Source organism: Streptomyces sp. RK62 (genome assembly GCF_018070255.1).
Lineage (GTDB): Bacteria > Actinomycetota > Actinomycetes > Streptomycetales > Streptomycetaceae > Streptomyces > Streptomyces nigra.
Genome location: NZ_JAGPYD010000001.1, coordinates 565846 through 677428, shown reverse-complemented (window position 1 = coordinate 677428; position 111583 = coordinate 565846). Strand labels below are relative to the sequence as shown.

Below are 111583 nucleotides of genomic sequence, written 5' to 3'. Positions count from 1 at the left end.
CTGGCGCAGGCGGAACGGCTGTTGCTCATCCCCGACCTGATGTCCTACTGGCTGACCGGCGAGCAGGGCACCGAGCTGACCAACGCCTCCACCACCCAGCTGATCGACCCGCGCACCCGGGACTGGGCGTACGGCGTCGCCGACCGGCTGGGCGTGGACCTGAGCCTGTTCGCGCCGCTGCGGAGTCCCGGCGACCCGGCGGGGCTGCTGCGCGCCGAGGTGCTGGAGGAGACCGGGCTGACCGGGCCGGTGCCGGTGACCGCGGTCGGCTCGCACGACACCGCCTCCGCGGTGGCCGCCGTACCGGCCGAGGGCGAGCGGTTCGCCTACATCTGCACGGGCACCTGGTCGCTGGCCGGGCTGGAACTGCGGGCGCCGGTCCTGACGGAGGAGAGCCGGGCCGCCAACTTCACCAACGAGCTGGGCCTGGACGGCACGGTCCGCTATCTGCGGAACATCATGGGGCTCTGGCTGCTCCAGGAGTGCCTGCGGGCGTGGGGCGACCCCGAGTTGGACGAGCTGCTGCGGGAGGCGGCCCGGGTGCCCGCGCTGCGGTCGGTCGTGGACGCGGGCGACGCCGCGTTCCTGGCGCCGGGCCGGATGCCGGAGCGGATCGCCGGGGCATGCCGGACGTCGGGGCAGCCGGTGCCCGAGACGCCCGCCGAGATCACCCGCTGCATCCTCGACTCGCTCGCGCTGGCGCACCGGCGGGCCGTCCTGGACGCGCAGCGCCTCGCCGGCCACCCGGTCGACGTCGTGCACGTGGTCGGGGGCGGGGCGCGCAACGCCCTGCTGTGCCGGCTGACGGCCGACGCGTGCGGACTCCCGGTGGTCGCCGGCCCGGCCGAGGCCGCCGCCCTGGGCAACGTCCTCGTCCAGGCGCGGGCCCACGGGCTCGCCGGTGATCTGGACGGCGGGCGGCGGCTGTTGCGCCGTACGCAGCCGCTCGCCCGGTACGAGCCGGGCGGGGACCCGGCGCGCTGGGCGGCGGCGGAGGCCCGGCTCGCCCGGTCGTGAGCGGGTCTCCCCGTGAGCGGTCCGCCGCACTACCCTGCACTCGTCCGATGACCGACCCCGAAGGAGCCGCGATGCGTGTCGCCCTGTTCCTGACCTGTGTCAACGACACGCTCTATCCGGACACCGGCCGTGCCCTGGTGAAACTGCTGACCAGACTGGGCGTCGACGTGGACTTCCCGATGGCGCAGACCTGTTGCGGACAGGCCCACTACAACACCGGCTACCGGCATGAGGCCGAGCCGTTGGCACGGCATTTCTCCGATGTCTTCGGGGAGTACGACGCGATCGTCACCCCGTCGGGCTCGTGCGGGGCGATGGTGCGGGAGCTGTATCCGCGGATGGGCGAGCGGGCCCGGGCCGAGGGGCGCGGCGACTCGCTCGCGGCCACGCTGGCCCCGGTGGTGCCCCGGACGTACGAGCTGACGGAGTTCCTGGTCGACGTGCTGGAGGTGACGGACGTCGGGGCCTACTACCCGCACCGGGTGACGTACCACCCGACCTGTCACGGGCTGCGGTCGCTGGGGCTCGGCGAGCGGCCGCTGCGGCTGCTGCGGGCCGTCGAGGGGCTGGAGCTGGCCGAGCTGCCGGGCGCGGAGGAGTGCTGCGGCTTCGGCGGCACGTTCGCGCTGAAGAACCCGGACGTCTCGGCGGCGATGGGCGCGGACAAGGTGCGCAACGCCGCGTCGACGGGCGCCGAGGTGCTGTGCGCGGCCGACAACTCCTGTCTGATGCACATCGGCGGCACCATGGCCCGGCTGCGGACGGGGATGCGGCCGGTGCACATCGCGGAGATCCTGGCGAGCACGAAGGAGGACCCGGCCGTATGAGTGGCACGTTCGTCGGGATGCCGGCGTTCCCCGAGGCCGCCCGGGAGGCGGTGCACGACACGACGCTGCGGGGCAATCTGCGGCACGCCACGCACACCATCCGCGCCAAGCGCGCCAAGGCGGTCGCCGAGGTGTCGGACTGGGCGGCGCTGCGGGAGGCGGGCAAGCGGATCAAGGACCGTACGCTGCGCCATCTCGACCGGTATCTGGAGCAGTTGGAGGCGTCGGTCACGGCGGCCGGCGGCACCGTGCACTGGGCCGCCGACGCCGACGAGGCCAACCGGATCGTGGCCGATCTGGTGAAGGCGACCGGCGAGTCGGAGGTCGTCAAGGTCAAGTCGATGGCCACCCAGGAGATCGGGCTGAACGAGGCGCTGGAGGCGGAGGGCATCCGCGCCTACGAGACCGACCTCGCCGAGCTGATCGTGCAGTTGGGCAGGGACCGGCCCTCGCACATCCTGGTCCCGGCCATCCATCGCAACCGCGGGGAGATCCGGGACATCTTCCGCCGCGAGATGGGCGCGTGGGGCCGGCCCGCCCCGGACGGGCTGACGGACACGCCCGCCGAGCTGGCCGAGGCCGCCCGGCTGCATCTGCGGGAGAAGTTCCTGCGCGCGAAGGTGGGGATCTCCGGCGCCAACTTCATGGTGGCCGAGACCGGCACCCTGGTCGTCGTGGAGTCCGAGGGCAACGGGCGGATGTGCCTGACGCTGCCCGAGACGCTGATCTCGGTGGTCGGCATCGAGAAGATCGTGCCCACCTGGCGGGACCTGGAGGTGTTCCTGCAGACGCTCCCCCGCTCCTCCACCGCCGAGCGGATGAACCCGTACACGTCGATGTGGACCGGCACCACCGACGGGGACGGGCCGCGCGCCTTCCATCTGGTGCTGCTCGACAACGGGCGGACCGACACCCTCGCCGACGAGGTGGGCCGGCAGGCGCTGCGCTGCATCCGCTGCTCGGCCTGCCTCAATGTGTGCCCGGTGTACGAGCGGGCCGGCGGGCACGCCTACGGCTCGGTCTACCCGGGCCCGATCGGCGCCATCCTCAGCCCCCAACTGCGGGGCACGGGGAGCGAGATCGACGCGTCGCTGCCGTACGCCTCGTCGCTGTGCGGTGCCTGCTACGAGGTGTGCCCGGTCGCCATCGACATCCCCGAGGTGCTGGTGCATCTGCGGGAGCGGGTCGTCGAGGGCGGCCAGGTGACCTCGCGGGGCGACAAGGTGGTCCTCAAGCCGGCGAAGGGGCATGCGGCCGAGCGCGCGGCGATGCGGGCGGCGCGCTGGGCGTTCAGCCGTCCGGCGGCTCTGCGCGCCGGCCAGCGGCTCGCCTCGCGCACCCGGCGGCTGCATCCGCGGACGCTGCCGGGACCCGGCCGGGCGTGGAGCGGGACGCGTGATCTGCCGCAGGTGCCGGCGGAGCCGTTCCGGGACTGGTGGCGGCGGACGAACGGCGGAAAGGACGGGGCGAAGTGAGCGCGAGGGAGCGGATTCTGGGCCGGGTGCGGCGGGCGCTGGCGGATGTGCCGCCGGGTGAGGACGCGCCGGTCGAGCGGGACTATCTGCGCGAGCACGGGAAGCGGACCGTCGAGGAGACGGTGGATCTGCTGGCGGAGAACCTGGCGGACTACCGGGCGATCGTGCACCGGACGGACTCGGAAGAACTTCCGTACCTGATCATGCGGTTGCTGGCCCAGCGCGGATCACAGTACGTGCTCGTGCCGCCGGGGCTGCCACCGGAGTGGATGTCGGCAGCTGATCCCACGCGCGTGCACGACCGCGAGGTCAGCACCGCGCGAGAGCTGGACCAGGTGGAGAGCGTGGTGACGGGGTGCGCCGTGGCGATCGCCGAGACCGGCACGATCGTGCTGGACGGCTCCCCCGACCAGGGCCGGCGCCGGATCACGCTCGTCCCCGACCACCACATCTGTGTCGTCCGGGTCCCGGAGCAGGTCGTGGGGTCCGTCCCCCAGGCGCTCGAACGCCTGGACCCGGCCCGCCCGCTCACCTGGATCTCCGGGCCCTCGGCGACGAGCGACATCGAGCTCGACCGGGTGGAGGGGGTGCACGGTCCGCGCACCCTGGAGGTGGTGCTGCTGGGCTGACGGAACCGCCGTCCGTCAGTTCACTCCGTGGGTGTCCAGGAGCAGGGTCACCGTCTCCCTGGCCAGCCCGTCCAGCGTCTCGACGCCCGCTCCGACCCGGGCGTTGGCACCGTCGAAGACCAGCATGAGCTGCCGGGACAGCAGGTCCGGGTCGCGGGCGCCGCCCTGTTCGGCCACCGTGCGGAGGTAGGCCTTCATCCGGTCCTTGGCGCCCCGGGCGACCACACTCGCCGGATGGTCGGGGTCCTTCAGCTCGACCAGCGCGGCGAGGTAGGGGCAGCCCAGATAGGCGGGCTCGGCCGCGCTCTTCTCCAGCTGCTCGAACACGTGCAGGATCCGCTCGCGCGGAGTCCCGGACTCGTGCTCGGAAAGGATCAGGTCGGCCTCGTACGCGGGGAGCCGGCGCTCCAGACTGGCCGCCAGCACCTCGTCCTTGGAGGCGAACAGCTGGTACATGGACCGCTTCGAGACCCCGGCGGTGCGGCACAGCGCCTCGACGCCGATGGAGACGCCGTCGCGGTAGAAGAGCTCGCCCGCCGCGTCGAGGAGCCGGTCCCGCGTGGACGCCTTGTCTGATGTGGCCATACCCGCGAGGGTACCGCGCGGACGACCGCGAGGAAACCGATCGGTATACCATCTTCCGGCGCCGGGAACGGTCGTGGCATCATCCACTGAACAAGCGCTTGGACAGCTCCCCTCGGAGGCCCCGTTGTTCACTTCCGTCGACGACGTCTCCGCGCGTCTGGCCGGGACCGGCTACCTCGCCTCGCCCGCCGTCGCCACGACCGTCTTCCTCGCCGACCGGCTCGGCAAGCCGCTGCTGGTGGAGGGCCCGGCGGGGGTGGGCAAGACCGAACTCGCCAAGGCCGTCGCCGAGGTGGCGGGCGCCCGGCTGGTACGGCTCCAGTGCTACGAGGGGGTCGACGAGTCCCGGGCGCTGTACGAGTGGAACCACGCCAAGCAGCTGCTGCGCATCAGCGCGGGACGCGACGAGACGTGGGACGAGACCCGCACGGACATCTTCAGCGAGGAGTTCCTGCTCACCCGGCCGCTGCTGACGGCCATCCGGGGCGACGACCCGAAGGTGCTGCTGATCGACGAGACCGACAAGGCCGACGTCGAGGTGGAGGGCCTGCTCCTGGAGGTGCTCAGCGACTTCCAGGTGACGGTCCCGGAGCTCGGCACGATCGCCGCGACCCGCCGGCCCTTCGTGGTCCTCACGTCCAACGCCAGCCGGGAGCTGTCCGAGGCGCTGCGCCGCCGCTGTCTGTTCCTGCACATCGGCTTCCCGGACGAGGAGCTGGAGCGCAGGATCGTCCGGCTGAAGGTGCCCGGTCTCGACGAGGCGCTGGCCCGCTCGGTGGTCCGGGTGGTGGGCGCGCTGCGGGCCATGGACCTGCGCAAGGTGCCGTCGGTCGCCGAGACCATCGACTGGGCGCGCACCCTGCTGGCCCTCGGCGCGGGCACGCTGGACGAGACGGTCGTCCAGGCCACCCTCGGGGTGCTGCTCAAGCACCAGGACGACGTGCTCAAGGCGACCGCCAAGCTCGACCTGGACGCCCTGTGACCACGCCCGCGGGGGTGGCCGAGCGGCTGACGTCCCTCGTGGGCGCGCTGCGGGCGCACGGTGTGCGGATCGGCACCGGCGAGAGCGTGGACGCGGCCCGGGCCGTGGAGGCGCTCGGCCTCGCGGACCGGGAGCTGCTGCGCGAAGGTCTGGCCGCCACGCTGCTGCACGGCACCGGGCAGCGGCAGGTGTTCGACCCGGTCTTCGACCTGTACTTCCCGCGCGGCGTCGGGGGTCCGGAGCAGCCGGCGGCAGGGCGCGAGGACCTGCGGGAGCGGCTGGCGGAGGCGCTCGCCGCCGACGACCGGGCACTGATGCTGCGGCTCGCCGCCGAGGCGGTCGACGGCTTCGGCGGCTACGGCTCGGCACCGGAGTCGGACGGCTGGTCGTCGTACCAGACGCTGGAGCGGCTGCGGCCGCAGACGCTGATGGCGCGGGTCCGCGACGACGTACGGGCGCGGGGCGGCACGTCCGGGTTCACCGACCGGCTGCTGGAGGACGAGATCCGGCGCCGGATCGACGCCTTCCGGGCGATGGTGGCCGCCGAGGCGCGGCGCCGGGTGGCCGAGCGGCGCGGCCGGGACGAGATCGCCCGCCGGGCGGTACGGCCGACCGCCGACCGGGTCGACTTCCTCTTCGCCGGCCGGGATCAGCTGGCGGAGCTGCGGCGGACGGTGCAGCCGCTCGCCCGCAAGCTCGCGACCCGGCTGGCCGCCCGGCGCCGGCGGGCCTCCCGGGGCAGCATCGATCTGCGCCGGACCCTGCGCGGTTCGCTGTCGACGGGCGGGGTGCCGATGCGGCCGGTGCTGCGCCGGCGCCGGCCCGCCCGGCCCGAACTGGTGCTGCTGTGCGATGTGTCGGGCTCGGTGTCGGGCTTCTCCGACTTCACGATGCTGCTCGTGCAGGCGCTGCACGACCAGTTCTCCAAGGTGCGGGTGTTCGCCTTCGTCAACCGGGTCGACGAGGTGACCGGGCTTCTGGAGCGCGGGGCGGCCGACCCGGAGGGGCTGGCCGCGCGCATCCAGAGCGACGCCGGCGTCACCGGCTACCACGGCAGCAGCGACTACGGCATGGCGCTGGGCGAGTTCGCCGAGCGGTACGAGGCCGCGGTCGGACCGCGGACCACGGTGTTCGTCCTCGGTGACGCCCGCACCAACATGAGCGACCCGAATCTGCCGGCCCTGCGCGGGATCGCCCGCCGGGCGCGCCGGGTGTACTGGCTGAACCCCGAGCAGCGGTCCCGCTGGGGCACCGGCGACTCCGCCGCCCCCTCCTACGCCGAACTGGTGGAGATGCACGAGTGCCGCACCGCCCGGCAGCTCAGCGCCCTGGTGGGGCGCCTGCTGCCGGTGTGATCAGGCGGCGAGCTGCCCGTAGAGGACGGCCGGGTCGGCGGCCAGCCCGGCCTTGACCTGCCGGGAGATGTCGTCGGCGAGCACCTCGTAGGCGTCGGCCTCGATGCCGTCGAGCGCCTGTGCGGCGACGCTGTCGGCGGTGACCTTGGGCGCGTCGATGTGGGCGGTCAGATCGGTGTCGACGTAGCCGACGTGCAGACCGGTGACCTCGATGCCGCGCTCGCGCACGTCGAGCCGGAGCGAGTTGGTCATCGACCACAGGGCGGCCTTGGAGGCGCTGTAGGAGCCGGCGATGCCGAGCCACGACAGCACGGAGTGCACGTTGAGGATGTGGCCGCCGCCGTTGCGCTCGATGACGGGGACGAAGGCGCGGGTCACCAGGAGCGGCCCGTAGAAGTTGGTCTCGAACTCGCGCCGGACGTCGTCGACGGGCGTGTCCAGGAAGTTCGCGTTGACCGAGGCGCCCGCGTTGTTGATGAGCAGGGTGACGTCCTGCGCCTGCTCGGCCGCGGCGGCGACGGACGCGGGGTCGGTCACCTCCAGGGCCAGCGGCACGGCGTCCGGGTGCGTGACGGTGCGCGGATCGCGGGCGGTGGCGTACACCTTCTTGGCGCCGCGCTCGTACAGGGCGGCGACCACGGCGCGGCCGATGCCGCGGCTGCCTCCGGTGACCAGGGCGACGGATCCTTCGATGGCGGTCATGGGTCTCTCCTCGGAAAGGGGTGCGCGTCGGGGCGACCCGCACGGAAACCGATCGGTTTCACCTGCCTCACAGTAAACCGATCGGTTTCCGGTGGCAAGCGGTGTGGTCGATGTCCCTGCCACCGGTCGTCGCCGGCCCCGGGGAGAAATCAGGGTGCGCCCCGGATGGCCGGGCCCCGCGCGCTTTCCTACGCTCGGCGTGAGTGGAGGGGGATCCCATGAAGGCAGTGGTCCAGGACCGGTACGGCTCGGCGGACACCCTGGAGTTCACGGACGTCGACCGGCCGGTGCCGGGCGCCGGCGAGGTCCTGGTGCGGGTGCGGGCCGCGTCCGTCAACGCCCTCGACTGGCACTTCATGCGCGGCGACCCGCTGATCGGGCGCGGCATGATGGGCTGGCGCCGGCCACGCACCCGCATCCGGGGCCGGGACCTCGCGGGCGTGGTGGAGACGGTCGGCACCGGCGTCACGGGGCTCCAGCCCGGCGACGAGGTGTACGGCGAGGCCGACGGCACCTTCGCCGAGTTCGTGTGCGCCCGCGCCGACGAGATCGGCCCCAAACCGGCCGGCCTCACCTTCGAGCAGGCCGCGGCCGTACCGCTGGCGGGGAACACCGCGCTGATGGCGCTGCGGGACGTCGCCCGCGTCCAGGAGGGCCAGAGCGTGCTGGTCAACGGCGCCTCGGGCGGCGTCGGCACCTTCGCCGTCCAGCTCACCAAGGCGTACGGCGCCGAGGTCACCGGGGTGTGCAGCGCGCGCAACGCCGACCTGGTCCGCTCACTGGGGGCCGACGACGTCGTCGACCGCGCCCAGGAGGACTTCACCCGCCGCTCCCGGCGCTGGGACGTGGTCCTGGACCTGGTGGGCAACCGCTCGCTCGGCGATCTGCGGCGCGCCCTCGCACCCACCGGGACCCTCGTGCTGTCCGGCGGCGGGATCTACGAGGGCGGCAGTGTCGTCGGGCCGATGGCGCTGTTCCTGAAGCGGCGGGTGGTGGCGCCCTTCGCGGGCGGGCACCGGCTGCGGGAGGTGTCGGCCCGGCAGAGCCGTGCGAACCTGGCGGCCCTGCGGGAGCTGGCCGAGTCGGGAAGGATCGCCCCGGTCGTCGAGCGGACCTACGAACTGGGCGAAGCGGCCGAGGCGATCCGGTATGTGGAGGTCGAGCACGCGCGCGCCAAGGTCGTCATCACCGTCTGACGCACCGGCACACGCCGTCGCCCCCTACTTCTTGGCGAACTCCCGGGCCGTCTGGCCCTGGAAGTCGAAGACGACGACCTGCTCGTCGCCCACGACCCAGGCGTCGTGCCCGGGCGTGCACACATAGACCTCGCCGGGGCCCACCTCGGTCTCGGCGCCCTCGTCCATGTGGATGTGCAGCCTGCCCTGGAGGACATAGCCGTTGTGGTGCATCTGGCAGGTGTCGGTGCCCGCGATGGGCCCGACCGACTCGCTCCAGCGCCAGCCCGGGTCCAGGGTGGCCGCGGCGAAGTCCAGGTCGCTCAGGTGCACGGCCTCGATGTGGCCGCGGGGGAAATCACGCCGCTCATCGGGCTTCTCGAGCGTCTTCACTTCCAGCATGGCGCGCTCCCTTCGGGCCGCGTCCCGCGCACGCGGCCGGTCCGGTCGCCCCGTCGGCCCTGGGCGCCGCCGTCGGCGGCCGGCCCTCTACCACTCCATGGTCCGCTTCTCCCGCGGGGCTCGCCAGCCGGGATTCAGGCGCCCGGCGCGCACAGTTCGGCGAACCGCGCGGTGTCCACGTTGCCGCCCGAGACGATCACACCGACCCGGCGCGGAAGCGGTCCGGTCCACCCGGCGAGCAGGGCGGCGAGCCCGCTGGCGCCGCTCGGCTCGACCACGATCCTCAGGCGCTCGAAGGCGAACCGCATCGCGTCGCGGATCTCGTCGTCGGAGACCAGCGCGATGTCGTCGACCAGCCGCCGGTTCACGGAGAAGGTCAGCTCCCCCGGGATGTGCACGGCCTGTCCGTCGGCGATGGTGCGGGGCACCGGGACGCCGACGCGCCGCCCCTCGGCGAGGGAGCGCCGGGTGTCGTCCCCGGCCTCCGGCTCGACGCCGGTCACCCGGATCCCCGGGTACAGGGCCTTGGCCGCCGTGGCGCTGCCGGCCATCAGCCCGCCGCCGCCGACGGGCACCAGCAGCATGTCCACCTCGCCCACCTCCTCGAGCAGTTCGAGCGCGGCGGTGCCCTGCCCGGCCATGACGTGCGGGTGCTCGTACGGCGGGATCAAGGTCAGGCCCTGCTCGGCGGCCAGCGCCTCCGCGATCGCCGCGCGGTCGCCGGTGTAGCGGTCGTAGGTGACGATCTCGGCGCCGTAACCCTCGGTCGCGGCCCGCTTCGAGGGCGGGGCGTCCTCGGGCATGACGATCACCGCGGTGGTCCCGAGCTCACGGGCGGCGAGCGCGACGGCCTGGGCGTGGTTCCCGGACGAGTAGGCGGCGACGCCCCGGGCGAGCTGCTCCGGGGTCAGCCGGGACACCGCGTTGTAGGCGCCACGGAACTTGAAGGCGCCGACCCGCTGGAAGTTCTCGCACTTCAGGAACACCTCGGCGCCGACGCGTCCGTCGAGCGTGCGTGAGCGCAGCACCGGGGTGCGGTGGGCGACGCCGTCGAGCCGCGCGGCCGCGTCCCGTACGTCGTCCAGGGTGACCGTCGGCATGGTGGTCGTCACGCGTGCCCTCCAGCGGGGGGTGAGGTCGGTCGTGCCCGGTGATCCCGACCCTACGTCCGTTCCTCCACGAGTTGGGGGCCGTTGTTGCGGACGCTGTTGACCGCCGTGGAGACGGGGCGGGCGGCCAGATGGCCCTCGGCCGGCTGGACCAGCAGGGCGCGCAGGTCGTCGGTGGACTCGTGCCGGGAGTCGAGCCAGGCGTCGTAGTGGTCGGGCGGGAGGGCGAGCGGCATCCGGGGGTGGACGCGTCCGGCGGCGTCGGTGGCCTCGGTGGTGATGATGGTGCAGCTCAGCAGCCAGGCGGCCGGGTCGTCGTCGTCCTTGACGGCGGGGTCGCGCCAGAACTCGTACAGCCCCGCGAGGGCGAGGACACCGCCGTCCTCGGGGTGGATGAAGTACGGCTGCTTGCGCACCTTCCCGGACGTCTCGTCCCGGACCTGCTCCCACTCGTAGAAGCCGTCCGCGGGGAGCAGGCACCGGCGCTTGACGAAGGCGCGGCGGAACGCGGGCTTCTCGTGGACGGTCTCCACGCGCGCGTTGATCAGCCGCGCGCCGGTCCGCGGGTCCTTCGCCCAGGACGGCACCAGGCCCCAGCGCAGCGGGCGCAGCATCCGGGCCGGCGGGGCGTCCTCGCCTGCACCGCGCGGCCGGCGTTCCAGGACGGCCCAGACGTCGTCGGTCGGGGCCACGTTCCAGCTGGGTTCCAGGGCCTCCTCCGGCTGCCACTCGGTCACCCGGAACAGCTGCGCCAGGTCCTCGGGGCTGCGGGTGGAGGCGTAACGACCGCACATGGGGCCACTGTGCCACGGGCCCGCCGTACGGTCCTGATGAGCCGGACTGGGCCGAACGGTTCATCTGCCCGCGCCGGGCGTTTCCCCTCGGCGCGTCGAGGAAACCCGGCCGTCGTGCCGGGCGGAGCGCCGGACGGCCCGTATGCCCGCACCGACGGAGGCGGACCGGCCACCGGCGCTCGGGACCACGGTGTCGGGCGGCACGCGGGCCTTGCGCCCTGTGTCAAGATCGGACGCAACCCTGTCCAGAGCGGCCGCGGGGAGGTGAGGGTCATGGCCGAGGACGATCTTCGGGGGGACGGCGACGCCGAGCGGGAGATGGACGTCGAGCGGACGCGCATCACCCATGAACTCATCGGCCGGGTCAACGGTCTGCCCGCCACCGCCGTGCCGGACGCCCTGTGCCGGGCCTGCGCCAACCTCCTCCCCGAAATGTCGGGCCTCTCGGTGTCCGTCCTCGGCAGCGGCACCTTCACCGGCGTGGTGCTGTGCGCGAGCGACGAGGTCGCGTCCCGTCTCGCGGAGATCCAGTACACCCTCGGCGAGGGTCCGGGGGTGGAGGCGATCCGGCTGCGGGCGCCGGTGTTCGCGACCGACCTGGGCGCACCGCCCGACAGCCGTCGCTGGCCGCTGTTCTCGGTGCAGGCCGCCAGAGCCGGAGCGGCGGCGGCCTTCTCGCTGCCCCTCACGGGTGCCGGGGCGGCGCTGGGCACCCTCGATCTGTACCGTGACGCGCCTGGTTCGCTCCCTGTGGACCAGGTGCGCACCGCGCTGCTGGTCGCCGACGCGGTCACGCTCGCCGTCGTCGCCCTCGACCACGCTTCGCCTGACCCCGAAGGAGTCGTAACGTGGCTGTCAGGAGCGGAGACCGACCGCGAGGAGGTGCACCAGGCCACCGGCATGATCATGGTCCAGCTCGGCGTGAGCGCGGAAGAGGCGTTGCTGCGCCTGCGGGCGCGGGCTTTCGCCCGGGGCGGCACGGCCGTCGAGGTCGCGCGCGCCGTCCTGAACCGCTCCGTGGATCTGCGAGATGACTGACCCGAACCGATGATCAGTGCCCGAGAGAACCACGCCGGGGAGGCGCGCATGAACCGCGAGCGACAGCTGGCGCAGACGTTCGTCGCCCTGTCCGACACCTATGCGGCGGAGTTCGATCCGCTGCGGCTCTTCCTCCGGCTGGTGCACGCCTGCACGGATCTGCTGGACGCGGACGCGGCGGCCGTGATGATCGGGGACGCGCGCGGCAGCCTCAAGACCATGGCCACCACGGACGAGGAGGCCGCCTTCATCGAGCTGCTCCAGGTACAGACCGGCCAGGGGCCCTGTATGGAGTGCTACCGCACCGCCAGGCCGGTGGCCGTCGCGGACATCGCGACGGAGTACGCCCGCTGGCCGAAGCTGGTCGGCGTGATGCTGGAGAGCGGCTACGGCTCTCTGCAGGCGATCCCGATGCAGCTGCACGACCGTCCGATCGGCGTCCTGACCCTGCTGCGCGGCAACACCGGGCGGCTCCCCGACAACGACGCGCACCTCGCGCAGGCCCTCGCGGACTCCGCGACGCTGGGCCTGATGCACTGGTCCACCGAGCCGACGCGGGGCGACGACGTCATCACCCGCGTCCAGAGCGTCATCGCCGCCAAGGCGACGCTGGACATCGCCAAGGGGATGCTCGCGCAGCACGCGGACGTCAGCGTCGCCGAGGCCGCGCGGCTTCTCCACGCGTATGTGGCGCGCCGCCGGCTGCGGCTGACCGACACCGCGCACGCCCTCGTGGCGCGCGAGCTGGACCTGTCCGAGGTCGTGGAGGGCCAGCGCCTGCCCGGCGCCCCGTGAGCGCGGTCAGCCGCGCAGGGTGTGCGACGGGCTGGTGCCGTACATGGCCCGGTAGAGGGACGCGAAGCGCCCCGGGTGCGGGAAGCCCCAGCGCGCGGCGATGGCGCCGACCGAGGTGTCGTCGCCGGGTCCGGCCGCCAGCAGATCGCGGTGCGCGTGGCTGAGGCGGACCTGGCGCACATAGCCGAGCGGTGTGGTGTCCAGGTGCCGGCGGAAGGCGTACTGCAGCGTCCGGATGGTGACATGGGCGGCGGCCGCGATGTCGGCGACGGTGATCGGCTCGTGCGCGTGGTCGTCTATGTAGGCGATGGCCCGCCTGAGGGTGGCCGAGTGGGCGTCCACGCGGTCCTGGGCGGTGGGGTCGGTGTGCGCGTTGTTGGGGAAGGCCGCCAGCACGCTCGCGGCGAGGAGCTGGGTGCCGGCCGAGACGACCAGCGGTTCGGTGGCCGCGGCGGGGTCGCCCAGCACATGGTCGCGCATATAGATGATCGTCTGCCGCAGCCGCTCGGCGGCGGCCGGGGTGTGCGGCCGGTGCCCGGTGAGCCGGACGGGCTCCAGCAGTGTCCTCCCGGAGCCGGCGGCGACCTGGTCGAGCAGACCGGGGTCGAGCATGGTGATGTTGTAGCGGGCGTCGCAGATCCGGCCCGCGTACGGCAGGTCGGGCGGCGCGAACATCACCACGTCGCCGGGTCCGAAGTCGTCGCGGACGCCCTGGAAGACATGGTCGCGGATGGTTCCCTCATGGACGACGCACAGGCAGATCCGGCCGAGCGGTGCCACCGAGTACGTCATCTCGAAGTCGAGGTCCAGCTCGTCGACGCTCACCGACGCGCCGGCGTCCCGGCGGATGCGGGCCCGGCTGGACTCGGGGGTGGTGCTGCCGATGCTCATCCGGGCGTAGGCGCGGCAGAGGAACTCCTCGGTCGCCTCGAGGTCATCACTGTCGAAGGTCAGCGATCCCATGACGCCCTTCTGCCCTGCGTACCGGCGGCGAACCGGTCCGCCGGCCGGACGCCCTCGACTTCGAAGGATCCCATTTCGTTTTCCGTACAGCCACCACTGCGAGAATTCGTTCCCCGCACCCTCTTCGGCGCGGATCGGGGGCAGCGTGTCAGTAACGGCACGACTGACCTTCCGGAGAGCCATTTCGCCATGTCAGACCAGGTGGAGAGCGACGAGACGATCGCGGCGCTGCGGGAGGAGGTCGCGCAGCTCCAGCACGCCGTCTTCTCGCACGCGATCGTGGACCAGGCGATCGGCGTGGTGATCGCCTACGGCGGGGTGCGTCCCGACACGGCCTGGGACGTCCTCAAGGAGGTCTCCCAGCACACCAACACCAAGCTGCGGGAGGTGGCCGAGTCCGTCGTCCGCTGGCCGCACGACGGGCAACTGCCCGAGGACCTGCGCTCCGCCCTGACCGCCTCGGTGAGCCGGGTGAACCCGCAGCACCGGGTGGTGCAGCCGACGAGTCCCTGACGGCCCGCCCGCCTCCTCAGGGACGGCGCCAGGAGTCGTCCGGCAGATGGGACCCTGCCTGAGGGCCCATCCGCAGCATGCCGCCGTCGACCGCCCACGAGGCGCCCGTGACGTAGGAGGCGTCCGGACCCGCGAGGAACGCGATCACCGCCGCGACCTCGCGTGCGTCGCCGGGACGGCCGAGGGGCACGCCGGGCCTGCGCTCGCCGGACACGTCGGTGTCGGTCTGGCCCGTCATCGGCGTCGCGATCTCGCCGGGCGCGACGGCGTTCACCGTGATCCCGTGCTCGGCCAGTTCCAGCGCCATCACCTGGGTGAGCAGCCCGAGTCCGGCCTTGGCCGCGCAGTAGGGCGCCGCGCCCACCCGCGGCTGATGCTCGTGGACGCTGGTGACGTTGACGATCCGGCCGCCGCTCCCCTGCCGGATCATGCGGTGCGCGGCCCGCTGCGAGCACAGGAAGGGCCCCATCAGGTCGACGTCGAGGACATCGCGGACCGTGTCGTGGTCCAGTTCCAGGAACGGCGTCATGGTGCCCGTCCCCGCGTTGTTGACCAGCACGTCGACCCGGCCGAGCGCGTCGGCCAGCCGGTCGACCACATCGGCGGCCCCGGGCAGCCGGGTGAGGTCCAACTGCTCGACGGCGGCCCGGCGGCCGGTGGCCCGGACCTCGTCGGCGGTGCGCAGCGCCCCTTCGCGGTCGGTGTGCCAGGTGATGCCGATGTCCATGCCGGCCTCGGCGAGGCGTACGGCGGTGGCACGGCCGATCCCGGAGTCGGAACCGGTGACGACGGCCACCGGGGTGACGCCGTCGGCGAGGCTGTCCTCGTGCTGCGATCCCATCGGGCTCCCCACGTCGTGTCCTGCGCCGGGCCGATGAGCGGCCGGCGTCCGAAGGAGACTCCGCGTACCCCGCCCCCGACGGGCCATACCGGGCACCCGGGTGGTCCCGGTGCGGCGTTTCCGGTGGGGGCCGCCGGGCACCCGGCCCGCATGCATCTCGGTAGCGCCCCGATCGCGGACAGCTCACTGGCCCTGCTGGCCAAGGGATACGCCTGGCTCCCCGACCGCCGGGCCCGCACCGCGCGCTCGCTCGTGCGGGCCCGGGTGATGGGCCGGCACACCGTCGCCCTGCGCGGCCCGGAGGCGGTGCGGTTCTTCTACGACGAACGGCATGTGGCCCGCCGGACGGCGCTGCCCGGCCCGGTGCTGAGCACGCTGTTCGGCCACGGGGCCGTGCACACCCTGGACGGCGCGGAGCACCGGGCCCGCAAGGGCATGTTCCTGGACCTGCTCACCGGGCGGGAGGCCGTGACCGGGGTGGTGGAGAGCGTCGGCGCGGCCTGGGACGAGGCGGTGCCGACCTGGTGCGCCCGGCCGTCCGTGGTCCTGTTCGACGAGGCGAGCCGGGTGCTCACCCGGGGCGTCTGCCGGTGGGCCGGCATCCCGGTGGACGACGTGGCCGGCGTGGCCCGCGACCTCGTCGCCATGGTCGACGGGTTCGCCACGCCCGGCCCGCGGCACTGGCGGGCCCGGCGCGCACGCTCCCGGAGCGAGGCCTGGCTGTGCCGTCTCGTGGAGGACGTCCGGGCCGGCACCGCGGGCGCGCCCGAGGGGTCCGCGCTGGACGTCGTCGTCCGGCACCGCGACGCCGACGGCCGGCCGCTCGACCCGCACACGGCCGCGGTCGAGCTGCTCAACGTGATCCGGCCGACCGCGGCGGTCGCCTGGCTCGTCACCTACGCCGGGCACGCGCTGCACCACCGGCCGGAGGTCCGGGAGCGGCTGGCACGGGACGATCCGGCGTACGCCGTGGCGTTCGCCCACGAGCTGCGGCGCTTCTATCCGTTCGCGCCGTTCGTCGGCGGCCGGGCCACCACCGATCTGGAGTGGGAGGGCGAGCCGATCCCGGCTGGCACGCTGATCCTGCTCGACCTGTTCGGCCAGAACCACGACCCGGACCTGTGGAGCGACCCGTACACCTTCGACCCGGAGCGGTTCGTGGGCCGGGCGCCCCGGCGCGACGAGCTGGTCCCGCAGGGCGGCGGCGATCCGGCGGCGGGCCACCGGTGCCCCGGCGAGGACATCACGGTGGCGCTGCTGTCGGTCCTCGCGCCGCGGCTGGCCCGGCTGGAGTACCGGGTGCCCGGGCAGGATCTGCGGATCCCGCTCAACCGGCTGCCGTCCCGGGTGCGCAGCGGCCTGGTCCTGGAAGCCGTCCGCGCGCCGGTCCCGGCGCCCGACGCGGTGCCCGCCTGAGGCGCCGGGAGGAGCCCTGATGAACACGTCCCTGCTGGGGATCTATCTGAACGACCATCTGGCCGCCGCCACCGGGGGCGCCGAGCGGGCCCGGTACATGGCGCGCTCCGCCTCCGGGACGGGCCTCGGGACGGCCCTGGAGCCGTACGCCGAGGAGCTGGCCGATGACCGGGCGGCACTGATCGGCCTGATGGAGCGCCTCGACGTGCCCGTGCGGTCGTACAAGGTCCGGGCGGGCCGGCTGGCCGAGCGGCTGGGCCGGCTCAAGGGCAACGGCCGGATCGTCCGCCGCTCCCCGCTGAGTTCCCTGGTGGAGCTGGAGGCGCTGCGGCTGGACGCGGAGGGCAGGGCGGCGCTGTGGCAGACGCTGCGGGACCTCGCCGACCGGGACACCCGCCTCGACCCGGATCTGCTGGACCATCTTCTGGAGCGGGCCCGGCATCAGCAGGGCGCCCTGGAGGAACTGCGCCGCCGCCAGATCGGCCCGGCGCTGCTCCCCGTGTGACGACGCGCGGGCTCAGACGGACGAGGGCACCGCGCCCTTCGCCGCCGGCACGAGGAGACGCTGGCCGTGCCGGCAGGGCATCAGCCGGTCGGACAGGCCGAGCGACCGCACCTCGTCGAGGAACGCGGACAGCGGGGAGCGCATCACCGTGTAGTCGTCGTAGTGCACCGGCAGGATCCGGTGCGGGTCCAGACGGCGGGCCAGCTCGGCGCCCTGGGCGCCGTCCATGGTGACCACGAAGCCGCCGGGCAGGGTCGTGCCGCCGAGGTGCAGGACGGCGAGGTCGGCGGCCGGGAAGTGCCGGGTGATCTCGTCCAGGCCGTCGTACAGGAGGGTGTCGCCCGAGAGGTACAGCCGCACCCTGACCGGACCGCCCTCCGGGCCGAACTCCAGCATGCTGCCCATGACCGGGGGCAGCAGTGCCCGCAGGGCCGCGTTGCCCGCGTGGCGGCCGGGCAGCGCGGTGATCCTCACCTGTGCGCGGCCGTTGGTCAGGGCGAGCCCCCGCCAGGTCCGTATCCCCGCCGTGCGCGGGAAGCGGTGCAGGACCCGCAGCCGGCGCGCGGCGTGCGGGGTGGTGACCACCGGCACGGTGTGGTCCAGGTACCGGCTCGCGCGCCGGTCCCAGTGGTCGCCGTGCAGATGCGAGAGCACGATCCCGTCCAGCCGGGGCAGGTCGCGGCCGTCCAGGGCGGGCTCGGTCAGCCGGCGGCTCCACAGGCCGTACCCGAGGTGGGCGTACTGGCCGCGGTGCAGGAGATTGGGATCGGTGAGCAGGGTGAGACCGCCGTAGCGGATCACCAGGGTGGCGTTGCCGACGAAGTGGAGGTCGACCGCGTCGTCGGTGGTGTCGTCGCTGAGCGGCGTCATGACCGTCCCGTCCGGCGGGGCCCGGAGGCCGCCCCGCCTCGGCAGCGTTCCCGACTCCTCCGGACCCACCGCAGTACCCCCGCCGGGCGCTGATCACTACCCGCGTATCGCGCGATGCCCGGGCCCTCGGCGGTTTCCGGTGCGGTTCGCGCGGCACTCGTCATCCGGTGGGCGTGCGCCCGGCTGCGGGGCGGGCCACCGTGGAGACAGAGGCTCCGGCGACGGGGCGGGACAGAAAGCGACCGATGACGACGATCGGTGTGGAAGAGGAGTACCTGCTGCTCGACCCGGTCACGGGCCTGCCCGTGCCCGCGTCCGACAAGGTCCGCGCGGCGGCGGGCCTCGCGCCCTTCGTGGGCGACCAGGAGGTGCAGAGCGAGCTGCTGCAGGCCCAGGTCGAGGTGGCGACCCCGGTCTGCGAGACCCTGGAGGAGGCGGGCGGGCATCTGCTGCGGCTGCGGCACGCCGTCGGCGCGGCGGCCGAACGGTACGGCTGCCGGCTCGCGCCCTGCGGGACGTCGCCGCTGCGGCACGGGCGGCCGGTGGCCGTCACGGACAAGGCCCGCTACCGGGCGATGCGCTCGCAGGCGCCCCAACTGGTGGCGGAGCAGCTGGTCAACGGCATGCACGTCCATGTGGCCGTCCCCGGCCGCGAGGAGGGCGTGCAGGTGATGAACCGGCTGCTGGTCTGGCTTCCGGTGCTGACGGCCATGGCGGCGAACTCCCCGCTGTGGGACGGCCACGACACCGGCTTCGCCAGCTGGCGCACGGTGGTGTTCGACCGCTGGCCGGTCAGCGGGATGCCGCCGTACTTCGCGGACGTGGCCGACTACGACCGGCGGGTGCAGCGGCTGCTGAAGAGCGGTCTGATCGCGGACGTCGGCCAGCTGTACTGGCTGGTGCGCCTGTCGGCGAGCTATCCGACGATCGAGGTGCGCTGCCTGGACGTGCAGCTGCGCCCGGACGACGCGGTCATGTTCGCCGGTCTGGTCCGCGCCCTCGTCCGTACGGAACTGGCGTCGGTCGAGGCCGGGGCACCCGCGCCCGACGTGGCGCCGGAGCTGCTGCGGGCCGCGCTGTGGCACGCCGCCCGGCACGGTCTGAACGGCACGCTCGTCGACCCCCACGGCGAGACGCGGCGCGCCGGTGACGTGCTGTACCAGCTGCTGCGGCATGTGTCCCCGGCCCTGGAGGAGGCCGGCGACACCCGGCTGGTGTCGGGTCTGGTCCACCGGCTGCTGCAGGAGGGCACCGGCGCCGACCGGCAGCGCGCCGCTCTGAACGAGGGGGGCCTGCGGGCCGTGACGGAGCTGATCGTCGGATGAGCGGGACGCCCGCGCGGGGGCGCCGGCTGCGCTTCGACGGCTGGATCGCCGGTCTGGGCACCACGTCCGGGGTGCGCATCGTCGTCGGGCACTGGCCGCGGTCGCCGTTCGGCCCGTTCTCCGACGTCATGCTCGAACGGGCCGACGGGGAACGGCTGCTGCTGGCGCCGACGCCCGGGACGGCCGACTTCATCGGGGCGACGTACGCGTTCGACACCGTGCGGGTCGTCCCGGTCGAGGTGACGGTCGCCGGCCGGGTGTGGACGGTCGCCGCCGAGCCGTTGCGGCTGCGGTTCGCGACCGGCGGGCGCGGCGCGCTCGGGCATCTGCTCCGGGCCGTCCCCGGCGCGCTCGCCGGACGTCCCGCCTGGAGCGCCCTGACGGACCGTCCGGCCCGGCTGCTGATGCCGGGCGTACGGACCCGGGGCAGCGCCGGGGGTGGGCGTCGCGAGTGGTACGGCGCCCGGGACCTGCGGCCGGTCACGTCGCTGTCGGCCACCTTCGAGGGCCGCGACCTCGGCGCCCTGGCACCCGTGGAGCCGCCGGTGCGCTTCGGGTTCGGGTCGGTGCCGCGCCGGCCCGCCGTCACCCGTGTCACGACCACGGTGGAGCTCGGCGCCGGGTGAGGCGTCGGTGACCGTCCCGCGACACGCCCGTGCCCCCCGGACGGATGGTTGATTGGGCTGTTCGACGCAGTGAGGGCGGTCGCCGGGCCGTGCGAACGGGCGGACAGGACTAGGTTCCGCAACGCTGGTGACCTGTCCCAGCGCGAGCCCCGAGGCCGTCCGCCCGTCAACGCCTGTGCCGATTGCGAGATCTGATGGCGATCCAGACCGAACCCGTGTCCCCGGTACCCGCGGCGGAACGCCGCAGCAGAGGAGAGGTGATCATCAGCTGGATCACCACGACCGACCACAAGAAGATCGGTCACCTCTACCTGATCACGTCGTTCGCGTTCTTCCTGGTCGGTGGTCTGCTGGCGATGCTCATCCGGGCGGAACTGGCCCGGCCCGGACTGCAGATCATGTCGAACGAGCAGTACAACCAGTCGTTCACCCTGCACGGCACCATCATGCTGCTGCTCTTCGCGACACCGACGTTCGCCGGGTTCGCCAACGCCGTCATGCCGCTGCAGATCGGCTCTCCCGATGTGGCGTTCCCCCGGCTCAACATGCTGTCCTACTGGCTGTTCGCGCTGGGCGGCCTGATCGTGATGGGCAGCTTCCTCACACCGGACGGCGCGGCCGACTTCGGCTGGACGGCCTACACCCCGCTCAGCGGTGGCGAGCGCACCACGCATGTGGGCGGCGACCTGTGGATCATGGGCCTGGCCCTGTCCGGCTTCGGCACGATCCTCGGCGCGGTCAACTTCATCACCACCATCATCTGCATGCGCGCGCCGGGCATGACGATGTTCCGGATGCCGATCTTCACCTGGAACGTGCTGCTCACCTCGGTCCTGGTGCTGCTCGCCTTCCCCGTCCTCGCCGCCGCGCTGCTGGTGCTGGAGGCGGACCGGAAGTTCGGCGCCCAGGTCTTCGACCCGGAGAACGGCGGCGCCATCCTTTGGCAGCACCTCTTCTGGTTCTTCGGGCATCCCGAGGTCTACATCCTGGCGCTGCCGTTCTTCGGCGTCGTCACCGAGATCTTCCCGGTGTTCGCCCGCAAGCCGGTCTTCGGCTACATGGGTCTGGTGGGCGCGACCATCGCCATCACCGGTCTGTCTGTGACCGTGTGGGCCCACCACATGTTCGCCACTGGTGCCGTCCTGCTGCCGTTCTTCTCGTTCATGAGCTTCCTCATCGCCGTCCCCACCGGGGTGAAGTTCTTCAACTGGATCGGCACCCTGTGGAAGGGCTCGATCTCCTTCGAACCACCCATGCTGTGGGCGGTGGGCTTCCTGGTGACCTTCCTTTTCGGCGGTCTGACCGGCGTCCTGCTCGCCTCGCCCCCGCTGGACTTCCACGTCACCGACTCCTACTTCGTGGTCGCCCACTTCCACTACGTGGTCTTCGGCACGGTCGTCTTCGCGATGTTCGCCGGGTTCAGCTTCTGGTGGCCCAAGATGACCGGCACGATGCTCGACGAACGACTGGAGAAGGTCCACTTCTGGTCGCTGTTCATCGGCTTCCACACGACGTTCCTGGTGCAGCACTGGCTCGGCGCGGAGGGCATGCCCCGCAGGTACGCCGACTACCTCGCCGCCGACGGCTTCACCGCCCTGAACACCGTGTCCACCATCGGCTCGTTCGTCCTGGGCCTGTCCACGCTGCCGTTCCTCTACAACGTCTGGAAGACCGCCCACCAGGGCAAGCGGGTCGAGGTCGACGACCCCTGGGGCTACGGCCGTTCGCTGGAATGGGCCACGTCCTGCCCGCCACCGCGGCACAACTTCTACACCCTGCCGCGGATCCGCTCCGAGTCCCCGGCCTTCGACCTGCACCACCCGGCCATCGCCCAGCTGGACCAGAAGGAGTACGCCGGCAAGCGCGATGTGCTCGACGCCGAGGGCCACGAGGGTTCGCAGCAGTGAGGTACGGCCGGCACGACGCGACCGGAGGCGAGGTGGACAGCGCCGTCGCCGACGAGGCCGCGGGATATCTGCTGGTGCACGACCACCATGTCCAGGCGTGCCGGGAGGCGGCGGAGCTGTGCGAGCGGCTGCCCTGGCTGACGACCGCTCAGGCGGAGGACGTGTCCCGGCAGTACGTCCAGCAGCGTGTCGACCTCACCCGGCGGATGCTGCGCGCCACCGTCGAGCGGGCGGAGCAGCTGCGCGGCGAGTACGAGGCCCGGTACGCGGAACTGCGTCGGGAACTGCTTCGCCGGCACGCGCTCGCCGCGTGCGCCCTGGTGGCCTGCGCGGGCGGGGCGAGCGGGCTGGTGTGCCTGCTCGCCCGGTGAGGCCGTGGCCGGCGGCTCAGCGGGTGTGGGCGTCCTCGCGGGGCAGCGGCCCGGCGTCCGTACGGCGGCCAGGGTGGGCCGCCGCGTGGCGTTGCCCCGGCGCCAGGCCGTCGCGGACGGCGAGCGCGTCGGCGACGAGCTGCTGGTGACGGCCCGGCCACTGACGCTCGCCCTGCGCGCCCTGCCCGCCGGTGGCGTACGGCGGTCCCTGCTCGCCCTGACCCGGGTGCGCGCCGCCGGATGGCTCACCTTCCCGCCGCTCGCGGCGCTGTGGGACGTCGGCGGCCTGTGGCTGCTGTACCGCACCGGCCTGTTCGCGCAGACGGCCCACCGGCCCGCCCTGCATCTGCTGGTGCACGTCCATGTCCTCGCCGCCGGGACGCTGTTCGCGTTCGCCGTGTGCGGGCTCGACCCGGTGCGCCGGCGCTGGAGCGCGGCGCTGCGGGGCGGCACGCTGCTGGTCGCGGGAGCCGCGCACGGGGTGCTCGCCAAGACGCTGTACGCGGCCCCTCCGCCCGGCCTCGACGTCGCCACGGCCGATCTGCGGACCGGGGCTCAGGTCATGTACTACGGCGGCGACCTGGTGGCACTGGCGACGGCGGTCGTGGTGGGAGCCGGCTGGTACGCGGCGCGGGGACGGGCGCTGCGGGCCGCGACACGCCGCCGGGGGGGAGGCGTTCGACCCGCGGAACATCCCGCATTGTGCACAGAATATCGGGTAGTCCGACTATGGACCGATTGCCGTGGAAGGGACTGAGCCGTGATGCTGTCTCACACACTCGAGCGAGGCGTACTCGTCATCACGGTGCACGAGGACCCCGGAATCGGCGGGCGGGCCGCTCTGCTCACCCAGGTCAGCGATCTGGTGCAGGGGATCAGGCCGTCCTCCGTGGTGATCGTCCTCGACGAACCGGCGGCGACCGAGGCGGCGATCAGCGTGGTGCTGCGGGTCCACCGGCTCTGCAGCCACCTGGATCTGGTCACCTTCGTCGCCACGCACAGCGCCCCGGCCCGGCGGCTGCTCGACGCCAACGCCGACACCCACGGCATCCGTCTGGTCATCCACGCCCGCGCGCACACCGCCATCGCGACCGCCACCGCGCTGACCACGGCGGCCTGACCGACCCGGCGGGCCCGTTACCGGTCACAGGTGCAGGTGGCTCTGCAGCCAGTCGGCCGCGGCCCGGCGGAACAGCCGGCGGTTCTCCGCCCGCAGGAAGTCGTGCCCCTCGTCGCGCAGCGTCAGCAGTTCGGCCTCCACGCCCCGTTCCCGCGCCGCCCGGATGAACTGCTGGGACTCCCCCGGCGGCACATTGGTGTCGTGCTCGCCGTGGACGGCGAGGATCGGGGCCCGCAGCGCGTCGATCCGGCTCATCGGCGACAGGCTGCGCAGCAGGTCGCGGTCGCGTTCGGGGTGCCCGTACTTGTGCGCGGCGGACTCCGCGATCCACGGCTCGGTCCCGGCGAAGAAGGTCAGGAAGTCGGACATGCCGCAGACGGCGACCGCGGTGCGGAACAGGTCCGGGTGCCACACGACGGACGCGAACGTCAGATAGCCGCCGTACGAACGGCCCATGACCGCGAGCCGGGTCGGGTCGGCGGGGCCCGCCACGACGGCGTGGGCCGCGCAGTCGGCGACGTCGTTCAGCGCCGCGAAGCGGCCCGCGCCAAGGTCGGCGTCGACGAACGACCTGCCGTGCCCCAGGGAGCCGCGCACATCGGGCGCGAAGACGTCGAGGCCGCGCCCGAGGAGTTCGTGGTAGAGCGGGTTGAAGACCGGCCGTTCCTGTTCCTCCGGGCCGCCGTGCAGATGGATGACGCAGGGCGCTGGGACGTCCGGGCCGCGCCCCGGCGCCCTGTAGTACCAGCCGCTCAGCGGCAGCCCGTCGCGCGCGGTGAGCCGCAGCGGGACGGGACGCACGGGCGGGCGGCCGGGCGGGACGGCGTCCTCGTCGCGGGCCGACCAGGGGGTGCGGACCGAGGCGACGCCCTCGTGGGCCCACCAGACGCCGGGGCGGCGCTGCGAGCCGGACATGGCCAGCAGCAGCCGGCCGGGGCCGGCAGGGGCGACCCGGGTGACGACCTCGTGGGGCAGCGGGACCGGACGGAGCGGGCCCAGGGTGCCGGGCTCCTGTCCCGGCGGGGCGGTCTCGGCGACCTCCAGTTCGTTGGCGCCCTGCACGTTCCAGGCGAGGACCGCGGTGGTGCCGTCGTGCGCGATGGTGAGCAGTTCCAGGTCGCTGCCCTCGCGCTCCGCCAGGAGGGACGCACCGCGCGGGGCGCCGTCCTCGTCCAGGTCGACGGCGACGAGCGCCGCGAACTCCCGGTCGGCGTTGCTGCGCAGCCACAGGGTGCGTGCGTCGGAGGAGAACCGGCCGATCCACGGGTCGCCGTCGGCGACCGGCAGCACGAAGGTCGCCTCCCCGTCGGCGGTGCGCCGCACCACCGCCTCCCGGCGCCCGCGCGGGCCCCGGCGCAGCAGCACAAGACGGCCGTCGCGGCTGAGGTCGCACACCCGGAGGGACGCCGCGTGCGTCTCGGTGGAGAGCAGCACCGGGGACGCCAGGCCGTCGGGGTCGATGAGGTAGACCGACAGGCCGCCGTCGGAGCGTACGGCCCGGTCGACGGGGGTCATGAGGAGGGCGGGGGCGCCGTCCTGCGGTGCCCCGTCCACGGCGACGGGGCCGAGGAGGGTGGCGTGCCCGTCCCGTTCCGGCCACTCGGCCGCCGTGACGGGGACGACGCCGCCCTCGTGGTCGGGTCCCGCGGACGCGGGCGCCATGCCGGCGGCCACGGTGACGGCGACCGTCGAGCCGTCGTGCGCCCAGCGGCCCAGATAGGCGGAGCCCGCCGGGTCGGCTCCGGCCAGCAGACGGCGTCCGGAGCCGTCGGGGCGTACGCACAGGACCCGGGTGTGCTCACCGCCGCCGGGCGCGGTGGTGTACGCGATCCAGCGGCCGTCCGGCGACCAGGACACCTCCTTGACCGGGTCCGGCGAGGTGTCCAGGAGCCGGACGTCCTCGCTGTCGACGGGGCCCGCCCAGAGCTGGGGGACGCCGCCGCGGTCGCAGATGAAGGCGACCTGGGCGCCGGCGGGGTCGGCCGAGGGGTACCAGCAGCCGTGGGCGCGCAACCGGGTGACGGCGTCGCGCGGGCCGCCCGCCCCGGGCAGCTGCATCGACTCCGGCGCGGCGGTCCGGTCGGCGGCGGCCCACTCCCCCGCCCGGCCCTCGGTCTGCCACATGGAGGGCAGGCCGGGGTCTGGACGGGGCGCGAGGAGCCGCTGCGCCGGGCCGCCGCCGGGGCCGGTCACTTGATTCCGTGCGTCTGCAGCCATATCTCCAGCAATGCGATCTGCCACAGGGCGTTGTTGCCCCGCCGGGTCCGGTGCGCGTCGGGCGCCGCCAGGAGTTCGCTCACGTAGGACGGGCGGAACAGACCGCGCCGCCTGGCCTCGGGGGCCTCCAGGGCCTCGCGCACCCGCTGCAGGACGGGGCCCGCCATGTGCCGGATGGCGGGCACGGGGAAGTAGCCCTTGGGCCGGTCCACGACCTCGACGGGCAGGAGCTTGCGGCCCGCCGCCTTGAGGACGCCCTTGCCGCCGTCGGCCAGTTTGAGCTCCGGCGGGCAGGCCGCCGCCAGTTCGACCAGTTCGTGGTCGAGGAAGGGCACCCGGGCCTCCAGGCCCCAGGCCATCGTCATGTTGTCGACGCGCTTGACCGGGTCGTCGACGAGCATGACGTGGGTGTCCAGGCGCAGGGCGGCGTCCAGCGCGGTCTCGGCGCCGGGGACCGCCATGTGGGCGTCGACGAAGCGGCCGGAGACGTCGTGCCCGGAGACCAGGTCCGGGCGCAGGATGCGGGCGACGTCGTCGTGGGAGCGGTCGAAGTAGGTGTCGGCGTAGCGCCGCGGCTCGTCCTCGCGGGTGGTGTCCGCGAGCCGCGGGTACCAGTGGTAGCCGGCGAAGACCTCGTCGGCGCCCTGGCCGCTCTGCACGACCTTGACCTCCTTCGACACCTGCTCGGCGAGCAGATGGAAGGCGACGACGTCATGGCTGATCATCGGCTCGCTCATGGCCGCGACCGCGCCCTCCAGGGCCGTCGAGACCCGGTGGGAGGGGACCATCAGCCGCCGGTGGTCGGTGCCGAACTCGCCGGCCACCAGGTCCGAGTAGGCGAACTCGTCGCCCTCCTCGCCGCCCTCCGACTCGAAGCCGACGCTGAAGGTCTTCAGGCCGCGCTGTCCCTCGTCGGCGAGCAGCGCGACGATCAGGCTGGAGTCGAGGCCGCCGGAGAGCAGGACGCCCACCGGCACGTCGGCGACCATGCGGCGGCGCACGGCCGTGCGCAGCGCCTCCAGGACCGCGTCGCGCCATTCGTCGGCGCTCATGCCGGCGTACTCGTCGCGGCGGGTGTACGACGGCTGCCAGTAGCAGTGGTCGCGGTGCGTGCCGTCCGGCTCGACGACCCGCACGGTGGCGGGCGGGAGCTTGCGCACGCCGTTGAGGACGGTGCGCGGCGCGGCGACCGTGGCGTGCCAGCTGAGGTACTGGTGGAGGGCGGCCGGGTCCAGGGAGGTGTCCACGTCGCCCGCGGCGAGGAGGGCGGGCAGGGTGGAGGCGAACCGCAGCCGGCCCGGGGTGCGGGCCAGGTACAGGGGCTTGATGCCGAGCCGGTCGCGGGCCAGGACGAGCCGGCCGGTGCGGTGCTCGGCGATCGCGAAGGCGAACATGCCCTTGAAGTGGTCGACGCAGTCGGTGCCCCACTGGCGGTACGCCTTGAGGACGACCTCGGTGTCGGACGTCGACTCGAAGCGGTGCCCGAGGGCCCGCAACTCCTCGCGCAGCTCCGGGTAGTTGTAGACGCAGCCGTTGAAGACGCCGGTGAGCTCACCGCGGGCGTCGGTCATCGGCTGGGCCCCGCGGTCCGTCAGATCGATGATCTTCAGTCGGCGGTGGCCGAGGGCGACGGGGCCCCGGTGCCAGGTGCCCTGCCCGTCGGGGCCGCGCCCCTCGAGCTGTTCATTCATGCGCTCGACGGCCGTCGGATCGGCCGGCCGTCCATCGAAACGGATCTCCCCGCTCAGCCCGCACATGCCGTGACGCCTCCCTTCCGGGCGTCCGCCCCGGCACGGGAGGACGCGGCACGGGAGGACGGAGGAACCGGCGCGCGGCCTGCGGCGGCGGCACCGGCGGTGACGGAACGCATGGGGGATCCTCTCTGTTCGGGGACAGGACGGGCGCCGTACTGGGGCGGGGCGCACCGAAGCCGCGGCCGCCGCCCGGCGGCGCCTCAGCGACCGACGACATCCGGGGCCTCGGGGCCCGCGAGCGGACTGGTCGGCGCCACTACGGTCCGGGACAGCCCGGCGCGGGCGGGCCGGCGGCCGCCGCGCTCGCCGCGGGTCTCGGCGATCAGCATGTCGACGCAGCCCAGCAGGTCCTCGCGGCGTGCCGTGCGGCGCATCCGGCGGGCCGCGGAGCCCTCGGCGAGGGTTTCCTCCGCCAGCTCGCGGACGGTCCCCCAGTCGCCGTGCGCCTCCAGCGCGGGACGCAGCCGCAGCAGCAGCTTGCGGACGACCTGGCGCGCGGAGGCCTCGCGGTGCGTCTCGGGGTCGACCAGGGTGCCCTCCAGGCCGGAGCGGGCGGCGCGCCAGGACGCGCCCCGCAGCCACTCGTGCCGGCCGGCGCAGCCGGGGGTGCCGCGCTTGCGGAGCCGGGCGCGGGCCTCGGTGACCAGGGCGCGGAACAGCCCGGCGATCAGGACCACGGTCTCCGCGCGCGGGCAGGCGTCGCAGATGCGCAGCTCCAGGGTGCGCAGATGGTCGGAGGGCCGGACGTCGTAGTAGACCATCCCCGTGTCGCTGATGATCCCGGCCCGTACGAAGTCCTCGATCGCGGCGTCGTACTCGGCGGCGCTCTCGTAGCAGCCGGGCGGGCCGGCGGTGGGCCAGCGCTGCCACAGCAGGGTGCGCCAGCTCGCGTAGCCGGTGTCGGTGCCCTGCCAGAACGGCGAGCTCGCGGACAGCGCCAGCAGCGCGGGCAGCCAGGGCGAGACCTCGCACATCACTCGTACGGCGGTGTCGCGGTCCGGGACGTCGACATGGACCTGGGCGCCGCAGATCAGCTGCTCGTCGGCGACCCTGCGGTACTCCTCGGCCATGTGCTGGTAGCGGTCCTCGGCGGTGGGGTTCGCCGAGGCGGCGGGGGCGAGCGGGGCCGTGCCGGAGGCCACCACGGCGAGTCCCAGCGAGGAGGCCGCCGCGTCCAGCTCCCGGCGCATACCGGTCAGGTCGGCGTACAGATCCTGCAGGGACGTGTGCACGGCGCTGTTGGCCTCGACGGTGCACGGTTGCAGTTCGGTCGTGAAGGTCTGCCCGGGGAGGCGCCGCAGCACCGCGTCGGCACGCGGTACGAGCAGCCCGCTCTCCACCTCCAGGACGTGGAACTCTTCCTCCACACCGATGCGCATGGTCACGGTCTCTCCTAGGGATCCGAGCTCCTGCCCGGCGGAGGAAGGGGGCTTCCCCTTCGGGCGGTCTCGGGTGGTTGTGGTGTGCTCTGGGTTCCCCGCACTTCGGCGCACAATCCCGGCATCGCACGGGTGCGCCGCCTGCGTCGCAGGTGAGCGTGCCGGAGGGCCCGCCGGCACCCCCGCGTCCACGCGGTGTCCCGGCCGGCGGACCGGCCCCCGGAGGGGGCCCGGCACCCGCGAGCGACCATGGCTCCACCTTGCCCGCAGGACGGCCGTCCCGCACGGCGCGGTGCTCGCCGGGCCGGGTGGTTGGGCGGCGTCCGGCGGGGGAACCCGGGGCGCACCATGGGACGTGCGAAGAACTACGCCGTGGCCGCCTCCGGGCAGTGGACCGACGAGGAGGAGGGCAGGCGGCGCCTGCCCTCCGGTGAGGTCCACGCCTGGGAGCCCGGCATGAACCAGACCGTGTGCGGCCTGTCCCTCAGCCGCTCCCAGTTGTCCCGTTTCGCGGGGGTGCGCTGGCCGGACATCCTCCCGGAGTCGGGCGGCGCCGCCGACCGCGTACAGCGGGTGTGCCCCCGCTGTGCCTCGGTGGCGGGGCGCCGCGGAGCCGACGGGCGGCCGCGGTGGCAGCGCGTCGACCCTCGCCCGTGAGGGCCCCGGCCCGTGTCAGGCCAGCTGCGGGACGATCGCGACCGGGCACTGGGCGTGGTGCAGCAGGGTGTGGCCGACCCGGCCCAGCTGGAGGCCGAAGTGGCCGTGCCTGCGGCGTGCGCCCAGGACCACGAGGTCGGCCGCCGCCGAGCGGTCCACCAGGACGGTCCGTGCCGGGCCCTCCACGGTCGTACGGCGCACCCGGACGCCGGGGTGTGCGGCGAGCGGGGCGCGCAGCGCCTCGTCCAGCAGGGCCGTGGCCCGCCGCTCGGCGTCGTCGGGCGCCTCGCCGATCGGCGCCGGGCGCCGCCAGGCGCGTACGGCGTCCAGGGCGCAGCCGCGCGTCTCCGCCTCCCGGACGGCGAAGTCGGCCGCCCGCTCGCCGGTGACGGCGTCTCCGACGCCGAGCAGGATCCGTTCGTGCAGGCCGACCACGCCCGCGTCGTCGCCCCGCACCACGATCACGGGGCACCGGGCCCGGGCGGCGACTCCGAGGCTGACGGAGCCGAGCAGCAGGCCCTTCAGCTCGCCGCGGCCCCGGTCGCCGACCACGAGGGCGTGCGCGTTGGCGCCCTCGTGCAGCAGGCCGTCGACGGCCTCGGCGGGCAGGATGTCCGTGGTGATCCGCAGTCCGGGGGCGCGCCGCGCGGCCCTCTCGGCGGCGGAGGCCACGAGGTGCTCGGCGAGGACGCGTTCGGAGAAGCGTCCCGCGCCCAGCGTCGGCACGGTGCCCGCGTAACGCTCCCAGAGGGAGGCGTGCACCAGCCGCAATGTCAGTCCGTGGCGTACGGCCTCGTCCGCGGCCCAGTCGACTGCGACCAGGCTGGGATCGGAACCGTCGACGCCCACGACCAGGGGGAGTGTCATCACCCTCACCGCCTTCCGTCCGGCTGCCCGGCCGGACAGCCATGGGCTTTCCGATCCCACCGTCACTCCGGAGGGTGCGGGGGCACGAGAGGCGGACGGGCAGTCCCCGCCGGAGACCGGCCCCAGGGCGAGGGCCGGGCGGCCCATGCCCGGCCGCATGCGGCCGGGCGGACGGCGGGGGCGTTCGCGTGCCGACGCGTGCCGCTACGCCGGCGGCAATGGGACCCGCCACAGCAGGCGGGTGCCGCCGCCATCCGGGGTGCTCAGCTCCAGGTCGCCGCCCGACTGCCGGGCCCGCTCCGCCATGTTGCGCAGCCCGCTGCGGCGTCCGCCCGGCGGGATGCCGACGCCGTCGTCCGTCACGGAGAGCCGGACCCGGCCGGGCTCGGCGACGAGGGCGACGTCGGCGCGATGGGCGTGCGCGTGCCGGGCCACGTTCGTCAGGGCCTCCGACAGCACGGCCACCACGTGGTCGGCGATCTCCCGGGGCACATCGGTGTCGACCAGGCCCTCCATCCGGACGCTGGGCGCGAAGCCCAGCACCGGTGCGGCCTCGCCGACGACCCGTACCACGCGGGCCCGCAGTCCCGACCCGGCCCCGCCCTCGCGCGAGCGCAGCCCGAAGATCGTGGACCGGATGATCTTGATGGTCTCGTCAAGGTCGTCCACGGCCCGCACGACGCGTTCGGCGGCCTCGGGATGTTCGATGAAGCGGCCCGCGCTCTGCAGGGTCATCCCCGTCGCGAACAGCCGCTGGATCGCCAGGTCGTGCAGGTCGCGGGCGATCCGGTCGCGGTCCTTGAGGACGGCGACCTCCTCGGCGTCCTGCCGGCGCTGCGCCAGCTCCATCGCCACGGCGGCCTGGGCGGCGAACGCCTGGAGGGTCTCGGTCTCCGACGGCGAGAAAGCGGTCCGGCCCGCCTCCCGCCCGAGCAGCAGGACGCCGCGCACCTCGCCCTCCGCGGTGCCGATGGGCACGGCCACGGCCGGGCCGAGTCCGGCGAAGCGGGGCGGCTCCGGGGAGACCCGCGGGTCCTGGCCGACGTCCGTGCTGGTGACCGGCACGGCCTCGGCGAACGCCATCCCCATCAGCGTCGACTCGACCGGCAGCACGAGCCCCTGGTGGGCCTCGGCGTCCAGTCCGACGGCGATCTCCACGGAGAGCGTGCCGGTGTCCTCCATCGGCATCCCGACCGCGGCCAGGGCCGAGCCGGTGATCTCACCGGCCCGCTCGGCGATGAGCCGCAGCACCTCGGCACGGCCCCCGCCGGACAGCAGCGTGTGGGTGATCTCCGCGGTGGCCCGCAGCCAGCGCTCCCGCAGCCGGGACTCCTCGTACAGCCGGGCGTTGTCGATGGCGACACCGGCCGCGACGGCCAGCGTCGACAGCACCGACTCGTCCTCGCCGTCGAACTGCGCCCCGCCCCGCTTCTCCGTGAGATACAGGTTGCCGAACACCTGGTCGCGGACCCGGATCGGAACGCCCAGGAAGGTGTTCATCGGCGGATGGTTCGGCGGGAAGCCGTACGACGCCGGATGCTCGGAGATCTTCGTCAGGCGCAGCGGCTCGGGGTGGCGGATCAGCTCGCCGAGAATGCCGTGGCCCTCGGGGAAGTGCCCGATCCGGGCGATCTGCTCCTCGCTGACGCCGACCGTGTGGAACGCGGACAGGTGCCTGCCGTCGGGGCCGATCACGCCGAGCGCCGCGTACTCGGCGTCGACGAGGACGGCGGCCGCCTCGACGATGCTGTACAGGGCCTGTTCGAGGTTCAGGTCCCGGCCGACGGAGAGCACCGCCTCCAGCAGGCTGTGCACCCGGTCGCGGGTACCGCGGGCGGCGTCCAGACGTGCCTGGAGCTCCTCGAGCAACTCGTCCAGCCTCAGCTGCGGCAGTCGGATGCGTGCCTGCCGCGGCGTCTCGGCGCTTCCCACCTGCGTCTCCTCCGGCTCCGTGGGCGGCCGGACTCGGCCGCTCCGGACGAGGACCACGCTACCGGCGACCGGCACGCCCCTGCATGGAATCAGCCGTGCGCGGCCACCCCGTGCGCCGGTGCGCCGGTCCGGGGCCGTACGGGCCCCCGGCAGGGGCCCATCGGCCCTGGCGCCGGGCGGCTTCGCGAAGGATGGTTGAGGCAGGAGCGGCACCGATCCCCCGCGGTGTCGCTCCGTGCGTGCAACGACATGACGCGCCACTCACCCCGACGGAAGCCCGCGATGGTTCACGACGACAGCCGGCCGGCCCCCGAGGGGCCGCGCCGCCGCATCGAGCTCGACGGCGCGGAGGCGCTGCGGCTGCTGGGCAGCGTCTCCCTGGGCCGGATCGTGTTCACCCGGCACGCGCTGCCCACCGTCCGCCCGGTCAACCACGTCCTGGACGGCGGGGACATCGTCATCCGCACCCACGAGGGCGCCGCCCTCACCTCCCGCACCGAGCGCGCCGGGGACCCCGGGGTGGTCGTCGCCTACGAGGCGGACGCCATCGACCCGCACACCCATCTCGGCTGGAGCGTGGTGGTGACCGGCTACGCCCGTCTCGTGACCGACCCGGAGGACCTGGCGCGCTGCCGGCGGCTGGTGCGGCCCTGGGTGGACCAGGCGATGGAACAGGTGATGGACCAGGCGGTCCGGATCCGCCCCGACCTGGTCACCGGCATCCTGCTGACGGCGGACGGTCACGACACCCCGGCCGGGGTCTGAGGTCTTTCCCGCCCGGCTACCTCAGGCGGCGTCGACCGGCAGGATCTCGTCGTGGTGCGGGCCGCCGAGGACCACCTTCAGCGCCCCGGTGTCGGCGGCGCCCGCGAACACGTCGTACGCCTCCTGCATCTCGTCGAGCAGGAAGGTGTGGGTGACGAGTTCGGCGGTGGGCAGCCGGCCGGCGGCCGTCATCCGCAGCAGGGTCGGGGTCGAGTAGGTGTCGACCAGGCCCGTGGTGATCGTGATGTTCTTGATCCAGAGGTCCTCGAGGTGCAGGGTCGCGGGGGCCCCGTGGACGCCGACGTTGGCGACGTGCCCGCCGGGGCGGACCATACGGGTGCACAGCTCGAAGGTCTCCGGTGTGCCGACCGCCTCGATGACGACGTCCGCGCCGAGCCCGTCGGTCAGGTCGGCGACCAGCTGTTCCGGCGTCTCCCGGGCGTCGGCCACCGCGTCGGCGCCGAGCGCGCGGGCGGCCTCCAGCCGGGCCGGGGCCAGGTCGACGGCCACGATCCGCTCCGGCGAGAACAGCTTCGCCGTGGCGACGGCGGCCAGCCCGACGGGGCCCGCGCCGACCACGACGACGGTGTCGCCGGGCCGCACCCGCCCGTTGAGCACGCCCACCTCGTACGACGTCGGGAAGATGTCGGCCAGCAGGACGGCGGCCTGGTCGGACAGGCCCCCCGGCAGCGGGTGCACGGACAGGTCCGCGAACGGGACCCGGACGTACTCGGCCTGGGTGCCGTCGATCAGATGGCCGAGGATCCAGCCCCCGCCGCCCCGGCACTGCCCGTACGCCGCCTGCCGGCAGAAGGCGCAGCGCCCGCACGCGGTGATGCAGGACACCAGCACACGGTCCCCCGGGCGCACCGTCCGTACGTCGCCGCCGACCTCGACGATCTCGCCGACCGCCTCGTGCCCGAGGACCGTGCCGGGGCGGACCTCCGGGACGTCGCCCTTGAGGATGTGCAGGTCCGTGCCGCAGATGGTGACGGCGCCGACGCGGACGACCGCGTCGGTCGGTTCCTTGAGGGCCGGATCCGGGATCTCCTCCCAGGCGGCCTTGCCGGTGCCGTGGAACACGTAACCCTTCATGGCACTCCTCACCCCACTCGTCCGATGGCGGGACACGGGCCGGGGGCGCCGGACGTCCCGCATCTCCAGCTTGACCCGGATGGGCGAGGCCCGCACGGGCCGGACGAGTCCGTCGCACGGCACGCCCGCCCGGCCCTCCGCCCCGCCGGGACCGCGGGACTCCGGGACCGGGGGCCCACCCGGTGGGGGCCGTTCGGCCCTGTCGCGCACCCGCCCCGAGGCGGTTGCATCGCCTGTATGTCCCGGAACCGCACAGGACTCGCCGTCACCACCACGGGGCGCTCCCCCGACGGGCCCGACGGGCCCGACGAGCCCGACCAGCCCGACCAGCCGACCGTCGTGGCGCTGCGCGGTGAGATCGACCTCGGTTCCGCGACCCCGCTCACGATGCGGCTGGACGCCCTGACGTCGGACCCGTCCCCGGATCTGGTCCTCGACCTGCGTGGCGTGACCTTCATCGACTGCGCCGGCCTGGGTGTCCTGTGCCGGGTGCGCAACCGGGTCGAGGCCCGCGCGGGCCGGCTCCGGCTGGTCAGCGACAGCGCCCGCTTCCGGGGCATGCTGCGCCTCGTGGACCTGGACGAGGCGTTCGAGATCGCCGCCGGGCTGCCGGACGTGACGTCCCGGCCGGTGGACGGGGACTCTGGCGCCGACGCGCGGGTGGACGGGGACTCTGGCGCCGACGCGCGGGTCGCCGTGCGCTGAGTGCCGGCGCGGGGATGGGGCCGGTGGCCGTCGATGCCACCGGCCCCGCACCGGCTGCTCAGGCGTTCCAGGACCAGTCGGCCACCTCGGGCAGATCGGTGCCGTGCTCGCGGATCCAGACGTGGTGCCGGGTCCGGGCATCCGCCATGGCCTGCCGTACGGCGGCGGCCCGTACCGCGAGGCCGGGGACCCGGTCGACGACGTCCATGACGAGGCGGTAGCGGTCCAGGTCGTTGCGCACCACCATGTCGAACGGCGTGGTCGTGGTGCCGGACTCCTTGTAGCCGCGGACGTGCAGGTGGGGGTGGCCGGTGCGGCGGTAGGTGAGCCGGTGGATCAGCCAGGGGTAGCCGTGGTAGGCGAAGATCACCGGCTTGTCCCGGGTGAACAGTCCGTCGAACTCGAAGTCGGGCATGCCGTGCGGGTGTTCCTCGCGCGGCAGCAGCCGGGTCATGTCGACGACGTTGACGACGCGGACGGCGAGCTGCGGCAGATGGCGGCGCAGCAACTGGGCCGCGGCCAGCACCTCCTGGGTGGGCACGTCGCCGGCGCATGCGAGCACGACGTCCGGTTCGCGGCCGTTCTCGGTGCCGGCCCACTCCCAGATGCCGGCGCCGCGCGCGCAGTGGGTGCGGGCGTCGTCCATGGACAGCCAGTCGTAGCAGGGCTGCTTGCCGGCCACGATGACGTTGACGTAGTCGCGGCTGCGCAGGACGTGGTCCGCGACGGACAGCAGGGTGTTGGCGTCCGGCGGCAGATAGACCCGGACCACCTCGGGGCTCTTGTTGAGGACGTGGTCGACGAAGCCGGGGTCCTGGTGGGAGAAGCCGTTGTGGTCCTGCCGCCACACATGCGAGGTGAGCAGGTAGTTGAGGGAGGCCACGGGGGCCCGCCACTTCAGCCGCCGGGACGTCCGCAGCCACTTGATGTGCTGGTTGACCATCGAGTCGACGATGTGCACGAACGCCTCGTAGCACGAGAACAGCCCGTGCCGGCCGGTCAGCAGATAGCCCTCCAGCCAGCCCTGGCAGAGGTGTTCGGACAGCACCTCCATGACCCGGCCGTGCCGTTCCAGATGCTCGTCGACGGGCAGGGTGGCGGCCTGCCACGCCTTGCCGCTGGCGTCGAAGACGGCGTCGAGGCGGTTGGAGGCGGTCTCGTCGGGGCCGACGACCCGGAAGTTCCGGCGGGCCCAGGTGTCGCGCATGACACGCTCCAGCAGGTCGCCGAGGACGCGGGTCGGCTCGTGCAGGGTCGCGCCGGGCTTGTCGACGGGCACGGCGACGTCGTCCAGGGACGGAAGGGGCAGCTCGTGCAGGAGGAGGCCGCCGTTGGCGTACGGGGTGGCGCCCAGGCGCCGGGAGCCCTCGGGCACACAGGCGAGGACGTCGGGGACGGGCCGTCCGTCGGTGTCGAACAGCTCCTCGGGCCGGTACGACCGCAGCCACGCCTCCAGCTGCCGCAGATGCTCCGGGTTGTCCCGTACACCGGCGAGCGGGACCTGGTGGGAACGCCAGGTGTTCTCCACCGGCAGCCCGTCGACCTCACGGGGACCGGTCCAGCCCTTCGGGGTGCGGAGCACGATCACGGGCCAGCGGACGCGCTCGGCGACGCCGTCCTCGCGGGCGGAGCGCTGCATCAGAGCGATCCGGTCGAGCGCGGTGTCGAGGGCCCTCGCCATGTCCCGGTGGACGGCGGCGGGGTCGTCGCCGCCGACATGGATCGGCTCGTGGCCGTAGCCCCGCAGCAGTTCGTCGAGTTCGGCCTGGGGCAGCCGGGACAGCACGGTCGGGTTGGCGATCTTGTAGCCGTTGAGGTGCAGGATCGGCAGCACGGCACCGTCGTGGACCGGGTCGAGGAACTTGTTGGAGTGCCAGGAGGCGGCGAGCGGCCCGGTCTCCGCCTCGCCGTCGCCGATGACACAGGCGACCAGCAGGTCCGGGTTGTCGAAGGCGGCGCCGTAGGCGTGCGCCAGCGAGTAGCCGAGCTCACCGCCCTCGTGGATGGACCCGGGGACCTCCGGCGCCACATGGCTCGGCACCCCGCCGGGGAACGAGAACTGCCGGAACAGGCGCTCCATGCCGGGCGCGTCCCGGGAGACGTCCGGGTAGTGCTCGGCGTAGCTGCCGTCCAGCCAGGAGCCGGCGAGCACCGACGGCCCGCCGTGCCCCGGCCCCCAGACGCACAGGGTGTCGAGGCCGCGGGCGGAGATCACCCGGTTGAGGTGGGTGTAGACGAGGTTGAGGCCGGGTGACGTGCCCCAGTGGCCGAGGAGGCGCGGCTTGATGTGCTCGGGGCGCAGCGGCTCGGTGAGCAGCGGGTTCGCCATCAGGTAGATCTGCCCGGCGGCCAGATAGTTGGCGGCCCGCCAGTGCGCGTCCAGCGTGCGCAGTTCGTCGTCGGAGAGTGCCGTGGAGCGGTGAGGGTCCACCTGGGACATGAGAGGTCTCCGTGGTCGTCGGTTCGGCTCGCGGTGCGGTGGTCGTGGGCGGTCTGTGGGGCTGCTGTCTCGCGGGTGCGCCTGTCCTGGCACGGGTGCCCCTGTCCTGCCACGGGTGCGCCTGTCCTCGCATTTCACTCCGGCCCGGGGACGACGGCGACCGGGCAGGCCGATCGGTGCAGGACGCCGTGCGCCACCCGGCCCATGTGCGGCCCGTACGGCCGGTGCCGCCGCTCGGCGCCGACGACCAGGAGGTCGGCGGCGTACGAGGCGTCCGCGAGGACGGTCCGGGTGTGCCCCTCGGCCGCGCGGCGCCGGGCGACGACTCCGGCCGGGACGTCGCTCAGCGCCTTGTCCAGTACCTCGGCGGCCCGCAGCTCATGCGCACTCGGGTGGTGGTCCCCCACGGCCGGCGGGGCGTCCGGGGTCTCGCGCCCGGGCTGCCGCCAGGCCCGTACGGCCTCCAGGACCGCGCCCCGCCGGCGGGCCTCCTCGGCGGCGAAGCGCACGGCGGCCGAGGTCGCCGAGCCGTCACCGACACCGACGACCACACGGCCGTACGGGCGGACCCGATCGGCGTGCTCGGGGCGTACGACGATCATCGGGCAGTGCGTGTGGGCGGCGACCGTCAGACTCACCGAGCCCAGCAGCGCCTCGGCGATGCCGCCGCGCCCCCGGCTGCCGGTCACCAGCAGGGCGGCGGTACGGCTCTCCCGGACCAGTACGTACTCGGGTTCCTCGGCGACGGTGACCACGGCCAGCGGCACCTCGGGGCGCCGGGCGCGGGCCCGGCGGGCGGCGCTGTCCACGATCTGGACGGCGTCCACCCGCTCGGGCGGCCCCTCCAGGTCACCGGCGAGGGCGGCCCCCTCGTACCGGCCCCACCGGGAGGCGTACACCAGCCGCAACGGCGCCCCGCGCGACGCGGCCTCCTCGGCCGCCCGGTCGACGGCGCGCAGGGCGGCCTCGGAGCCGTCGACACCGACGACGACGGGCAGCGGTCGGTTCATGGTGGTGCGCTCCTCGGGTACTGGGTGGTCAGACGTGGGGGATCACGGCGACGGGGGCGGCGGCCCGGTGCAGGACGGCGTGGGCGACCGGCCCGAGGCGGGCTCCGAACCCGGCGCGGACCTGACGGCCGATGACGACGAGGGACGCCTCGCGGGAGAGGTCGACGAGATGGGCGCCGGGGGTGCCGCACAGGTTCTCCTCCGCGACCGGGACGTCCGGCAGCTTCTCGCGCCAGGGCCGCAGGATCTCGCCGGGCGCGAGGGCGCGGCGCAGGGTGCGGGGGCCGGCCGAGGGCGGTTCGCCCTCGGGGCGGCGGTCCCCGTCGTGCACGATCCGCAGGGTGGTGCCGCGCCGGGCGGCCGCGGCGAAGGCGAAGCCGATGAGCCGCGCGTCCGGGTGAGCGAGGTCGAGACCCAGGACGACGGGCATACGGCTCTCCGTGTCGCCGTGGTGGCCGGCGCCCTCCCGGACGAGGACGACCGGCCGTTCGGTGCGGGCAAGGACGGCGTGGGCGACCGAGCCGGCGAGAAAGCCCCCGATCCGGCCGGGCGCGCGCGAGCCCAGGACGAGCAGGGCGGCGTCCCGCGCCAGGTCGGCCAGCACGTCGGCGGGCCGCCCGGTGACCTGCTCGGCGCGGACGTCGAGGCCCGGGTGGCGGGCGGCGAGGGCGTCGGCGGTGTCATCTGACCAGGCGGCGCGGGAGGGGTGGTCCGGCTCCCGGACGCGGAGCAGGTGCAGGGGCAGCCCGAGCATGCGGGCCTCGCGGGCCGCCCACTCGGCCGCCGCACGGCTCGCGCGGGAGCCGTCGCAGCCGACGGTGACACAGAGCGTGACGGTGCGTGTCATGTCTCCCCTCCTGAACCGGCGCCGGGCTCCGCGGTCCTCGCGGACGGTCCGGGCCACGGTCGACTCCTGAGCCGGGCGCCGGCTCCCCTGGCCCTCGCGGCCGGTCCGGACCACCGTCGGCAGCCGGCACCGGACCGTGCCGGGCGGTGCGATGGGCCGCGCCGGGCCCACCGCACCTCCTCTCCCCCCGGTCGGCACGGCGAGGAGCCGGGGCGGACGGACGGGGCCTGTGGTGAGCGAGCGCGGGCCCCGGTGCCGTCCGCCGTGCCTCACCCTGACGGGTCCCGGGCGCCGCCGCCGGATGCCGAAGGTCCGCGCTTCAGGGCCCAACGGCCCTTCCGCGGCGCCCAATCGGCGTGTTCCCTCCCTCGGGCGCGACGGGAGCCGGACGGCCCGGCGGGATGGGGCCCAACGGCCCTGGCGCCCCCGGAGGCGGCGGGCGGACGCTGGCAGTGGGGAAAGTCCCTGGTCGTCGTCGGGAGGCACGCCATGATCACCACCCCCGCTCCCAGCATGACGCGCGCCCTGGACGCGGAGCAGCGGCAACGGCTCATGCTCCTCGCCCGCGAGGTCTCCTTCCCGCAGGGTGCGCGGATCTTCGAGGAGGGCGCACGGGCCGACCGGTTCTGGATCATCCGCACCGGCACCGTCGAGCTGGACATGCGGGTGCCGGGCCGCCGCCCGGTCGTCATCGAGGGCCTGCGGCACAACGAACTCCTCGGCTGGTCCTGGCTGTTCTCCCCGCATGTGTGGCACCTGGGCGCGGAGGCGACGACACCGGTGCGGGCGTACGAGTTCGACGCCGGGGCCGTACGGTCGCTGTGCCGGGAGGACCCGGCGCTCGGCCAGGCGGTGTCCCAGTGGGTCGGCGACGTCCTCGCCCACCGCCTGCGCTGCGCGCGGTCGCGGCTGCTGGACCTGTACGCCCCCTACGGGGCCGGGACCGCCGTCTGACCGGCGACCGGGGGCGGCGTCCGATGGGGCCGGTCGGCCCTAGTGCATCCGGCCCCGGCGAGCGATGATCGGTTGGAGAGCGGTCGTGCCGACCGCCGCCGGTGTGCCGTCGGAACAAGGAAGCGTCATGACCGAGTCAGGAACGTTCACGGAGCAGAACCCGATCCGCGTGTTCCTCCTGGACGATCATGAGGTCGTACGACGGGGCCTGACGGATCTGCTCGACGCCGAGCCGGACATCTCGGTGGTCGGCGACGCGGACACCGTCGAACACGCGCTCGTCCGGGGCCCGGCGCTGCGCCCGCATGTCGCGGTGCTGGACGTCCGGCTCCCGGACGGCGACGGCATCACGGTCTGCCGGGAACTGCGCAGCCAGATGCCGGAGCTGGCGTGCCTGATGCTGACGTCGTTCGACGACGAGGAGGCTCTGCTCGACGCCATCATGGCCGGCGCCTCGGGCTATGTCCTCAAGCAGATCAGGGGCTCCGACCTGGTCTCCGCGGTCCGCACGGTCGCCTCCGGCCAGTCCATGCTGGACCCGGCGACGACGGCCCGCCTGATGAGCTCGCTGCGCGCCGACCCGGTGGAGACCCCGTCCGTCCCGCCGGAGCTCGAGGGCCTGTCCCCCCGGGAGCGGGACATCCTGGCCCTGATCGGCGACGGCCTGACCAACCGCGAGATCGGCAAGAAGCTCTACCTCTCGGAGAAGACGGTCAAGAACCACATCTCCCGCCTCCTGGCCAAGCTCGGCGTCCAACGCCGCGTCCAGGCGGCGGTCCTGGCCTCCCACCTGGAACACCCGGAACGGGGCGACCGCTCGGCGCGGTGAACGAGGACGTACGGAGCGGATCGACGGTTGCCCCTTCATCAGCGGGTGTCACCGATCGGCACCGAACCCGGTCGTATCGAGTGGCGCAGCGGAAAGGGACCATCACAGCGCCGCGTAGCGCGACGCGTGGCTGCCCTTTCCGTCTGCAGCCTTCGCCACCGCTGCCGACCCACCCCTGGAAGTCATGAGCCAGTCATCCCACCCGTCCAGCGTCTGGTACCGGCCGATGCTCGCCCGGCACGCCGGTGAGGACCACCGCACGGCCAGCGCACTGGAGTTGTTCTTCGACCTCTGCTTCGTCGCCGCCGTGGCGCAGACGTCCTCGGCGTTCGAGCACGAGATCGGCACAGGCCGTGCCCTCCACGGACTGCTCGGCTACGCACTCGTCTTCTTCGCCATCTGGTGGGCGTGGATGAACTTCACCTGGTTCGCCTCCGCGTACGACACGGACGACGTTCCCTATCGTGTCCTGACTCTGGTCCAGATCACAGGGGCCCTGGTCATGGCCGCCGGAGCCGCGCAGGCGCTGGAGCACGGCGACTTCACGGTCATCACCTGGGGCTACGTCATCATGCGCTTGGCCATGGTCACCCAGTGGTTGCGCGCCGCGTACACGGACCGGCAGCGCCGAGGGTCCGCCCTGCGGTACGCCCTGGGCATCCTAGTTCTGCAGATCGGCTGGCTGGTCCGGCTCCTCCTGCCGCACGACACCGGCCTCGTCTCGTTCGCCGTCCTCGCCGTGGGCGAACTCGCGGTACCGGTCTGGGCCGAACGGGCGGTGGGCACCACCTGGCATCCCCAGCACATAGCCGAGCGCTATGGGCTCTTCACCCTGATCGTGCTCGGCGAGTCCGTCATGGCCGCCGGTCTGGCCGTCCGCACGGCCCTGGACACCCACCAGGAGACCGGCTCCGTCATGGCCATCGCGCTGGGGGGCGTCCTGACCGTCTTCGCACTCTGGTGGCTGTACTTCGCGCAGGACGCCCCGCGCCGTCTCAGAGCCCAGTCCACAGCCATGCTGTGGGGCTACGGACACTACGCGGTCTTCGCGTCCGCGGCCGCGGTGGGGGCGGCGCTCGCGGTCAACGTCGCTCACGCCACCGGCCATACGGCTCTCACCGGCGTCCAGGCCGCCGCCATGTACACGGTGCCTGTCGCCCTCTTCATCACCTGCGTGTGGTTTCTGCACCGGCGGGCCGCGCAGGGCTCCGGCAAAGCCGGCGTTGTCTCCCCTGTCGCGGCTCTCGCCGTGCTCGCCACCACCTTCGTGCCCTGCACCGTGCTGTGCACCGGTGCCATCGCGTCGCTGATGATGGGTGCGCACTTGTTCACGGCCCGGCGCGGCAGGCAGGAACACTGACCCGGCCGCGCCGCCGGGACCCGCTACCCGCGCTCCTCGGGTGCGACGTAGTCGAAGGTCGGACCCGCGACGAGTCCCTCGTGGTCCTGCATGGCCATCAGGCTCTGCGCCTGCCCCTTGATCGCGTACATCGTGCCCACCGATATGCCCAGCATCGCCGGATTGCCGTTGAACGCCTGCTCCAACTGCCCCAGCATCGTGCAGTAGGTCGCGTTGAAGGCTTCCTGTGCGACACGGATCGCACTGCCTTCGGGGTGATCGTCCAGTCGCGGGTTGGGGCGGAGCGGGCGGATTCCGGCGGGATCGACGGTCACCGCGTCTCCACTGGGGCCGGACTCGGGAGTATCGCCGGCCTGGTAACGCCGGCCCAGCGCGAGCTCCTTGAACCGGTAGTAGTGGGAGACGGCCTTGGTCTCGGGGTGGAACAGGTCGATGTCGCCGTCCCAGACGTCGGTGCGGGCCGCGCCCTCGCCCTGCTCGACGATCTCCTTGAGCGCGGCGAGCGCCGACTCGAGGTCGGTGACCGGGCTGAGGTGCCCCGCGGTGTGGGCGAACGGGCCGCCGGCGACCTGGCGGGCGGGGTCCCCGGTGAAGACGCGGTCCTCTCCCATTTCCGCGCACAGGCGCCGCACCCCCTTCTCGATGGCGTCGTAGAACTGCCCGATGGTCTCGTAGTGGTCGCCCTCGGCCGGGTCCCCCGGGTGCGCCGGCTGCTCGAGACGAAGGAACATCGTGAGGGCCTCCTGCCCGAACGGCAGCAGGGACAGTTCGATTGACGGGTCCGCGTGCGGCATGGTGCGCGGGTGCGGAGGCATCAGGTGCGGTGCGTCCAGGCGCGGCTCTCCGCCCACCGCGTTGAGCAGGTTCGCGGCCAGGGCGAGGTGGACCATCTCCTCGACGAAGACGCCCCCGACGAGCTGTGCCGCGTCCGCGTTCCGCTCAGGATCGAGGGAGTAGAGCGCCGTCAAGTAGGGCGGAAGGGTTGAGTGTTCCACCTCGATGGCCCACTGCAGATGCCTCCGCAGATCATCCAGGTTCTGGATACCCGTCCCGGAGGAGCTGTCAGAAGTGTCGATACGGTGGTCAGGCATGGGGGGCTCTCTTTCGATGTCGCGATCGGCTCTCGCAGCCACACCTTTGACCGTGCGGACAAAATATGTGTGACACTCACGTTCCGTGACTCAGCACCCCATCTGAGGCCGCCGCTGAAGCCGAGCGGGCGTGAGCCGCGGAGCGACAGGGTGTAGGGGCGGGCGGTCAGCCCATCTCCTCCAGGGCCTTGCCCTTGGTCTCCTTCACGAACCTCAGGACGAAGGGGATGGAGAGCGCGGCGAAGATCGTGTAGATCGCGTAGGTGCCGGCCAGATTCCACTCGGCCAGCGAAGGGAAGCTCGCCGTGATGGCCCAGTTGGCGATCCACTGCGCGGAGGCGGCCACGCCCAGGGCGGCGGCGCGGATCCGGTTGGGGAACATCTCGCCGAGGAAGACCCAGACGACCACGCCCCAGGACAGGGCGAAGAAGAACACGAACAAGTGGGCCGCGATCAGGGCGACCCAGCCCTGCGTGGCCGGAAGCCTGCCGTCGACCAGGCCGAAGGAGAACGCCCACGCCTCCAGCGCCAGGCCGATCGCCATGCCGGCCGAGCCGATGAGGGCCAGCGGCTTGCGACCGACGCGGTCCACGAAGATCATCGCGATGACGGTGCCGACGATGTTGATGATCGACGTCGTGAACGAGTAGAGGAAGGAGTCCGTCGGGTCGACACCGACCGACTGCCACAGCGTCGAGGAGTAGTAGAAGGCGACGTTGATGCCGACGAACTGCTGGAAGACCGACAGACCGATGCCGATCCAGACGATCGGCTTGAAGAAGAAGCTGCCGCCGAGCAGGTCCTTGAAGGAGGACTTCTCCTCGCGGTACATCGCCGTCTCGATCTCGGTGATGCGGGCGTCGAAGTCGACGTCCTTGCCCTCGACCTCCTCGAGGATCGCCCGGGCGTCCTCGTGCCGGCCGACCGAGATCAGGAAGCGCGGGGACTCGGGGATGGCGAAGGACAGCAGCCCGTACAGGATCGCCGGGGCGACCATGACGCCGAGCATGACCTGCCAGGCCTCCAGGCCCATCAGCTCACCACGCTGGTCGCCGCCGGCGGCGTTCAGCAGACCCCAGTTGACGAGTTGCGACACGGCGATGCCGACGACGATGGCGGCCTGCTGGAAGGAGGCGAGCCGGCCCCGGTAGGCGGGTGGGGAGACCTCGGCGATATAGGCCGGGCCGATCACCGAGGCCATGCCGATGGCGAACCCGCCGATGACACGCCACATGGCCAGGTCCCACAGCGCGACGGGCAGCGCGGAGCCGACGGCGCTCACGGTGAACAGGACGGCCGCGATCCGCATGCAGCGGATCCGGCCGATGCGGTCGGCGATGCGCCCGGCGGTCGCGGCACCGATGGCACAGCCGATCAGCGCGATGGCGATGACCTGTGCCAGCGCCGCGGAACCGACGTCGTAGCGGTCCCGGATCGCTTCCACGGCACCGTTGATCACGGCACTGTCGTAGCCGAACAGAAAACCGCCCATCGCGGCCGCCGCCGCGACGAAGACGACGTGCCCGAGGTGTTCGGGACGGGCGGTCCCGAGTCCGGACCCGCGCGCGTCGGAGGTGCTGGTCATGTGTACTCCTTGAGAGGACGGCGTCGTGGTCCGTCAGGAATTGATGCCGGGAGAGGGCCGGCCGGCGAACCATTCCCGGTAACTCGTCTCCGCGATGAAGGCGTTCACGTCGGGAAGAAGGTCCGAGGGCCCGAGGCGCGTGCCGAAGAAAGGGCTGTGGACGTCCGTGAACACACGGCGGTACTCCGCGTTCGCCGCGAGGCCTGCACGCACGAACGCGTCCAAACGGATCTTCTCCGGACCGGCGATCTCGAGAACACCGGTTCGAGGCCGTGAAACAGCGGTGTGCGCGAGCAGCATGGCCACGTCTCTGAGAGCCACCGGACGTACGTCCACCGGTGGCACCCATACGATCCAGTCCTCGGTGCCGGCGGTCGCTATCTCCTCGGCCGACTCGAACATCTGGGTGGACCGGACGATGAGATGTGGCGTCGCGGACCGCTGCATCATCGATTCCCGGGCTTCGAGGGCGCGGAAGACCCCTCTGCTCGCGGCCCGGCCCACCCCTGCCATGGACAGACCGACGTGATAGGTGACACCGGCCGCTGACTCCGCCTGGAGCAGCTTCCGGGTCCACCGCGCCCACGACCTGACCAGGGCCTCCTCGTCGATGACGAACCCGTGCTCCTCGGTGAGGGTCCCGATGGCCAGCGACGGCCGGCACAGAAGGTCGATCACCACTGAGCAGCCCCGGAGGACGTCCGTGATCTCCTCTCGTGTGTACGAGTCGAGACCGCGTGGAGCGGAGAACAGTTCGACCTCGTGCCCATGGTCCCTGACCCAGAGCGCAGTCTCCACGCCGATGAGCCCACCGTCGTCCCACACGGCGACCTTCATGCGGACCCTCCTCCATCGGTCGCGCCGCGCGGGCCTTCCGCCTGGATGCCCAGCAACAGACCGGTGGACTGGCCCACCTCGATGAGATAGCCGTCGGGGTCGCGCAGGTAGCAGCGCAGCTCGGCACCGCGATCCACGGGCTCGGTGAGGAAGTCGGCGCCTTGTGCGACCGCGTGCGCGTAGAAGGCGGCGAGGTCGGCCACCCGCACGTTGAGGAAGCTGGACACGCGGTCACCGCTTCGCGGTGCTTCCAGTGTGACCCCCGGCTTGTCGGACGTCGGTCCGCCACCAGGGTTCATGATGATCCAGCTGTTGGCGACCTTGACCATCGCGGGGTTCTCCGCCATCACCACCTCGCCGCCGAACACGTCGGTGTAGAAACGTCGGGAAACGGCGACGTCGCGCACTGTGAGAAAGTGCGTGAGCAGAAGGCCGTGTTGCGGCGCCGGCAGGTTTCCTGAGGGTGTCATCGTCCCGTCGTCCCTTCGTCAGCCCGAGCTGTCATGGGCCGGCTCCAGAAGTCCGGCCCGTCGGCGCCCACGCGCGTGCCGTGATCGCACCACCCGCGCCTGCGACATGTGACCGGGCCGAAGGCCGATCCGTGACATCGCGCTGCCCGCGCTGGAGGTTGGCGACGGCAGCGCCGGGGGCCGCCCGTCGCGCGGCCCACAACGAACAGTGCTGCTGCCGAGCGGATCACAACACACCGTGTCAAACGCTGCGGCCTCTCGTGACAGCTACAACCAACTTCGCCCTATAGTCATCCTCGCGTCGAGTCGCCTCGCGCCGACGGCCTTCCACGGCCGTATGTCGGCGCGCCTCGACGCCCGTCACTTCTCGAGAAGGAGCATCACCTTGCACAAGCCACGAAGGGCGGTCACGTTGCCCGTCGGTGTCACGGTGGGCGCACTGGTCGCAGGTGGCCTGTTGGCCATATCGGGCGCGGCAGAGGCCGGCACAACGACGAGCAGCGACTCTGCGGAGCGCCAGGAGGCCCTGCTCGCCGCGGCGGACGAGTACCACGTCCCGCCCGCCGTCCTGCTCGCCCTGTCCCACCAGGAATCGGCGTGGGACGGACACGGCGGCCTGCCGAGCACCGACGGCGGTTACGGACCGATGAATCTCACGGACGTCACCCCCGCCTTGCTGGCCGGCGGAGGTGCCGGCGCTGCCGGCCGCGCCGACCTGGAGGCACTTGCCGCCGCCCCCGCCCTCCACACGCTCCGCCAGGCCGCGGAGTTGACCGGCCTGTCGGCGCGGGACCTGCGCGAGGACGACACCGCGAACATCCGGGGCGGCGCCGCGCTGCTGGCCTCGTACGAGCGGCAACTGGTCGGCGGCACGCCCGCGGACCCCGCCGAGTGGTACGGAGCCGTCGCCCGCTACAGCCAGGCCGAGCAGGAGAAAGCGGCGGCGAGTTTCGCCGACCGTGTCTTCCGCACGGTGCGCGGCGGTGCCTCCGCCACGACCCAGGACGGCCAGCGGCTGCGTCTTGCCGCCAGCCCTTCGGTCACCCCGGACAGGCGGCAGATCCACGCCCTGCGGCTGAAGAAGACGTCGGCGGCGACCGCGACCGAATGCCCGACGACGGTGGACTGCACCTTCGTCGCCGGCTCTCCGGTCGGCCGTCAGGTGGCCGACCGTCCGGCCAACGGCATCCGTGTCGACACCATCGTCATTCACGACCTGGAGTCCACTTACGACGCCGGTGTCGCCGGACTGGCCAACCCCACGAACCCCGCATCGACCCACTACGTCATGTCGTCGTCCGGTGCCGTGACCCAGATGGTGCCGACCAAGGACATCGCCTTCCACGCCGGCAACTACTCGACCAACCTGCACTCCATCGGGATCGAGCACGAGGGTTACGCCGCTCACGGCGCCGCCTGGTACACGGAGTCGCAGTACCAGGCCACGGCCGATCTGGTGAAGTACCTGGCCGCGCGCTTCGGCGTACCGCTGGACCGGCAGCATGTCGTCGGCCATGACAACGTTGCCGGGCCGAACTCCTCCCTGGTGGCCGGCATGCACTGGGACCCCGGCTACGCGTGGGACTGGAACCACTTCATGGGCCTGCTCGGGGCCCCGGTCAGCGGTCTGCCCGAGGTGCCCCAGCCAGGCGAGGTCGTGGCGATCACGCCTTCGTTCGCGGACAACGTGCAGACCTTCCAGGTGTGCCCCTCCGACGACCCGACCGGGCAGACGACCACCTGCACCGAGCGGCAGCACCAGGCCAACTTCGTCTACCTGCGTACCGCCCCCGGCGAGACCGCCCCGCTCTTCGGCGATCAGGCGATCCACGGCACCGGTTCCGGTACCGACCGGGTGAACGACTGGGGCAGCACGGCACAGGCCGGTCAGCAGTTCGTGGTGGCGGAGGTGCGCGAGGAGTGGACCGCCGTCTGGTTCAGCGGCGCGAAGGTGTGGTTCCACAACCCGGGCGGCGCCCACACCCGCATCCGCTACGGAGTGAAGATCATCAAGCCCTCGGGGAGCGCGGCGGTGGCCGTCTACGGCTCGAGCTACCCCGACAAGGCGGAGTATCCGGCCGGTCTCGGCGCCTCCACCCAGGCTCCGCTGAGCATGTACTCCATCCCGGCCGGACAGGCGTACGTGGCCACCCAGGACGCCTCGGCCACGGACGACTACTTCCCGTCCAGCGGAGCGGTCGTCATCGGCGGCAAGAAGATGTACACCGTGCAGTACAACCACCGTGTCGCATCGACGAACAGCCGAAAGCCTCATCAATGGAGTGACGACAAGTGGATCTCAGACTGGAAGTCCTGGTGCTGCCCGTCTCCGACGTCGACCGTGCCAAGGCCTTCTACAAGGCGGTCGGGTTCCGCCTGGACGCCGACCACGTCACGGACGACACCTACCGGGTCGTCCATATGACACCGCCCGGTTCCCCCTGCTCGGTTCTCTTCGGCACCGGCGTCACTCTGGCCGAACCCGGGTCGGCCAAGGGCCTCCACCTCGTCGTATCGGACATCGAGGAGGCCCGGGACGAGCTGATCAGCCGGGGTGTGGACGTCGGTGACATCTATCACGACACCAGCGACGTCTTCCACCGCTGCACGGGCGAGAAGTGGATCAGCGGACCCGACCCTGAGCGCCGGAACTACCGCACGTACGCCGACTTCACCGACCCGGACGGCAACGGCTGGGTCCTCCAGGAGGTACCGAACCCGTAGGACGGGGAGGACGGAGGAACTGGAGGCGGTGTTCGGCAGCAAAGCCGCTCCCTGGTACGGCATCGACGCATGCGAAGGAGGCCACCTTCATGGTGGACGCAGGAGGAGCGGCCCGTGCGCCCCTGGATGAACCGACGTCATCTCGAGAACCCGTTCCGGACCCGGGTTCTATGGCGGCGGTGTTCGCCAATTTCCGTCAGTACCTCATGGGCTGGGGCACCACGCAGAGCCCACCGCCCGACGAACTGGACCTGTTCCGCAGCGGACTCCTCACCCCGCAGTTCAACGGCGTGGTGAGGCTGCGGTCGGTGGCCGCTGCCGGGCAGGCCGTCGCCGTCGCCCGCGAGGCTCTGACGGGCGTTCCCTGGTGGTGGTGGGTCGGGCCCGACAGCCCGGCGGCCACCGCAGGCGAACTGCGGCGCCACGGCGGTGTCCAACTCGCCCTGCTTCCGGTGATGGTGAGGTCTCAGGAGGGTCCGGCCGCCCCGGTCGACGTCGAGCACGTACCCGGTCTGGCGGTGGAGGAGGTGGGAGACGGAGACCGGCTCGTGGAACTGGTCCGCACATACCGGACCTCGATGGGGATCGGCCGGTCTCTGGAGGCCGGATTGGTGCGCCTGGAGTCACGACGTGAGGACCACTCCGACATCGTCCGTCTGGCCGCGGTGCTCGACGGCCGGGTGGTCGGCACGACCGTCGTGATCGCCGCCTACGGGGTGGCCGGAGTCTTCCTGGTGCACGTGGCTGAGGAGCATCGCCGGCGAGGCATCGGTGCCGCGTTGACGGCCGCCGCCCTCCGGTGCGGGCGTCTGAGAGGCATGCGCACCGCGGCGCTCGTGGCGAGCCCGGCGGGAGAACCGCTGTACCGGCGCTTCGGCTTCACGACGTCGGGCGAGTACCGCCTGTTCGGCTTCCCGGCCTGAGTCACGCCCGTCCGCGGGCGCGGGCCCCCGTATCCGTGTCACAGACGCGCCCGGCAATCGGTCTGCACGAGTGACAGCTTGTCATACACGACAACTCCGCCGTGTCCCAGTCAAGGACGGTCATGAGAGTCGCACGCCGCCACCGGACGTCGTCCGCGTTGAGGACGATCTGTGCCGCGCTGACACTGACAGCCCTGGGCACGTCACTCCCCCACGGCACCGGTGGGGCCGACGCCGACCGCGTCGGCCGGGGGCGCGTCTGCCGGTCGGCACTCCCCGCCGACCAGGAACTGTCCTGCGGCACCTACGGCTTCGGTGACCTGCGATACGCATGTCCGAAGCCCGACACACCGTGGCGCTGCACGACGACCACTCAGGTGCGCGTACGCAACACCGGGCCGGCCGTCGTGTACGTCTCGGTCATCCACGGCGCCCACCAGGGGGAGCGTCTGCAGAGCCCGGAACGGGCAATCGCCTCTCGTCGTACGGCGACCTTGCGCCCCGGGCGGGGGCACCTGTTGTTCGACCTCACGCTGCGCGGTGCCGGTCCCGGCACATCGTTGACGGTTGTGTCGGTGCGCTGAGACCCAGTGGCACCGAGGTGCGTGTCAAAGGGCCGCGCCGTCAGATGAGTTCGAGCCCGCCGTCGACGGTGACCACCTGACCGGTCGCATGGCGTCCCGCCGGGTCCGCCATCCGGAGAATCCAGTGGGCCACCTCGTCCGCGTGCGCGATGTGGTGGGTCGGAATACGGTCGCGCTCATAGGCGTACATCCCCTCGGCCGCCTCCGGCGTCAGACCGGCGTGCAGCATGACGTCGGTGCGCGTCGGGCCCGGAGCGACCGAGTTGACACGGACGCCCTCGCCGGCCAGCTCCAGTGCCCAACTCCGCGTCATCTGCTCGATCGCGGCCTTGGTGGCCGCGTAGTGTGCGCCCCCCGCCATCGGGCGGTGCCCGTAGGTGCTCGAGAGGTTGATGATCGACCCCGAGGTCCGGCGCAGGTGCGGCAGGGCCTCTCGGGCCAGAAGACTGGGCGCGACGACGTTGAGCGCGAGCAGATCGACGATCGTGCGCCGGTCGGCCTCCGCCAGCGGCATGACGGCTGTCGCACCGGCGTTGTTGATCAGGTGGTCGAGGCGCCCCCACCGCTCCACGGCTGCACCCACCACCTTGCCGGGCGCATCGTCGCCGCGGATGTCGATCGCCAGAACCTCGATGCCGGTGTGGGCGGCGGCGGTCTCCTTCAGGAGTTGCTCGCGGCGGCCCACAGCGAGCACGCGCGCTCCCGCCTCGGCGAAGGCGACGGCCGTGGCTCGGCCGATGCCGGTCCCCGCGCCGGTGACGATCACGACGTGACCGGAGAACGTCTGATGGGAGTGCTCCACGGACATCCGGGCTCCTTGTTCGATGTTCGATGTACATAGAACACTATGGACAGCGGCGTCGAAGTCGTCAAATGAGGGCGGCCACCTCGCTGCAGCCGCGACGCGACGGGCACGATTGCCGTGCACACGTCAACCCATACGCCGGATGCAGCCCTGCACGCGGCGGCGGGGTGCCTAAGCGGTCACGCGTGCTCGTCCCGCTCTGTGACGTGATCTCCGATGTGGTCGGCGCGGGCGGCGGCCAGCAGCGCGGGCAGGAAGCCGGGAAAGCGGGCCTCCAGGGCATCGACTCGCAGCTTGACGAAGCACCGCGTGCCCTCCTGGCGCGTCTGCGTCACGCCCGCCTCACGCAGCATCTTGAGGTGATGGCTGAGCGTGGACTTGGCGACGGGAGCCCTGAACTGCCCCCACCCTCTCTCGGCACCGTCGGACAGGATCCTGACGATCCCCAACCGCGTCGGATCGCTGAGCACTCCGAGCAGGCGCGGCAGGGAGAGGGCACTCTCGACGGGTGACGCATGGGGGGCGGGCATACCGGCCATCCTACCGACCGTTCGGCGCTGGTCGAACAAAGGAGAGCGGGCTCATGAGCGAGCCGCCTTCCGCCGCCCTGAAGCGGACCACCGCCCGTCACAGGGCTGCGGAGCCGGCTTGGCGGACATGAGCGCTCACCCCGTCACCCGTACCTCCACACAGGTAGCGGAGAAGATCCCTGTCCGTCTCCTCGACGTGCAGCTGTCGCACGACCTCCTCGACCGCCTGGCGCAGCAGGGGCGAGCCCAGCCGCAGCACATCGTGTGCGACGGCGGTGAGTTCGATCTCGACACTGCGGCGGTCGTCGGACGCGCTGTGGGTGGTGATCAGGCCCCTTTCCCGCAAGCGCGTGACCAGGCGGCTGGTGGCGGACTGGCTCAGCCCCGTCCCGTCGGCCAGGTCGCCCAGGTAGAGCAGCCCCGTGCCCGCCCGCACCCCCTCGCTCAAGGTGCGAAGGGCGTAGAACTCACTCACTCCCAGGCCCAGTTGCCGGTGGAGGTGTCGTTCCATACGGGCTTCGATCCGGCGATGGACCCGGGTCAGACGGTTCCACTGTGTGATCAACGTGGCATCGTCGCTCATGGGCGGTGCTCCCTGCTGTCCCCGGCGTGCGCCTGCTTGCGGCCGGGCGGTCTCCCGGCACGAGGGCGCGGCAGGTGTGAGCCCCACCCGCGTGCCCGCACCAGAGAGACAAGACGGAGGCCGTGCATGTGACAGCAGGGCGCGGCCCGTCTCACCCCGTGCCGCCACGGGTCACGCGGCGTGGCGGCACGGGAAGTGCACCGGACCGGCCGGTCCGCGGGACGGCGGCGTCGAGCGGTGCACCCGCTCCTCGGGGACGAGCAGGCGCAGGAGACCTTCGAGTTCGCCGGTGTCGGCGGCGGTCCTGAACGCGGTGACGAGGCGGCGGTGCGACTCGGTGCGGATCGGCCGCTCGCGATCGCTGTCGAGACGGGCCTGGGCGCGGTGGACCACCACGCGTGCGTTCGGGGCGCTGATCCGCAGCACCTTCGCCAGCTCCGCGTAGCTGTAGTCGAAACCCTTGCGCAGCACGTAGGCGGCCAGCCGGTCCGGCGTCAGCCTGGCCATGAGCAGGGCCAGGGCCGACTCGATCGCCGCGGTCAGCTCGGCGCGAAGCAGGGGATCGTCGGAGGTGGCGTGGTCACCGAGGTCGGCGAACCGCGGTTCGGACGGCGTCTCGTGCCGGCGCCGCCCCGACTGGACGACGTTGATCGCCAGTCGGGTCGTCGTCGTGGTCAGGAACCCGGCCGGGTTCTCGACGTTCGCGCGGTCGGCGAGCTGCCAGCGCACCCACGCCTCCTGGACCACGTCCTCGGCTGCCGAGCCATCGCCGACGATCCGGTAGGCGAGGCGGAACAGTCGTTTCCGCTGGGTCAGGAACACGTCGAGGGCGGTGTCCAGGTCACCCTCGGCAGGCCGGGCGGCCGAGGTGCCGGCCGGCGTGGTGGTCTCCGGAGTGGGCGCGGACATCGGGACTCCTTCAGGTGAACGGACGCCCCTTCAGGGCGATGGCTCCACCCTCCGTCCGTGGCACCCCCCACCGCGCCCTTGGTGTCCGTGGTCGAGTCCGTGGGGTCCCCGGGACCAGGGGCCTACGGACCCTCAGCCGGCACGCACCATGCCCTCGTCGCTCCGGTCCGCGAGCGAGGTGCTCGCCAGGGCGCCCGGCAGCGCGCGGCGCGAGTTGATCCCGAGCTTCGTGTACACCTTCCGCAGGTGCCACTCCACGGTGTGCGGGCTGATGAACAGCTCCGCGCCGATCTTCGCGTTCGTCATCCCGTCGGCTGCGAGTGCGGCGACCTGTGATTCCTGCGGGGTGAGAGCGCTGGTCGTCCTCGTCTCCCGCGCCCTGACGTGTTCTCCGGTGGCGAGCAGCTCGCGGCGGGCTCGTTCGGCGAAGGCCTGCGCCCGCATCCCGTCGAACATCTCGTAGGCCGTGCGCAGGTGCTCGCGGGCCAGCGACCGACGCTGGGTGCGGCGCAGCCACTCGCCGTACAGCAGGTGGCTACGGGCCACCTCGACGGTGACGCCGCCGCGCCCGAACTCCGCGATCGCGGCCCGGTACAGTCGGTCGGCCTCGTCGCCCTCGGCGAGAAGGGCCTGGCTGCGGGCCCAGGCGCCACGGGCCCAGCCGGAGTCGGCCGCGCGGGTGAGATCGGCCAGTCGGTCGAGTGATGCCCTGGCCTGGTCCAGCTCGCCGCACCGTGTGGCCGCCTCGACGTGCTCGACCAGCGACAGGCCGGCGAAGTTGAACCCGTCGTGCTCGATGCCCGAGCGCGCGGCCTCCAGGGCCTCCTCGTACCGCGCCAGGCCATTGTACAGCACTCCCTGGATGTAGCCCATGGCGCCCAGCAGGGACACCTCGCCCCGCTGGTCGGCTCTCTGCCGGGCCTCCTCGATGATCCCGGAGGCGACGTCGGCCTCGCCGCGCCACGCCGCCAGAACCAGCGTCGCGTACTTGTGCGGCGCGTGGCCGGTCGCGGCGGCGAGGGCGTCGGCCTCGTCGATCATCCTGTCCGCCTCGGCGAAGTCGCCGTAGTGGATGTGCACCCCACCGGCGTAGATGAGGGCCGGTGGCAGCGCGCCGAGCGCACCGATGTCGCGGGCGAGGCGCACCGCGCGGTTGGACAGCGTGTCCCACGCGTGCAGGTCCCAGGCGTAGTGGATGAACGCCTCCAGTGCGACCGGTACCAGCAGGAGCCAGCGCACGGTCGACTCCCGGGTGCGCAGTTCCTCGGTGGCCAACAGCTCCAGCGCGGCACGCAGCGCAGGCACACCGGTCTCGTAACCATCCGTGAGGAGCGCCGCCACACCGTCCAGGAGGGCGTCGGCTGCCTTGGAGGCGGAGGGGGGTGCGCCCGACGCGCGGGCGGCTATCGCGGCGGCGCGGGCCCCGGTGGGGCCGTGCACACGGCCCGCGAAGATGGTGGCGCTGATCGCCTCCAGATACGTCTCCCGGGCCAGCGGCGACCCGGCGGCGGTGAACTGCGCGGCCGCGTCGAGGAGCAGGGGCGCCGCCTCGTCGCTTCGGCTGCGGGCGAACAGGATCCTGGCCCGCAGCCGCGCCAGGCGAGCGCGGTCCAGGGTGCTCAGGGGGCACAGTTCGGCCACCGTCGCAAGCTCCGTGGCCCTGTCGGGGGCCGCGGCCGAGAAGTGGGCCTCCGCCGCCGCCAGGGCGCGGCGCCCCCGTGACCGGCGGTCCGGTGTCACCTCTGCCGCGCGTTCCAGCAGGACCGCCTCCGCCGCGATGCCCCCGCGCTGCCGGGCGCGGTCGGCCGCGTCCTCCAGCCCGGCGGCGACCTCCTCGTCCGGTCCGTCCGCGGCCTGGGCGGCGTGCCAGGCCCGTCGGTCGGGGTCCGAGGCCGGGTCCGTGGCGGCGGCCAGGGCCCGGTGCACCGCCCGGCGTGCTTCGGGTGCGGCTTGGTGGTAGACCGCTGAGCGGACCAGCGGATGCCGGAACCGGATGGACTCGCCGAGCTCGATCAGGCCGGCCATCTTGGCCGGAGCGGCAAAGGGTGTGATCTTGAGCAGGGCGGCCGCGCGCGCCAACAGGCGGGCGTCACCGACCGGTTCGGCCGCAGCGATCATCAGGAGCGTCCGCGTCGCCTCCGGCAACGAACCGAGCCGCTGGGCGAAGTCCCGTTCGATGCGGCTCGCGACGGGCCCCTGCACGATCGGGTGCCCGGACGAGTCCAGGCCGTAGGCCAGTTCGGCGGCGCTGCGGCCTCGGGAGAACTCCAGCAGGGCGAGGGGATTGCCGTGCATCTCGGCCACGAACCGGTCCCGGATCCGCTTCTCCAGACGCCCGCCGACGGCGTTCTCCAGGAGTTCCCCCGCCGCAGCGCTGTCGAGGCCGCCGATGCGGAGCGCCGGCAGGCCGGTCAGTGCGCCATGGCCTTCGGGATCGCGCACCGCGAAAACCATCGCGACCGCTTCGGCGAGCAGCCTTCTGGCCACGAACTCCAGCGTCTGCAGGGAGACTTGATCCAGCCACTGCGCGTCGTCGATCAGGACGACCACGGGTCGCGTCTCCGAGGCCCCGGTGAGCAGCGTGAGCACGGCGAGTCCGACCAGGAAGCGGTCCGGCGGATCCCCGGCCGCCATGCCGAACGCCACGCGCATCGCTTCACGTTGGGGTTCCGGCAGGTCGTCCAGCCCGTCGAGGAACGGCGCGCACAGCTGGTGCAGGCTCGCGTAGGGCAGCTCCATGTCGGCCTCGACGCCCTGCGCCCGCGTCACCTTCCCCCGTGACGCCTGCGCGGCCAGATACTCCAGGAGCACCGTCTTGCCGATGCCCGCCTCGCCGCGGATCACCAGTACCTGGGACCCGCCCTCACGCAGGCCGGCCAGCAGGTCGTCGAGCGCAGCGCACTCACGGTGCCGGCCGACCAGGTCGGGAAGCGGGCTGGCGATCATGCGCGTGGCTCCTTCGGTGCTCCAGGGCGGCGAGCTCTCACAACGAATGTTCGGAACGGTCCTTTTCACGATACCCGGAGCAGAGAGCACACCTTGTGTCCAGACCTTGTGACACACTCCACGTGAGAGATGGTGCGGAGACTGTCACACGGCTGCCCGCTACCCGGTCGTCCCCTGCGCCCCACCGCGGCGGGCGACGCTACCACCGCGGCCGCCGCGCCGCGCGGACGGCGTGTCCGGGAGATGCCGGGACGCCCACCCGGCCAGCTCGCTGAGGATGGGCATCAAGGCCGTCCCGTCCGGAGTGAGCCGGTAGCGCACCGTAACGGGCGGCCCGGGCTCCACCTCCCGGTAGGTGAGACCCGCGGCGGACAGCTCGGAGAGCCGCTCCGAGAGAACCGAGTCACTGATGCCCTCCACCGCGCGCCGCAACTCGGCGAAGCCCAGGGGTCCGTGCTGCAGGGTGGCCAGGATGACGCCGTTCCACCGCTTGCCGAGAAAGCCGAACGCCTTGCTCAGCGCCCCGTCACAGGCCGCCGGATGGTGCTGCTCGGCCTCCGAGGCGTCCACGTCGGCCGATCGGGGGCCCTTCGCCTTCTCCATGGCCTCAGGGTAACCGGGTGCTACTCTGCCGGAGGTCGCTCGTTTTTTCCTAGTGACCTGGCTTTTGATAGTTACTCTCATTGAACGAGCACAACGAGCCAGGAGAATCGGCATGTCCGTTCCCGGACCCCTCCCCCGCATCCCCGCCCAGGCCGGCGCCGCGCTCTTCACCGAGGCCCGCACCGCGTACTCCTTCGCCGACACGCCCGTCGACGATGCGACGCTCACCGGCATCTGGGAGCTCGCCCGTTGGGCACCGACCGCCGCGAACACCCAGCCGCTGCGCGTCCTCTACGTCCGTACGGCTGAAGGCAAGGAGCGTCTGCTGCCGCACCTCGACGAGGGGAACCGGCCGAAGTCGGCCTCCGCGCCCGTCGTCGCGGTCCTCGCCGTGGACACCCGCTTTCACGAGCACATCCCGCACGTCCTCCCCATCCGCCCGGAGATGAAGGAGCACTTCGAGAGCGAACCGGCCCAGCGTGAGGCCATCACCTCGTTCAACGGCCCGCTGCAGGCCGGCTACTTCATCCTCGCCGTCCGCGCCCTCGGCCTGGCCGCGGGTCCGATGGCCGGTTTCGACCCGGCCGGGATCGACAAGGAGTTCTTCGCCGACAACGACTGGCGCTCCATCCTCGTCGTCAACATCGGCCACCCGGCCGGACCCCCGGCGTTCGACCGCATGCCGAGGCTGGCCCACGAGCACGCCCTCGACTGGGCCTGACCCCCGGCAGCGGTGAGGGCCACACCTTCAGAGGACCGGCAGGAGGGACAGCAGTCGGAGATCGGTGTGGCTCTCCGTCCCCGGTGTCGCGGTGTAGACCACGAGCCGCTGGGACTGATCGGGATCGATCATCGTCTGGCAGTGCAGTTCGAGTGTTCCGATCTGCGGGTGCACGAAGCGCTTGGAGGCGCAGTACGGTCCCAGCACGGGGCGTTGCCGCCAGAGGCCGGCGAACTCGGGGCTCTGCTCGTTCAGCGCCTCCACCAGGGAGGCGACACGCGAGTCGCCCCCCTCGCGGGAGAAGGCGCTATGGAGGTCGGCCACCATGAGACGGCTCTGCTCGGCGTGATCGCTCTCGGGGTGGATCAGGCGGGCGGCGGGGTCCGTGAACCACCGGTAGTGGGAACTGCGGGCCAGCCCCGTGTAGGCCGTCTGGTCACCCAGCAGGGCCACCGCGGGGCGTGTCTGGCTCAGTGTCTCGCCCAGGTGGTTCATGACCTGGGCGGGAGTGTCCTGGAGCCGGTCCAGGATGCGCATCGTCCCGGGCGCGACGTGATCACCGCGTCGCGCCCGGGACGGCAGGGCGTGACCGGCGAGCTGGAAGAGGAGATCGCGTTCCTCCAGTGACAGGCGCAGACCCCGGGCCATCGCGGTGAGCATCTGCTCCGAGGGGTGCGGGCCGCGCGGCTGCTCCAGCCGGCTGTAGTAGTCCACCGACATGTCGCACAGGGCCGCGACCTCCTCGCGGCGCAGCCCTCCGGTACGCCTGCGGCGGCCGCGCGGCAGTCCGACGTCCTCGGGTTGCAGGGCCTCGCGGCGCGCCCGCAGGAACGCGGCCAGCGCCGCGCGGTCCGCCATGATCGTCCTTTCGCACGGGCCTGTGCCGCCCGGGTTCGGGAGCACTGCCGTGATGCAGTGGTGCAACGAGGTGTCGGCCACCCGTCGACGAGGACAACGTCGTGCCCTGGTCGCCTCATTCCCGGCGAACAGTGCGTTCGCCGGGCGGAAACGGTGGCACGGTGGGTCAGCGTGTGATCGCCTTGGTCTCCAGGAACTCCTCGAGACCCGCGCGGCCCATCTCCCGGCCGTTGCCGGACTGCTTGTACCCGCCGAAGGGTGCCTGGAAGTTGTGCCGGCCGCCATTGACGTCGACCTGCCCGACCCGCAGGCGCATGGCGATCGCCATGGCGTGGTCCTCGTCGCCGGTCACCGCCGCGTTGAGGCCGTAGACCGTCGCGTTGGCGATCTCGACGGCGTGATCGTCGTCGGTGTAGGGGATGACGACGAGGACGGGACCGAAGATCTCCTCCTGGGCGATGACCGACTCGGGCGCGACGTCGGAGAAGATCGTGGGCCTGACGTAGGCGCCGGTCTCGAATCCCTCCGGACGGCCGGGGCCGCCCGTCACCAGGGTGGCGCCGTCGGTGATGCCGCGACGGATGTAGTCGTCGACGCGTCGGCGCTGGGTCTCCGAGGCGAGGGGCCCGATCCGCGTGGCCTCGGCGGCGGGATCACCGACCACGTACTCCTGGGCGGCGCTCCGGAGCTTGTCGACCACAGCGGCCTGAAGGCGCTCGGGCACGAGCATGCGCACGTAGGCGCCGCAGGCCTGGCCGGCGTTGGCCCAGGCGAAGGCGAGTCCGCGGGTGACGGCGGAGTCGAGGTCGGCCTCGGGGAGGATGATGTGGGCCGCCTTGCCTCCCAGTTCGAGTGCGACCCGCTTGACCGTGGCGGAGGCGGCGCTGGAGACGCTCTTGCCGGCGCGGGTGGACCCGGTGAAGGAGATCATGTCGATCTTCGGGTGGCGGGACAGGGCTTCACCGACGACCGGGCCGGTCCCCTGCACCACATTGAACACACCGTTCGGAAGACCTGCCTCCGTGGCGATCTCCGCGAACATGCGGGCGCTGAGGGGAGACATCTCGGAGGGCTTGACGACAACGGTGTTGCCCGCCAGCATCGCCGGGACGACCTTCGTCACCAACTGCTGCAGCGGGAAGTTCCACGGGGTGATGGCACCCACCACCCCGATGGGCTCGCGGACGACGAGTGAGTTCTCGACCGTCTCCGTCCACTCGAACCGCTCGGCCGCGGCGATCGCGGCGAGGGTGGACGCGACCGGGAACCCGACCTGTGCCTGCCGCGAGAAGGCTATGGGGGCGCCCATCTCCAGGGTGATGGTGGCCGCCAGTTCCTCGCTGCGCTTCTGCAGACCCTCGGCCAGGCGCCGCATGACGTCCGCCCGCTGCTGCGGGGGCGTCGAAGCCCATCCGGGGAAGGCGGTGACCGCGGCGGCGACGGCCAGGTCCACCTCGTCGGCCGTGGCCTCGTGCACGTGGGCGACGACCGATTCATCGGCGGGATACACCACGTCGATCAACGGGCCGGTACCGACCACGGCACGGCCGTCGATCCAGTGGGAAGGAGTCGGGAAGGGAGTGCTGGAGCTTTGGTTCATGACGACCACGAAACATCGCGCGGCCTGGGACATCCATGCCATCCCAGGCCCATGATCCGGGTCACACGAACAGTGTGAGGGCGGCACCGGCGAAGATGTGTCCTTACGAGGCACCGACCTCCACTCCTGTCTCCCACGGCAGGAGCACGTCCGACGGGTCACCGGAGCCGTCCGGGCGATCACCCGGGTCCAGACACGTGTGCCCGAGGGCGTCCCGCGTCAGCCTGCGGATCTCCAGGTCGTCGGCCGTCAGCGGGCCGCCGTCCCGTGTGTCCCTCTCCTCGGCGCTGTTGGCGCGTTCCAGGGCGGCGTGCACCGCCTGGGAGACGTCACCGGCCTCGTTCACCACGTAGTACATCCACACCACGCGCGAAGCAGTGGGCCGGAACGGCACGCCGATCAGCCACTTCTCCGGCTCTGCGAACGTGTGGTCGACGCCGGGCCTGGGAGGGCGCACCACCTTCCGGTACGGTGCACGGCACGCGGATGCGTCATCCGAGGCGTCCTGCCTCGCCGGGATTCCTGTCCCTGTGGCGCCGTGGGTGCTGGAACGGTCCATTGCGATCAGCATGAGATGTCGTCTCCTCTCCGCCTCCGGTGCCGCGCCGGGCACGTCGGGCGCCGGGACACCGGTGCGAGTATGTGAAAGGCGTTACACCCTTTTGATGAGACGGCCCTCCCTTCTGTGACACCCGCCATGGAGACGGCCGGAGAAGCCGCCCCGGCTCCCGCCGCAGGCCGTCTTGTTATGCTCGCCGCGTGTGGGGGGCTGCGTGAACGGGGACGGACCTGAGCCGCTGCGTGGTCGGCGCCGCGAGTGCGTAGCACTGAACGGTCTGGTGGCGGAGGTGGAGGCCGGTCGCAGCGCGGTCCTGGTTCTGCGCGGCGACGCCGGCATCGGAAAGTCCGCCCTGCTGGACCACCTGGCTGTGCGCGTGGCCGGGCACCAACTCGCGCGTGGAGCGGGTGCCGAGTCGGAGATGGAACTCCCCTTCGCGGGACTGCACCAGCTGTGCGCGCCCTTCCTCGGGCGCACCGGTTCCCTCCCTCCGCCGCAGGCGGGGGCGCTGTCCACGGCGTTCGGGATGAGTGCGGGGCCGCCTCCGGACCGGTTCCTGGTCGGACTGGCGGTGCTCGGGCTGCTGACCGACGTCGCGGCCCGGCGACCGCTGTTCTGCCTCGTGGACGACGCACAGTGGCTCGACCGGGTCTCCGCGCAGACGCTGGCGTTCGTGGCGCGAAGGATGCTGGCCGAGCCGCTGGCGCTGATCTTCGCCACCCGCGAGCAGCGGGGACGCGACGACCTGGCCGGCCTGCCCGAGCTGACGCTGCGCGGTCTGGACGACGCCGACGCCCGTGCGCTGCTGGAGGCGGGCGCCGAAGGCCCGATGGACGAGCGGATCCGCGACCGCGTCCTGGCCGAGGCACGTGGCAATCCACTCGCGCTGCTGGAGCTCCCCCATGACCGCGTCGGGGCGGAAGCGGCCGAGGGGTCGGCTCCGCACGGCCCCCGGAGGGTGACCGGCCGCATCGAGCGGAGCTACCTCGCGCGGGTGCGCTCACTGCCGGTCCCGACGCAACGCCTGCTCCTGACGGCCGCCGCCGAGCCGATCGGTGACGTGTCACTGCTCAGGAGCGCGATGGAGCGACTGGGTATCGACGCGGACGCGGTGGAGCCTGCGGTGAAGGCGGGGCTGCTCGATGTCGGCACGCTGGTGCGGTTCCGTCATCCGTTGCTGCGCTCCGCGATCTACCGGTCGGCAGAGCTGGCGGAACTGCGGGAGGTGCATCGGGTCCTGGCCGCAGCGACCGACCCCGGCCTCGACCCCGACCGCCGTGCCTGGCACCTCGCGCGAGCCACGGTCCGGCCGGACGAGGCCATCGCCGAGGAGCTGGAGTCGTCCGCCGGACGGGCGCGGGCGCGAGGCGGCACCGCCGCGGCGGCCGCGTTCCTCGCGCACGCGGCCGTGCTGACGCCACACCCGCGGCGCAAGGCGACGCGTGCTCTCGCCGCGGCTCAGGCGAAGCTGCGTGCCGGTGCGCCCACGGCGGCGCGCGACCTGCTGGAGCTGGCCCGGACCGGCGGCCTCGACGAACTCGGCCGCGCTCGCGCGGATCTCGTCGAGGCCCGCATCTCCTTCGCTTCCCGCCGCGTCGACGAAGCGCTCCCTCACCTGTTGGCCACCGCGCGGCGCATGGTCCCGCTCGATGTGGATCTGGCCCGCGAGACGTTCCTGGACACCCTGTCGGCCGCCATGGTGGCCGGGAGCCTCGCGTCCGATGCGGACGTACGCGAGGTGGCGGCGGCCGCGCGCGGGGCGTGCCCGCCCCCCGCAGGGGCGCCGCGCAATGCCGATCTTCTGCTAAACGCCCTCACCACCCGTTTCCTCGACGGGTATCAGGACGCGGTCGCGGTGTCGCGCGAGGCGGTACGCGCCTTCCGCGGGGAGACGGAGCCCGACGAGGTGCTGCGCTGGTCGTGGGCGGCTTCGGCACTGGCGGCCGACCTGTGGGACCACGAGGGCTGGACGGAACTGGTCACCCGCCACGCGCGTACCGCCCGTGCCGTCGGCGCGCTCACCGAGTTGCCGCTCGCGCTCAATTCCCGGGTGGTCGTCCACACGACCGCTGGGGAACTGGACGCCGCGGCGCTGCTCATCGCGGAGATCGGGCGGGTCCAGGAGGCGGTCGGCAGCGGCTTCTCGCCGTACGGCACGATGACACTCGCCGCCTGGCAGGGGCGTGCGAGCGACGCCACCTCGTTGATCGAGGCGGGCGCGGAGGAAGCCCTCGGCCGCGGTGAGGGCGTCGGTGTGGCCGTCGCGTGCCGGGCCCGGGCGGTGCTTTTCAACGGCCTGGGCAGGTACGAGGAGGCGCTGGACGCCGCCCGTTGGGCGAGCGCGCATCCGCAGGACCTGGTGGCGGCCGGATGGGGGCTGGTCGAGCTGGTGGAGGCCGGGGTGCGCAGCGGTCACCTCGACGAGGCCGAGGCGGCACTGGTCCGACTCACCCGGGACACGGACGCCGCCGCCACGGACTGGGCGCAGGGGGTCCAGATGCGGTGCCGCGCGCTGCTCAGTGACGGAACGGCAGCCGAGGAGCTGTACCGGGAGGCCGTCGAGCGGCTCGGCTGCACCCGGGTCACCATCGAGACGGCCCGGACACGTCTGCTGTACGGAGAGTGGCTGCGCCGCGAGAGCCGCCGCGCCGACGCGCGTACGCAGTTGCGGATGGCCCACACCCTCTTCTCACGGTTCGGCGCGCAGGCGTACGCCGAACGCGCCGTCCGTGAACTGCGGGCCACCGGCGAGACGGTGGCCCGGCGCGGCGCCGCCGCCGTGACGGCGCTCACCCCTCAGGAGAGCCAGATCGCCCGCCTGGCCCGGGACGGACTCACCAACTCCGAGATCGGCGCCCAGTTGTTCCTGAGCCCGCACACCGTGGAATGGCATCTGCGCAAGGTGTACGCCAAGTTGGGCATCACCTCTCGACGCATGCTGCGCGACGTCCCGTGAACGGCGCCGTCGGGCCGGCCGACGTGTCACACGTGTCGGGGCCGCTCGGTCACTGCGTAGGAGGGACCGGCCAGACCCGGTCGCCCACCTCGGCCGAGAGGAAGTCCCATGACCACGCGCATCGTTACCGTCGCCGAAGGCGGCCGGCTCACCCGTTCCGTCTCGATCGGCACGCACCATCTGATCGCCGACGAGCCCGAGCCCATCGGCGCCGACGAAGGCCCCACTCCGGGTGAGCTGCTCCTGGCCGCGCTCGGGTCCTGCACCTCCATGGCCGTGCGTGCTCTGGCGGATCGGCACGACTGGCCCCTGGAGAGGATCGACGTGGCCGTACGGTTCGGCCAGCAGGGTCACATCGTCAAGAACGTCGGGCTGATCGGCGATCTGGAGCCGGCGCAGCGGGAGCAGTTGCTGGCAGCGGCGGGGCGCTGTCCCGTCCACCGCCTCCTCGCCAGGGAGGCGAAGATCCTCACCGTACCCGCGCTGCTGGCAGAACCGGACGTGTCGCACGTCTGAGCCGGTGCGCGCCGGACGGGTCAGGGCGTCGTCGCCACGGTCTCCAACCGCACGGAGCCGATCTCCCTACGGGAGGAGACGCCGAGCTTCGCGAAGACCTTGCGCAGATGCCATTCGACCGTGTGCGGGCTGAGGAAGAGGCGTGCGCCGATCTCCGGGTTGGTGAAGCCTCCCTGCACGAGCCGGGCGATCTCCGCCTCCTTCGCGGTGAGGAGCGCGGCCTCCGACGCGGCACGGCCGGACACCTTGACGCCCACGGCCTTCAACTCCTGTCGGGCGCGCTCCGCGAACGCCTCGGCCCCGGCCGCGTCGAGCATCTCGTGTGCTTCGTCCAGCCGGGTACGTGCCTGCGCCCGTCGCCGTTCCAGGCGCAGCCACTCACCGTGCCGCAGCCGTGCCCGGGCGCTGTCCATCCGGACCCCGGCCGTGTCGAGCCGCTCGATCGCCTCCCGGTGCAGGGCGTCGGCGGCGTCTCCCTCGCTCACCAGGGCACGCGTGGCGGCGGAGACACCGAGCGCCCAGGGAGTGCCGCTCACCTGCGCCATCTCCTCGATCGTCCGTACGGCCCCGGCCGCTCGCTCGGTATGGCCCAGGCGCACGGCCGCCTCGACGAGTTCGACCCTTGACTGAAGGGACAGGCCGAGCTCCTGGGGGTTCTCACAGCCCCGCTCGGCCGCGGCGTACGCCTCCTCGTACCTGCCCAGACCGTTGTAGAGGACTGCGGCAGCCCACTGGGTGGCAGTTGTCACCTTGCCCTCACCGCGCAGGAGGCGGTCCTGGGCAAGGGTCTCGATCGCTTGGCGGGTCGTCGTCTCGCGCCCCCGGAAGGGCTCGACGACGAGTGCGCCGTAGTGCGCGAAGAAGCTGCTGCCCGTCGCTTCGCCGATGGCGCTCGCCTCGACGGTCAGGGAGGCGGCGCCGCGCAGATCGCCGGCGAACGCCCGGTTCGACAGGCGCAGCAGGAGGGCCGAGGGCAGCACGGCGAGCGCTCCGCTGCCGCGGGCGAGGTCGACCAACCGCGCCGACAGCTCAGACCAGGCTGCGAAGTCCCAGGTGCTGTGCGCCATGCGGCACGCCAACGGCAGCCAGCCCAGGCCGTCCTCCCGGGAGAGTTCCTCCGTCCGGAACGCCGCCACGGCGTCCAGGAGGATCGGCGCGCCGGCCTCGTAGCCCTCGGTCACCACCCGGGCGAGCCCGGTCAGGAGACGGGTCTCGCGGCTCACGGCACCGGTGTGGCCCGGCGTGCCCAGCACCGCCTCGGCGACGTCACGGACCCCGCCCGTGGACAGCCGGCCCGCGGTGAGGGCGGCGTAGATCGCGTCCCGGTACGTCTGGTCGGCGAGGGCGGAGTCGAAGGGCTGGAGGCGCTGCGCCGCTTCGAGCAGCAGGGGCAGTCCGGCGCTGGCGCTCTTGGCCGCCGACATGATCTGTCCGCGCAGCAAGGTCGCGCGTCCGGCTCCGACCTCGTCGAGGTGACCGAGCTCCGCCGCGTCGACCAGTTCCCGCGCGCTGTCGAAGGCGCCCGACTGGTACTTCGCCCGTGCCGCGGCGAGTGCCCTGGCTCCGCGGCGCACCGGATCGGGTGTCAGCTCGGTGGCTCGGTCCAGGAAGGCCGCCGCCGCGGCGACGCCGCCGCGCGCCTGTGCCCGCCCGGCGGAGCCCTCCAGTTCGGCGGCGACCTTCTCGTCCGGGCCCGTCGTGGCACTGGCGAGGTGCCAGACACGTCGTTCGGGATAGAGCGTCGCGTCGATCGACTCGGCCAGGGCAGCGTGCACACGCCGGCGCTCCTCGAACCCGACGGCGCGGTGGGCCGCGGAGCGCACCAGCGGGTGGCGGAAGCGGACCCACGTGCCGAGGGTCAGCAGACCCGACGCCTCGGCTTCGGTTGCGGCGCGGTCCACGTCGATGCCGAGACGCTCGGCGGCGCTCCGCAGCAGGGACACGTCGCCGACCGGTTCGGTGGCGGCGATGAGCAGCAACTGCTGCGTCTGCGCAGGGAGGGACCGGACGCGGCGGAGGAAACCCGCCTCGATCTGGCTGGACAGGGGGCGGGTCTCCGGTGCGCCGAACCCTCCGGCCAGCTCCAGGAGGGTCAGGCCGCGCGGCAGCTCCACCAGGGCCAGCGGGTTGCCGCGCGTTTCGGCGACGATGCGGTCGCGTACACGCTGGTCGAGCGGACCGGTGACGACCGAGTCGAGGAGCCGGCGGGAGTCACGCTCGCCGAGTCCGCGCACGGCGAGCTCGGGGAGGTCGGCGAGCACCTCGCGGGAACCGGACTCGCGGACGGCGAGGACCAGCAGGACGGGTTCGGCCAGCAGCCGTCGGGCGACGAACTGCAGCGTCTGGGCCGAGACGCGGTCCAGCCACTGGGCGTCGTCGACCAGGCACAGCAACGGCTCGTCGCCGGAGGCGGCGGCGAGCAGGCTCAGTGTGGCCAGGCCGACGAGGAACCGGTCGGGAGCGTCACCGACCCGCAGACCGAAGGCCGTTCGCAGGGCGTCGCGCTGCGGTTCGGGGAGCCCTTCGAGGTGGGAGAGCAGAGGAGCGCAGAGCTGGTGCAGCCCGGCGTAGGAGAGTTCCATCTCGGACTGCACGCCGACCGCCCTGACGACGCGGCACCCGGTGGCCCGGTCGAGCAGGTGGTTCAGCAGTTCGGTCTTGCCGATGCCCGCCTCGCCGCGCACCACCAGAACTCCGCTGTGGCCGGCTCCGGCCCGGGTGAGAAGGCTGTCGAGGACCTCGCACTCGTCCCGCCGCCCGATGAGTTCGGTCCGTGTGCCGTCCCTCACCATGGCAGCCTCCCGGCTGCCACGATACCCCGGCGTTCCGCACCCGGTGGAGCTGTCTCGAACTGATCGCCGAGGCTCCCGCGAAGCTGCTCCGGCCACCGTCGGTCCGACGCCCCGCCCGCTTCCGGCTGGCCGGAAGTCGCTGCTGCGGAATCCGCGGTGATCCGGCGACGCGCCGGCGGATCAGGTCATCGAGCCCACGACGGCCGCCGTGCACACGAAGATCGTCAGGCCGATGACGGTCATGGCGATCAGCGTGCCTCGCAGCCAGCGGCCGAACCGGCGGCGGTGCGCCGCCTCGGCCGCGCCGATGCTGTCGGCGATGTGCTCGGTCACCATGCGGGCCACGTACTTCTGTTCCTCCAGATACCACTCCTCCAGGTCCCTCTTCTGCCCGAGGGTCAGCCCGTCGGTCCTCTCGGTGAAGGCGGACACCCGCCGGCGAGCGGCGCTGAGGTGCGCCTCGCGGTACAGGTACGCCTGTATGTCGGCCAGCCCGCGAGCGGCCTGCTTGCTCGTGTTCATCAGGTACTCCCGTGTCACTCCGGTCGGGGCGCGCCGCTGCGGACGCGGTGCCGGTGGGTCGCCGCCGGCCTCCGGGGCGACCCACCGTCCGCTCAGCCGGTCGCCCGCGCCGCCTCGTCGATCAGCCGGGCGACGTCACCCGGACGCGACACGCTGACCGCGTGGGAAGCGGTGACGTGTGCCACCGTGGCCTTCGCGCGCTCGGCCATGTACGTCTGCGCCCGGGCCGGTATGTTGCGGTCCTCCGACGCCACGAGGACCCAGGACGGAATGTCCTTCCACGCCGGGGCCGAGGCGCCCTCCGCCAGCGCGGCGTCGGCGACGGGCCGCTGGGTGGCCGCCATGACCGCCGTGGTCTCCTCCGGGACGTCGGCGGCGAACTGCTGGTGGAATCTGCTCTTCTCGATGTAGAGGTCCGCGGCCCGGCCCCCGTCGGGGAGCGTGACCGGGACCGGGCGGAGTGTCTCCCCGAGGGTGCTGCCCGGGAACCTGCCGGACAGGTCGACCGCGCTCTCGCCTTCCTCCGGCAGGAACGCCGCGACGAACACGAGCGCCTTGACGTGGTCGAGTCCGGTCGCCGCGTTGCTGATGACGGAGCCGCCGTAGGAGTGTCCGGCGAGGACCACGGGCCCGTCGATGGACTCCAGGAGCTGTCGGACATACGCGCTGTCCGCGGTCAGCCCGCGCAGCGGATTGCTCGCGGCCACCACGGGATAGCCGTGTGACTGGAGCCTCTCGACGACGCCGTTCCAACTGGACGAGTCCGCGAACGCGCCGTGCACGAGGACGATGGTCGGTATCTGTGCACTCATGAGAGTGGCCTTTCGTTGACCCGGCACCGCATGCGCGTCGTCGCACGCACCACGGTGCCGGTAGGGCTGCGCGGAAGGGGTCAGTCGGTGCCGAGGGCCTTGCGCAGGACGCGGATCGCCTGCTCGATCGCCGCGGTGGAGGCCTGGGTTCCGCGCACCGGGTTCAGCATCATGAAGTCGTGCAGGGTGGCGTTGTAGCGGACGCTCGTGGTCGGCACCCCGGCCTGGATCAGCTTGCGGGCGTAGGCCTCGCCCTCGTCGCGCAGCACGTCGTTCTCGTCGACCGCGACGAACGCCGGCGGCAGCCCCTGGAGGTCCTCCAGCGTGGCACGCAGCGGCGAGGCCGTGATCTCCTCGCGCTCCGCCGGATCGGTGGTGTAGGCGTTCCAGAACCATTCCATGGCCTTCGCGGTCAGGTGCGGTCCGTGTGCGAAGACGCGGTAGCTCTCCGTGTCCTGACCCGCGTCGGTGACGGGGTAGTAGAGGGACTGGTGCAGGAAGGTCACGTCACCGCGCCGCTTGGCCATGTGGGTGAGGGCGGCGCTCATGTTGCCGCCGACGGAATCACCGGCGACGACCATGCGGGCGCCGTCGAGGTCCTCCTCGGCGCCCTTGGTCGTGACCCACTGGGCGGTGGCGTAGGCCTGCTCGATGGCGACGGGGTACTTCGCCTCCGGGGAGCGGTCGTACTCGACGAAGACCACTGCCGCCTCCGCGCCCACGGCCAGCTCGCGCACCAGGCGGTCGTGGGTGCCGGCGTTCCCGAGGATCCAACCGCCGCCGTGCACGTAGAGGATGACGGGCAGCGTGCCGGTGCTGCCGGCGGGCCTGACGATGCGCACCCTCACCTCACCGACCCGGGCGGGGACCGTGATCCACTTCTCGTCCACGTCGGGCTTGCCGATGGGCCCGGACTGGACGTCGTCGAGCAGCTTGCGGGCCCCCTCGACACCGAGTTCGTACAGCAACGGCGGCTTGGCGGTCGCGTCGGCGAACTCCTGGGCGGCGGGCTCGAGGACGATGTCACTCATGATCGCTCCTGGACTTGATGGCTTTTGGGAGGACATTCCACCCCATGAGACCGTCCTGCGAGCCGATGTGTGACGCGCCGGGAGAAGAGATGTGCCGGTCGCACGCCGACCATGTGCTGTCCCCCGTGCCGTTCGCGTGTCCGGCCGCCCGTACTGCGGGTCAGCTAGTCGGACGCCATCTGGGTGGGATCCACCGGCCTGGGCAACAGGGAGCCGTCGACGTACAGATCGACGTGCTCGTTGTAGAACGCGGTCAGTCCGGCGATGCGGTTCGCGTGGATGGTCGGGAAGTCGTACGTCCAGGCGATGTCCTCGTGGGAGGCGGTGTCGCTGTCGAACGACCAGTAGTCGCTCGTCGTGCCCTTGTAGGGGCACCGGGTCACCGTGTCCGAGTGCCGCAGCCGGGTCCAGTCGATGCTCGCCGGGTCGAGGTAGTAGCGGGTCGGCAGGCCGGTCTCGAACAGCTTCACGCAGCCGGCGGCCTCCGCCAGCACGACACCGTCCAGCTCGACCCGGACGGTGCTGCGCGAACGCAGCGCGTCCACGCGTGAGTACGGGCTCCGCGGGTGGACGAAGACCGGCTCGTCCTCCTCGAACCAGGCATCGAGCGCCTCCCATTCGAAGCGCACCGTCTCCCGCAGGGATTCGGGGGAACCCTCCCCCCACACCCACGCCGCTCCGGCGCGGACCTCCGGACCGACCCGCAGCGTGTGGCGGTGCGCCACCCCGGCACCGAGCTGCTCGGTGTGCCTGTCGTCGTGGAGCACTCCCTCCACCAAGTCGTCGACAGGGATGCTGAATTGCGGATACGCCTGCCACTCCCACACGTACAGCGCGCGGCGTGTGTCGAACACGACACGGCCCGCGATCATCCCCCGGATGCGCCGGGGGACGGGTTCGACGTGCCCGATCGGGACGATGAGACTCGGGTGCAGGATGCTCTCGGTAGCCATGGTGATCACCTTGGGTTCGCAGATTGGTGTGCTCGCCGGCCCGGGTCCCGGGAGGGCGGCGCCGACTCAGGCCGGCGGGCCTGGTCCATTCGTTCGATGGTATCTCCCGCGTCCGACGATCACACTGAACGTTGGTCGCGCACGCACTCTCGCTCACACAGTGTGCCAAATGGTGTGTCGTGTCTGCTGGTCCGCGACGGGTCCGCAGGTGTCGTGCGTGGGGGCGGCTTCCGTTGTCACAGAACGCGAGGGCCCTCGGTCAATGGGGCGTAACCCCGTTCCTCTTGAGGAGATACGACATGGACGCACGCATCAACTACTTCGGCAACGCGCTCGCCGGCAAGGTGATGAAGCACCTGAACTCGGCCGGGGCGGCGGTCCAGGCCGCTCTCCCGGTCACCACCCAGGAACTGGTGAAGATCCGTGCCAGCCAGATCAACGGCTGCGGCTTCTGCACGGACATGCACACCAAGGACGCCGCCGCGGCGGGCGAGGACCAGCAGCGACTGAACCTGGTGGCCGTGTGGCGCGAGGCCACGGTCTTCTCGGACGCCGAGCGGGCCGCTCTGGAGCTGACCGAACAGGGGACGCGCATCGCCGACGCCGCCGGCGGCGTCTCGGACGAGGCGTGGGCGCAGGCCGCGAAGCACTACGACGAGGACCAACTCGCCGCACTGATCTCGCTGATCGCCGTCATCAACGCCTACAACCGCATCAACGTCATCAACCAGCAGCCCGCGGGCGGATACAAGCCCGGCATGTTCGGCTGAGGCAGCCGCTCCGGCCCCACCGGCCGCCGTACCGTACACCGTCCGCTCGTCCGGCCTCCGAGCGGGCGGCGGGCCCCTCGGGCAACGCCACCACCCAAGGACCCCTGATGCCAGACCACCACGCGCTCGCCCCGCTGCGACGGGTCAGCACCGACACCCTGGAGATCGGCTACTACGAGGCGGGTCCCACAGAGGGCGACACCGTGCTGCTCCTGCACGGCTTCCCCTACGACATCCACAGTTACGCTGAGGTGGCCCCGAGCCTCGCGGAAAGCGGGTTCCGGGTCGTCGTCCCCCATCTGCGGGGCCACGGGCCCACCAGGTTCCTCTCCGCGACGAAACCCCGCTCCGGTCAGCAGGCCGCTCTGGGCGCCGACGTGATCGCCCTCATGGACGCCTTGGGCGTGCGACGTGCCTACCTCGCGGGGTACGACTGGGGCGGGCGCGCCGCCAACGTGGCCGCGGCCCTGTGGCCCGAGCGCGTGCTCGGCCTGGTCTCGGTCAACGGCTACCTGATCCAGGACATCGCCGCGGCGACGGAACCCGTCGACCCCGAACGCGAGGCGGGGTTCTGGTACTTCTACTACTTCCTCACCGAGCGGGGCCGGGCCGGACTGGCCCGCGATCCGCAGGGGGTCGCGCGAGTGATCTGGAAGCGGAACTCCCCGAAGTGGCCGTTTCGCGAACAGGACCTGGAGCTGGCCGCGCGGTCCTTCGCCAACCCCGACTACACCGACGTCGTCCTCCATTCGTACCGGCACCGGCTCGGATTCGCCCCGGGGGCCGAACGGTACGCACGGCTGGAGGCGCGTCTGGCCGGGCTGCCCCCGATCACCGTGCCCGCCGTCACCCTCGACGGCCTGGCCGACGGCAACTTCCCGGCCACGGACGGGTCCTCGACCGCCCGTCACTTCACCGGCCCCCGTCTGCACCGCACGGTGGCGGACGCCGGCCACAACCTCCCCCAGGAGCGCCCGGAAGCGTTCGCGGCAGCCGTACGGGATGTACGCGACCTGCGCCAGGAGCACCCCGCCCGCGATCGCCTCACCGGACGACGCCAGGACACGCCATGAACCACTCCCCCACCCCCGAGAGCACCGCCCCCCTCCGCGTCGCCGGCGCCCGTGGACGGTGGACCCTGCTGGCCACCGTCCTGGGCTCCGGCGTCGTGCTGCTCGGCTCGACCGTGACCAACGTCGCGCTTCCGCGCATCGGCCAGGACTTCGACGCCGATCTCGACGCCCTCCAGTGGACGGTGAACGCCTACATGCTGACCCTCGCGGGACTCATCCTGCTGGGCGGTTCCCTGGGCGACCGGTTCGGGCGGCGTCGTGTCTTCGTCCTGGGCCTGGTGTGGTTCGCGGTCGCCTCCCTGTTGTGCGGCCTCGCTCCGGACACCACCACGCTCATCGTCGCCCGGGCCCTCCAGGGCGTGGGCGGCGCGCTGCTCACGCCCGGCTCGCTGGCGATCATCGAGGCGTCCTTCCATCCGGACGACCGGCCGCGGGCGATCGGTCTGTGGTCCGGCTTCGGCGGCATCGGGGCCGCCCTCGGGCCCTTCCTCGGCGGCTGGCTGGTGGACGGGCCCGGCTGGCGCTGGACCTTCGTGCTGAGCGCCGTCCCGGCGCTGCTGTGCGTTCCCGTCGCCCTGCGCCATGTTCCCGAATCCGTGGGCGCACCCCGCGGGGCGTCGGCCGGCCGACGCCGGGTCGGCTTCGACGTCAACGGCGCCGTCCTGGGAGCCCTGGCCCTGGGACTGGTCACGTACGCGCTGACGGAGGCACGCGACGGCGGACCCGTGGCCGTCGCCGCGGCCGTCGGCGGTGTCGTCGTGGGAGCCGCGTTCCTCCGCGTCGAACGACGCGGCACCGACCCCATGATGCCGCCGGCGATCTTCTCCTCGCGACAGTTCAGCGCCGTCAACGTGATCACCTTGTGCGTCTACGCGGGCACGGGGGGGTTCTTCTTCCTGACCGCGTTGCACCTGCAGATCGTCGTCGGCTATCCGGCGATGGCGGCAGGGGCGGCGATGCTGCCCAACACCGTGCTGATGCTGCTGTTCTCGTCGCACGCCGGGACGCTGGCCCAGCGGCTGGGACCGCGGACGCCGCTCACCGTCGGTCCGCTGGTGTGCGGGGCGGGCATGCTGCTCATGCTGCGGGTCGGTCCGGACGCTTCCTATCTCTCCGACATCCTCCCGGCCCTCCTGGTGATGGGCACCGGCATGGTCGTCATGGTCGCTCCCCTGACCGTGACCCTGCTGCACTCGGTGGACACCTCCAACGCCGGGCTGGCCAGCGGCATCAACAACGCCGCGGCCCGGGCGGCAGGTCTGGTGTCCGTCGCGGCGCTCCCGCTGCTGGTCGGTATGGGTCCGGAGGCCTACCGGTCCGACACGGCCTTCGACGCCTCGTTCGGCCGGGCCATGCCCCTGTGCGCGGGCCTGCTCGCCGTCGGCGCGTCCGTCGCCTTCCTCACGCTGCCGCGGTCCGCCGCGGCCCCTCGTCCCTCCCACGGGACCACCCACGGCTGGCTGACGGAGCCGCCGCTGGTGTCCCGCTTCACCCGTCACCAAGTCGCCGACTGACGAGCGGCCGGCGCTCACGTCGTGACAGCGACGCGAGCGCCGGCCGCACGAAAGGAACCACCATGTCGTACCCGTACCCGGAACAGAAGTACTGGGGTGAGGACGGTGAGGTCAGCGCCGTCTTCCGCCCGGCCACCACACCGCCGGCCCTCGGCGAGAGCGGGACCGGAAAGGACGCCACCCACTATCTGGCCACCACCGCCACCACCAGGGGCGAGTTCGGGCTGTACCGGGTCGAGATGCGCCCCAGGGCGGGCGGCCCGAAGACCCACTTCCACAAGCGGATCTCGGAGTCCTTCTTCATCCTGGACGGCACCGTGCGCGTCTTCGACGGTGTGCAGTGGGTCGACGCGCGCAAGGGAGACTTCCTGCACGTCCCCCAGGGCGGACTGCACGCCTTCCGCAACGACTCGGACGCGCCGGCCGACATGCTGCTGCTGTTCACCCCGGGCGCCCCGCGCGAGGAGTACTTCGAGCAGGTCTCACGCCTGGGTCACGCGTCCGAGGAGGAGCGTGCCGCGTTCTTCGACCGGCACGACTCGTACTTCGTGGAGTAGGAGGAGCAGGACCCGGAGCCACGGACACGGACGGGGCCCCGCTGCCGTGCCAGTCCCGGCGCGGGGGGTGGGCCGGGTGCGGGGCCCCGGGAGGATGTCCGACCCCGAGGGTCAGGCGGTGGGCCGGGGGGCGCGCAGGTGGGCGCGCTCCTTCAGCTCCGCCTCGTCCACCAGCTCGAGCATGGGCTTGCCGGGCGCGCACATCATCGTGACGACGAACTCGGTCTTCTCGTCGCTGAGCGCGTTGCCGTCCTGGTAGTGGATGGCGTCACCGCCCGGCTCCCAGAAGGTGCCGCCGGCCTCGATCACGCGCTCGGGCTCCCCCTCCAGTTCGAAGCGGACGGCGCCCTTGATGACGTATCCGAACGCCGGGCCGGAGTGGCGGTGCGGCGGGGTGCCGGGGTCACCGGGCTCCCACTCGACGTGAATGGTCATCGCCGAGGCGCCCTCGGGAACGACGACCGGCGAGGCGTCCTGGAGCATCTTCGCCGCGCGGGTCCAGCTCGGGCCGTCCGCGTCGCCCGTTCCGTGCCCGTGGTGGGCGTGCTGTGCATTCTCCGACATCGAGTCGCACCTTCCGTGGTTCCGCCGTGTCCGGGCGGCACGCAGTCCGCCGTCACGGGGTCGTCTCCGGTCGTGATGACCGCTCGCCGTCCTGACCGGACAGCGGACGGGGTTGTGACAACGACCCGCTCCCAGTGGGCGCGACGGCCGGCCGCACGGTGTCACACGAAAGACCTGCGCACTGTCTAGGTGAGATGGGCGCAGTGGCACACCGGCATACGCCACCTTCCGCCCGCGAGACCCAGCGGGGTCATCGGCCCCCCGACACAGGAGACGCGGATGAGAGTCGTCGTTGCAGGTGCCACCGGACTGATCGGTTCCAGGACCGTCGCGCGGCTCCGGGACCACGGGGTGGAGGTCGTGCCGGTGTCGCGCGGGGAAGGAGTCGACGTGAGCACCGGACACGGCCTGGACCGGGCGCTGCGCGGCGCCGACGTGATCGTGGACGTCACCGACGCGCCCTCCCGGCGGCAGGACGCCGGCACCGCCTTCTTCACCACCGCGACGGGCAACCTCCTCCAGGCCGCCGCCGCAGCGGACGTCGAGCACTACGTGGCGCTGTCGGTGGTCGGCGCCGACCGGATCGGGGCGGGCTACTTCCGGGCCAAGGCTACGCAGGAGGACCTGGCCCGGCACACCACCGTGCCGTACTCCGTGGTACGCGCCACGCCGTTCCACGAGTCCGTGGAGGCAGCCGCCGCGGTCGGCACCCGGCCCGACGGCGTGCACGTGCCGCCGCTCCTGCTCCGACCCGTCGCGGCGGACGACGTCGCCACGGTCCTCGCCCATGTCGCGGTGGGGTTGCCGCAGTTCGGCGTGGTCGAGACGGCCGGACCCGAGGTGCTGCGGCTGGATGACCTCACAGCCGAGGTTCTCGACTTCCTCGGCCGGCCCGGCCCGGTGATCGCCGACGAGCGGGCCCCGTTCTTCGGCGCGGTGCTCGAGGAGCGGGCCCTGCTTCCCGGACCGGACGCCCGTCTGGGCCACCACACGTTCACCCAGTGGCTCAAGAGCCGCTGACCCCCGACCTGGTGGCGACTCCCGCCGCCCTCATCCCCCGTCAGACCTGTCGCCCCGCGACACCCACCGTATGCGCGGCCGACGACACCCACGCCGTGCAGAGAAGGCTGCCATGAGTGAACCCTCCCGGCCGACCGAGACCCCCCTGATCAGTGAGCTGGACCAGCTTCCCGACCGAGACCGCGAGGAGACCGCCGAGTGGCAGGCCTCCCTCGACGCCGTCGTGCGCAACGCGGGGCCGGAACGGGCGGTCTACCTGCTGCGGCGGGTACACGAGTTCGCGGCGAGCACGGGCACGTCCCTGCCGGGGCTGCTGAACTCGGACTACATCAACACCGTTCCGGCCGCCGCGCAGCCGGAGTTCGACGGCGACCTCGAGCTGGAGACCCGGATCACCGCGCTCAACCGGTGGAACGCGGCCGCGATGGTCACCCGCGGCTCACGCCTGGGGCTGGGGGGTCACATCTCCACCTACGCCTCGGCCGCCTGGCTCTACGAGGTCGGCTTCCACCACTTCTTCCGGGGCAAGGACGGCGACGGCTCCGGCGACCAGCTCTTCGTCCAGGGACACGCCTCCCCCGGGATCTACGCCCGGGTCTTCCTGGAGGGGCGGCTGAGCGAGAGCCAGCTTGCCGCCTTCCGCCGGGAGACCGGCGGCCGGGGCCTGCCGTCCTATCCGCACCCCCGGCGGCTGCCGTGGCTGTGGGAGTTCCCGACGGTCTCCATGGGCCTGGGCCCCCTCGGCGCCGTCTACCAGGCCCGCTTCAACCGCTATCTGCACGCCCGCGGGATCAAGGACACCTCCGGCTCACGGGTGTGGGCGTTCCTGGGCGACGGGGAGATGGACGAGCCGGAGTCGACGGCCGCCCTGACCCTGGCCTCCCGCGAGGGCCTGGACAACCTGACGTTCGTCGTCAACTGCAACCTGCAGCGCCTGGACGGCCCGGTACGGTCCAACTCGAAGATCGTCCAGGAACTGGAGGCACGCTTCCGTGGCGCGGGCTGGAACGTCGTCAAGACGCTCTGGGGAGAGGCATGGGACCCGCTGCTGGCGCGGGACACCACCGGCGACCTGGTGCGGCGCCTGGCCGAGGTGCCCGACGCCCAGATGCAGACGCTCGCCGCGCGGGACGCCGCCTACATACGCGAGCACTTCTTCACGGGTGACGCCCTGTCGGCACTCTCCGCCTCCCTGAACGACGCGCGGGTGATCGAGCTGTTCGAGAACTCGCGGGGCGGACACGAGCCCTTGAAGGTGTACTCCGCCTACCGGGCCGCCGTCGAGCACCGGGGCGCGCCGACGGTGGTTCTCGCCCAGACGGTGAAGGGCCACACGCTGGGTCCGGCGTTCGAGTCGCGCAACGCCAACCACCAGATGAAGAAGCTCACGATGGAGCAGTTCCGCGCGATGCGCGACCTGCTGGAGCTGCCCATACCCGACAGCGCCCTCGCCGGTGACGAGGTCCCGTTCTGGCATCCGGGGGAGGACTCGCCCGAGGTGCGGTATCTGCGTGAGCGGCGGGCCGCGCTGGGCGGGCCCGCCCCGGTGCGGCGCGTGGTCGCCAAGCCGCTGCCGGAACCGCCCGCCAAGCCCTTCGAGGACTTGGAGAAGGGGTCCGGCCGCCAGGAGATGGCCACCACGATGGCGCTCGTCCGGCTGGTCAAGGACCTGATGCGCGACCGGGGGAGCGGGGCGCGCTGGGTGCCGATCGTCCCCGACGAGGCTCGCACCTTCGGCATGGAGTCGATGTTCCCCACCGCCGGCATCTACTCGCCGCAGGGCCAGACCTACGATCCGGTCGACGCGGACCAACTGCTCCACTACAAAGAGAGCACGACCGGGCAGTTGCTCATCGAGGGCATCACCGAGGCCGGTTCCGTCGCCGAGTTCGCCGCCGCCGCCACGTCGTACGCCACACATGGCGAACCCATGATCCCCTTCTACATCTTCTACGCCATGTTCGGCTTCCAGCGGACCGGCGACCAGTTCTGGGCGCTCGGCGACCAGATGGGCCGCGGCTTCGTGGTCGGCGGCACCGCCGGGCGCACGACGATGACCGGCGAGGGCCTGCAGCACGGGGACGGCCACTCGCACCTGCTCGCCGCCACCAATCCGGCGGCCGTCAGCTACGACCCCGCGTTCGCCTACGAGATCGCGGTCATCGTCCGGGACGGTCTGCGCCGGATGTACGGCGAGCGGCCCGAGGACGTCTTCTACTACCTGACCGTGTACAACGAGCCCAAGCACCAGCCCGCCATGCCGTCGGTGCCCGGCATCGAGGAGGGCATCGTCCGGGGCATCTACCGGTTCCGGCCCGCCGAGGCACCTGCGGCCGGGCCCCGGCTCCAACTGCTCGCATCCGGTACGGCGATCCACTGGGCCCTGCACGCACAGGAGTTGCTCGCCTCCGACTGGGACGTGCACGCCGACGTGTGGTCGGTGACGTCCTGGACGGAGCTGCGCCGGGACGCCATGCGTGCCGACGACGCCCGGATGCGGGGCGAGGAACGCACCCCGTTCGTCACTCGGGCCCTGGCCGGGGCACCGGGGCCGGTGCTGGCCGTCAGCGACTGGATGCGGCAGGTGCCCGACCAGATCGGCCAGTGGGTCGAGCAGGACTACTACTCCCTGGGCACCGACGGTTTCGGGCTGTCCGACACCCGTGAGGACGTGCGCCGCTACTTCCGGGTGGACGCGGAGTCGATCGTGGTCACCGCACTCGACCGCCTGGCGCGGGCGGGGCGGATCCCGCCGGACACCGTCGCGCAGGCCCGCGCGCACTACGGCCTCGACCGGTGAGCCGCCGGGCGAGGCGCCCTCTACCGCCCGCGTCGTCCGACGTGGGCCGTGCACGACAGGTCCGGCGGGGCCACACGCCCCGCCGGGCCGTGAGGAGTTGAACGTCATCATGACCGTTTCCGTGACCCTGCCGGCCCTCGGCGAGTCCGTCACCGAGGGGACCGTCACCCGCTGGCTGAAGCAGGTCGGTGACCGCGTCGAGGCCGACGAGCCCTTGCTGGAGGTGTCGACCGACAAGGTGGACACCGAGATCCCCTCCCCCGCGGGCGGCGTCCTGCTGGAGATCGTCGTCGCCGAGGACGAGACCGTCGAGGTGGGTGTCGTCCTCGGCGTCATCGGTGCGCCCGACACGGCCTCGGCAGCCCAGCCCGCGGCTCCGGCTCCGGCTCCGGCTCCGGCCGAGGCTCCGCAGGCCGCTCCGGGCCAGCCCCCCGCCGCATCCGTGCCCCGCGCACCCGCACCCGCACCCGCACCCGCCGTGCCCGTCGCACCGCCTGCCGCGTCCGCCCCTCCGGTTTCCCCCGCACCCTCGCCCACCTCTCCGGCCGACGTGTCCACGCTCCGCGGCCGCACGGTGCCGATGACCCGTATACGCCGAGCCATCGGCAACAACCTCAAGCGGGCGCTGCTGGAGCAGGCGCAGCTCACCTCCACGGTCGAGGCCGACGTCACCCGGCTGATGCGCCTGCGGAACCGGGCGAAGGACGGCTTCCTGGCCCGCGAGGGCCTCAAGCTCTCCCCGATGCCCTTCTTCGTCAAGGCGGCCGCTCAGGCGCTGAAGGCGCATCCGGTCGTCAACGCCAGGATCAACGAGGACGAGGGGACCGTCACCTACTTCGACACCGAGAACATCGGAATCGCCGTCGACACGGAGAACGGTCTGATGACCCCGGTCGTCAAGGCGGCCGGTGACCTCACCGTCCCCGGGCTCGCCCGGGCCGTCCACGACCTGGCGGACCGGGCCCGCAGCGGCCACCTCACCCCCGACGACGTGTCGGGCGCGACCTTCACCCTCTCCAACACCGGTTCGCGCGGTGCGCTGTTCGACACCGTCATCGTGCCGCCGAACCAGGCGGCGATCCTCGGCGTGGGCGCCACGGTCAGGCGGCCCGGGGTCGTGCGCAGCGGCGATGAGGAGGTCATCGGCATCCGGGACCTGGTGCATCTGTCGCTGTCGTACGACCACCGGCTGGTGGACGGGGCGGACGCGGCCCGCTACCTGACGTCGGTCAAGGCACTGCTGGAGTCGGCGGCGTTCGAGGACGACCTGTATCCCGAGGCCGGGTGAGCAGAAGCCGGTGCGGGTCGCGCGACTCGCACCGGCCCCCTTCTGTCGCCGAGAGACGGCGGCGAACCCGGTGTCCGAGGCGCCCGTGCGGTCGTCACCCCCGGGGGACGGGCCGGCCGGGCGCCAGGTCGTGCACGGGGACCCAGGCGATGACGGCGCCGTCCTCCTCCGTGCGCCGTACCGGAGCGGGCGCGTGGCGCAGCATGGCGTCGATCCGCTCGTCGCCGGACCGGAAGAGGCCGTAGAGCGTCGTCCAGCCACCGGCGCGCGCGTGTTCGCCCAGGTGGTGGAGCAGGCGGGTACCGAGTCCGCGGCCCTGCCAGGAGTCCTCGACGAGCAGCGCCGCCTCCACGGCCGTGTGATCCGGCATCAGGTGACCCACGGCGAGGATGCGGCCGGTGGCGCCGAGGGCCGCCAGGTGTACCGATCCGGGACGGGACAGCAGAGTGGGCACATAGGTACGGGGGTCGGCCATCGCCCGGTGGTAGCGGCTCCACAGGGTCTGCGGCGAGCAGCGGCGGTGCATCGCCACGGTGCGGGCGAGATGGCCGGGGCCCACCCGGATGATCCGCGGTTCGCGGCGCATGAGTCCGTCCTGGGGTTCGGGGAAGGGCCGGCGGTGAACCGCCGGCCCTTCGAGTACCGGGTGCGCGGTCAGCGCACCGAGCGGGCGGCGTTCTCGATGACGCCGGTGACCTTTCCGGGCTGCGAGACGCTCACCGCGTGGGACGCACGCACCTGTGTGGTCGTGGCGCCGGCCCTCCGGGCCATGAACTCCTGTGCCGCGGCGGGGATGTTGCGGTCCTGGGTGGCGACCAGGACCCAGGAGGGGATGGTCTTCCAGGCCGGTTCGGCCGCTCCCTCAGCGAGGGCCGCCTCGGTGACCGGTCGCTGGGTGACGGTCATCAGGTCGGTCGTGTTGCGCGGCACGTCGGCGGCGAACTGCTGGCGGAACTTGTCGTTCTGGATGTAGAGGTCGGTGCCCCGGGAACCGTCGGCGTTCGTCACCGGCACGGGGCGCAGCGCCTCGCCGAGGGTGCTGCCCGGGAAGCGTGCGGCCAGATCACCCGCGCTCTCGCCCTTCTCGGGGAGGAAGGCGGCGAGGTAGACCAGCGCCTTGACGTTCTTGTTGCCGGTGGCGGCGTTGCTGATCACCGAACCGCCGTAGGAGTGACCGGCCAGGACGACGGGGCCGTCGATGCCGGCCAGGACGTCCTTGAGGTAGGCGGAGTCGCCGCTCAGAGAGCGCAGCGGGTTGGCGACGGCGACGACCGGGTAGCCGTCGTGCCGGAGCTTGTCGATGACGGCGTTCCAGCTCGTGGAGTCGGCGAAGGCACCGTGGACCAGGACGACGGTGGGCTTGGGACCCCGGTCGGTGGTGCCCTTGTCGGCGGAGGCCGGGGCGACGGTGGTGACGAGCAGGCCGGCGGCGACGCCGGCTCCGGCCAGGACGGTCATCGCCGTGCGAGTACGGCCGGCGCGGGGGATGAGGTTCATGTCGAATGCCTTTCGGGGCGGGATCGGTGCTCTCGCGGCGCCCAAGGGCTGCTCGCGGGGAAGGGCGGCCGCTCGGGCCGACGGGCGCGGGGCGCGGGGTGCGGACCGCCGGGTGGGCGGCCCGGACACGTCGGCCATACGTTGTGTCGCCTTTACACCCATGAGACCGGAGAGCCGTTGAAGGTGTGACATGTCGTGAAGATGGCCTCCGGCGGGGTGTGTTCGGGTTCAGGACCCGTGTCGACCGGTGATCTCCTCGTGTTCGGTCGCCGTGGGCTTGGGGACCTGCGTGCCGGGGCCGTAGAGGAAGACGCTGAGCCCGGTGCGCAGACGCCGGGTGCGACGGGGCACGGCACCGTCCCCGCCGCGCGCGGATGCCGCGTCCAGGGGCCGGTACTGCTCGTGCGCGGTCAACGTGTGCAGGCGCGCCCGGTCGAGGGGCTGGTGGACCTCGACGTACTCGCCGTGCGGCAGGCGCTTGATGACGCCGCTCTCGCGGCCGTGCAGCACCAGATCGCGGTCCCGGCGCTGCAGTCCCAGGGCCACGCGCTTGGTGACGACGAAGGCCAGGACCGGGACGGCGAAGAGACCGATGCGCACGGCCCAGGTCACGGCGTCGACCGAGACGTGCAGGCGGGTGGCGATGATGTCGTTGGCGGCGCCGATCAGGGCGACCGCGTAGACGCTGATCCACGCCACGCCCAGGGCGGTGCGTACCGGGCGGTTGCGGGGCCGGTCCAGCAGGTGCTGTTCACGGTCGTCGTCCGTGACCCAGGCCTCCAGGAACGGATAGGCGCCCATGGCCAGGAAGATCAGCACCCCGGCCAGCAGCGGCAGGAAGTTGTCCAGGGCCAGGGTGTGGCCCCAGAGGTCGATCTCCCAGCCGGGCATGACGCGCAGCAGTCCGTCGGCGACGCCCATGTACCAGTCGGGCTGGCTTCCGGCGGAGACCTGGTCGGGACGGAAGGGCCCGTAGTCCCAGACAGGGTTGATCTCGGCGACGGCGGCCATGAAGAAGATCACGCCGGCCACGAGGAAGAAGAAGCCGGCGGCCTTCACGGCGTACACCTTGGGTGAGAGACCGACGACATTGTCGCGGGTACGGCCGGGTCCGGGGTACTGCGTGTGGCGGTGCCGCACGGCCAGCGCCACGTGGGCGACGATCAGGGCGACCATGAGGGCGGGGATGACCAAAACGTGCAGGGTGTTGAAGCGGGCGATCAGGTCGTCGCCGGGGAACTCGCCGCCGAAGAGGAAGAACGACAGATACGTCCCGACGACGGGGATCGACAGGATCGTGCCGTTCACCACCTGGAGGCCGGTGCCGGACAGCAGGTCGCCCGGCAGGTCGTAGCCGGTCAGCCCCCCGAACATCGCGAGGACGAGCAGCCCGAACCCCAACACCCAGTTCAGTTCGCGCGGTTTGCGGAACGCGCCCGTGAAGAAGACCCGCAGCAGGTGGACGAGGAGGGCCGCGACGAAGACCAGAGCCGCCCAGTGGTGGGCCTGGCGGACGAGCAGGCCGCCGCGGACGTCGAAGGAGATGTGCAGGGTCGAGTCGAAGGCCTCCGACACCAACTGCCCGCGCAGGGGCGCATAGCCGCCCTGGTGGACCACGAGGTCGGAGGAGGGGTGGAAGTAGAAGCTCAGATAAACGCCGGTGATCAGGAGGATCACGAAGCTGTAGAGCGCGATCTCTCCGAGCAGGAACGACCAGTGGTCGGGGAAGACCAGGCGCCGGGCGGAGCGCGCGACACGGCGGTGGCCCAGCCGGCTGTCGGCCCATCGGGCGAGCCTGTCCCCCGTGCGCTTCTGCTCCGGCTCCACCGGCCGGCTGTCGTGGCCCATCTCTTCACCCTTCGTTTCTGCGTCACCCGCGGCTCACCGGCGCGGCGGCGGTGTGCTCCGTGCTGGGACACGGCACTGGCGCGGCGCGAGGGGTGCCGGCCGTGCGGCCGTGGCGGGTGTGGTGGCGCCCCTGCGGACCGCCCGACCGGGCGAGCGTCCGGCTGACGTATGGCCCGACGAATCCGACTCGTCCGGCCCGGCGCTGTTCGGCGTGATTCGTGTACGGCTGTCATCGACCTGACCGATGAGAGGGCGTGGGTGTGACATGCGCTGCGCCTGCGCGCACGGCATCGGCGGGACCGCCCGGCGATGTGCCCAGCGGGGCGGGGTCTCAGCGGGACACGACGTTCTCCAGCTCCTCACCTGCGGCGAAACGGCTCAACTGGCGTCGGAGGAGCTGTTCCAGACGGGGCCACAGGGACGACGTGAACGCGCCGACGTGCGGCGTGATCAGCACGCCGGGTGCCGTCCGCAGCGGATGTTCCGGCGGAAGCGGCTCTGGATCGGTCACGTCGAGCGCGGCCCGCAACCGGCCCTCGTGGGTCTCCTTCAGCAGGGCGTCGGTGTCGACGACGGCCCCGCGTGCCACGTTGACGAGCAGGGCTCCGTCCTTCATGCCGGCCAGCATGCCCGCGTCGAAAAGCCGACGGGTCCGCGGTGTCAGCGGAGTGGAGAGGACGACGACATCGGCGTCGGCCACGAGCTCGGGCAGGCGTGCGCCGGAACACACGGGCCCCCGGGGTGCGTCCCGGCCGGCGCCGGCGACACGGGTCACCGCGCATCCGAACGGCACCAGCAGTTCCTCCAGCGCGGAGCCGACGGCGCCGTAGCCGACGATCAGCACGGACCGCCCGTACAGGGACGGGAAGACCCTGGGAATCCACGCCCCGCCCTGCTGAGCGCGGGCCGACTCCGGTATGCCCCGAAGTGAGGCGAGGATGAGGGCCAGGGCCAGTTCGGCCGTGCCCGGAGCGGGGACTGCGCCCGCGTTGCACAAGGTCACGGCGCGTGGGACGCGGTCCAGCTGGGCGCGCAGTTCGTCCGTGCCGGAACTGAGGGCCTGCACCGCGCGCAGACGTGTCATGAGGGGCAGAGGTCTGCCGATGACATCGATGTCCTTGGTCAGCGGCGGAGCGTAGAACTCAACCTCCGCCGGGTCCGACGGGAAGGCCGAACGGCCGTCCCAGCGGGCGTACTCCAGTCCAGGTATGGCAGGTCGGTGAGATCGGTGAGCTGTGCGGGCAGCCATACCTGCGGGGTTCTCACGGTCATGACGGCGTGTTCTGCTTTCCCTCCGGGTTCAGCGAGTCGGAACCAGAGAACTGACTGCGTGTGCCACGCACCTGTGACAGCCCACCCCCCGTGACGGGCGTCACCGCGAGCCGACCAGGTCGGCCACAGGCGGGGCCCGGCTGTCACATGCCCGGCTCACACGTTGTCTAGCTGGACATGCATCCCGTCATCACCGGAGCACCGCTGTCCCGGCCGGACTCGGACTCCTACGCCGTCACCGCTGAGTTCTACGACATTCTTCAGGCAGACCAGGACGCGGCACGGGTCCGCGAGCTCTACGGCCCGCATGTCGCGCGGGCCCGTCTGGGTGTGCTGGACATCGGTGCCGGGACCGGGCGGGTCACGCTGATGAGCCTGGCCGAGTCGACGGTCGCCGTGCACGCGGTGGAGCCCGCACGAGCCATGCGCACGGCCCTGCTCACCCGCCTCGCCACCCTGCCCGCGCGTCAGCGCGAGCGGGTGACCGTGCACCCGTACGCCCTGGACGAGGCGGCGCTGAACGCGGCCGCGGACGTGGCCGTGTGCCACAACACGATCGCCTGTCTCCCACCGGCCGCGCGGGACGCGCTGTGGCCGGCGATCCACGCGGCCCTGACCCCCGGGGGAACCCTCTTCCTGGAGCCGCCGCCCGCTCTGCTGCCCCCTCGCGACGTCGTGCGCCGCCTGCCGGAGCAGCGGGTGGGCGCGCACGTGTACGGCGGACGCATGGCGATGTCCGCGGCGGGATACCGCATCCACACCCGCGTCGACTACTGGGTGCGCAGCGGACGGCATGTGCTCCGGGAGCACACGGAGTCGTTCTGGATGTGGCCCGCCTCCCGCGCCCGGATCGTCGACGACCTGGTACGGCACGGCTTCGTCCCGCTGACGGGCCACGACGATCCGCGTGTTCTGGCCGTGACACGGCTGCCCGAGCGGCGGTGTCACACCGTATGCCGTAACCCGGTCTGAGTGGTGGCCGGACCACTCGGTCCGGCGTGTGCCCCTCACAGACTGGGACAGGACCTCATGCCGCGTGTGAAAACGTTCGTGATCGTCGGAGGCGGCCTGGCCGCCGGGAAGGCTGCGGAGGAACTGCGCGAGCACGGCCACGACGGACCGCTCCTCGTCATCGGCGACGAGCGGGAACGGCCCTACATCCGACCGCCGTTGTCCAAGGGCTATCTGCTCGGCAAGGAGGACCGCGAGTCCATCCACGTGCATCCCGAGAGCTGGTACCGGGAACACGACGTCGATCTGCTCCTGGGCACGAACGTGACGTCCGTCGACGCGCGTGACCGGGCGGTGACCCTGGACGACGGCCGTCGGGTGCCCTATGCGGCCCTGCTCCTGGCCACCGGTTCCTCCCCGCGCCGCCTGTCGGTGCCGGGCGCGGACCTGGACGGCGTGCTCTACCTGCGGCGCGTGGGTGACAGCGAGCGCCTGAAGGCGGCGTTCACCGAAGGTGCGCGGATCGCGGTGGTCGGCGGTGGCTGGATCGGGCTGGAGACGGCGGCTGCGGCCCGGGCGGCCGGCGCGGAGGTGACCGTGCTGGAGCGCGGGGAGCTGCCCCTGCTGAAGGTCCTGGGTCGGGAGGCGGCCGAGGTCTTCGCCGCTCTGCACCGGGCACACGGTGTGGATCTGCGCCCCCACACCCGGATCGAGGCCGTGACCGGCGCCGGGGGCCGCGTCGACGGGGTCCGGCTCGCCGACGGCACCCGCCTGCCCGCGGACGCCGTCGTCGTGGGCGTGGGCGTCACGCCCAACGTCCGCCTCGCCGAGGAGGCGGGGCTCGACGTGCGCGACGGCATCGTGACGGACGCCCGCCTGCGGACCTCCGCCGCCGGTGTCCACGCCGCCGGTGACGTCGCCAACGCCTACCACCCCCGGCTCCGCCGGCACCTGCGGGTGGAGCACTGGGCCAACGCGCTGCATCAGCCCCGTACGGCCGCGCTGGGCATGCTCGGCCACGACGCGGTGTACGACCGGCTGCCGTACTTCTACACCGACCAGTACGACCTCGGCATGGAGTACACCGGGTACGCCGAACCGGGCGGCTACGACCGCGTCGTCTTCCGCGGCTCGCGGGAGGAACGGCGGTTCCTCGCGTTCTGGATGGCCGGCGACCGGGTGCTCGCGGGGATGAGCGTCAACGTGTGGGACGCGATCGGGACGGTCCGCGCCCTGATCGAGTCGGGCGCCCGGGTGGACGACGCCGTACTGGCCGATCCCTCGGTCCCGCTGGAGAGCCTGCCGGCCGCGCAGGCGCGACCGGCGGGGGACCGTACATGACCGGCACGGCTCCCGCACCGCTGCACCCGATGCCGGCCGACTGGCGGCGGGCCTTGGCGGTGGTGGCCCACCCCGACGACCTCGAGTACGGGTGTTCAGCGGCCGTGGCCTCCTGGGTGGCCGACGGCCGGCAGGTCACCTATCTGCTCGCCACCCGCGGTGAGGCCGGCCTCGACACCCTGGATCCCGGTCGGGCCGGCCCCCTGCGCGAGGCGGAACAGCGGGCCGCCGCCGCGGCGGTCGGTGTCCGTGGGGTGGAGTTCCTCGACCACCGGGACGGTGTGATCGAGTACGGCACCTCCCTGCGCCGCGACATCGCCGCCGCCGTACGCCGTCACCGACCTGAGCTGATGATCACTCTCAACCACCGGGACACGTGGGCCGCCGGAACCTGGAACACCCCGGATCACGTCGCGGTGGGACGCGCCGTCCTGGACGCGGCGGCGGACGCGGGCAACCGCTGGATCTTTCCCGAACTCACCGAACAGGGGCTGCGGCCCTGGGACGGCGTCCGCTGGGTGGCCGTCGCCAACTCGCCGACGCCGACGCACGCGGTGTCCGCCGAGGCAGGCTTCGAACAGGGGGTCCAGTCCCTGCTGCGGCACCGGACCTACCTCGAAGCCCTGACCGAGGAGGACCCCGAGACGTACGCTCGCCGCTTCCTGGGCGAGAGCACCGGCGTCCACCGCGCCCGGTTCGCCGGCACACCCGCCGTCGCCTTCGAACTGTTCAGCCGATGACCGGGCGCCCGCGTACCCTGCGCGCCGCTCGTCACCGTACCCGTCACCACCCCCGCCAGCCGCACGGGCCCGTGCCGAGGAAGGACCGATCATGACGTACGACTCCCCCACCGTCCTGGACGCCGGACCGTTCGACGGTGTCGATCCGGACGAGTTCGTGCGCGCGGCCGTGCACTGGCACTTCGCCCCGGAGACCGGCTCCCGCTACTGGCTCGACCGGGCCGAACGGCTCGCCTTCGATCCGCTGCGGGACGTCGAGGGCGTGGACGACCTGGCGCTCTTCCCCGATCTGACCGACGAGCTGCGCCACGTCCCGGTGGCCGACCTGATCCCCCGGGGGTACGGCGGCGACCCCCGGCTGGTCAACGTCTTCGACAGCGGAGGGACGACCGGGGAGCCCAAGCGGGTCGTCCAGCTGGAGGACTGGATGCGGCACAGCACCGCACAGGTCGACGGGCGTCTGCGGGAACACGGCCTGCCCGAGGGCACCCAGTGGCTGACCGTGGCACCGACCGGCCCGCATCTGGTGGGGGACGTGCTGCAGCGGGCCGCGGCGTCCCTCGGCGGCCCGGGACTGGGCATCGACATGGATCCCCGGTGGGTCAGGAAGCTGATCGCCGCAGGCCGCGACGACGAGGCCGAGGCCTACACCGACCACCTCGTCGAACAGTGCCGGCGGATCCTGCTGACCCAGGACATCGGTGTCCTGGCCGCCACCACGCCTCTGCTGGAGCGCTTCGCCCGCGAGGACGACCTCCTGGAACGGATCAACGGTTCGGCCCGGGCGATCGTCTGGGGCGGCACCCACATGGACCCCGACACCCGTCACCTGCTGGCCACGGAGGTCTTCCCCGAAGTGCCGCTCATCGGCATGTACGGCAACACCATGATGCTCACCGCACTGGTCGAACGCGCCGGTCCCGACGCCTCGCAGCCCTGCGTCTTCGACCCGGTGTCGCCGTACGTGTTCCTCTCGGTCGTCGACCCCGCCACCGGGGAACGCGTCGGAGTCGGCGAGCGCGGCCAGGTGATCGTCAGTCATGTCAGCAAGTCGATGCTCATCCCCCACAACGCCGAGCGCGACACCGCCGTGCGCGTGCGGCCTTCGGAAGGTCAGGCGGGGGACGCCGTGGCGGACGTGGCGCCGGTGTCCAGGGTGAAGGGCGAGACCGTGATCGAGGGCGTGTACTGATGGCCTACGACGCGGCGCCGCTGTACCTGGACGCCCTGGGCCCCCGCGGCCCCTACCGCACCCGTGCACCGGAGATCGTGACGGATGTGTCCGGTGCCGAGGTGGCGCGACTGAGCCTGGTCCCGCCGGTGTACGTCGACCGGGCGCTGGCCGCGCTGCGCAAGGCCGGGCCGGTGCCGCCGGCCGGCCTGGACGCGCTGCTGGAGGCGGCCGGGGAGGAGTTCGCCAACGGTACGGTCGGCGGGCTGGGCGTACGCGAGTACGAGTACCTGGTCAGCAGGACCTCCGGTACCCCGCTGTCCGTGGTGCGCGACGCCACACGGGGCACGGCGAGGTTCGTCAGCCGCGCCCGTGCCTCCGCCGAGCAGGGCAGGCCGCTCGGAACGGTCCGGGACCGCCGGGCCCCTTCCCTCGGGGCCGGGCACGCCGTGTGGGCCCGCCGGGGCGAGGTGTTCGCCGTCAACGCCTCCGGCAATCATCCCGGGGTCCACCGGCTGTGGGTGGAGGCACTGGCCCTGGGCTACCGCGTCGCCGTCCGGCCGTCGCGGCGCGAGCCGTTCACCCCGCACCGTCTGGTCGGCGCGCTGCACCGCGCGGGCGTCGGCGAGGACCGACTGGCGCTGCTGCCCACGGACCACCTGACCGCGCGGACGCTGATCCGTGGTGCCGACCGTGCGGTGGTGTACGGCGGTGACGAGGTCGTCTCCCGTCACGCCCACGATGCCCGCGTGCTCCCCCAGGGTCCCGGCCGGACGAAGATCCTCGTCACGGCGGACACGGACTGGCGGGAGCACCTGGACATGATCGTCGCCTCCGTCGCCGACGAGGCCGGCACCGCGTGCGTCAACGCCACCGCCGTCCTCGTCGAGGGCGACCCGGCACCGCTGGCCGAGGCCCTCGCGGCTCGCCTGTCCCAACTGCCGGGTCTGCCGCCGCAGGACAGCCGGGCGGTGCTCCCGGTGTGCCCACTGGACCGGGCCCGGGCCCTCGACTCCTATCTGAGGTCGGTGGCGGCGGGGTCCCTGGCCTGGCTCGGTGGTGACGGCATCGTCGACGACCTGGGGGACGGCAGTGCCGTCCTGCGGCCGGCCGTCCACCAGGTCGGCGACGCCGGTGCCCCGCAGGTCGGCGCCGAACTCCCCTTCCCCTGTGTGTGGGTGGCGCCCTGGAGCCGTTCGGACGGCATCGCCCCGCTGCGGGGCACACTCGTGCTCTCCGTCCTCTCCAGGGACCGTGCCCTGCTCGACGCGTTGGTGGCGGAACCCACCATCGCCAATGTGTACGTCGGGGACCACCCGACGTACTGGATGGCTCCGGGAGTGCCCCACGACGGGTACCTGTCGGACTTCCTGATGCGCGGCAAGGCCGTGGTCGGGGCCGAGTGACGACCGTCAGTGGGGCAGCAGCAGCATCACGGCCGTCCCCAGCGACGTCGCGCCGTCGCGCACGTGCCCGTACGGGTCCGTGGCGGCGGCGCGGTGCGCGGTGTCCGTGGCGGTCCGCAACGCGGGCATCGGGCGTGTCAACGACCGTACGGCGCAGCCGAGGAGACAGACCGCCAGTACGGCGGTGACCAGGGTCGCCGTCGTCGGGGTGGCCGCGGCATGACCGTGGGGCGCGGTGGGGTGCGCCGACAGGGCGCCCGCGGCCAGGGTCTCGGGAATGTCGGCGGCGCCGTGCCTCGACATCCAGGCCATCGCCGCCATGCCGGCGGCGGGCGGCAGACGGTCGGCGAGGTCCGCGGCCGTACCCGCCGCATCCGGACGGCGGCCCGGACGGCCGAGGTGCCGGAAGGCGGTCAGCGGGAACCACAGCGCGGCGGCGGTGAACAGCAGCGCCATGCCGCGGCCGGACAGGGGCCGGCCGAGACTCCAGGGCATGGCCGCCATGGCCGCCGCCATGGCGAAGTGCAGGAGGAGGTCCACCCGATCACGGCGACCCGCACGCCGTGACCGGACACCGTGCCAGAGCACATGCAGGGCCACGACGGTGAACAACAGCGTCAGCATGCCGTGCACGGCGTCGAGAGCCGGCGTCCTGTCCGACACGGTGTACTCCTCCTGGTCCACGACACTTCGCCGACCTGACCGGGTGCGCGATCGATCCGTGACAGTGTCTGGAAGGGAACACCATTTCGGGGAGTGAGGCGTTGCCACGGTGTGCCACCGGTGGGGTGGAGGGGGCCGTGTGTGCACCCCTCCACCCACGCGCCCGCAGAGGGCCGCTTGTAGCATGGGGTGCACGAGGCCAGAAGGGATGTTCCATGCACGCTGGCGCCCCACCAGGCACGCTTGATCAGGCGACGGAGGACTTTCTCTCTGCGCGCCCGCAACTCTTCGGCATCGCGTACCGGGTCCTGGGCAGCGCGGCGGAGGCCGAGGAGATCGTCCAGGAGACCTGGCTGCGGTGGCAGAGCACCGACCGTTCGAAGGTACGGGAACCGGCCGCCTTCCTGACCACGGTGGCCACGAGACTGGCGATCAATGTGGCCCAGTCCGCGCGGGCGCGCCGGGAGTCCTACGTGGGGCCCTGGCTGCCCGAGCCCGTCGACACCACGCAGGATCCGCACCTGGGCGCGGAGCGGGCCGAGGCCCTGGAGATGGCGGTTCTCCTGCTGCTGGAGAAGCTGAACCCCGTGGAGCGCGCGGCCTACGTGCTCCGGGAGGCGTTCGACTACCCCTACGGACGGATCGCCGAGATCCTGGAGACCAGCGAGGCCAACTCCCGTCAACTGGTGAGCCGGGGGCGCAAGCACCTGGCCGCCGAACGCAAGGAAACCGTGACGCCGACGGCCCACCGGCGACTGTTGGAGGTCTTCCTCTCCGCGGCGCGGACGGGCAATTTGTCGGTCCTGGAGGACGTGCTCACCGCCGACGTCGTCAGCTACACGGACGGCAACGGGATCCGCGGCGCGTCGAGGATCCCGGTCATCGGGCGGCCCCATGTCTCGCACTACCTCGTGGCCTTCGCTCCGCGCTTCTGGCCGCAGTCGCGGGTCCGGTGGGTCGAGGCGAACGGCCGGCCGGCCGTTCTGGTCCTCTCCGGCGAGGAGGCCGTCGCCCTGCTGAGCGCCGACATCTCGACGGACGGCATCGACCGGCTCATGTGGGTGATGAACCCGGCCAAGCTGGCGCCCTACGTGGCCTCTCTGCACGACTGACCTGGTGTCGGCGGTTCCCGGCCGCCGGCCGGGCCGGCGTCACAGGAGCGGTCGCTCGTCGGTCATCCAGTAGTCCCGGACGCCTGTCGGGACCGCGCACCACGACGACACCGGAGTCATGCAGTGACCGAGCGGATCCAGTTGCCCACCCTGTCGACCGAGAAGGATTTCGACGGGGAGGAGTTCTCACCCATCTACACCACCACGGTGACCGTGCACGGTGGTGCGGCTTCGCACGGGCGGGCCTCCGGCCACGCACGCTCGGCCGACGGGGCCCTGGACCTGGATCTGCGGATGCCGGCCGAGCTGGGGGGTGACGGCCGGGGGACGAACCCCGAGCAGCTCTTCGCGGCCGGTTTCGCCGCGTGCTTCCACGGCGCGTTGAGTCTGCTCGCGCGGCAGGAGGCGCTGGACCCCGCGGCGATCTCCGTCGTGGCGACCGTCGCCTTCGGCCGGGACCCGGCGGACGGCGGCTACCTTCTGCACGTCGATCTGGTGGTGCGGTGGCCCGGTGTCGATCCCGGGACGGCCGGTGAGCTGATCGAGAAGGCCGACGCGCTGTGTCCCTACGCCCGCATGGCGTGGAGAGGAACGCCCACCACCATCACACTCGCCTCCTGACCTGGCACGCGCGGTGGCGGCCGCCGTTCAGAGGGGGAACCACAGGTCCGCGTCGGCCGCTTCCTCCTTGGCGACGGTGAAGACGCTGATCTCCTTCTTGTGCACGGCGTTCTGCGGGGGCAGTGCCGCGACCACCGGGTGATCGCCGACCGCGTCACACCGTTCGCCCGGCGGGCAGGCGGCCTCCTCGAAGTACTCCGCGTTGACGGCGAGGTAATGGGCCCAGTGCTCCGGCAGGTCGTGCTCGTGGAAGATGGCCTCCACGGGGCAGACGGGCTCACACGCGTGGCAGTCGACGCACTCCTGCGGGTTGATGTAGAGGGTGCGGGCACCCTCGTAGATGCAGTCCACAGGGCACTCGGTGACACAGGCCCGGTCCATGATGTCGACGCACGGCTGTGCGATGACGTACGTCATCCGTCTTCCCCTCTTCGGCCGGCGGACATCTCCCGGCGCCTGCTCGCGCGGTTGTCGGGTTGTCCGGTTGACCGGGGACCCCGGCATGGTGTGACACGGGCGCTGCCGTGTCACAAACCGCGGCCTGGCGCGGTCCTAGTCAGTGACCACCCAGAGCGACGGGAGCAAGCGTGCCTCTCACCGAACAACGTCTTTCCACCACCGTGCTGGTGATCGGTACCGGCGGGTCCGGCCTGCGGGCGGCGATCGAGCTGGCCGAGGCCGGCGTCGACGTCATCGCGGTCGGCAAGCGTCCCAAGGAGGACACCCACACCTCCCTGGCCGCGGGCGGCATCAACGCGGCCCTCTCCACGATGGACCCCGAGGACACCTGGCAGCAGCACGCCGCGGACACTCTCAAGGAGAGCTATCTGCTCGGGGACCCCCGTACGGCGGAGATCGTCACCCGGGGCGCCGCCCTGGGCATCGACGACCTGGAGCGGTACGGCATGGCCTTCGCCCGGGAAGAGGACGGCCGCATCTCGCAGCGCTTCTTCGGCGCCCACACGTTCCGCCGTACCGCCTTCGCCGGGGACTACACCGGCCTGGAGATCCAGCGCACCCTGATCCGGCGCGCGAATCAGCTGGACATACCGGTGCTCGACAGCGTGTACATCACGCGTCTCCTGGTCCACGACGGTGCCGTCTTCGGGGCCTACGGCTTCGACCTCACCGACGGCACCCGCCACCTCGTCCACGCGGACGCCGTGATCCTCGCGGCCGGCGGGCACACGCGCATCTGGCGGCGCACCTCGTCGCGCCGGGACGAGAACACCGGCGACTCCTTCCGCCTGGCCGTCGACGCCGGGGCCCGCCTGCGCGATCCCGAGCTGGTCCAGTTCCACCCGTCCGGCATCATCGAACCGGAGAACGCCGCGGGCACCCTGGTCAGCGAGGCCGCCCGCGGTGAGGGCGGCATCCTGCGCAACGCCCTCGGCGAGCGGTACATGGACCGCTACGACCCCGAGCGCATGGAACTGTCCACCCGCGACCGCGTGGCGCTCGCCTCGTACACCGAGATCAAGGAAGGTCGGGGCACCGCGAACGGCGGGGTCTGGCTCGACGTCTCGCACCTGCCCCGCCAGACGATCATGAACCGGCTGCCCCGGGTCTACCAGACGCTGCTCGACCTCCAGATGCTCGACATCACCCGGGAACCCATCGAGGTGGCGCCCACAGCGCACTATTCGATGGGCGGCGTCTGGGTCCGTCCCGAGGACCACAGCACCGACGTACGCGGCCTGTACGCCATCGGGGAGGCCGCCAGCGGCCTGCACGGCGCCAACCGCCTCGGCGGCAACAGCCTGATCGAACTCCTCGTCTACGGCCGCATCACCGGCCAGGCCGCGGCGGCCTACTCGGAGTCACTCACCGCGCAGCCCCGATCCGCGGCCGCCGTGGCCGAGGCGCGTGCCGAGGTCGACGAGATGCTCGCCGCGGACGGGCCCGAGAACGTCCGGGCGCTCCAGCGCGCGATCCGCAACACCATGACCGAGCACGCCGGTGTCGTCCGGGACGAACAGGGTCTGCGCACCGGCCTTGCCGAGCTGGACGCCATCGAGAAGCGCATGCGGGACGTCGGCGTCCACCCCGACATCGCCGGCTTCCAGGACCTCGCCCACGCTTTCGACCTCAAGTCGGCCGCCCTGGCGGCCCGCGCCACGCTCGAAGCCGCCCTGGAACGCCGGGAGACCCGTGGCTGTCACAACCGCAGCGACTTCCCCGACACGGATCCCGCGTTCCGCGTGAACCTGGTCTGGTCTCCGACGACCGGGATCACCCACGAACGCATTCCCGCCGTCCCGGACGAGATCGCGTCCCTCATGGGGGAGGTCTCCACCGAGGGAAAGCTCGTCGAGTGACAGTTTTCCGATCACCGGAAAAGCCAGGGCGTCGTCAACACGGCTGACACACCGGAAAGACCGAAAAGGCAGCTCCCTTGTCACACAAGAAGCGAGCACCCGGTCTTATCTGCGTCAGGCGACATCGCATATTTCCCGCGAAAGGATATTCACATGAAGGTCGTAGTCATCGGCGGTACCGGGCTGATCGGCTCCAAGCTGGTCGCCAAGCTCAACGAGCACGGTCACGAGGCCGTGCCCGCCGCTCCCAACACCGGTGTGAACACGCTCACCGGCGAGGGACTCGCCGAGGTGCTGACCGGCGCCTCGGTCGTGGTCGACGTCTCCAACTCCCCCTCCTTCGAGGACGACGCCGTCATGGAGTTCTTCCGCACCTCCACCACCAACCTCCTGAAGGCGGAGGCGAACGCCGGAGTGACCCACCATGTGGCGCTCTCCGTGGTCGGCACGGAGCGGCTCCAGGAGAGCGGCTACTTCCGCGCCAAGCAGATGCAGGAGGGCCTGATCAAGGACTCGGGCATCCCCTACTCGATCGTGCACGCCACGCAGTTCTTCGAGTTCATGAAGGGCATCGCCGAGGCGGCGACCGACGGTGACACCGTCCGGCTGGCCCCGGTCAAGATCCGGCCCGTCTTCTCGGACGACGTCGCCGCCGCCGTCGGCCGCACGGCGGTCGGCACCCCCGTGGGCGGGGTGGTCGAGGTCGCCGGCCCCGAGGAGTTCCAGCTCGACGAGTTGATCCGCAAGGGGCTGGCCGCCAAGAAGGACCCGCGCCAGGTCGTGACCGACGTGCACGCCCCGTACTTCGGTGCGGAACTGCAGGAGACCACGCTGCTCCCCGGTCCGGACGCGCACATCGCCGAGACCCGGTTCGCCGACTGGCTCGCGCAGCAGCAGCGCTGAGCCAGGGGACGGCGGGTCCTGTGACGGAGGCCCGCCACCCACCTCAAGGGGCCTGTCGTCCGCACCGCGGCGCGGCGGGCCCTTTTCGTTCACCTCCACCAAGGAAGCAGACCCACCATGCTGACAAGACGCGACAGAGCCACTTCCCCCTCTCTCGGTGCGCACCCGGCCGTGACCGGGGCCTACACCATCGACCCGCTCCACAGCACGATCGGCTTCTCCGTCCGGCACGCCATGATCACCAATGTCCGGGGCCGGTTCGACCGCTTCGAGGGCCTTCTCCTGCTCGACGGCTCCGACCCGTCCCGTTCCAAGGCCTACGTGAGCGTCCAGACCGACAGCCTGGACACGGGCGTGGCGGACCGCGACGCGCACCTGGCGGGGCCCGACTTCTTCGACTCCGCGACGTTCCCCCTGATGGCCTTCCACTCCACGGGCATCACCCCGCTCGGCGACGACGAGTTCCGCCTCTCGGGAGGCCTGCGCATCAAGGACGTCGAGCTGCCCCTGGACATCGACGTCGTCTTCGGCGGGTCCGGTGACGACGCCTCCGGCCATCACCGGGTCGGCTTCGCGGGCACCGCCACCCTGCGACGTTCGGACTGGGGGCTGGCCTGGAACACACCGCTCGACACGGGGGGTGTGTTCATCGGCGACAAGGTGACCCTGACCCTGGACATCTCGGCCGTACGGTCCGAGCAGGAAGCGGCGGACACCGCGGCCTGACCGGATGCCGATGCGGGTGGGCGGGGACGATTGGAAGATCGTCCCCGCCCACCCGCATCGGCATCCGGCCCGCTCAGGCAGCGCTCCTCGTGGCATGCGATCCCCGCACCTCGCGCCGCCGCAGGGCACGGCGCTCCCCTTCCGTGGTGCCTCCCCAGATGCCCTCGACCGGCCCGGCGGCGACGGCCCATGCCAGACACTGCCGGGTGACGGGGCAATGACGGCAGACGGCCTTCGCCTCGTCCGTCTGCACCGTCACCGGCCCACTGCCGGCATTGCCGACCGGGAAGAAGAGATCGGGGTCTTCGGTCAGGCAGAGGCCCCTTACACGCCAGTCCATGGAATGTCTCCTGTATGAGGAACGGATACCGATCGGGGAGTGACGCGGCGCGTGGGGGAACGCCGCATCAATGCGGGTCGGGCAAAGTCTCTTTTCACTGGAAGACCGGACGGTCGGCACGGATGTGACATTCCCCCGGACCAGAGCCCGCCGCGACGCGACCGTCTCCGAACACGGGCGGCCGACCGGTCCGGAAGGCCCGCCGAAGTACCCCGCACAAAGGTGTTACGAAACGACGGTGCCGCCGGTCATTCGGGGTGAAGGAGAGCACAGCGCCCCGCCGATCCCTCGGTACGCCGGGCCAGCGCTCCGGCGGCGGCGACGAAAAGTCGAGCGACCGTCTCCGCACATACCGGCAACAGAACGGAGACCCGGGATCATGCATCCAGAGGCGACCCCCGTGGAAGGCGACCTGAGTGAGGCCGTCTCCGTCTTCGTGGCGCTCCGGCCCCGTCTGTTCGGCATCGCCTACCGCGTGCTGGGCAGTGCGGTGGAGGCCGAGGACGTCGTGCAGGAGGTGTGGCTGCGTTGGCAGCGGACCGACCGCGCCGTCGTGATCAGCCCCGTCGCGTTCCTGTCGAGCACCACCACCCGGCTGGCCATCAACGTGGCCCAGTCGGCCCGGGTCCGCCGCGAGACCTACATCGGTCCGTGGCTCCCGGAGCCCGTCGACACCAGCAACGACCCGGAGGTCGGCGCCGAGCGGGCGGAGGCGCTGGAACTGGCCCTCCTCCTGGTGCTGCAGAAGCTCTCCCCGACCGAGCGCGCCGCCTACGTCCTGAGGGAGGCGTTCGACTACGCCTACCCCGAGATCGCGCGCATCCTGGGGCTCACCCCCGTCAACGTACGCAAGATCGTGAGCCGGGCGCGCAAACACCTCGCCGACGACCAGCGGGACAGCGTCGACGCCACCGAGCACCGGACGCTGCTCCACGCCTTCGTCGCCGCCGCCCAGCAGGGCGACGTCGCCGGCCTGGAATCACTGCTCACCCCGAACGCGGTCAGCCTGTCCGACGGCAACGGCATCCGGGGAGCGGCTCGGCTGCCCGTCCTGGGCCGTGCGCGCGTGGCGAACCTGTCCACGGCGCACCCGCGGTTCTGGCCCACGGTCGAGGCCGAACCGGTCGAGGCCAACGGACGGGGTGGCGTTCTGCTCCACAGGGACGGCCGGCCCGCCACCTTCATGACGGTCGCGGCCACGCCGCGTGGCATTCACCAGGTGATGTGGGTCTTCAATCCGGCCAAGATCGCCGCCTTCCTGGACTCCCGCTCCCGTCACCGCTCCGCAGCCGCCCTCTGCGTCTGAGCGCACCCCCGGACGCGGGCGGGGCGCGGGCCCCGGCACGTCAGGGGCGGGGGCGGTTCCACGAGCGCAGCTTGTCGGGATTGAGCACGGCCCAGACCTGGACGACTCGTGAGCCGGCCACGTCGAGGCAGACCACGGCCGCGACCCGGCCGTCGTACCGGGCGACGAGACCGGTGCGCCCGTTGACCGCTCCGGTGTGCAGGGTGGTGCGGGGGTGGCGGGCCAGCAGCGTCCTGAGACTCCGGGCGACCCGTGGGCCGCCGACGACAGGGCGGGTCAGTGCACGGACCTTGCCTCCGCCGTCGTAGAACGCGACAGCGTCGGGGTGCAGCAAATCGGTCAGACGGTCCGCGTCCCCGTCGACGCACGCCTGCCGTACGGCGTCGACCACGTCGGCCTGTACGCCCGACGACGCGGGGCGCGCGGTCCTGGCGCGGAGACTGTGCCGGGCTCGGCCCGACGGCTCGAGGTCCGCCGGTCCCCGCCGTCCGCGGGCGGCCTGTTCCGCGGTGGTCGCGGATCCTCCGGCCACATCGCCGAAGACGTCGTCGATCACGAGTGCGGCTCGCTCGGCGGGTGTCGACGTGTCCGACGCCCCTGAGAGGCCCAGCCGTGCCATGGCGATGCTCCCCACGGCTCGCGTCAGCCAGGCCCGCGGCGCCCCTATGCGGCCCCGCTGCTGCTCGGAGAGCCTGTACCACTCCCCGTACGCCTCGTCGGTGACGTGCTCGGCGGTGGCGCCGTCGCCCAGCATCCAGTGCGCGACGTCCCGCAGATGCCGCCGCTCGTCGAGCAGCTCCCCGATCTGCATGGTGTCCGCGACTGGTTCCATACCGTCTCCGTCTCCTGGACGTCCCGTTCGCCTGAACGCGGTCGCCGCATCGCCCCCCACCGCCACGTTACCCGCGGCACCGCGACGGCCGCATCCATGTCCCGGGGCCTGCGCGAGCGATTCCGCCGCGCCTACGCCGCAGAACACACTTTCACGCGGTCACACTGTCTGACGTTGCGTCCGAGGCACATGAGTGTGCATCAGCGGACGGGCCTGCCATGCCGGCCTTCTACCCATGGCCGCCTCCTCCACACCCCTTTCGGACCCTGGAGTCGCTCAGTCGCCTCCAGGTGGTCCCGGCGTCAGCGGCAGGTCCCTGGCACGGCACACCCCCGGCGACGCCGCCGACCCCGGTTGCACACCGCGGTGACCCGCGAGCTCACACAGGGCTGTCACAGCGCTCGGCACTGCTCGGTCAATGCGATGTCGGCGGTTCACACGCCGACGGCACCAGCCGAGGAAGGACGAGGGATGTCCCCCAGCACCGACCGGCAGACCGATCCCGCCGCCGTCACCGCCTCACTGGCGGCGGAGGCCGCATTGCTCGAAGGGCGGCTGAGCCAGCTCCGAGAGGCGATCCACTCGGTGGACGCACGCATCGACGCGCTCTCCGAGACACTGAGGCGACTGCAGCGTCCGGCGACCGGGTCCACCGGTGTCGAGACGCCCGCGGGATAGCGGGGCGGGTCGGTGGCGCGGCACGACCCACACGGTGTTCGCGACGTCACCGGCCCCGCCGCGCTCTTCGCCCGACGCGGGCCCCTCCCCATACCGTGCGGGTATCCTGCCCCCGGTGCCGGGCCGAGTGTCGGAGCCCTGCATCGGGCGGCCCCGCCGGATCAGGGGTGAGAACGAGAGGAACGCATGGTCTCCGTGACCCCTACGGCTCGCAACATCGAGATCACCGCCGAGGGCCTGCAGGAGGACCTGGCGCGGCTGAAGATCCAGAAGCAGGCACTGGAGCGGGAACTGGCCGCGGTCACCGCTCACCTCGACTCCGTGTCGCGGGCCCTCGTCGCCCTTCAAGCTCTCATGCCCGAGTCTGCTCCCGCGTCCGCGGCGGCCCGTCCGGCCGGCGACGTCGCGGGGGTGCCGGCGACAGCGGCACCGACGCCTGTGCCGGCCGCCGACAAGGCGGAGGACGGCGCCGATGAGGGAACCCGGGGGGAGGACGTCCAGGGTCCCGGCACCGGTGACACCGACGGCGCGAAGGCGTACGGCAAACTCACCGAACAGATCCTGGCCTACTTCGCGGAAGCCGGGAACACCGACGTCCGTGCCAGGGACGTGGCGTCCGCACTGGGCCGCGACACCGACAGCGGCAGCATCAACGCCGTGCGGAGCACACTGGACCGCCTGGTCGGCCAGTCCCGCGTCCGCCGTGTGGGCCGCGGCCTGTACCGCGCGGCCAAGCGCTGAGCCGCCCCGCCACGTCCTCGCGGTCGCAGAGGTCTACGGGGTCCCGGTCCTGTCCACCGCCGGCGTCCGCGCACTCTCGATCCGCCGCGGGTCACCGCTGGAGACGAAGGCCTCCCTCGGTTGCTGGACCGACGCGAGGGAGATGACGTCGCGGCCGAAGAAGGCGGCGGTCGCCCACACGGCGAAGACCCGTGCCTTGCGCTCCCAGCTCGGTACGGCCAACAGGTGATAGCCGCGGTGCATCAGCCAGGCCGGGAATCCCTTGACGACCAGACGCCGGTACTGGAAGATGCCCCGGCCCAGCCCGAGTGTCGCCACCACGCCGAGACTGTGGTGCACATAGTTCCTGGCTGGCCGGCCGCGCAGTGACGCCATGATGTTCTTCGCCAGCAACTTGCCCTGACGGACGGCGTGCTGGGCGTTCGGCACCGTACGGGCGTCCGGTCGGCCCGCGGCGAGATCGGGTACGGAGGCGTCGTCGCCGGCCGCCCATACGTCCGCCACGACCTCGCTCTCCGTCCCGACCCGGAGATCCGCGCGCACCTGCAGCAGGCCCCGCGCGTCGACCGGGAGGTCGGTGTGGTTGTGGACGATCGGATTGGCCGCGTTGCCGGCCGTCCACACGAGCAGACCCGAGTCGTACTCCGATCCGTCCGACAGCACCACGCGGCCGCCGTCCGCGGAGACGAGTTGCGTGTTCAGATGCACCCGCGCACCCCGCTTCTCCAGCGAGCGCACCACCCACTCCCCCGGCCGCTCGGTGACCTCGGGCAGGATGCGGCCCCGTGCTTCGACCAGGTGGAAGGCGATCTCCTCCGCCCCGATCTCCGGATAGTGCTTGAGCAACGCGGACGCCAGGCTCAGCAGTTCACCGAATCCCTCCACTCCGGAGAAGCCTCCGCCGACGACGGTGACGGTCAGCAGCCGACGGCGTTCGGGCCCGTGGGGCAGGATCGCCGCGCGGTCGAAAGAGGTGAGCAGCCGGTCGCGGATCGCGACGGCCTCCTCGACGTGCTTGAGCCCGTACGCCTGGTCGCTCAGTCCCGGGATCGGGAAGGTGCGGGTGACGGCTCCGGCCGTCATCACCAGGATGTCGTAGTGGAGTTCGAACTCCGGCCCGGACTGCGGCCGCACCGTCACCGTGTGCGTACTGTTGCGGATCTCCGTCGCCGAGCCCGCGATCACACGGGTGCGGTGCAGGTGGCGCCGCAGCGACACCGCCGCATGACGTGCTTCCACCGATCCGGCGACCACCTCGGGCAGGAACGGCTGGTACGTCATGTAGGGGCGGGGGTCGACGACGGTGACCCGCGCCTCACCCCGCCGCAACTTCTTCTCCAGGCCCCACGCGGTGTAGAAACCCGCGTAACCGCCGCCCACGATCAAGATCTCACGCACGGTGTCCTCTGTTCCTCTTGGTTCCACCCTTGAAGACCGGACGGCACCGCGCCGTGTGACAGGACCGGCCCCGGTCCCGTCGTCCCACCTGCCCGTCAGGCGGCGTCCTGCGCGCTCCAGTGCTTCTCCAGGATCTCCGCGACCTCGGCCGGGCGCTGGAGCACCGTCCAGTGGTTGCAGTCCATCTCGATCACCTCACCGGAGCGCAGTGAGTCACCCAGCTTGCGCCCGAACTCGATCGGGCAGGCAGGGTCCTGCCTGCCCCAGAAGACGACGGACGGCGCGGACACCGCGGACAGGCCCGGCTCCCACTCCGTTCCCATGGTGAGCGCCGACCTGTACAGCCTGAGCACCGAGTCCTTCATCGGCTCGTCCACACGGCTCGCCATCTCCCTCGCCAGGTCAAGGGGCACGTCGAAGCCGGACGCCAGCTCCTGCGCGAAGAGCTCCGGACGCAGTTCGGCCATGTAACGGTCCCCCTGGTCCCGGTCCTGCCAGATCTTGGCCAGCGGATGCCAGACGTACCCGGCGTCGACCGGTCCGTTGCCTCCCGCCCAGGTGCGGACGAGATCGGGGCGCAGCGAGGCGACGCGGAGGGTGAGAATGCAGCCCCAGTCGTGCCCGACCAGGTCCACCGGCTCACCGACCCGCTCCAGACGCCGAATGAGCCAGTCGACATAGTCCTCCTTGGTGGAACCGAAGCCGGCCGGGCGGTCGGCACCGAAGCCGGGCAGGTCCCAGGTTTCGACGTCGGACCTGGTCAGGTGACGGCGCACACCGTCCCATACATGGTGGGTGTCGGGAACGCCGTGGATCAGGATCGCGGGCATGGTGGACTCCTTCGTCGGTGGACGAGGTCGCGTACGGTCGGCGACACTGCATGGTGTCACACTGTTGCATTCTCCTTGTGCCTCGCTCTCCGTCTCCCGCCCTCGCTTCCGTCCGCGTCGCCCAGGAGCCTCGCCGCCGACCGGGGCCCGTTGTCACACGCCAGGCGCTCGTGCGGTCTGCACTGCCGAGGCACGGCCATCCGACCGCGGTGGTGGCGATGGGGTGCCGGTAGAGGAAGGACACCGCATGGGTGGGGCCGACGACACCGCGCCGCTCGCGGAGTTGCTGGACGAGCGGCAGCATCTGATCGATGTCGCCCGCTGGATGCTGGGCGCGGGAGCCGCCGCCGAAGAGGCCGTCACCGACACCTACCGACGGTGGTACCGCCTGACCGACGACGAGCGGACCGGTATCGAGGATCCGCGTATCTGGCTGACCAAGAGCATGGGGTCCATTTGTCTGGCGCGCCTGTCCACGCCCGGGCGCCGACTGCCGGACCCGGACGATGGGGACGCCGGCCTCGAGCCCGGCCCGGCTCTGTCGGAAACGATCAGCGGCGTCCTGCTCGACGCTCTGGACGCCCTCTCCCCGGCCGAGCGGGCCGTCTTCGTGCTCAACGACGTCTTCGCCATGCCCCCTCCGACCGTCGCCGACATTGTCGGGCGGACCCCGCGGGAGTGTGCCCAGCTCGCTGATCGCGCCCGCAGCAGCCTGCGCGCCGACCGCGCGCATCCCACCCCTCCGCATCAGCACGACAGGATCGTCCGCGCCGTCCGGCAGGCCTGCGCACTCGACGACGCGGCACGTCTGGTGCCCCTGCTGTCCCGGGACGCGATCGCGTTCTTCGACGGCGGCGGCAAGATCCGTGCCCTGACCAGACCGGTCCACGGTGACCAGCACGTGGCCCGGGCCCTCCTCACCCTCCTCGTCCCCCGCTCACGCACCACGCTCCACCTCACTGCCGCCAACGGTCGCACCGCGATCGTCGTGCGCCATCACGAGCAGGTCGCCGCCGTCATCAGCTTCGACATCGCCGACCAGCGCGTCACACACGTCTGGGCCGTCCTCAACCCCGACAAGCTGCGCAGCTGGAACCGGCCCCACCCGCCCGCCGACGGGCACGGGCCGGTCCGGCACGGCTGAGGATGCCCCGTGGAACACGGTGCCCGCGTGCTCTCGCCCGTTGCGCTTCCCACTGTCAGTGGCAACAATTGCAGGGTGCGCCTCCCCCGATTCGCCGTCACAACTTCATGATGGTGACATGGGGACCACCGGACGACGTCGTTCCAGCACTCCTTGAAGGAAAACGGAAAACATGGTTCCGGCATCTCGCTCGACCCGCGACATCGAAGTCACGACGGAGAGTCTCCAGGCCGACCTCAGCCGTCTGGAGCTGCAGAAACGGGCGCTGGAGAGGGAGCTTGCCGCCGTCGTCGCCCATCTCGACACCGTTCGACGGGCGCTGGGCGCCCTGGAAGTCGTGATGACGGCCCGTGCGCAGGCGACAGCCTCCGAGGACACCGTTCGACTCGATCGCACCGGTGAGGTGCGGGCCGCGACCCAGCCGAGGACCGGCGCGAAGCGCGCGTACGGCAGGCTGACCGACCAGATCCTGGAGTACTTCGCACAGGCCGGCGATGCCGAGGTGCGTGCCCGCGACGTAGCGGTGGCATTGGGCCGGGCCGGCGACAGCGGGAGCATCAACGCCGTTCGCAGTACGCTCGACCGCCTCGTCGGCACTTCTCGTCTCCGGCGCAGCGGTCGGGGCCTCTACCGCGCCGGATGATTCCGGACAGACCCCTGCGGCACACGGCGCAGGCCCCGGACGCCGACTCGCGGGGGATCGGTGGGCGCCCGGGGCGCATGGCCCCGCCAGGCTCACAGCGGCGGGTGCGGTGATCCCGGCGCCGAGTGGGAACATCCGACCCGGCGCCATGAACACTGTGATGAGTCTACCGCAGCTTTCAACAGTGTTGTCACTTGTTTTGTCATTCCTTGTGATCACGCTGTCTCTGGTAGATCATGGGACGGTGTGAAGCACACGCATCAGCGGGACGTTCTCCCGCGTACCCCCGAAGACCCCTCCTCGCCCCTGTCTCCCGGCACGCACACGATCACCGTTCCGCACGGCTCGGCGCGCGTCGCCCTGCGCTATCACGTCGCCGGCTCGGGCCCCGTATGTCTCGCTCATCCGGGCGGACCGGGTATCGGCTGGGAATACCTGCGCATGGCCGGTCTCGAGGACGCGTTGACCATGGTCTACGTCGAACCGGTCGGTACGGGCGACTCCGGCCGGCTCCCCGATCCACGCGACTACACCATGGCGACGTACGCGCACTTCCTGCACGCGGTGGTCCAGCACCTGGAGGTGCCACGGGTCACCCTGCTCGGTCACTCCCACGGCGGCTTCGTGGCGCAGCGTTACGCCCTCGACCACCCCGCACGGATCGCCGCCCTCGTCCTCTACGACACGTCACCGGTCGCGGACGAGGAGTTCTGGTCGGCGGCGGTCGATGCCATGGAACGGTTCATGAAGGATCACGTCGACGAGCATCCGGAGGTCGCGGACTACGTCAGCGCTCTCACCTCCCGCCTCGACCTGATGAACGACGACGGCGCCACCGCCGTCCTGCGCACCACGATGCCGGCCTATCTGTACGACTACTGGGGAAGGGAGGCGGAGTTCGCGCCCGCTCGTCGCACGCTCCGTATGTACGCGGCCCCCTCGCGCGGGGAGGACTCTCCCTTCGACGTCCGGGACGAACTGCCTTCACTGGCCCCACCGGCCCTCGTTCTGGCGGGCCGTCATGACTTCATCTGCGGACCGCGATGGGCCGCTCTGCTGCACGAGGGCGCGGAAGACACCGAGGTGACGATCGTGGAGAAGGCCGGTCACCTCGCACACCTCGAACAGCCCGCGCAGTTCGACGCCTCGGTCCTGGCGTTCCTCGGTGCCCACGGGGTCGTCGGAGACGTCCGGTGACCGTCGCCCACTCCGACCGCCCGTGAGCCGGCGGGCGACGGCCCGGAGGACGTGGCGCCGGCCGTCGCCCGTGTGGGGAAGGGGGAGGACGACCGGATCCCGGACGTTCATGCGCTCGACGCCGTCGGCGTGAGGCCGGCGAGGGCGGCCTTCAGCTCGGTCCGCCGCTTGATGCCGAGCTTCACGAAGACCTTGCGCAAGTGGTATTCGACGGTGTGTACGCTGATGAACAGACGGGCGCCGATCTCCCGGTTCGTCAGCCCTTCGCGGGCCAGGCGTGCCACGTTCAGTTCCTGTTCGGTGAGCCGCGTCACCGATGTCCGTGTGTGGACCGGCAAGGTCTCGCCGCTCGCGCGCAGCTCGTCCGCGGCGCGCCGGGCGAATCCGTTCACTCCGCACGCTGTCAGTACGTTGTGGGCGGTCCGTAGCTGTTCGCGCGCTTCGGCGGACCGTCCCTGACGGTTGAGTGCCTCGCCGTACAGCAGGCGGCACCGCCCCACCCAGATCGGGATCCGCTCGTGCTCGAAGCGCTTGATCGCGTCCAGAAAGAGCTGTTCGGCCTCGTCCCCCGTGCGCAGTTGCGCCTCGGCCATCGCCAGCACCGCCAGGGCGTAGCTGGTGCCCACCGGCCGTGTGACGCCGGCCAACTGCTCGAGTGCCTGCTCGGCGAGCGCGCGCTCACCGGTGTGCGCGGCCGCTTCCACCAGTTCGACCAGGGTGCGCATCGCGAGGTTCAGTTCGTGGGTGTACGGCAGTTCGCGCCGACCGCAGGCCACCGCCTCGGCGAAGCGGCCCAGGCCGTTGTGGAGGACCGCCTCGGAGAAGTTGGCCGCGCTCAGCGCGTATCCCTCGCCGCGTGCGAGCCCGTCGGCCCGAATCCGCTCGGCCAGGCGCAGCGCCTCGCCCGCCTGCCCCCGGTACGAGGCGAGGAGGAGCCGTCCGTACGGCGGCAGCGGGTTGCCGGTGACCTCCTTGATGGCGTCGATCTCGTCGCAGGCGGCTTCCGCCCCGTCCAGGTCGCCGGAGGTCATCCGCACCAGCACCAGCAGGCTCAGCGCGATCGGCAGTACGGTGACGACGCCCTCGGCACGAGCGAGCTCGACCTGCCGGTCGGCGAGCGCACGCAGCCCGGCGGGGTCCCACAGGTCCTGGGCGGCGCGGGAGGCGAACCACATCCAGTGCATTTCGAGGAAGTCCGGCGCCTGTTCGAGGAACGCGCGCTGGGCTCGTCGCAGGGTGGGCAGCGCCGCCGTCTGTCCTTCGGTGGCGAGCAGCGCCTGGCCGCGCAGGATCAGATCCCGTGCCCGGTCGGTCTCGTCGGCGGCGGACGTGGCGCCGAGGATCGCGTGCGCGACGGCGGCCACCTGCTCGGCGTCACCGAGCCGGCCGCCGTAGGTCGCCGCCGCGAGCGCTTCGATGTAGGTGTCGCGGGCCAGGACCGGGTCGAGCCGTTCGAGTCCCCGTGCCGCGTCGAGGAGGTGCTGCGCCCCGCTGCGGTCACGCCGTAGCGCGTATCCCGCACGCGCGCGCAGCCGCACCACGAGCGCCTTCTGGAGCGCGGTGAGGGGAAGGGCTCGGGCGGACTCGAGCAGGCGCAGGGCCGCGTCCGACGCGCCCGCGTCGTGCTTCGCCTCGGCGGCCGCGACCAGCCGCTGGCCGCGGAGGAACGGCGAGGGTGTGAGCTCCGCCGCCCGCTCCAGGAACGCGCCGGCGGCCGCCGCGCCACCGCGGGTACGTGCGCGCACCGCCGACTTCTCCAGATCGGCGGCGACTTCCTCGTCCGGTTCCAGGGTCGCACCGGCCCGATGCCAGGCCCGGCGGTCCGGGTCGTGCTCGGCGCTGGTGACGTCGGCGAGAGCGGCGTGCACGCGTCGCCGGGCGTCGGGTGACGCCGCCCGGTACACGGCCGACCGCACCAGCGGATGGCGGAAGCCGACGCGCGTACCGACGACGAACGCATCGGTGGCCTTGGCCGCGTCGAACGCTTCGGGCCCCAGTCCCAGCAGCGCGCTCCCACGCCACAGCAGCCCCGGGTCACCCGTAGGCTCCGCGGCTGCCAGCAGCAACAACAGGCGCGCCGGCGCGGGCAGCGGGGCGAGCTGCAGGACCAGGCTCTGCTCGATGCGGCTCTCCAGCGGCAGGGAACCCGTCAAGGTGAATCCACCGGCGATCTGGGCCGGGCTCAGGGCTCGGGGCAGTTCGCGCAGGGCGAGCGGATTGCCGCGGGCCTCCGCGATCAACTGGTCGCGCACCCGCCGGTCGAGACCACCGGGTACGGCCAGGCGCAGCAGCTCGCGTGCGTCCTCATAGCCGAGCCCTTCGACGACCATGTCGGGCAGACCCGCGAACACCGGGGCGACCTGGCGCAAGGCGAGCACCAGCGCGATGCCCTCCGCGTCCAGCCGTCGGGCGGCGAAGGCGAGGGCACGCGCGGATGCCTGGTCGAGCCATTGTGCGTCGTCGACGACGCACAGCAGTGCCTGCTCCTCGGCGGCCTCGGTGAGCAGCCCCAGCAGGGCCAGCCCCACGAGGAACGGGCTCGGCGCGGCGGCGCTGCGCAGCCCGAACGCCACCTCGATCGCCTCCTGTTGCGGGGCCGGCAGCCGGTCGGCCGAACCCATCATGTGGCCGCAGAGCTGCTGGAGGCCGGCGTACGCGAGTTCCATCTCGGACTGGGAGGCGACGATCCGCTCGATGCGGACGTGTGCCGCGGCCCGTGCCGTGACATGGTCCAGGAGCGCCGTCTTGCCGACACCGGCCTCACCGGAGACGACCAGTGCACCGCTGCGCCCGGCGCGGGCACGGCTCACCAGCGCTTCCAGTTCCGCCAGCTCGCCGCGTCGCCCCCGCAACGGCGCGATGTCAGGCACCATGTCCGCCTTCGCCGGGAAGTACCGTTCCACCATGGGATTCGTCCCGCATTCTATCGAACCGCCGTTCTGAGCCGCGGGCGTCGCGGTGCCGTGCGCGGTGAGCGGCGACCGCCTGTCACAGCGGCGGCGCGTCACCGGACAGAGGGGCATGACTCAGTTCCTGGAATCGAAGACCGGTGTCGACGGCCCGGTCACCGTCATGAAGAGCTACACCGTGCCGACGGACGAGGCCGACTACTTCACCGAGGTGTATCAGGAGAACGCCCGGATCATGTCGGCACAGCCCGGCTTCGTCCGTTCCCGCCTGCACCGCCCCCTCACCGACGGCCCGGAGACGCGTTTCGTCCACGTCGCCGAGTGGACCTCGGGCACCGCGCTCGACCGGGCGACCGGCAACCCCGAGTGGCAGGCGTCGCTGCGGCGCATGTTCGACGATCCGGCCCTTCACATCACCTCGGCGCCCGCCGGCTATCGCGTCGTCGTCGAGTTCCACCCCTCCTCGGAGTAGGCCCGGCGCGCACCCCTCACGAGCCGCCGAGATCGGTACTTCGGCGGCTCAACGGGTCCTGCCGCGCGGCTTCAGCGGCACCCCCGGTAGCTCGGGTGCGGCCAGCGGGGCACCGTCGTACCCCTTGACCGTTCCGAACCGTTCCCCTTCCATCCAGTCCCGGCGGGCCTGTTCGATCTCCTCCTGGGTGCGGCCGATCCAGTTCCAGAACATGATGAGCTCCTCCTCGAACGGCTCGCCGCCGAGGAGCATCAGCGCCGCGTCCGACTCGGCGCGCAGCGGGAGTTCGGTGCGGCCGCAGCCGAGGTACAGCATCGAGCCCGGCAGCACCGGTACGCCGTCCACATGGGCCTCGCCGGACATGGACAGCACGGCGTACTCGAAGTCCGGCTCCAGCGGCAGGCGTACGTCGGCGCCCCGGCTCAGTGCCAGGTCGGCGCCGACGATCGGGGTGTACGCCGTGCCGGGCGAGCGTGCGCCGTCGAGGTCGCCCAGGATCAGCGTGGCCCGCAGACCCGGCGCCGTGACGACCGGCAGGTCGGCGTGGTGCTCGAAGTGCGGGTCGGTGTGGCGGTGGCCGTCCGGCAGGGCGACCCAGAGCTGGGCGCCGTGCAGAAAGCGGGCGTGCGAGCGCGGACTCTCCTCCGAGTGGCTGATCGCCCTGCCGGACGTCATCAGGCCCAGCTCGCGCGGGCGGATCGTCTGGAGGCTGCCCGTGGAGTCGCGGTGCAGTACCTCGCCCTCGTGCAGCCAGCTCACCGTCTGCAGGCCCATGTGCGGGTGCGGGGGCACCTGCATCCCGGGCTCGTCGGCGATGTCGTCGGGGCCGTAGTGGTCGACGAAGCACCAGGCGCCGACCATCCGCCGGCCCAGGTTGGGCAGCAGACGGCGGACCTCGCTGGACTCGCCGAGCCGTACCCGCCGGGGGCTGAGGAGTTCGCGGACGGGCTCCGCGACGACGAAACCGCGGCCGCCGCAGACCGAGGGCACCGCCTCGCGATCAAGATTGCTCATGGCGCCCAAACTAACCCCCTCCGGAGCGCCCCGTCAGTCCGTCGTACGGGCTGTCTTGCCGAGCGCCGGTGCGCGGCGGGGTTGGGGTTGCAACGGGGCAGGGGCGCCGGGCCGCTCCCGGGTGGTCCTCCCGAAAATAGTAGCCATGGATATAGTAGCCATGTACTGTATCTGTCATGAGCAAGGGTTCCCGTTCCATGAACGCCACCCCCGGCTTCCTCGTGTGGCGGCTGTCGACGAAGTTCCGGGTCGCCGTCGACCGGGCCGTGACCCCGCTGGGGCTCACCCACGCCCAGTACGCCGTCGTCGCCTCGCTGTACGGCATGCGGCGCGAGGGTGAGCGCCCCAGTCAGCGGCGGCTCGCCGACCACACCGGACTGGAGCCGCTGTACGTCTCCAAGCTGGCGCGTTCCCTGGAGAGCGCCGGACTCGTCGAACGCACCCGCGACCCCCGTGACCCCCGCGCGGTCCAGCTCACGCTGACCGAACAGGGCGTGGAGCGGACCCGGAAGGCGATCGAGGTCGTGCGGGGGCTGCATGAGCAGCTCCTCGCCCCGCTCGGCGGGCTCGGCAGCGACGCCACGCGGGAGTTCAGCCACATCCTGGCGGCCCTGCTCGACGCGCCTCTCGATCCGTCGGCCCTGGACGGCGAAAACGACAGCCGGCACGACAAGGAGCAGTCATGACCACCTCCACCCCTCCCCGTCTCGACCCCCGTGTCATAGCCCTGGCCCACTACGCGAGCCGCGCCCTCCTCGAGCAGGTGCTGGCCCGCCACGGCGCCACGTTCCAGCAGTCCGTCACCCTGCGCGCGGCCGCTGCCGCCGGTGGGCCGGTGGAGCGTGACCGCCTCGTCGGCGAGGTGGTCGGATCGCTCAAGTGCGAGCCGGCGGAGGCCCGTTCCGTCGTCGACGGGCTGGTCGGCGACGGCCTGCTGGCCGCCGACGGGCCGACCGCGGTGCGCGTCACGGACGCCGGACGCAAGCTGCAGGCCGCGACGTCCGCCGAGACCGCCCCCCTCACCGCCCGCGTCTACGCGGACCTGCCCGAGGAGGACCTGGCCGTCGCGGGTCGGGTGCTGACCCTCATCACCGAGCGGGCGAACCGGGAGCTCGCGGCCCTGACCCAGGACACCGCCATCGGTTAGTGGAATATTCAACCACTCAGGCCGGTTGACGCGCTCGAAGGAGGTCAGAGTGGAGACGACGTACTACGACCACGGAACACCGACCGAGCGCTGGGAGCGGGCGCGGATGTTCTTCGACGCCAAGGACTACGCCAGCGCCGCGCGGGTCCTCGGCAGCCTGGTCGAGGAGGTGCCGGAGCAGACGGGACCGCGGCTGCTGCTGGCCCGCGCCTACTACCACTCGGCCCAGCTGCGCCGTGCCGAGGACGAGTTGCGCGTCATCGTGGAGCGCGACCCGGTCGAGCAGTACGCCCGGCTGATGCTGGGCCGTACGCTCCAGCGCCAGGGGCGGCACGAGGAGGCCGAGCCGCACATGCGCCTGGCCTCGGCCCTGGCGGGTGACTTCGAGCAGGTCTGAGACCGGCGGCGGCCAAAGCCGCCGGCAGGGGCCCGGACTCCGTACCGACGGAGGCCGGGCCCCTCTTCTCGTCACGCCTCCTGGGCGCTCCCCCGCCGGTACGCGATCTCGCCCAGTACGGCGTCCACCGCGACGAACGCCGCCAGCGGGACGCCGAGCAGCGGGACGACGTAGCCGAGCGCCGCGACCAGCGCGGCCAGGGGGACGAGGACACGCGGGGGCACCTGACGCCAGGCGCCGCGCGGGATCGGCCGGCCGAACGACGAGCCCCGGCCGCGCTGCCACCACATGCGGTACCCCCACACGATCAGCAGGAT

The 111583-nt window shown here is 72.2% G+C and carries 105 protein-coding genes and 2 pseudogenes (2 of these 107 running past the window's edge); 58 read left to right on the top strand and 49 right to left on the bottom strand.

The annotated features are described in order from the left end of the window. The 4 genes from KBY32_RS02985 to KBY32_RS02970 all read left to right on the top strand — a co-directional run. Window positions 1-1017 carry the 3' portion of a rhamnulokinase family protein gene (locus KBY32_RS02985; protein WP_210978739.1) on the top strand. The gene continues 432 nt to the left of window position 1, outside the view, so 1017 of the gene's 1449 nt are visible here — the last part of the coding sequence; the start codon falls outside the window, past its left edge; it ends in the stop codon at window positions 1015-1017. Window positions 1018-1088: 71 nt separating this feature from the next. Continuing rightward, on the top strand, window positions 1089-1844 hold the full coding sequence (locus tag KBY32_RS02980; RefSeq protein ID WP_210978880.1) for a (Fe-S)-binding protein: 756 nt from the start codon (window positions 1089-1091) through the stop codon (window positions 1842-1844). Further along, complete coding sequence (locus KBY32_RS02975) at window positions 1841-3319, top strand: LutB/LldF family L-lactate oxidation iron-sulfur protein (RefSeq protein ID WP_210978738.1); 1479 nt, start codon at window positions 1841-1843, stop codon at window positions 3317-3319. The genes KBY32_RS02980 and KBY32_RS02975 overlap by 4 nt, the downstream gene beginning before the upstream one ends. Beyond that, window positions 3316-3948: a lactate utilization protein C gene (locus KBY32_RS02970; RefSeq protein ID WP_210978737.1), complete on the top strand. Its 633-nt coding sequence runs from the start codon at window positions 3316-3318 to the stop codon at window positions 3946-3948. The genes KBY32_RS02975 and KBY32_RS02970 overlap by 4 nt, the downstream gene beginning before the upstream one ends. Before the next feature lie 15 nt (window positions 3949-3963). On the opposite strand, the gene KBY32_RS02965 is transcribed toward KBY32_RS02970, so the two are convergent. Then, complete coding sequence (locus KBY32_RS02965) at window positions 3964-4533, bottom strand: TetR/AcrR family transcriptional regulator (protein ID WP_210978736.1); 570 nt, start codon at window positions 4531-4533, stop codon at window positions 3964-3966. Between the two features lie 124 nt (window positions 4534-4657). Between KBY32_RS02965 and KBY32_RS02960 the strand changes: the two genes are divergently transcribed. Together KBY32_RS02960 and KBY32_RS02955 are read left to right on the top strand one after the other, a co-directional pair. After that, window positions 4658-5515 (top strand): MoxR family ATPase, encoded by an 858-nt coding sequence (locus KBY32_RS02960; RefSeq protein WP_055618874.1) that lies wholly within the window; start codon window positions 4658-4660, stop codon window positions 5513-5515. After that, the gene (locus tag KBY32_RS02955) at window positions 5512-6870 is read left to right on the top strand and encodes a VWA domain-containing protein (protein ID WP_210978735.1); all 1359 of its coding nucleotides are present in this window, start codon (window positions 5512-5514) and stop codon (window positions 6868-6870) included. Before KBY32_RS02960 ends, KBY32_RS02955 begins: the two co-directional genes overlap by 4 nt. Here the strand turns inward: KBY32_RS02955 and KBY32_RS02950 are convergent, their stop codons facing one another. Beyond that, window positions 6871-7572, bottom strand: a complete 702-nt coding sequence (locus tag KBY32_RS02950; RefSeq protein ID WP_210978734.1) for an SDR family oxidoreductase — start codon at window positions 7570-7572, stop codon at window positions 6871-6873. It abuts the gene before it with no gap. A 218-nt stretch (window positions 7573-7790) separates the two neighbouring features. Here KBY32_RS02950 and KBY32_RS02945 point away from each other — a divergent pair, with 218 nt between their 5' ends. Continuing rightward, window positions 7791-8768, top strand: coding sequence for an NAD(P)-dependent alcohol dehydrogenase (locus KBY32_RS02945; RefSeq protein WP_210978733.1), 978 nt, complete (start codon window positions 7791-7793; stop codon window positions 8766-8768). A 24-nt stretch (window positions 8769-8792) separates the two neighbouring features. On the opposite strand, the gene KBY32_RS02940 is transcribed toward KBY32_RS02945, so the two are convergent. The 3 genes from KBY32_RS02940 to KBY32_RS02930 all read right to left on the bottom strand — a co-directional run bounded on the left by KBY32_RS02940 (window position 8793) and on the right by KBY32_RS02930 (window position 11052). Then, window positions 8793-9149 (bottom strand): cupin domain-containing protein, encoded by a 357-nt coding sequence (locus KBY32_RS02940; RefSeq protein WP_210978732.1) that lies wholly within the window; start codon window positions 9147-9149, stop codon window positions 8793-8795. A gap of 134 nt (window positions 9150-9283) precedes the next feature. Then, on the bottom strand, window positions 9284-10261 hold the full coding sequence (locus tag KBY32_RS02935) for a threo-3-hydroxy-L-aspartate ammonia-lyase (RefSeq protein WP_210978731.1): 978 nt from the start codon (window positions 10259-10261) through the stop codon (window positions 9284-9286). Window positions 10262-10311: 50 nt separating this feature from the next. Next, entirely contained in the window at window positions 10312-11052 is a 741-nt protein-coding gene (locus KBY32_RS02930) for an SOS response-associated peptidase (RefSeq protein WP_210978730.1), read from the bottom strand. A 273-nt stretch (window positions 11053-11325) separates the two neighbouring features. On the opposite strand from KBY32_RS02930, the gene KBY32_RS02925 reads away from it, so the two are divergent. Together KBY32_RS02925 and KBY32_RS02920 are read left to right on the top strand one after the other, a co-directional pair. After that, window positions 11326-12090: a GAF and ANTAR domain-containing protein gene (locus tag KBY32_RS02925; RefSeq protein ID WP_210978729.1), complete on the top strand. Its 765-nt coding sequence runs from the start codon at window positions 11326-11328 to the stop codon at window positions 12088-12090. A gap of 48 nt (window positions 12091-12138) precedes the next feature. Continuing rightward, window positions 12139-12885 carry a GAF and ANTAR domain-containing protein gene (locus KBY32_RS02920; protein WP_210978728.1) on the top strand — a complete coding sequence of 249 codons (747 nt, stop codon included), beginning with the start codon at window positions 12139-12141 and terminating at the stop codon, window positions 12883-12885. 6 nt (window positions 12886-12891) lie between these two features. On the opposite strand, the gene KBY32_RS02915 is transcribed toward KBY32_RS02920, so the two are convergent. Then, window positions 12892-13848 (bottom strand): AraC family transcriptional regulator, encoded by a 957-nt coding sequence (locus tag KBY32_RS02915; RefSeq protein WP_210978727.1) that lies wholly within the window; start codon window positions 13846-13848, stop codon window positions 12892-12894. A gap of 189 nt (window positions 13849-14037) precedes the next feature. Here KBY32_RS02915 and KBY32_RS02910 point away from each other — a divergent pair, with 189 nt between their 5' ends. After that, window positions 14038-14361 carry an ANTAR domain-containing protein gene (locus tag KBY32_RS02910; RefSeq protein WP_210978726.1) on the top strand — a complete coding sequence of 108 codons (324 nt, stop codon included), beginning with the start codon at window positions 14038-14040 and terminating at the stop codon, window positions 14359-14361. Window positions 14362-14377: 16 nt separating this feature from the next. Here the strand turns inward: KBY32_RS02910 and KBY32_RS02905 are convergent, their stop codons facing one another. After that, the gene (locus KBY32_RS02905; RefSeq protein ID WP_210978725.1) at window positions 14378-15202 is read right to left on the bottom strand and encodes an SDR family oxidoreductase; all 825 of its coding nucleotides are present in this window, start codon (window positions 15200-15202) and stop codon (window positions 14378-14380) included. Between the two features lie 150 nt (window positions 15203-15352). Here KBY32_RS02905 and KBY32_RS02900 point away from each other — a divergent pair, with 150 nt between their 5' ends. Together KBY32_RS02900 and KBY32_RS02895 are read left to right on the top strand one after the other, a co-directional pair. Continuing rightward, window positions 15353-16618, top strand: a complete 1266-nt coding sequence (locus KBY32_RS02900) for a cytochrome P450 (RefSeq protein ID WP_210978724.1) — start codon at window positions 15353-15355, stop codon at window positions 16616-16618. Between the two features lie 19 nt (window positions 16619-16637). After that, the gene (locus KBY32_RS02895; RefSeq protein ID WP_210978723.1) at window positions 16638-17123 is read left to right on the top strand and encodes a hypothetical protein; all 486 of its coding nucleotides are present in this window, start codon (window positions 16638-16640) and stop codon (window positions 17121-17123) included. A 12-nt stretch (window positions 17124-17135) separates the two neighbouring features. Here the strand turns inward: KBY32_RS02895 and KBY32_RS02890 are convergent, their stop codons facing one another. Continuing rightward, entirely contained in the window at window positions 17136-17993 is an 858-nt protein-coding gene (locus KBY32_RS02890; protein WP_055618886.1) for an MBL fold metallo-hydrolase, read from the bottom strand. Between the two features lie 245 nt (window positions 17994-18238). Between KBY32_RS02890 and KBY32_RS02885 the strand changes: the two genes are divergently transcribed. From KBY32_RS02885 to KBY32_RS02860, 6 genes are all read left to right on the top strand, one after another. After that, window positions 18239-19318, top strand: a complete 1080-nt coding sequence (locus KBY32_RS02885; RefSeq protein ID WP_055618887.1) for a glutamate--cysteine ligase — start codon at window positions 18239-18241, stop codon at window positions 19316-19318. Beyond that, complete coding sequence (locus KBY32_RS02880) at window positions 19315-19944, top strand: hypothetical protein (RefSeq protein WP_055618888.1); 630 nt, start codon at window positions 19315-19317, stop codon at window positions 19942-19944. The genes KBY32_RS02885 and KBY32_RS02880 overlap by 4 nt, the downstream gene beginning before the upstream one ends. Window positions 19945-20138: 194 nt before the next feature. After that, a complete protein-coding gene (gene ctaD, locus KBY32_RS02875; RefSeq protein ID WP_210978722.1) occupies window positions 20139-21851 on the top strand; it encodes a cytochrome c oxidase subunit I in 1713 nt (570 codons plus the stop codon). Window positions 21852-21883: 32 nt separating this feature from the next. Then, window positions 21884-22222 carry a hypothetical protein gene (locus tag KBY32_RS02870; protein ID WP_055619513.1) on the top strand — a complete coding sequence of 113 codons (339 nt, stop codon included), beginning with the start codon at window positions 21884-21886 and terminating at the stop codon, window positions 22220-22222. A gap of 4 nt (window positions 22223-22226) precedes the next feature. Next, window positions 22227-22979, top strand: coding sequence for a cytochrome c oxidase assembly protein (locus KBY32_RS02865; protein WP_308293650.1), 753 nt, complete (start codon window positions 22227-22229; stop codon window positions 22977-22979). Between the two features lie 6 nt (window positions 22980-22985). Continuing rightward, the gene (locus KBY32_RS02860) at window positions 22986-23342 is read left to right on the top strand and encodes a hypothetical protein (protein ID WP_108709835.1); all 357 of its coding nucleotides are present in this window, start codon (window positions 22986-22988) and stop codon (window positions 23340-23342) included. 24 nt (window positions 23343-23366) lie between these two features. Here the strand turns inward: KBY32_RS02860 and KBY32_RS02855 are convergent, their stop codons facing one another. From KBY32_RS02855 to KBY32_RS02845, 3 genes are all read right to left on the bottom strand, one after another. After that, window positions 23367-25559, bottom strand: coding sequence for a prolyl oligopeptidase family serine peptidase (locus KBY32_RS02855; protein WP_210978721.1), 2193 nt, complete (start codon window positions 25557-25559; stop codon window positions 23367-23369). Then, window positions 25532-27316: an N-acetylglutaminylglutamine amidotransferase gene (locus KBY32_RS02850; RefSeq protein ID WP_210978720.1), complete on the bottom strand. Its 1785-nt coding sequence runs from the start codon at window positions 27314-27316 to the stop codon at window positions 25532-25534. Before KBY32_RS02850 ends, KBY32_RS02855 begins: the two co-directional genes overlap by 28 nt. 197 nt (window positions 27317-27513) lie before the next feature. Next, a complete protein-coding gene (locus KBY32_RS02845; protein WP_210978878.1) occupies window positions 27514-28692 on the bottom strand; it encodes a glutamate--cysteine ligase in 1179 nt (392 codons plus the stop codon). Between the two features lie 348 nt (window positions 28693-29040). On the opposite strand from KBY32_RS02845, the gene KBY32_RS02840 reads away from it, so the two are divergent. Further along, complete coding sequence (locus KBY32_RS02840) at window positions 29041-29349, top strand: hypothetical protein (protein ID WP_210978719.1); 309 nt, start codon at window positions 29041-29043, stop codon at window positions 29347-29349. Between the two features lie 15 nt (window positions 29350-29364). On the opposite strand, the gene KBY32_RS02835 is transcribed toward KBY32_RS02840, so the two are convergent. Both KBY32_RS02835 and KBY32_RS02830 read right to left on the bottom strand, forming a co-directional pair. Further along, window positions 29365-30216, bottom strand: coding sequence for a universal stress protein (locus KBY32_RS02835; protein WP_210978718.1), 852 nt, complete (start codon window positions 30214-30216; stop codon window positions 29365-29367). 204 nt (window positions 30217-30420) lie between these two features. Beyond that, window positions 30421-32148, bottom strand: coding sequence for a GAF domain-containing sensor histidine kinase (locus KBY32_RS02830; RefSeq protein WP_210978717.1), 1728 nt, complete (start codon window positions 32146-32148; stop codon window positions 30421-30423). A 282-nt stretch (window positions 32149-32430) separates the two neighbouring features. On the opposite strand from KBY32_RS02830, the gene KBY32_RS02825 reads away from it, so the two are divergent. Further along, the gene (locus KBY32_RS02825; RefSeq protein ID WP_210978716.1) at window positions 32431-32913 is read left to right on the top strand and encodes a pyridoxamine 5'-phosphate oxidase family protein; all 483 of its coding nucleotides are present in this window, start codon (window positions 32431-32433) and stop codon (window positions 32911-32913) included. Between the two features lie 21 nt (window positions 32914-32934). Here the strand turns inward: KBY32_RS02825 and KBY32_RS02820 are convergent, their stop codons facing one another. Then, window positions 32935-34008, bottom strand: coding sequence for a zinc-dependent alcohol dehydrogenase family protein (locus tag KBY32_RS02820; protein WP_210978715.1), 1074 nt, complete (start codon window positions 34006-34008; stop codon window positions 32935-32937). Between the two features lie 237 nt (window positions 34009-34245). Between KBY32_RS02820 and KBY32_RS02815 the strand changes: the two genes are divergently transcribed. Continuing rightward, a complete protein-coding gene (locus tag KBY32_RS02815) occupies window positions 34246-34713 on the top strand; it encodes an STAS domain-containing protein (protein ID WP_210978714.1) in 468 nt (155 codons plus the stop codon). A 58-nt stretch (window positions 34714-34771) separates the two neighbouring features. Here the strand turns inward: KBY32_RS02815 and KBY32_RS02810 are convergent, their stop codons facing one another. The 3 genes from KBY32_RS02810 to KBY32_RS02800 form a co-directional block, all read right to left on the bottom strand. Beyond that, on the bottom strand, window positions 34772-37153 hold the full coding sequence (locus KBY32_RS02810; RefSeq protein ID WP_210978713.1) for a phosphoketolase: 2382 nt from the start codon (window positions 37151-37153) through the stop codon (window positions 34772-34774). A 134-nt stretch (window positions 37154-37287) separates the two neighbouring features. After that, window positions 37288-38163: a universal stress protein gene (locus KBY32_RS02805; RefSeq protein WP_210978712.1), complete on the bottom strand. Its 876-nt coding sequence runs from the start codon at window positions 38161-38163 to the stop codon at window positions 37288-37290. 28 nt (window positions 38164-38191) lie between these two features. Next, complete coding sequence (locus KBY32_RS02800; RefSeq protein WP_210978711.1) at window positions 38192-39010, bottom strand: universal stress protein; 819 nt, start codon at window positions 39008-39010, stop codon at window positions 38192-38194. A gap of 489 nt (window positions 39011-39499) precedes the next feature. Between KBY32_RS02800 and KBY32_RS02795 the strand changes: the two genes are divergently transcribed. The 3 genes from KBY32_RS02795 (at window position 39500) to KBY32_RS02785 (ending at window position 42153) form a co-directional block, all read left to right on the top strand. Then, a complete protein-coding gene (locus tag KBY32_RS02795; protein ID WP_055618901.1) occupies window positions 39500-39964 on the top strand; it encodes a cyclic nucleotide-binding domain-containing protein in 465 nt (154 codons plus the stop codon). 127 nt (window positions 39965-40091) lie between these two features. Further along, window positions 40092-40793, top strand: a complete 702-nt coding sequence (locus KBY32_RS02790; protein WP_210978710.1) for a response regulator transcription factor — start codon at window positions 40092-40094, stop codon at window positions 40791-40793. 184 nt (window positions 40794-40977) lie between these two features. Then, the gene (locus tag KBY32_RS02785) at window positions 40978-42153 is read left to right on the top strand and encodes a low temperature requirement protein A (RefSeq protein ID WP_210978709.1); all 1176 of its coding nucleotides are present in this window, start codon (window positions 40978-40980) and stop codon (window positions 42151-42153) included. A 23-nt stretch (window positions 42154-42176) separates the two neighbouring features. On the opposite strand, the gene KBY32_RS02780 is transcribed toward KBY32_RS02785, so the two are convergent. From KBY32_RS02780 to KBY32_RS02765, 4 genes are all read right to left on the bottom strand, one after another. Continuing rightward, window positions 42177-43244 (bottom strand): ferritin-like protein, encoded by a 1068-nt coding sequence (locus KBY32_RS02780; RefSeq protein ID WP_210978708.1) that lies wholly within the window; start codon window positions 43242-43244, stop codon window positions 42177-42179. Window positions 43245-43410: 166 nt separating this feature from the next. Next, window positions 43411-44829 carry a sugar porter family MFS transporter gene (locus tag KBY32_RS02775; RefSeq protein WP_210978707.1) on the bottom strand — a complete coding sequence of 473 codons (1419 nt, stop codon included), beginning with the start codon at window positions 44827-44829 and terminating at the stop codon, window positions 43411-43413. A gap of 33 nt (window positions 44830-44862) precedes the next feature. Continuing rightward, entirely contained in the window at window positions 44863-45666 is an 804-nt protein-coding gene (locus KBY32_RS02770; RefSeq protein WP_210978706.1) for an SDR family oxidoreductase, read from the bottom strand. Then, window positions 45663-46136 carry a VOC family protein gene (locus tag KBY32_RS02765; protein ID WP_210978705.1) on the bottom strand — a complete coding sequence of 158 codons (474 nt, stop codon included), beginning with the start codon at window positions 46134-46136 and terminating at the stop codon, window positions 45663-45665. The genes KBY32_RS02770 and KBY32_RS02765 overlap by 4 nt, the downstream gene beginning before the upstream one ends. A 385-nt stretch (window positions 46137-46521) precedes the next feature. On the opposite strand from KBY32_RS02765, the gene KBY32_RS02760 reads away from it, so the two are divergent. The 4 genes from KBY32_RS02760 (at window position 46522) to KBY32_RS02745 (ending at window position 50367) form a co-directional block, all read left to right on the top strand. After that, window positions 46522-48561 carry an N-acetylmuramoyl-L-alanine amidase gene (locus tag KBY32_RS02760; protein ID WP_247688882.1) on the top strand — a complete coding sequence of 680 codons (2040 nt, stop codon included), beginning with the start codon at window positions 46522-46524 and terminating at the stop codon, window positions 48559-48561. Continuing rightward, window positions 48450-48860 carry a VOC family protein gene (locus KBY32_RS02755; protein WP_247688970.1) on the top strand — a complete coding sequence of 137 codons (411 nt, stop codon included), beginning with the start codon at window positions 48450-48452 and terminating at the stop codon, window positions 48858-48860. The genes KBY32_RS02760 and KBY32_RS02755 overlap by 112 nt, the downstream gene beginning before the upstream one ends. Before the next feature lie 170 nt (window positions 48861-49030). Further along, window positions 49031-49783 (top strand): GNAT family N-acetyltransferase, encoded by a 753-nt coding sequence (locus tag KBY32_RS02750; RefSeq protein WP_374224891.1) that lies wholly within the window; start codon window positions 49031-49033, stop codon window positions 49781-49783. Window positions 49784-49905: 122 nt separating this feature from the next. Beyond that, window positions 49906-50367, top strand: a complete 462-nt coding sequence (locus KBY32_RS02745) for a hypothetical protein (protein ID WP_210978702.1) — start codon at window positions 49906-49908, stop codon at window positions 50365-50367. Between the two features lie 40 nt (window positions 50368-50407). Here KBY32_RS02745 and KBY32_RS02740 read toward each other — a convergent pair whose 3' ends face one another. The 6 genes from KBY32_RS02740 to KBY32_RS02715 form a co-directional block, all read right to left on the bottom strand. Next, window positions 50408-51175 carry an SDR family NAD(P)-dependent oxidoreductase gene (locus KBY32_RS02740; protein ID WP_210978701.1) on the bottom strand — a complete coding sequence of 256 codons (768 nt, stop codon included), beginning with the start codon at window positions 51173-51175 and terminating at the stop codon, window positions 50408-50410. Window positions 51176-51351: 176 nt separating this feature from the next. Next, window positions 51352-51702, bottom strand: coding sequence for a helix-turn-helix transcriptional regulator (locus KBY32_RS02735; RefSeq protein WP_210978700.1), 351 nt, complete (start codon window positions 51700-51702; stop codon window positions 51352-51354). Between the two features lie 97 nt (window positions 51703-51799). Continuing rightward, a complete protein-coding gene (locus KBY32_RS02730) occupies window positions 51800-52285 on the bottom strand; it encodes a MarR family winged helix-turn-helix transcriptional regulator (RefSeq protein WP_210978699.1) in 486 nt (161 codons plus the stop codon). Between the two features lie 171 nt (window positions 52286-52456). Beyond that, window positions 52457-53194 (bottom strand): sigma-70 family RNA polymerase sigma factor, encoded by a 738-nt coding sequence (locus tag KBY32_RS02725; RefSeq protein ID WP_210978698.1) that lies wholly within the window; start codon window positions 53192-53194, stop codon window positions 52457-52459. A gap of 132 nt (window positions 53195-53326) precedes the next feature. Continuing rightward, the gene (locus KBY32_RS02720) at window positions 53327-56140 is read right to left on the bottom strand and encodes a LuxR family transcriptional regulator (RefSeq protein WP_210978697.1); all 2814 of its coding nucleotides are present in this window, start codon (window positions 56138-56140) and stop codon (window positions 53327-53329) included. 159 nt (window positions 56141-56299) lie between these two features. After that, a complete protein-coding gene (locus tag KBY32_RS02715) occupies window positions 56300-56743 on the bottom strand; it encodes a helix-turn-helix domain-containing protein (RefSeq protein ID WP_210978696.1) in 444 nt (147 codons plus the stop codon). Between the two features lie 112 nt (window positions 56744-56855). On the opposite strand from KBY32_RS02715, the gene KBY32_RS02710 reads away from it, so the two are divergent. After that, window positions 56856-57464, top strand: coding sequence for a malonic semialdehyde reductase (locus KBY32_RS02710; RefSeq protein ID WP_210978695.1), 609 nt, complete (start codon window positions 56856-56858; stop codon window positions 57462-57464). A 27-nt stretch (window positions 57465-57491) separates the two neighbouring features. Here the strand turns inward: KBY32_RS02710 and KBY32_RS02705 are convergent, their stop codons facing one another. The 3 genes from KBY32_RS02705 to KBY32_RS02695 form a co-directional block, all read right to left on the bottom strand. Next, a complete protein-coding gene (locus KBY32_RS02705) occupies window positions 57492-58322 on the bottom strand; it encodes a helix-turn-helix transcriptional regulator (RefSeq protein WP_210978694.1) in 831 nt (276 codons plus the stop codon). Window positions 58323-58488: 166 nt separating this feature from the next. Next, window positions 58489-59955 carry an aldehyde dehydrogenase family protein gene (locus KBY32_RS02700; protein WP_210978693.1) on the bottom strand — a complete coding sequence of 489 codons (1467 nt, stop codon included), beginning with the start codon at window positions 59953-59955 and terminating at the stop codon, window positions 58489-58491. Between the two features lie 70 nt (window positions 59956-60025). Continuing rightward, window positions 60026-60379, bottom strand: a complete 354-nt coding sequence (locus KBY32_RS02695) for a hypothetical protein (protein WP_308293648.1) — start codon at window positions 60377-60379, stop codon at window positions 60026-60028. A 316-nt stretch (window positions 60380-60695) separates the two neighbouring features. Between KBY32_RS02695 and KBY32_RS02690 the strand changes: the two genes are divergently transcribed. After that, window positions 60696-63437 (top strand): AAA family ATPase, encoded by a 2742-nt coding sequence (locus KBY32_RS02690; RefSeq protein ID WP_210978692.1) that lies wholly within the window; start codon window positions 60696-60698, stop codon window positions 63435-63437. A gap of 108 nt (window positions 63438-63545) precedes the next feature. Further along, complete coding sequence (locus KBY32_RS02685) at window positions 63546-63953, top strand: OsmC family protein (RefSeq protein ID WP_210978691.1); 408 nt, start codon at window positions 63546-63548, stop codon at window positions 63951-63953. A gap of 20 nt (window positions 63954-63973) precedes the next feature. On the opposite strand, the gene KBY32_RS02680 is transcribed toward KBY32_RS02685, so the two are convergent. From KBY32_RS02680 to KBY32_RS02660, 5 genes are all read right to left on the bottom strand, one after another. After that, complete coding sequence (locus KBY32_RS02680; protein ID WP_210978690.1) at window positions 63974-66745, bottom strand: LuxR family transcriptional regulator; 2772 nt, start codon at window positions 66743-66745, stop codon at window positions 63974-63976. 180 nt (window positions 66746-66925) lie between these two features. Further along, a complete protein-coding gene (locus KBY32_RS02675) occupies window positions 66926-67267 on the bottom strand; it encodes a hypothetical protein (protein ID WP_210978689.1) in 342 nt (113 codons plus the stop codon). A 92-nt stretch (window positions 67268-67359) separates the two neighbouring features. Next, a complete protein-coding gene (locus KBY32_RS02670; RefSeq protein ID WP_210978688.1) occupies window positions 67360-68079 on the bottom strand; it encodes an alpha/beta fold hydrolase in 720 nt (239 codons plus the stop codon). 80 nt (window positions 68080-68159) lie between these two features. Then, a complete protein-coding gene (locus KBY32_RS02665; protein ID WP_210978687.1) occupies window positions 68160-69110 on the bottom strand; it encodes an alpha/beta hydrolase in 951 nt (316 codons plus the stop codon). Window positions 69111-69274: 164 nt separating this feature from the next. After that, window positions 69275-70063, bottom strand: a complete 789-nt coding sequence (locus KBY32_RS02660; protein WP_210978686.1) for a DUF427 domain-containing protein — start codon at window positions 70061-70063, stop codon at window positions 69275-69277. Window positions 70064-70362: 299 nt separating this feature from the next. Between KBY32_RS02660 and KBY32_RS02655 the strand changes: the two genes are divergently transcribed. From KBY32_RS02655 to KBY32_RS02640, 4 genes are all read left to right on the top strand, one after another. Continuing rightward, window positions 70363-70833 (top strand): carboxymuconolactone decarboxylase family protein, encoded by a 471-nt coding sequence (locus KBY32_RS02655; protein ID WP_210978685.1) that lies wholly within the window; start codon window positions 70363-70365, stop codon window positions 70831-70833. Window positions 70834-70940: 107 nt separating this feature from the next. Next, the gene (locus KBY32_RS02650; protein WP_210978684.1) at window positions 70941-71906 is read left to right on the top strand and encodes an alpha/beta fold hydrolase; all 966 of its coding nucleotides are present in this window, start codon (window positions 70941-70943) and stop codon (window positions 71904-71906) included. Further along, window positions 71903-73420, top strand: coding sequence for an MFS transporter (locus KBY32_RS02645; protein WP_210978683.1), 1518 nt, complete (start codon window positions 71903-71905; stop codon window positions 73418-73420). Before KBY32_RS02650 ends, KBY32_RS02645 begins: the two co-directional genes overlap by 4 nt. Before the next feature lie 62 nt (window positions 73421-73482). Next, complete coding sequence (locus KBY32_RS02640; protein ID WP_210978682.1) at window positions 73483-73977, top strand: cupin domain-containing protein; 495 nt, start codon at window positions 73483-73485, stop codon at window positions 73975-73977. A gap of 111 nt (window positions 73978-74088) precedes the next feature. On the opposite strand, the gene KBY32_RS02635 is transcribed toward KBY32_RS02640, so the two are convergent. Next, window positions 74089-74541: a cupin domain-containing protein gene (locus tag KBY32_RS02635; RefSeq protein WP_210978681.1), complete on the bottom strand. Its 453-nt coding sequence runs from the start codon at window positions 74539-74541 to the stop codon at window positions 74089-74091. A 279-nt stretch (window positions 74542-74820) separates the two neighbouring features. Here KBY32_RS02635 and KBY32_RS02630 point away from each other — a divergent pair, with 279 nt between their 5' ends. The 3 genes and pseudogenes from KBY32_RS02630 to KBY32_RS02620 all read left to right on the top strand — a co-directional run. After that, complete coding sequence (locus tag KBY32_RS02630; RefSeq protein ID WP_210978680.1) at window positions 74821-75561, top strand: SDR family oxidoreductase; 741 nt, start codon at window positions 74821-74823, stop codon at window positions 75559-75561. Window positions 75562-75673: 112 nt separating this feature from the next. Then, a complete protein-coding gene (gene aceE, locus KBY32_RS02625; RefSeq protein ID WP_210978679.1) occupies window positions 75674-78361 on the top strand; it encodes a pyruvate dehydrogenase (acetyl-transferring), homodimeric type in 2688 nt (895 codons plus the stop codon). A 121-nt stretch (window positions 78362-78482) separates the two neighbouring features. Then, window positions 78483-79649, top strand: a pseudogene (locus KBY32_RS02620) (2-oxo acid dehydrogenase subunit E2); the annotation flags it as partial. A gap of 94 nt (window positions 79650-79743) precedes the next feature. Here KBY32_RS02620 and KBY32_RS02615 read toward each other — a convergent pair. The 4 genes and pseudogenes from KBY32_RS02615 to KBY32_RS02600 all read right to left on the bottom strand — a co-directional run bounded on the left by KBY32_RS02615 (window position 79744) and on the right by KBY32_RS02600 (window position 84266). Continuing rightward, window positions 79744-80235, bottom strand: a complete 492-nt coding sequence (locus tag KBY32_RS02615; protein WP_210978677.1) for a GNAT family N-acetyltransferase — start codon at window positions 80233-80235, stop codon at window positions 79744-79746. Between the two features lie 68 nt (window positions 80236-80303). Further along, entirely contained in the window at window positions 80304-81146 is an 843-nt protein-coding gene (locus tag KBY32_RS02610; RefSeq protein ID WP_210978676.1) for an alpha/beta fold hydrolase, read from the bottom strand. Window positions 81147-81374: 228 nt separating this feature from the next. Continuing rightward, entirely contained in the window at window positions 81375-82994 is a 1620-nt protein-coding gene (locus KBY32_RS02605) for a cytochrome bc complex cytochrome b subunit (RefSeq protein ID WP_210978675.1), read from the bottom strand. A 331-nt stretch (window positions 82995-83325) separates the two neighbouring features. After that, window positions 83326-84266: pseudogene (locus tag KBY32_RS02600) on the bottom strand (NAD(P)-dependent oxidoreductase). Between the two features lie 177 nt (window positions 84267-84443). Between KBY32_RS02600 and KBY32_RS02595 the strand changes: the two are divergent. The 5 genes from KBY32_RS02595 (at window position 84444) to KBY32_RS02575 (ending at window position 89875) form a co-directional block, all read left to right on the top strand. Then, window positions 84444-85238: a class I SAM-dependent methyltransferase gene (locus KBY32_RS02595; RefSeq protein ID WP_210978674.1), complete on the top strand. Its 795-nt coding sequence runs from the start codon at window positions 84444-84446 to the stop codon at window positions 85236-85238. Between the two features lie 57 nt (window positions 85239-85295). Then, window positions 85296-86558, top strand: a complete 1263-nt coding sequence (locus tag KBY32_RS02590; RefSeq protein WP_210978673.1) for an NAD(P)/FAD-dependent oxidoreductase — start codon at window positions 85296-85298, stop codon at window positions 86556-86558. Beyond that, complete coding sequence (locus tag KBY32_RS02585; protein WP_210978672.1) at window positions 86555-87298, top strand: PIG-L deacetylase family protein; 744 nt, start codon at window positions 86555-86557, stop codon at window positions 87296-87298. Before KBY32_RS02590 ends, KBY32_RS02585 begins: the two co-directional genes overlap by 4 nt. Window positions 87299-87389: 91 nt before the next feature. Continuing rightward, window positions 87390-88490, top strand: coding sequence for a phenazine antibiotic biosynthesis protein (locus tag KBY32_RS02580; RefSeq protein WP_210978671.1), 1101 nt, complete (start codon window positions 87390-87392; stop codon window positions 88488-88490). Next, a complete protein-coding gene (locus tag KBY32_RS02575) occupies window positions 88490-89875 on the top strand; it encodes an aldehyde dehydrogenase family protein (RefSeq protein ID WP_210978670.1) in 1386 nt (461 codons plus the stop codon). The genes KBY32_RS02580 and KBY32_RS02575 overlap by 1 nt, the downstream gene beginning before the upstream one ends. 6 nt (window positions 89876-89881) lie before the next feature. Here the strand turns inward: KBY32_RS02575 and KBY32_RS02570 are convergent, their stop codons facing one another. Continuing rightward, the gene (locus KBY32_RS02570; RefSeq protein ID WP_210978669.1) at window positions 89882-90538 is read right to left on the bottom strand and encodes a DUF5134 domain-containing protein; all 657 of its coding nucleotides are present in this window, start codon (window positions 90536-90538) and stop codon (window positions 89882-89884) included. Between the two features lie 215 nt (window positions 90539-90753). On the opposite strand from KBY32_RS02570, the gene KBY32_RS02565 reads away from it, so the two are divergent. Together KBY32_RS02565 and KBY32_RS02560 are read left to right on the top strand one after the other, a co-directional pair. Next, window positions 90754-91650, top strand: coding sequence for an RNA polymerase sigma-70 factor (locus KBY32_RS02565; RefSeq protein WP_210978668.1), 897 nt, complete (start codon window positions 90754-90756; stop codon window positions 91648-91650). A 123-nt stretch (window positions 91651-91773) separates the two neighbouring features. Further along, window positions 91774-92271, top strand: coding sequence for an Ohr family peroxiredoxin (locus tag KBY32_RS02560; RefSeq protein WP_210978667.1), 498 nt, complete (start codon window positions 91774-91776; stop codon window positions 92269-92271). Window positions 92272-92298: 27 nt separating this feature from the next. Here KBY32_RS02560 and fdxA read toward each other — a convergent pair whose 3' ends face one another. After that, window positions 92299-92688: a ferredoxin gene (fdxA, locus tag KBY32_RS02555; protein ID WP_210978666.1), complete on the bottom strand. Its 390-nt coding sequence runs from the start codon at window positions 92686-92688 to the stop codon at window positions 92299-92301. Window positions 92689-92858: 170 nt separating this feature from the next. Between fdxA and KBY32_RS02550 the strand changes: the two genes are divergently transcribed. The 3 genes from KBY32_RS02550 (at window position 92859) to KBY32_RS02540 (ending at window position 96218) form a co-directional block, all read left to right on the top strand. Then, a complete protein-coding gene (locus tag KBY32_RS02550) occupies window positions 92859-94589 on the top strand; it encodes an FAD-dependent oxidoreductase (protein ID WP_210978665.1) in 1731 nt (576 codons plus the stop codon). Window positions 94590-94742: 153 nt separating this feature from the next. Further along, the gene (locus KBY32_RS02545) at window positions 94743-95492 is read left to right on the top strand and encodes an SDR family oxidoreductase (RefSeq protein WP_210978664.1); all 750 of its coding nucleotides are present in this window, start codon (window positions 94743-94745) and stop codon (window positions 95490-95492) included. Window positions 95493-95612: 120 nt separating this feature from the next. After that, entirely contained in the window at window positions 95613-96218 is a 606-nt protein-coding gene (locus tag KBY32_RS02540) for a YceI family protein (protein ID WP_210978877.1), read from the top strand. A 73-nt stretch (window positions 96219-96291) separates the two neighbouring features. Here the strand turns inward: KBY32_RS02540 and KBY32_RS02535 are convergent, their stop codons facing one another. Then, the gene (locus KBY32_RS02535; protein WP_210978663.1) at window positions 96292-96558 is read right to left on the bottom strand and encodes a WhiB family transcriptional regulator; all 267 of its coding nucleotides are present in this window, start codon (window positions 96556-96558) and stop codon (window positions 96292-96294) included. Window positions 96559-96937: 379 nt separating this feature from the next. On the opposite strand from KBY32_RS02535, the gene KBY32_RS02530 reads away from it, so the two are divergent. Continuing rightward, on the top strand, window positions 96938-97864 hold the full coding sequence (locus KBY32_RS02530; protein ID WP_210978662.1) for an RNA polymerase sigma-70 factor: 927 nt from the start codon (window positions 96938-96940) through the stop codon (window positions 97862-97864). A 40-nt stretch (window positions 97865-97904) separates the two neighbouring features. On the opposite strand, the gene KBY32_RS02525 is transcribed toward KBY32_RS02530, so the two are convergent. Then, window positions 97905-98696: a sigma factor gene (locus KBY32_RS02525; RefSeq protein ID WP_210978661.1), complete on the bottom strand. Its 792-nt coding sequence runs from the start codon at window positions 98694-98696 to the stop codon at window positions 97905-97907. Between the two features lie 471 nt (window positions 98697-99167). Here KBY32_RS02525 and KBY32_RS02520 point away from each other — a divergent pair, with 471 nt between their 5' ends. Both KBY32_RS02520 and KBY32_RS02515 read left to right on the top strand, forming a co-directional pair. Next, window positions 99168-99374, top strand: a complete 207-nt coding sequence (locus KBY32_RS02520) for a hypothetical protein (protein ID WP_247688879.1) — start codon at window positions 99168-99170, stop codon at window positions 99372-99374. Window positions 99375-99560: 186 nt separating this feature from the next. Further along, on the top strand, window positions 99561-100115 hold the full coding sequence (locus KBY32_RS02515; protein WP_210978659.1) for a hypothetical protein: 555 nt from the start codon (window positions 99561-99563) through the stop codon (window positions 100113-100115). Between the two features lie 33 nt (window positions 100116-100148). On the opposite strand, the gene KBY32_RS02510 is transcribed toward KBY32_RS02515, so the two are convergent. Together KBY32_RS02510 and KBY32_RS02505 are read right to left on the bottom strand one after the other, a co-directional pair. Continuing rightward, on the bottom strand, window positions 100149-101513 hold the full coding sequence (locus tag KBY32_RS02510) for an NAD(P)/FAD-dependent oxidoreductase (protein ID WP_210978658.1): 1365 nt from the start codon (window positions 101511-101513) through the stop codon (window positions 100149-100151). A gap of 95 nt (window positions 101514-101608) precedes the next feature. Next, window positions 101609-102343, bottom strand: coding sequence for an alpha/beta fold hydrolase (locus tag KBY32_RS02505; protein WP_210978657.1), 735 nt, complete (start codon window positions 102341-102343; stop codon window positions 101609-101611). A gap of 247 nt (window positions 102344-102590) precedes the next feature. Here KBY32_RS02505 and KBY32_RS02500 point away from each other — a divergent pair, with 247 nt between their 5' ends. The 3 genes from KBY32_RS02500 to KBY32_RS02490 all read left to right on the top strand — a co-directional run bounded on the left by KBY32_RS02500 (window position 102591) and on the right by KBY32_RS02490 (window position 105327). After that, entirely contained in the window at window positions 102591-103487 is an 897-nt protein-coding gene (locus KBY32_RS02500; RefSeq protein WP_210978656.1) for a sigma factor-like helix-turn-helix DNA-binding protein, read from the top strand. A 172-nt stretch (window positions 103488-103659) separates the two neighbouring features. Continuing rightward, window positions 103660-104130 (top strand): hypothetical protein, encoded by a 471-nt coding sequence (locus KBY32_RS02495; protein ID WP_210978655.1) that lies wholly within the window; start codon window positions 103660-103662, stop codon window positions 104128-104130. 246 nt (window positions 104131-104376) lie between these two features. Then, window positions 104377-105327 carry an alpha/beta fold hydrolase gene (locus KBY32_RS02490; protein WP_210978654.1) on the top strand — a complete coding sequence of 317 codons (951 nt, stop codon included), beginning with the start codon at window positions 104377-104379 and terminating at the stop codon, window positions 105325-105327. A 107-nt stretch (window positions 105328-105434) separates the two neighbouring features. Here KBY32_RS02490 and KBY32_RS02485 read toward each other — a convergent pair whose 3' ends face one another. Further along, window positions 105435-108233, bottom strand: a complete 2799-nt coding sequence (locus tag KBY32_RS02485) for an AAA family ATPase (protein ID WP_210978653.1) — start codon at window positions 108231-108233, stop codon at window positions 105435-105437. Window positions 108234-108348: 115 nt separating this feature from the next. Here KBY32_RS02485 and KBY32_RS02480 point away from each other — a divergent pair, with 115 nt between their 5' ends. After that, complete coding sequence (locus KBY32_RS02480; protein WP_210978652.1) at window positions 108349-108708, top strand: antibiotic biosynthesis monooxygenase family protein; 360 nt, start codon at window positions 108349-108351, stop codon at window positions 108706-108708. Window positions 108709-108756: 48 nt separating this feature from the next. Here KBY32_RS02480 and KBY32_RS02475 read toward each other — a convergent pair whose 3' ends face one another. Further along, window positions 108757-109722 (bottom strand): pirin family protein, encoded by a 966-nt coding sequence (locus KBY32_RS02475; protein WP_210978651.1) that lies wholly within the window; start codon window positions 109720-109722, stop codon window positions 108757-108759. 176 nt (window positions 109723-109898) lie between these two features. Between KBY32_RS02475 and KBY32_RS02470 the strand changes: the two genes are divergently transcribed. From KBY32_RS02470 to KBY32_RS02460, 3 genes are read left to right on the top strand one after another with little or no spacing between them, the layout of a single operon-like run. Further along, window positions 109899-110408, top strand: coding sequence for a MarR family winged helix-turn-helix transcriptional regulator (locus KBY32_RS02470; protein WP_115507109.1), 510 nt, complete (start codon window positions 109899-109901; stop codon window positions 110406-110408). Beyond that, on the top strand, window positions 110405-110869 hold the full coding sequence (locus KBY32_RS02465; protein ID WP_210978650.1) for a winged helix DNA-binding protein: 465 nt from the start codon (window positions 110405-110407) through the stop codon (window positions 110867-110869). Before KBY32_RS02470 ends, KBY32_RS02465 begins: the two co-directional genes overlap by 4 nt. Before the next feature lie 49 nt (window positions 110870-110918). After that, a complete protein-coding gene (locus KBY32_RS02460; RefSeq protein WP_055618909.1) occupies window positions 110919-111266 on the top strand; it encodes a tetratricopeptide repeat protein in 348 nt (115 codons plus the stop codon). A gap of 71 nt (window positions 111267-111337) precedes the next feature. Here the strand turns inward: KBY32_RS02460 and KBY32_RS02455 are convergent, their stop codons facing one another. After that, window positions 111338-111583, bottom strand: the end of a protein-coding gene (locus KBY32_RS02455; RefSeq protein ID WP_210978649.1) for a PepSY domain-containing protein. The gene runs 1149 nt beyond the window's last position; 246 of the gene's 1395 nt are visible here — the last part of the coding sequence; its start codon lies off the right edge, out of view; the stop codon is at window positions 111338-111340.

Excerpts from the sequence above, each read along its gene's own strand:
- KBY32_RS02480 (WP_210978652.1), top strand. The coding sequence starts at position 108,349 with ATGACTCAGTTCCTGGAATCGAAGACCGGTGTCGACGGCCCGGTCACC.
- KBY32_RS02710 (WP_210978695.1), top strand. The coding sequence starts at position 56,856 with ATGTCCGTTCCCGGACCCCTCCCCCGCATCCCCGCCCAGGCCGGCGCC.
- KBY32_RS02775 (WP_210978707.1), bottom strand. The coding sequence starts at position 44,829 with ATGACCAGCACCTCCGACGCGCGCGGGTCCGGACTCGGGACCGCCCGT.
- KBY32_RS02890 (WP_055618886.1), bottom strand. The coding sequence starts at position 17,993 with ATGACGCCGCTCAGCGACGACACCACCGACGACGCGGTCGACCTCCAC.
- KBY32_RS02660 (WP_210978686.1), bottom strand. The coding sequence starts at position 70,063 with ATGGCTACCGAGAGCATCCTGCACCCGAGTCTCATCGTCCCGATCGGG.
- KBY32_RS02855 (WP_210978721.1), bottom strand. The coding sequence starts at position 25,559 with ATGGCTGCAGACGCACGGAATCAAGTGACCGGCCCCGGCGGCGGCCCG.
- KBY32_RS02575 (WP_210978670.1), top strand. The coding sequence starts at position 88,490 with ATGGCCTACGACGCGGCGCCGCTGTACCTGGACGCCCTGGGCCCCCGC.
- KBY32_RS02950 (WP_210978734.1), bottom strand. The coding sequence starts at position 7,572 with ATGACCGCCATCGAAGGATCCGTCGCCCTGGTCACCGGAGGCAGCCGC.
- KBY32_RS02810 (WP_210978713.1), bottom strand. The coding sequence starts at position 37,153 with ATGTCCCAGGTGGACCCTCACCGCTCCACGGCACTCTCCGACGACGAA.
- KBY32_RS02580 (WP_210978671.1), top strand. The coding sequence starts at position 87,390 with ATGACGTACGACTCCCCCACCGTCCTGGACGCCGGACCGTTCGACGGT.
- KBY32_RS02525 (WP_210978661.1), bottom strand. The coding sequence starts at position 98,696 with ATGGAACCAGTCGCGGACACCATGCAGATCGGGGAGCTGCTCGACGAG.
- KBY32_RS02705 (WP_210978694.1), bottom strand. The coding sequence starts at position 58,322 with ATGGCGGACCGCGCGGCGCTGGCCGCGTTCCTGCGGGCGCGCCGCGAG.
- KBY32_RS02745 (WP_210978702.1), top strand. The coding sequence starts at position 49,906 with ATGAGAGTCGCACGCCGCCACCGGACGTCGTCCGCGTTGAGGACGATC.
- KBY32_RS02585 (WP_210978672.1), top strand. The coding sequence starts at position 86,555 with ATGACCGGCACGGCTCCCGCACCGCTGCACCCGATGCCGGCCGACTGG.
- KBY32_RS02495 (WP_210978655.1), top strand. The coding sequence starts at position 103,660 with ATGGTTCCGGCATCTCGCTCGACCCGCGACATCGAAGTCACGACGGAG.
- KBY32_RS02840 (WP_210978719.1), top strand. The coding sequence starts at position 29,041 with ATGGGACGTGCGAAGAACTACGCCGTGGCCGCCTCCGGGCAGTGGACC.
- KBY32_RS02845 (WP_210978878.1), bottom strand. The coding sequence starts at position 28,692 with ATGCGCATCGGTGTGGAGGAAGAGTTCCACGTCCTGGAGGTGGAGAGC.
- KBY32_RS02475 (WP_210978651.1), bottom strand. The coding sequence starts at position 109,722 with ATGAGCAATCTTGATCGCGAGGCGGTGCCCTCGGTCTGCGGCGGCCGC.
- KBY32_RS02675 (WP_210978689.1), bottom strand. The coding sequence starts at position 67,267 with ATGAACACGAGCAAGCAGGCCGCTCGCGGGCTGGCCGACATACAGGCG.
- KBY32_RS02665 (WP_210978687.1), bottom strand. The coding sequence starts at position 69,110 with ATGAGTGACATCGTCCTCGAGCCCGCCGCCCAGGAGTTCGCCGACGCG.
- fdxA (WP_210978666.1), bottom strand. The coding sequence starts at position 92,688 with ATGACGTACGTCATCGCACAGCCGTGCGTCGACATCATGGACCGGGCC.
- KBY32_RS02565 (WP_210978668.1), top strand. The coding sequence starts at position 90,754 with ATGCACGCTGGCGCCCCACCAGGCACGCTTGATCAGGCGACGGAGGAC.
- KBY32_RS02770 (WP_210978706.1), bottom strand. The coding sequence starts at position 45,666 with ATGAAGGTCGCCGTGTGGGACGACGGTGGGCTCATCGGCGTGGAGACT.
- KBY32_RS02465 (WP_210978650.1), top strand. The coding sequence starts at position 110,405 with ATGACCACCTCCACCCCTCCCCGTCTCGACCCCCGTGTCATAGCCCTG.
- KBY32_RS02605 (WP_210978675.1), bottom strand. The coding sequence starts at position 82,994 with ATGGGCCACGACAGCCGGCCGGTGGAGCCGGAGCAGAAGCGCACGGGG.
- KBY32_RS02780 (WP_210978708.1), bottom strand. The coding sequence starts at position 43,244 with ATGCCTGACCACCGTATCGACACTTCTGACAGCTCCTCCGGGACGGGT.
- KBY32_RS02730 (WP_210978699.1), bottom strand. The coding sequence starts at position 52,285 with ATGAGCGACGATGCCACGTTGATCACACAGTGGAACCGTCTGACCCGG.
- KBY32_RS02980 (WP_210978880.1), top strand. The coding sequence starts at position 1,089 with ATGCGTGTCGCCCTGTTCCTGACCTGTGTCAACGACACGCTCTATCCG.
- KBY32_RS02880 (WP_055618888.1), top strand. The coding sequence starts at position 19,315 with ATGAGCGGGACGCCCGCGCGGGGGCGCCGGCTGCGCTTCGACGGCTGG.
- KBY32_RS02910 (WP_210978726.1), top strand. The coding sequence starts at position 14,038 with ATGTCAGACCAGGTGGAGAGCGACGAGACGATCGCGGCGCTGCGGGAG.
- KBY32_RS02975 (WP_210978738.1), top strand. The coding sequence starts at position 1,841 with ATGAGTGGCACGTTCGTCGGGATGCCGGCGTTCCCCGAGGCCGCCCGG.
- KBY32_RS02900 (WP_210978724.1), top strand. The coding sequence starts at position 15,353 with ATGCATCTCGGTAGCGCCCCGATCGCGGACAGCTCACTGGCCCTGCTG.
- aceE (WP_210978679.1), top strand. The coding sequence starts at position 75,674 with ATGAGTGAACCCTCCCGGCCGACCGAGACCCCCCTGATCAGTGAGCTG.
- KBY32_RS02590 (WP_210978673.1), top strand. The coding sequence starts at position 85,296 with ATGCCGCGTGTGAAAACGTTCGTGATCGTCGGAGGCGGCCTGGCCGCC.
- KBY32_RS02835 (WP_210978718.1), bottom strand. The coding sequence starts at position 30,216 with ATGACACTCCCCCTGGTCGTGGGCGTCGACGGTTCCGATCCCAGCCTG.
- KBY32_RS02630 (WP_210978680.1), top strand. The coding sequence starts at position 74,821 with ATGAGAGTCGTCGTTGCAGGTGCCACCGGACTGATCGGTTCCAGGACC.
- KBY32_RS02785 (WP_210978709.1), top strand. The coding sequence starts at position 40,978 with ATGAGCCAGTCATCCCACCCGTCCAGCGTCTGGTACCGGCCGATGCTC.
- KBY32_RS02685 (WP_210978691.1), top strand. The coding sequence starts at position 63,546 with ATGACCACGCGCATCGTTACCGTCGCCGAAGGCGGCCGGCTCACCCGT.
- KBY32_RS02520 (WP_247688879.1), top strand. The coding sequence starts at position 99,168 with ATGTCCCCCAGCACCGACCGGCAGACCGATCCCGCCGCCGTCACCGCC.
- KBY32_RS02930 (WP_210978730.1), bottom strand. The coding sequence starts at position 11,052 with ATGTGCGGTCGTTACGCCTCCACCCGCAGCCCCGAGGACCTGGCGCAG.
- KBY32_RS02945 (WP_210978733.1), top strand. The coding sequence starts at position 7,791 with ATGAAGGCAGTGGTCCAGGACCGGTACGGCTCGGCGGACACCCTGGAG.
- KBY32_RS02850 (WP_210978720.1), bottom strand. The coding sequence starts at position 27,316 with ATGTGCGGGCTGAGCGGGGAGATCCGTTTCGATGGACGGCCGGCCGAT.
- KBY32_RS02860 (WP_108709835.1), top strand. The coding sequence starts at position 22,986 with ATGCTGTCTCACACACTCGAGCGAGGCGTACTCGTCATCACGGTGCAC.
- KBY32_RS02820 (WP_210978715.1), bottom strand. The coding sequence starts at position 34,008 with ATGAAGGGTTACGTGTTCCACGGCACCGGCAAGGCCGCCTGGGAGGAG.
- KBY32_RS02795 (WP_055618901.1), top strand. The coding sequence starts at position 39,500 with ATGATCACCACCCCCGCTCCCAGCATGACGCGCGCCCTGGACGCGGAG.
- KBY32_RS02915 (WP_210978727.1), bottom strand. The coding sequence starts at position 13,848 with ATGGGATCGCTGACCTTCGACAGTGATGACCTCGAGGCGACCGAGGAG.
- KBY32_RS02645 (WP_210978683.1), top strand. The coding sequence starts at position 71,903 with ATGAACCACTCCCCCACCCCCGAGAGCACCGCCCCCCTCCGCGTCGCC.
- ctaD (WP_210978722.1), top strand. The coding sequence starts at position 20,139 with ATGGCGATCCAGACCGAACCCGTGTCCCCGGTACCCGCGGCGGAACGC.
- KBY32_RS02515 (WP_210978659.1), top strand. The coding sequence starts at position 99,561 with ATGGTCTCCGTGACCCCTACGGCTCGCAACATCGAGATCACCGCCGAG.
- KBY32_RS02790 (WP_210978710.1), top strand. The coding sequence starts at position 40,092 with ATGACCGAGTCAGGAACGTTCACGGAGCAGAACCCGATCCGCGTGTTC.
- KBY32_RS02545 (WP_210978664.1), top strand. The coding sequence starts at position 94,743 with ATGAAGGTCGTAGTCATCGGCGGTACCGGGCTGATCGGCTCCAAGCTG.
- KBY32_RS02965 (WP_210978736.1), bottom strand. The coding sequence starts at position 4,533 with ATGGCCACATCAGACAAGGCGTCCACGCGGGACCGGCTCCTCGACGCG.
- KBY32_RS02680 (WP_210978690.1), bottom strand. The coding sequence starts at position 66,745 with ATGGTGAGGGACGGCACACGGACCGAACTCATCGGGCGGCGGGACGAG.
- KBY32_RS02815 (WP_210978714.1), top strand. The coding sequence starts at position 34,246 with ATGTCCCGGAACCGCACAGGACTCGCCGTCACCACCACGGGGCGCTCC.
- KBY32_RS02905 (WP_210978725.1), bottom strand. The coding sequence starts at position 15,202 with ATGGGATCGCAGCACGAGGACAGCCTCGCCGACGGCGTCACCCCGGTG.
- KBY32_RS02740 (WP_210978701.1), bottom strand. The coding sequence starts at position 51,175 with ATGTCCGTGGAGCACTCCCATCAGACGTTCTCCGGTCACGTCGTGATC.
- KBY32_RS02735 (WP_210978700.1), bottom strand. The coding sequence starts at position 51,702 with ATGCCCGCCCCCCATGCGTCACCCGTCGAGAGTGCCCTCTCCCTGCCG.
- KBY32_RS02700 (WP_210978693.1), bottom strand. The coding sequence starts at position 59,955 with ATGTCCCAGGCCGCGCGATGTTTCGTGGTCGTCATGAACCAAAGCTCC.
- KBY32_RS02635 (WP_210978681.1), bottom strand. The coding sequence starts at position 74,541 with ATGTCGGAGAATGCACAGCACGCCCACCACGGGCACGGAACGGGCGAC.
- KBY32_RS02885 (WP_055618887.1), top strand. The coding sequence starts at position 18,239 with ATGACGACGATCGGTGTGGAAGAGGAGTACCTGCTGCTCGACCCGGTC.
- KBY32_RS02940 (WP_210978732.1), bottom strand. The coding sequence starts at position 9,149 with ATGCTGGAAGTGAAGACGCTCGAGAAGCCCGATGAGCGGCGTGATTTC.
- KBY32_RS02470 (WP_115507109.1), top strand. The coding sequence starts at position 109,899 with ATGAGCAAGGGTTCCCGTTCCATGAACGCCACCCCCGGCTTCCTCGTG.
- KBY32_RS02720 (WP_210978697.1), bottom strand. The coding sequence starts at position 56,140 with ATGATCGCCAGCCCGCTTCCCGACCTGGTCGGCCGGCACCGTGAGTGC.
- KBY32_RS02500 (WP_210978656.1), top strand. The coding sequence starts at position 102,591 with ATGGGTGGGGCCGACGACACCGCGCCGCTCGCGGAGTTGCTGGACGAG.
- KBY32_RS02595 (WP_210978674.1), top strand. The coding sequence starts at position 84,444 with ATGCATCCCGTCATCACCGGAGCACCGCTGTCCCGGCCGGACTCGGAC.
- KBY32_RS02925 (WP_210978729.1), top strand. The coding sequence starts at position 11,326 with ATGGCCGAGGACGATCTTCGGGGGGACGGCGACGCCGAGCGGGAGATG.
- KBY32_RS02825 (WP_210978716.1), top strand. The coding sequence starts at position 32,431 with ATGGTTCACGACGACAGCCGGCCGGCCCCCGAGGGGCCGCGCCGCCGC.
- KBY32_RS02715 (WP_210978696.1), bottom strand. The coding sequence starts at position 56,743 with ATGGAGAAGGCGAAGGGCCCCCGATCGGCCGACGTGGACGCCTCGGAG.
- KBY32_RS02920 (WP_210978728.1), top strand. The coding sequence starts at position 12,139 with ATGAACCGCGAGCGACAGCTGGCGCAGACGTTCGTCGCCCTGTCCGAC.
- KBY32_RS02610 (WP_210978676.1), bottom strand. The coding sequence starts at position 81,146 with ATGAACCTCATCCCCCGCGCCGGCCGTACTCGCACGGCGATGACCGTC.
- KBY32_RS02640 (WP_210978682.1), top strand. The coding sequence starts at position 73,483 with ATGTCGTACCCGTACCCGGAACAGAAGTACTGGGGTGAGGACGGTGAG.
- KBY32_RS02800 (WP_210978711.1), bottom strand. The coding sequence starts at position 39,010 with ATGACACGCACCGTCACGCTCTGTGTCACCGTCGGCTGCGACGGCTCC.
- KBY32_RS02655 (WP_210978685.1), top strand. The coding sequence starts at position 70,363 with ATGGACGCACGCATCAACTACTTCGGCAACGCGCTCGCCGGCAAGGTG.
- KBY32_RS02750 (WP_374224891.1), top strand. The coding sequence starts at position 49,031 with ATGGCGGCGGTGTTCGCCAATTTCCGTCAGTACCTCATGGGCTGGGGC.
- KBY32_RS02725 (WP_210978698.1), bottom strand. The coding sequence starts at position 53,194 with ATGTCCGCGCCCACTCCGGAGACCACCACGCCGGCCGGCACCTCGGCC.
- KBY32_RS02535 (WP_210978663.1), bottom strand. The coding sequence starts at position 96,558 with ATGGACTGGCGTGTAAGGGGCCTCTGCCTGACCGAAGACCCCGATCTC.
- KBY32_RS02895 (WP_210978723.1), top strand. The coding sequence starts at position 16,638 with ATGAACACGTCCCTGCTGGGGATCTATCTGAACGACCATCTGGCCGCC.
- KBY32_RS02505 (WP_210978657.1), bottom strand. The coding sequence starts at position 102,343 with ATGCCCGCGATCCTGATCCACGGCGTTCCCGACACCCACCATGTATGG.
- KBY32_RS02765 (WP_210978705.1), bottom strand. The coding sequence starts at position 46,136 with ATGACACCCTCAGGAAACCTGCCGGCGCCGCAACACGGCCTTCTGCTC.
- KBY32_RS02615 (WP_210978677.1), bottom strand. The coding sequence starts at position 80,235 with ATGCGCCGCGAACCGCGGATCATCCGGGTGGGCCCCGGCCATCTCGCC.
- KBY32_RS02530 (WP_210978662.1), top strand. The coding sequence starts at position 96,938 with ATGCATCCAGAGGCGACCCCCGTGGAAGGCGACCTGAGTGAGGCCGTC.
- KBY32_RS02485 (WP_210978653.1), bottom strand. The coding sequence starts at position 108,233 with ATGGTGGAACGGTACTTCCCGGCGAAGGCGGACATGGTGCCTGACATC.
- KBY32_RS02670 (WP_210978688.1), bottom strand. The coding sequence starts at position 68,079 with ATGAGTGCACAGATACCGACCATCGTCCTCGTGCACGGCGCGTTCGCG.
- KBY32_RS02805 (WP_210978712.1), bottom strand. The coding sequence starts at position 38,163 with ATGAACCGACCGCTGCCCGTCGTCGTCGGTGTCGACGGCTCCGAGGCC.
- KBY32_RS02650 (WP_210978684.1), top strand. The coding sequence starts at position 70,941 with ATGCCAGACCACCACGCGCTCGCCCCGCTGCGACGGGTCAGCACCGAC.